The organism is Rickettsiella endosymbiont of Dermanyssus gallinae, assembly GCF_019285595.1.
Taxonomy (GTDB): Bacteria; Pseudomonadota; Gammaproteobacteria; order Diplorickettsiales; family Diplorickettsiaceae; genus Rickettsiella_B.
Genome location: NZ_CP079094.1, coordinates 1300344 through 1415686, shown reverse-complemented (window position 1 = coordinate 1415686; position 115343 = coordinate 1300344). Strand labels below are relative to the sequence as shown.

Here is a 115343-nt window from a genome sequence, read left to right as displayed (position 1 = left end):
TGATAGTAGGGATAGAGATGGAACGACTTAAGCTGGATTGCTGATGGATATACATATTAAGCAAGACCTTTGGAATGGAGGTATAGCTTATATTGGCTTCCAGCATACGTAGAACCACGTCTAAATCTTCAGCAAAAATCATTTCGGGATTAAAGATGCCTGCACGTTTAAAGCAAAGACGATGATAGACAAGTCCAACATAATCCATCTTGGTAATGAATAATAAGTTTTTTTCTTGAGCCAAATGCCATATCTGCGTTTTTGTGGTTGCGTTTTTGTGTTCTAGATTATCGGATGTAAATATCTTAGCGATTCCAACACGAATAAAGCCAATAAAGGGCTTTTTTTTCTTTTCTATACACTGAAAGATTTCTTGTAAAAACGCCGGTAAATATTCATCATCATCGTCTAAAAAACACAGATATTCGCCTTTAGCTTGTTTTATACCGGTATTTCTTGCTGTAGAAACACCCTGATTATGATCTTGTTGAATATAAGTAATTCTGTTGTCGGTGAATTCAGCTACCACGGATTGTGTGTTATCCGTTGAGTGATCATCGATAATAATCAGCTCAAAATCGCTAAAGGTTTGTTGTAGTACACTGCGTATAGCGCGTGGTAAGAGCTGACTACGGTTATAAGTGGTGAGTATGATAGAAAATAAAGGAACCATTATTAATTGATATGGGCGAGGATTCCATCCAACTCTTCTAAGCTATTATAGTGAATAACCAGTTGTCCTTTACCTTGTAAACCTTGTTTAAAGAGTACTTTCGCACCTAATTTATCGGATAGATTGCGTTCTAATAGCGCTACATCGGCATTTACCTTGACTGGGATGGCATGCGTTTGTTCAAGGAACGTCCCGTTTTGTACTAAGCGTTCTGTTTCGCGAACAGAGAGTTTATTTTTGACTACTTTTTCAGCCGCTTGAATTTGCAGTGCCGGATCTAAACTTAACAAGGCGCGGGCATGGCCCATTTCGAGTTGGCCTTGTTGTAGTAATAGTTTAACTGGTGGTGCTAAACTTAATAAGCGTAGTAAATTAGTGACTGCAGTACGCGAACGGCCAAGTGTTTCCGCAATCTGCTGGTGTGTCATGCTGAATTCGCTAATCAGCCGTTGTATGCCTTCCGCTTCTTCTAATGGGTTTAAATCTTGGCGCTGAATATTTTCGATTAAAGAGATGGCTAGCGCTGTTTCATCAGAAATAGTTTTAATTAAAACCGGTACTTCAGTGAGTTGTGCGAGTTGCGCGGCACGCCAACGACGTTCGCCCGCGATAATTTCATAACGATTTTTTTCAATAGCACGTATGACGATCGGATTAATAATGCCTTGCATACGAATCGAATTAGAAAGTTCTTCCAATGCCTCTTTTTTAAATTCGCGTCGCGGTTGATAACGTCCCGCTTGCAACTTTTCTATAGGTAAGTAACGTAATTCTTCTTTTGCCAGGGTGCTGGTTTGCACTAAATCGTCAAAGGGCTGACCGCTTAATAGCATGCCCAGATTTCGGCCTAAACGTGATTTTTTCATCATACTACCTGTTCAACAGACGGAGGTTTTTCATGCTTGGAACGTTTTTTTAATAGTATATTCGGCGTTGCTAAAGGCGCTGATTCTACGAAAGCACCTGCATCCTGTCCATCGCGGACTAAGATTTCTTTGGCTAAACTGATGTAGGCTTGGCTGCCGCTGGATTGGGGATCGTAGAGCAAAGCCGGTTGACTATGGCTAGGGGCTTCAGCCAAGCGGATATTACGTGGAATAGTCGTTGTATACAGTTTATCTTTAAAGTGTGTGAATAATTCTTCAGCCACTTGTTTGGCTAAGCTATTACGGCTATCGAATAAGGTGCGTAATATGCCATGAATTTGCAAAGCTGGGTTGACGGTTGTGCGTATACTTTGTAGCGTATTCATTAAGTTGCTGAGGCCTTCCAATGCAAAATATTCACACTGTACAGGGATGATCACAGAATCAGCGGCAACTAAAGCATTGACGGTTAATATATTTAATGAAGGCGGGCAATCTAAGAGAATATAATCGTAGGATTCGATTAAAGGGGCGAGTACTTTTTTAAGTGTATATTCGCGTTGCTCTTTTTGTAATAACTGAATTTCAGTCTGTGTGAGATCGCCTGAGCCGGGAATGAGTGTGTAGTGCGCCGGTGTTTTTATCAGACTCTCTTCGACGGGGGTTTCACCCAGAAGTACCTGTGCAATGTTAGCGCTGGTTGCTTCTTTTTGAAAAAGACTGCCGGTCGTTGCATTGGCTTGTGGATCCAAATCGATTAACAGGGTTTTTTGTTTTAGTAAGGCCAGGGACGCGGCCAGGTTAATGCAGCTCGTAGTTTTACCTACGCCGCCTTTTTGATTCACAATAGCAATAATTTTGCCCATAGAGCCTCATCACTCAGTCTTGACATGTTTGGTATAGTATAACGATTCGCTAGAGTTCTGCATAACCGTATAGTGAGATCTATTTGCTCAAGGGTCTTGTTACTCGGGTACACCCCGGTTTTTAATAAAAAGGCTAGTAATGTTTAAATTTCATTCAATCCTATTTTTTTTGGTAGGCGTTTTTTTCTATCAAAGCAGTATCGCAGCGCCTATCCATATTGTTGCAGCAGAAAATTTTTATGCTTCAGTCGCTAAAGAGATAGGTGGATCCTATGCTTCTGTAGAAAGTATCATGAGCCAGCCGGATCAAGATCCACATTTATTTAATGTGACGCCTCGTATCGCTAAAAGTCTGAGTCAGGCCGATCTCGTTGTCTTCAATGGCTTAGGTTATGATGCTTGGATGGAGGGCTTGTTAAGTGTTACAGCTGTTTCAACGCAGGCTAAAATGTGTGTAGCACAATTAGTGAATAAAAAGGAAGGAGATAACCCGCACATTTGGTACGATCCGATGACCATGCCAATATATGCAAAAACATTAGTTAATTTTTTAACTCAAAAAGATCCGGTACATCAAGCGGTTTATCAAACAAATTACCAAGCGTTTATTAAACGTTATCAACGATTAAGTGACTTAATTCAGCAACTAAAACCGCAGTCGCAACATGTTAGAGTGATAGCAACAGAGCCGGTGTTTGCTTATATGGCAAACGCCTTAGGTTTTGACATGCAAGGAATGCCCTTTCAAATTAGTATGATGAATGGTGTTGATCCGAGTCCGCAACAAGTACTGGAATTTCAACATGCCTTACAAACTCGTAGCGTTAAGGTTTTATTTTATAATAAGCAAGTAAGCAGTCCTTTAATTCAACAGTTATTAAAGGTGGCTAAGCGGAATGCTATTCCAGTCATCGGTATAACCGAGACACAACCGGCAAATACCACGTATAGTGGGTGGATGTCGGATCAATTAAATCAATTGGCTAAGGCGCTGCATGAACACGCTAGCATTTAAACAACTGGGCCTTGCCTATGGGAAGCGTTCTATTTTTAGTGATTTCACCGCAACGATTAAGCAGGGTGAATTTATTGCTATTTTGGGAGCAAATGGGGCAGGGAAGAGTACCTTGTTACGTTCAATCTTAGGGTTAGTGCCTATCAAGCAAGGGCAGATATCTATTTTTCAGCAACCTGTTCAGAAGGGTTCTGCATTGATTGGCTATATGCCGCAAGTAAGACAGAATTTGGTTAATCGTTCTTTGAGCGCGAAGACATGGTTAACGGCTAATTTGAATGGATTTAAATGGGGATTGCCGATTTTAAGTAAACAACAAAAACAAGAGTTATCTCGTGTTGTTCATTTGGTGAAAGCAGAACAACTCATGCATCGATCGTATGCGCTTTTATCGGGTGGGGAACGTCAACGATTATTATTAGCACAGGCATTGCTGAATAAGCCTAAAATTTTACTACTCGATGAGCCCTTAATGAATCTTGATCCCTATTATCAAGAAAATTTAGTGGCCTTAATTAATAGCATTCGTGTGGAATTGGGTATCACCGTATTATTTACCTCACACGATATTAATCCGCTCTTAAACTGTGTTGATAGAGTGCTTTATTTAGCCAGAGGGAAAGCGGCTATTGGTTTAGTGGATGAAATTATAACTAGCGAAAAACTAAGCGAACTTTACGATAAAGAAATTCATGTTATTCGCTATGAACAACAACTTTTTGTGATAAATAAAGATACAGGATACCATCATGGCAGTCACTGCAGGCCCGATCTTGATCATTTCTCTGTTTGAATATGATTTCCTACGTAATGCACTGGTAGCGGGTACGGTAGCCGCTATTCTTGCCGGTGTGGTGGGTTATTTTATGGTAATCCGCCGGCTTGCCTTTGCTGGTCACGCCTTAGGACACATTGGTTTTGCGGGTGCAACCGGTGCTGGGTTGCTGGGCTTAAGTCCGCTAACAGGACAATTGTTATTAACGGTATTAGCAGCGGTAGGGATGAGCGGTCTAGGTCACCGGATTAGTAAAAGTGATGTCGCTATCGGTATTGTTTTAGCGTTTGCATTAGGATTAGGTGTTTTATTTTTACACTTCTATATGAATTATGCCGCGCAGGCGATGACGATTTTATTTGGAAATTTATTGGGTGTTTCAGCACATTTAATAAAAATAATGGGCGGTTGTTGTGTAGTGAGTTTGATCGCGTTGAGTGTGATGGCAAGACCCTTGTTATTTTCAAGTTTGGAACCTGAGTTAGCCGAAGCAAAAGGCGTGTCGCTGTCATGTATTTCTATTTTGTTTATGATCATTGCGGCCATCGCTGTGACGATAACAAGTCAAGTGGTGGGGATACTATTAGTATTTACTTTATTGATAGGTCCTGCGGCTGCCGCTTTAAATTGGGCACGTGGGTTTGTTAGTGGATTGTTGTTAACCGTTTTTTTAGGTGTTTTAAGTGTGTGGGTGGGTATTATTTTAGCTTTTATAAGCGATTGGCCGATCCCTTTTTGGATTAGTATGTTAACAGCGGTTATTTATTTTTTAAGTGTTATAAAAAAAAGTTGAAAAAAGGGGAAAGTTATAAAAACTTTTACCCTTTTGTGTATTAGCGCCCAAAAGCAGGTCGATTGGCGTTTTCTTCCGATGAGACAGGAAAGCATTGTGAAAGCAATGCGAAGTCGAAGAGCCCGCGATAGGCGTGCGTTGACGGGCGAAGCAGGAAACGCATCACGCCGTAAAGTCATTTGTGCGAGGCACGGGCATGAACTCCGAAGGAGTGAGTGCGTGCCGGACGCAGGACGTATCGCGGCCTAATTTCAGTCGCGTCATGCGAACGAATTTCGGGGACACCATGGCCGAAATTCTTCGGGAGCATAGCGACTCACTTGGACTGCGCATATGTTTTCCATGTTTTTCATGTTTTTCATCGAGCGTGATCTATCAATCTTCCCAATTTAAACTTCCACCGGTTTGGTATTCGGTGACACGTGTTTCAAAGAAATTCTTTTCTTTTTTAAGATCGATAATTTCGCTCATCCATGGTAACGGATTAGTGATGCCAGGGTATTGTTCAGGTAAGCCAATCTGCGCTAAGCGTCGATTACCGATAAACCGTAAATAATCCCACATCATGTTGGCGTTTAATCCAAGAATGCCGCGCGGCATGGTATCTAAGGCATATTGGTATTCTAGTTCTACACCTTCTTTAACCAGATTAATAACATACTGTTTAAATTCACTAGTCCATAGATGTGGGTTTTCCAGTTTAATTTGGTTAATGACGTCGATACCAAAATTAAGATGCATGGATTCATCGCGTAAAATGTATTGGAATTGCTCCGCTGTACCCGTCATTTTATTGCGCCGTCCCATGCTCAGGATTTGTGAGAAACCGACGTAGAAAAAGATGCCTTCAAAGACAACATAAAAAGCAATCAGATCACGCAGTAGACGCTGATCATTTTCAGGTGTGCCGGTGCGGAAATGTGAATCGCCTAAACTTTGTGTAAATGGTAATGCCCATTCTGCTTTTTTGGCAACGGTGGGTAGTTCGCGATACATATTAAAGAGGCGTGCTTCATCCATGCCTAAGCTTTCAATCACATACTGATAAGCATGTGTATGTAGGGCTTCTTCAAAGGCCTGACGCAGTAAATATTGGCGACACTCTGGGTTAGTAATGTGGCGATAAACCGCTAAGACAAGATTATTGGCAACTAAAGAATCAGCAGTTGAAAAAAAACCTAGGCTTCGTTCAATGATCATCCGTTCATCTTCTGTTAGGCCATTGGGATCGCGCCATAAAGCAATATCTGCCGACATATTAATTTCTTGTGGCATCCAGTGATTAGCACAGGCGGCTAAATATTTTTCCCAAGCCCATTTATATTTAAAGGGAACAAGTTGATTAAGATCGGCACGACAGTTGATGATTTTTTTATCATCAACTTGTATGCGTGCGGCGCCCATTTCAATGGTTTCTAAACCAGTGAAACCAGCCGTTTCACTGGTCGTTGAAAGTATAGGGTTCGTCATTCACAATTCTCCAAAATTAAAAAAGCTGAGTTGTTTATAATAATTATTGACATGATTCGCAGTCCGGATCGAGTATCGAGCAGCTAGGCCCAGAGGTAGGTTCAGCGAATGACTGCACCGCATTTAAATGTCCTTTTTCTAGCGTTGCTTTCTCCATATGGGTCGCGCCTAATGTGCGTAAGTAATAACTGGTTTTTAATCCTTTGAGCCAGATTAATTTATATAATTCATCTAATCTTTTCCCTGAAGGCTCGGCCATGTACAGATTTAAGGATTGACTTTGATCTATCCATTTTTGTCGTCTAGAGCCTGCTTCAACTAACCAATGCACGGGTACTTCGAATGCGGTCGCATAAAGTTGTTTTAATGTTTCAGGAATACGCTCAATTTTTTGCAAGCTACCATCGTAGTATTTGATGTCATTGAGCATGACGGCATCCCAAAGCCCAAGTGATTTTAAGTCTTTAATTAAATAAGGATTAATGACAGTAAATTCACCTGACATATTCGATTTCACGAAGATGTTCTGGTAAGTCGGTTCTATGGATTGAGAAACGCCACAGATGTTCGAAATAGTGGCTGTTGGAGCAATCGCCATACAATTTGAATTGCGCATGCCATTCTGCATGACTTTTTGTCGTAAAGGTGCCCAATCTAAGGTGCTGGTTTGGTTTTGATTGAGCCATTCGCCACGGGTTTCTTGTAAGCGTGCTATGGAGTCTATGGGTAAAATACCTTGGCTCCAAAGTGAACCGGGAAAACTTTCATAGCTGCCGCGTTCTTTTGCCAAATCACTGGACGCTTCAATCGCATAGTAACTGATCATTTCCATGGACTGATCAGCGAATGCAATAGCCTTTTCTGAAGCATAAGGTACGCGTAATTGATAAAGTGCATCTTGAAAACCCATGAGGCCTAAGCCAATAGGGCGATGTTTTAAATTAGAACGCCGCGCTTGGGGGGCCGTGTAATAATTGATGTCGATGACATTATCCAGCATACGAATCGCAGTGCGAACCGTTGCACGTAATTTGCTTTGATCCAGTTCACCTGATTCGTTAAGGTGTTGCGGTAGATTAATACTGCCCAAATTACAGACAGCAATTTCATCCACGGATGTATTGAGTGTGATTTCAGTACATAAATTTGAACTATGAATGGTTCCCACATGTTGTTGGGGTGAACGTAGATTACAAGGATCTTTGAAAGTAACCCAAGGATGACCTGTTTCAAATAATAGGCTTAGCATCTTACGCCATAAATTAATAGCGGGTAACTTTTTAAAGTTTTTGATTTCACCGCGTGCTGCTTTGGCTTCATAGGCTACATATTTTTCTTCAAAGGCTAATCCATAAGCATCGTGTAGATCGGGTGTTTCATCGGGTGAAAATAATGTCCAGTTTTTTCCTTGCATGAGTCGTTTCATGAACAAGTCAGGTACCCAATTGGCCGTATTCATATCATGTGTGCGACGTCTATCGTCACCGGTGTTTTTTCTTAACTCTAAAAATTCTTCTATATCTAAGTGCCAGGTTTCTAAATAAGCGCATACGGCGCCTTTACGTTTTCCACCTTGATTAACGGCAACAGCCGATGCATTCGCAACATTTAAGAAAGGTACAACGCCTAAGGATTTTCCATTGGTGCCTTTGATGCGTGCACCCATTGCTCTGACAGAGGTCCAATCGTTACCTAAACCACCAGCAAACTTTGAGAGTAAGGCATTATCTTTTATAGCACTATAGATTTGGTCCAGATCGTCCGCGACAGTGGTTAAAAAGCAACTGGAGAGTTGTGGGCGTAAGGTGCCTGAATTGAATAATGTCGGTGTGGATGCCATATAATCGAAAGAAGAAAGTAATTTGTAAAATTCGATGGCACGTTCTTCTTTGTTGGGTTCTTTGATTGCCAAACCCATGGCAACACGCATAAAAAACGCTTGTGGTAATTCAAAACGAACCTCATCGGCATGTAGGAAGTAACGATCATAGAGAGTTTGCAAGCCTAGATAGGTAAATTGTTGATCGCGTTGAGGAAGTAGTGCGGCTGTCAATTTTTGTATATCAAAGGTTTTTAGTTCTGGGTCTAATAATTCAAGTGCAATACCTTGTTCAAGATAATGTTGAAAGTAATGCCGGTACAAGTCGTGTAGTGTGTCAGAACCAATCTTTCGTTCTATACCCAGAAAACTTAAGGCTTCCGCATAGAGTGTTCTTAGTAAGAATCGCGCTGTTGCATAGGTATAGTTGGGGTCTTGTTCTACTAAGGAGCGTGCGCTCATGATCAAGGCTTTATCAATATCAGCCAAAGGCATACCATCGTATAAATTACGCAACGTTTCTTGCAAAATCAGACCTGGATTGACTTCTGTTAAGTCATGACACGTTTCTATAATGAGCTTGCTAAGCTGCTCCATGTTTAAGGGACGTTGGCTTCCATCGCTTAATGTAATTTGTAATTGAATGCCAGGCTGAGAAGCGGTTTGGTCGCGCATTTTTCGTCGCTCTTCACGATAGAGCACGTAAGCTCTAGCGACTTGATGTGCTTCGGCGCGCATTAAAACCAGTTCTACTTGATCTTGTATGGTTTCAATAGGCAGTGTGCCGCCTTGTGGTAATCGTTCTTGTAGTATGTGCGTGATTTGCTCGGTAAGTTGCGTGACGCGCTCATGAATCCGGCTTGATGCAGCGGCTTGTCCACCTTCTACCGCAAGAAATGCTTTGGTGATGGCAACTCTGATTTTATTAGGATCATAACTAACCAGTTTTCCATTACGTTTGATAACTTGTAATAGGTTTGTACCGATAGTGGCCGATTTTTCCTCAATATAGGATGTGATTGGCTCATTTGCATTAAGCAAAAGGGAAGACGTCGTTTGTTCGGATGAAAGTCCGCTCATGGAGGCTCCTTAGGTCTGAAAACAGTAAATAGATGGCTAATACAGCGTGGTTAATATTATGTCTCTCTCTCGCTCTCTGGATCTTGTGGTTACGGCAGAACAACAGTTATTTTTAACACGGATGAGAGCATTGCTCATAAATGAGATTAACACAATATCATGTGGTATCTATCCTGTGCAACCACTATATGGAGTGAAAAAGTTTTTAATAAGCTGTGAATAAGTTGGGAAAATCGTGTTAGTATATTGGCCCTTATCGCAATAGAATTTTATTATAAATTCTTTTTGATTCTGTGAATGAATAGGGGTTTAATTCTCAAAAATAAAATAAGCGATTGGGTTTAGTGAAATAAATAACGTTGTGCTTAAGGTTAATCGTTCGGAAATATCAGAAGTAATAGGGGTAAAATTGTTATGTCAGTTGTTCCATTAAAAAATATTTCAGAAAGTATTTTTCGCGCTTATGACATTCGAGGTGTTGTTGATGAGACTATAACCCCCGAGGTTATTTTACTTCTGGGTAGAGCCATTGGAAGTGCAGCGCAAGAACAAGGTGAACGAACCATTATTACTGCACGTGACGGGCGTTTGTCTGGACCCGCTTTAATTGAAGTGCTTCACCAGGGATTACGAGAAAGTGGATGTGATGTTATCCATATCGGTCAAGTACCTAGTCCAGTACTCTATTTTGCGACCCGTACTTTAAGCACACACTCGGGCGTGATGTTAACCGCCAGTCATAATCCAGCTAATTATAACGGTTTAAAAATTGTTTTAGCGGGGAAAAGTTTATCTGAAGAAACCATCGCGGCGCTTTATACCAGGATTCAAACAGGATCTTTTAAATCAGGTAGTGGTGGATATACAGAGATCAATATTCTTGAAGATTATATTAATCGAATTGTTGGCGATGTTAAATTAAAGCGATCGTTGCGCGTGGTGGTAGATTGTGGAAGCGGTATTGCCGGTGTAGTAGCACCTGAATTACTGCGCCGATTGGGTTGTGAAGTGATTGAGTTGTTTTGTGAAGTGGATGGACGTTTTCCTCATCATCATCCTGATCCCAGTGTTCCGGAAAATTTGACTGATTTAATCCAAGCGGTTGCACAGCATAAGGCTGATCTTGGTTTGGCGTTGGATGGCGATGGCGATAGATTAGGTGTTGTTACCAATAAAGGCGAAATTATTTGGCCTGATAGACAATTGATGTTGTATGCCAGTGATGTTTTATCACGTAATCCCGGTGCGCTGATTATTTATGATATTAAATCAACACGAAATTTAGCCGATGTCATTAAACAACAGGGTGGTCGCTCTTTAATGTGGAAGACGGGTCATTCTATTGTTAAAGCGAAGCTGGAAGAAAGCGGCGCTTTATTAGCGGGTGAGATGAGTGGACATATCTTTTTTAAAGAGCGTTGGTATGGGTTTGATGATGGTCTTTATACGGCCGCACGTTTATTGGAGATTATAACCAAAGGCAATCAAAGCAGTAGTGAAGTATTTGCAGCGCTGCCTAATAGCATCAATACACCCGAATTAAAGTTAGCGATTGCAGAAGATAAAAAATTTGCGTTTATGCAAGCGTTTCAAAATGAAGTTGAATTTCCTAATGCGTCAATGAGTAAGATTGATGGTGTGCGTGCCGAATTTAGCGATGGTTGGGGTTTAGTCAGGGCTTCTAATACCAGTCCTTATTTAATACTTCGATTCGAAGCGGTTAGCAAAGAGGCATTGCAACGTATTCAAGCGTTGTTTGCAGAGGCTTTGTTGGCGCGTGATCCTACTTTTAAATTGCCTTTTTAATCCTATGCGAATTATTACTTTAAATCTGAATGGTATTCGTTCTGCCGCAAAAAAAGGATTTTTTGATTGGATGCAAACACAGAAAGCGAATGTTATTTGTTTACAGGAAACCAGAGCGCAAGAACATCAAGCTAGGGAGGCAGTTCAGCTACCGGGTTATCACGCTTATTTTTTTGATGCAGAAAAAAAAGGCTATAGCGGTGTTGCCATTTATAGTCTTAAGAAGCCCGATAAAGTAATAGCAGGATTAGGTTGGGAGTCAGCAGATAAAGAAGGGCGATATATTCAACTTGATTTTCCTCATTTAAGTGTCGCCTCACTGTATATGCCTTCAGGTACCACCGGGGATGTTCGCCAAGCGATTAAATTTCAGTTTCTGAGTGCATATGAAAAAATTTTAAAAAAGCAAAGAAAACAAAAGCGTGAATATATTATCTGCGGGGATTGGAATATTGCACATAAGCCAATTGATTTAAAGAATTGGCGTGCTAATCAAAAACATTCTGGTTTTCTACCTGAAGAACGTGCGTGGCTTGATCATGTGTTTGGTCCCTTGGGTTATGTGGATGCTTTTCGGGAACTAAACCAACTGCCCGATCAATATACCTGGTGGTCAAATCGTGGACGTGCTTGGGAAAAAAATGTCGGGTGGCGCATCGATTATCAAATCGTTACACCAGGTTTGAAAAATAAGCTTAAAGCGATTGAGATATACAAGGAGCAACGTTTTTCAGATCACGCACCGTTACGAATTGATTACGATTTGTAATAATATGAGAATCAAAATTATTTTCTGATGTAGAACGGTTAAATTTCTTTAAACTAGCATAATTTCTTGATAAAAAATCGGCAATGTCTGCATTTTGCAGAATAGCTGCCGCAGCGGCATTATCTGCTATAGCAGGATCATCTGAATCATCCGTGACTAAAGGCTCTTTTATCAGTGCTTTTTCAAGTTCATGATGCAAACCTAATGTATTTAAATGTGTATCCAATTGATCATTACTAACGTCCCATTTTTTGCGCCATGCATCGATGATCAGGCTACTATCTCGTGCTACTATTTTTGCTTGTTTATTTGCTTGTTTATTTGCTTTTTTGAATGTTTCGGTTTTACTAGGGGCATTGTTAAAAATATCTTTGAGGGCCACAAGAGAGTCAAAAACTTGTTTTAACCTTGTAGCAAGATTCTCTAAAGCAGCTTTAGCAAAATCAAGTGATTTTTGTTTATCGTTTTTTACTTCTAGCATTATTTTTTTATTTGAGTCTAGTAATTCTCTAGAGATACGTCGTTCTTTATTTGCGGAGGGTAAAGTAGCTAATCCAAGTTTTTGTTCTCTAGGAACTAGATAATGCCAATGATCACCCTTAAACAGTAAATTAAAAGCCGGAGTTTCCGCTTGTGAATCTTGTGATAGAGAGTCAGAGTGATAATACTTGTTTGTATAAGGGTTTTTGCTTATTAATTTAAGTTGGATGCCAAAATAGTTTGCTAGAGGACCTAGGATTTGTTGACCTATCCACTCACCAGTTCTAAAGAGTTGTATCTCCTCTTCAAGCAAATCTTCTGGTTTTATGCCCATTTCCTCCTCACAAGTTTCTATATAGCTTGCAACGCCTATGAGCCGCAATCCTTGGCCCAAGATTAAGTTAATAGCGGCAAGGCGATCGCGAGTCAGTGGCTGTTCAACTAAGAAATCTTTGAATTGAGAAAAAGTTAGATCATGTTGAAAAAAAAATTCCATAAATTTAAAAAGCTCTACTTCTAGTTCATGCTTAAATTCGGATACATTTATTGATCCTAAGTCTAAACATACTCTAATGACATCTCTAAATTCAGAAAATTTTTTTTCGTCTAAGGTTAATTTATTGTTAATGATGCTATCAATAAGGCCACAGGCAAAGGCATATAAGCCACAATTACCATCACCAAATGGAGAAATTGGGTAATAAGTTTTTCCATTATCAAAAGGATCAAAAGGCTTATCTTTTATATAATGAGGCGAGTTAGCAAAAATCATAAATGATATCGCCAAAATAGTAATAATAAATAAACTGTAGCAGTCATTTTTGAGGGCTTCAAGTTTTTAAATTTTTTTGAATAAAAATGATTAATTTTTTTAAAGAAAATTCTACAGCGGCGTAGCGTAGGATTAATCGATCACCATCAAAATGTTGCTCACAAGTTTCACTCATGGCATTTCTATAAGCCCAACCGAAGTATACGGTGCCTACTGGGTTTTTTTGTTCCACCATCAGGACCTGCAATTCCTGTAATGGCTAAGCTGACATCAGCAGGGCTTTTTTTTAAAACACCTTTAGCCATTTCTGCAGCTGTTTCTTGACTGGCAGCGCCGTAATGGTTCAGGGTTTTTTCTGACACGCCGAGTAGCTCTTGCTTTGATAGATTGGAGTAACTAATAAAGCCACGTTCAAACCACGCCGAAGAACCGGGTATCGCGGTAATGGTTTGTGCAAGTTGACCGCCAGTACAGGATTCAGCCGTTGCTAACTTAAGGTGGTGCTGCTTGAGAAGCGTGCCTAGTTGTTCAGACAATGCATGCACTTGGGAAGTAGGGGCCGTGGGGATCTCCTTATAGAGTAGGTAGGTAGGTGGATAATGAAAATGTTATTGTAAATCAGCTTCTTTTACGGCAACATAGCGGCTTGTTTGTCGCTTATAGAATTATCCTAGGTAAATTATGTCGAAAGAAGACCAAATTGTTATGGAAGGTACTGTGATTGAGACCTTGCCCAATACCTTGTTTCGAGTACAGCTGGAAAATGGACATGTTATCAACGCCCATATTTCAGGGCGTATGCGTAAAAGTTATATCCGAGTTTTAACCGGAGATAAGGTCAAGGTAGAGATGACGCCTTATGACCTTAGCAAAGGGCGTATTATATTTCGAGGCAAAGGATCCGATATGGATAAACCTAAGCCTGCCCAATAGGTGCTTGGGATAATTGTTGTGGTGGTAGAGCCACCGCCGTTATACCCTTCTCATGGATAATCAATTGTAAGCTATCGTTTGAACTGGTTAAGGTTAGTTGCCCACCGTGAACTAAGCGGCCAAATAGTAGTTCATCAGCAATCGGTTTTTTAATTTTTTCTTGTATTAAGCGAGCCATGGGGCGTGCACCCATTGCTTTATCATAACCGTGTTTGGCAAGCCAGACTCGCGCGGCTTTGTCTACACACAGGCGTACATGTTTTTTCTCTAACTGTGTTTCTAACTCTAATAAGTATTTATCAACTACCTGGGAGACGATTTCGGGACTTAGGTAATTAAAATAGATCGTTGCATCTAAACGATTACGAAACTCAGGGGAGAATACACGTTTTATTGCCTCTGGATTCTCACCCGCCAGGCTTGATTCGGCAGCAAATCCAATGGCTTGTCGACTCCAGTGTTCAGCACCCGCATTACTTGTCATGACTAATACGACGTGACTGAAATCTGTTTTTCTGCCATTCGTGTCTGTTAAGCTACCATGATCCATGACTTGTAATAATAAGTTAAAAATATCGGGATGCGCTTTTTCAATTTCATCTAATAATAAAACAGCATGCGGATGTTTAGTCACGGCTTCGGTTAATAATCCACCTTGGTCATAACCAACATAACCAGGAGGTGCGCCAATTAAGCGTGAGACACTATGTCGTTCCATATATTCCGACATATCAAAGCGGAGTAATTCTATACCCATCAGCTCGGCTAATTGACGAGTGATCTCTGTTTTTCCAACACCCGTAGGGCCTGCAAATAGAAAGGAAGCGATGGTTTTGTTGGTTTCCCTTAAACCTGAGCGTGTCAGTTTCATTGCGGCACAGAGATTTTCTATCGCAAGTGATTGACCAAAGACACGATGCTTTAATTTTTCCTCTAAGTGGCGTAATCGATTTTTATCCGATGCGGATACATTTCGAGTGGGGATACGAACCATTTTGGCTACAATAGATTCAATTTCATGCGTACCAATAAAGAGTTTCTTTTTATGGGCAGGTTGTAAGGCTTGATAAGCACCAGCTTCGTCTACGATATCAATCGCTTTGTCGGGTAAGAAACGATCGGGTAAGTAACGTGCAGCGAGCTCTACGCTAGCACGTAAGGCATTCATACGGTATTTAACGTGATGGTGCGCTTCTAGTCGTTCACGTAGACCACGTAAAATAGCGAGTGTTTCTTCTACATTAGGTTCTGGCACATCTATTTTCTGGAAGCGTCTTGCTAAGGCGCGATCTTTTTCAAAAATACTACGGTATTCTTGATAAGTGGTTGCACCGATACATTTTAGCTCACCGGTTGTTAGCAAGGGTTTAATTAAATTCGAAGCATCCATGACACCACCGGATGCAGCCCCAGCGCCAATGACAACATGAATTTCATCAATGAATAATACGGATTGAGGTTCTTGTTTCAGTTGTGCAAGCAAGGCTTTAAATCTTTTTTCAAAGTCACCACGATATTTAGTGCCTGCCAATAAACTACCTAAATCGAGAGAGTAAATAGTGCTATGAGCAAGAACAGCGGGGACTTCTTTTTTAACAATGGCTTGAGCAAGCCCTTCAACAATAGCTGTTTTACCTACTCCCGCTTCGCCTACTAATAAAGGGTTATTTTTTCGTCGTCGGCAAAGGATTTGAATAACGCGGGCTAATTCTTCTTTTCGGCCAATAAGTGGATCAATTTTTCCAAGTCGTGCTTTACTGTTGAGATTAATGGCATAGAGCTCTAATAGACTATTTCCGGGTCCTTCAATAGTGACTTCTTCTTCAGTAACAAACTGACTTAATTTAGCATCTGTGTTTTCTTGCAATTTAGGAAGGCCTTGCGAGATATAATTGGATAAATCAGATCGGGTTACGTTTTCACGGCGTAAGAAGTAAATAGCTTGACTATCTTGTTCACCAAAGATAGCAGCAAGTATATTGACGCCGTTCACTTCTGTTTTTCCGCTGGACTGAACTTGAAAAATGGCGCGCTGTAATACACGTTGAAAACCTAGAGTAGGCTGTATATCAAGATTGGCATCAGTCACAGGAAATAAAGGCGTTGTCGCCGCAATAAAATTATTGAGTTCATTTTTAAGCCGATTTAAATTAGCGCCACACGCTTTAAGTGCCGCGGTAGCAGATGGCTCTTCTAATAGTGCGAGTAATAGGTGTTCAACGGTCAAATATTCATAACGCTTTTCGCGTGCTTGCTTAAATATAGAATTTAAGCTCATTTCAAGTTCTTTGCTAAACATGGTGCCCTCCTTATCTCAAACGGGTAAAAAAATCCGTGTTTTCTCGTATAGAAACGATTTCCACTGTTATTTATCAGTTAGGTAGTCCATGTTAGAAAAATAATATCCCTTTATTTTTAGCCTAGCCGAAATTTAGGGATTTGCGAGTTTTACTGTTTTAAAATAGAGCGGCTTTATAAACCTCACCATGGGTTTATAGGGAAGGCACTTTGAAGAGATGGATATACCTCTTCAAAGTGTAATGGGTATGTTAATTTTTATACTTAGCTAAGGCTGGCAAACGAATGTTGGGAAGACATGTGTTTGATCATAGATTGACCAAAAACAGAGCAGCTAACTTCTTGAGCATCTTTCATGAGGCGTGCAAAGTCATAAGTCACTGTTTTCGCTTGAATTGCGCCTTCCATGCCAGTAATAATTAAATCAGCCGCTTCATTCCACCCCATATGTCGCAACATCATTTCAGCAGAAAGGATAAGTGAACCTGGATTGACTTTATCTTGACCAGCATATTTAGGTGCTGTGCCATGGGTTGCTTCAAACATCGCTACTTTATCACTGAGATTGGCACCCGGGGCAATGCCGATGCCACCTACTTGTGCGGCTAATGCATCCGAAATGTAGTCACCATTAAGATTAAGCGTAGCAATGACGCTATACTCATCAGGGCGTAATATGATTTGTTGTAAAAAAGCATCTGCGATGAAGTCTTTGATGATGATATTTTGACCCGTTATTGGATTTTTTAAGTGCATCCAAGGTCCACCATCCAATAATTCGGCAGCAAACTGTTCTTTGGCTACGGCATAACCCCAGTCTTTAAAGGCACCCTCGGTAAATTTCATAATATTACCCTTATGTACCAAGCAGACAGAAGGCAGATTATGCTGAATAGCATATTGAATAGCGCGTTTTACTAAGCGCTGTGTGCCTTCTTTAGAGACAGGTTTAACACCAATACCGCAGTGTTCAGGAAAACGAATTTTTTTAACATGCATTTCATGTTGTAAAAAATGAATGACTTTCTTGGCCTCTGGGCTATCGGCTTCCCATTCTATGCCCGCATAAATATCTTCCGAGTTTTCACGAAAAATAACCATGTTGGTTTTTTCAGGTTCACGCATAGGACTAGGAACACCCTTAAAGTAGCGAACCGGACGTAGACAAACATAGAGGTCGAGTTGTTGACGTAAAGCAACATTGAGAGAGCGAATGCCACCGCCTACAGGGGTGGTTAAGGGGCCTTTAATCGAAACAACATATTCTTGAAGTGCGTTCAATGTTTCTTCGGGTAGCCAAGTATCTTGTCCATAAACGCGTGTGGATTTTTCTCCGGCATAAACTTCCATCCATGCAATGCGACGTTCATCGCCATAGGCTTTTTCTACGGCGGCGTCGACCACCTTTTTCATGACGGGCGTAATATCAATGCCGATCCCATCGCCTTCAATAAAAGGGATAATGGGTTGGTCGGGGACGTTGAGTGAAAAATCGGGATTGACGCTAATTTTTTCTCCCTGACTTGGGATTGTAATGTGTTGGTATGACATGACAGGTTCTCTTTAGTTTTTGCGATGCAAATAAACATTAAATTCTTCGCGGTATTTTACCGTATTTTTAACAGGGAGGCGAGTTTAAGCAGGGCTAAAGGGTAATTAGTTTCTCTGTCTAAACCGCTGAGCGCATCGTTTTATTATTTTTTGAAATAAAAATTAAATAGCGTATTGGATGCTAGTATGAGTTTAAGCATTTATATTTTATTTATTATGTATTAGTATTCAAACGATGAGACAGGAAAGCATTGTGAAAGCAATGCGAAGTCGAAGAGCCCGCGATAGGCGTGCGTTGACGGGCGAAGCAGGAAACGCATCACGCCGTAAAGTCATTTGTGGGAGGCACGGGCATGAACTCCGAAGGAGTGAGTGCGTGCCGGACGCAGGACGTATCGCGGCCTAATTTCAGTCGCGTCATGCGAACGAATTTCGGGGACACGATGGCCGAAATTCTTCGGGAGCATAGCGACTCACTTGTCTTAAATTAAATAATCATACCTATAGCGTGGTAAATATTAATGTTAAATTCTCATTCAGAGCTGCATTTAGCGGCTAAAGAAGGAAACGATGAAAAAGTAAAATTTCTGATAGAAAGAGGCGTTGATGTGAATAAAGCGGGTGATTGTAGAGAAACCGCATTGCATGATGCTGCGGATAATGGGCACACGGCTATCGTTGAATGTCTTTTAAATGCAGGTGCGGAGATTGATAAAGCGGATATTGATGGAGAAACAGCATTGCATGGTGCTGCACGTAATGGACATATTACAACAGTGAGATTACTGCTAGAAAAAGGCGCTAATATAAATAAAATAGATATTGATAGATCAACTGTGCTGCACCATGCCGTGTTTAAGCGGTACACTGAAATTGCAGCGCTTTTTTTAGAAAAAGGGATTGGTGTAGATAAAGTAGATATTTTTGGATTAACCGCACTTCATTTAGCGGCGCTTAATGGCGATACAGCAACGGCTAAATTTCTGATAGAAAAAGGCGCTGATGTTGATAAAGCGGATCGGAGTGGAAAAACAGCACTGCATCGAGCCGTGCTGTATAGACACACGGAAATGGTGAATCTTTTATTAGAGAAAGGAGCAAATATTGATAAAGCGGGCGAGTTGGGACGAACAGCGCTGCATTTGGCGGCATTTAATGAACTGAATGAAATTACCGCACGGCTGATAAAAAAAGGCGCTGATATTAATAAAGTGGATATCAGTGGAAAAACAGCGCAACAGCTGGCGATTTTAAATGGGCATCAAGAAACCGCTAAATTGTTTATAAGAGGAAAAAGGTTGGCAGATTCAGAGGGTACAACGCTGTTCTCAAAAAAATGCAATAAATTTGAAATAGCACCGGGGGTTGTGGAAAATCCACTGACGCCAATCGAAGGGGGTGTATCGGTGGAGGTCGTTTTACGGAGCCATTAGAGGGAGGGATTTTCTACCATTGTTTCATTAAATTCATATATACTTTAAATTTTTCTAGCATAAAATAATGGTTGATTTTTCTTTAGGGCAAAAAATAATTCTTTGGGTGATACCACTTATTTTTGCTATTACAGTCCATGAAACGGCACATGGTTGGGTTGCTTCTAAATGTGGCGATCCTACCGCCAAACTATTAGGCCGTTTAACGTTAAACCCCATCAAACATATTGATCCTATTGGTACCATTGTTGTACCCGCTATTCTTTTCTTTTTAGGCGGCTTTATTTTTGGTTGGGCGAAGCCGGTTCCTATTACCTGGCGAAATTTGAAGAACCCTCGCCGTGACATGGCGCTGGTTGCCGCAGCAGGCCCCCTGGCTAACTTAGGCATGGCTTTCCTTTGGGTCGCTGTGGCTAAACTAGGTATAGGCATGCATAGCGCTCCTTTTGCTTATATGGGGCAGATTGGTATATCGATCAATTTGGTATTGATGCTGTTGAACTTAATCCCTATTCCTCCGCTGGATGGAAGTCGGGTTGTGGCCAGTCTATTGTCTCCGGCTATGGCCTATCGCTTTAACCAGCTTGAAGTGTATGGTTTTTTGATTTTAGTATTGTTATTGGCCAGTGGGTTGCTAGCGCGGCTATTAGGCCCTATTCTTCAAGGGTTATTATCGGTTTTTTTTAGGATTTTTGGTCTTTAAGCATTACACTAGTCCTCATGACAGGAGATACTCCCTCTACGACAGCGGTTTCGGCGCCGGTAGCGACCGTTCGTGGGCAGCCCTTTATTCAGCTTCCAAGCGATCTCTATATTCCTCCACAGGCCTTAGAGATATTGTTAGAGACCTTTAGTGGGCCTTTAGATCTATTACTTTATCTTATCAAGAAACAGAATTTTGATATTTTGGATATTCCTGTCGCCGAAGTGACGCGACAGTATATGCACTATATAGAGCTGATGCAGGTTTTAGAGATTGAATTAGCCACAGAATACTTGGTGATGGCAGCGGTATTAACCGAGATTAAATCCCGCTTGCTATTACCCAAGCCAGCTTTGTCACAATCGGCTGAAGAGGCAGATCCGCGAGCTGAATTGATTCGCCGTTTACAAGAATATGAACAGATAAAACAAGCCGCGTATGAGCTTGATCAGTTACCTAGGCAGGGTCGTGATATTTTTTTAGCGATGGCGCAAGCAGAATTAGGTGCGCTTCCCCTTGTCAATGATGAAACGCGGCCGCCGCTTGATTTAGAGGATTTAGTCGCGGCGTTACAGTCAGTTTTGACACGCGCTGCATTAACGACGCACCATGCGATTGCCCAAGAGCCTTTGTCGATTCGAGAACGGATGTCACAGATTTTACATAGACTTTCTACAGAAAATTGTGTTGAATTTACGGGCTTTTTTACCCTAAGCGAAGGGCGTATGGGCGTTGTTGTCACCTTTATAGCACTTTTAGAATTATGGCGACAAGCCTTGATTGATCTGATACAAGCAAAACCTTATGCGGAGATTGAAGTAAGAACACGATGAGATTTCAAGATAAAACAATAATAATAACAGGTGGATCTTCGGGAATAGGTGCAGCGACAGCGCAGTTATTTAGTCAAGAAGGTGCGACTGTGTATGTGCTGGATAAAAAAAATTTAGATTATCCATACAGTGAAAATATCATGTATTTTCCTTGTGATGTTTCTAATCTTCAGCAGGTTAAAGTTGCGATTGCGACGATCCAGGAAAAATCACCACAGATCGACTTTCTTTTTTGTAACGCCGGTGTTCATTTATTTGCAACGATTGAAGAAAGTAGTGTAGAAGCAATGAATCACGTCATTACAAGCAATTTATTCGGCACAATTTATTGTTTGCAGCAGGTTTTACCTATTATGCGCAAACAAAAATTTGGTTCTATTGTTTTAATGGCTTCTGATCAGGCTTTTATTGCAAAAGAGCAGTGTGCTATTTATGGTGCAAGCAAGGCAGCCATCGCACAATTGGCTAAAAGCACGGCATTGGATTATGCCGCTTACGGTATCCGTGTTAATTGTGTTTGCCCAGGAACGATTGATACGCCAATGTATCAACGCGTGATTCAACAGTTTCAAGAAAAAACCCATTTATCTGAACAGGTTATTAAAGCCGACGTGGCAGAGCGATTACCTTTAAAACGAGTTGGAAAGCCTGAAGAGGTAGCTGATGTCGTGGGTTTTTTATGCGGTGATACGGCTTCGTTTATGACCGGCGCTTTAGTTAATATCGATGGCGGTTATACGATTCAGTAAGCAAGGATTTTACGGTGCGACGCGTTTCTTGTTTTGCGCCCATGCCAATGCACACTAATAGCGCGTAAACGTGCTGTTTTCCCCATACTTTCCTGTTCTGATCAAGCTGCAAGGCCTATTTTTAGGGTAATTTTATCCTTAAGATTAGTTTAAGGTACATAATATAAGCTTGTTTTCAGTATATTAAAAACAAGCTTATATTATGTCGCTTATCTACGTTATTAATCCACAAACTGATCCAAAGGTCAAAGAAGCTGATTTATTGTTAATGGAGCTTCTTAAAAGCATGACGCCCGGAGATGTTTACAAAAAGGACACCAGCGTTCCGATTGTATTCCAAGGGGAAGCTTACCAAATTTTATTGACACATGAGATCCTTTGTCGAAAACGTCAATATAAACAGGGATTGCGCTATGAAGTCATCGATAATAACCCTAAAGGGCAGGGTGCTTTTGGTCAAGTGTCTTCCACGACGACACTGATAGTCCATGATGATCAGATTGAAAGAAAATATAAGCGCATTATTAAGAGAGAAATAAAGCCAGAGAATGGGGTTGATACTTTTAGTCAAGAGGCTGTACTAGGTCAGAGGGTAGCTTACTTGCATATGAAGCCTGTCGTAAGTAATAGTCAAAGAAATAAGGGAGCCGTTTCTGAAAAGTTTCTTATTATGCATCACTTGCCGGGTGAGCCGCTTGATAAGCTTTTAAAGGATGGGAGCATTAGTCGTTTAGATCAATTTGAAAAATTAAAGCTTTCTTTAGCACTTTTACGTACATTAAAAAAAGAAGTATACGATGTGGGGTTGATTCATAGTGATATTAAACCTGACAATATTATGGTGGACTTTAAACCGGGTAATTCAATGCCCGATGTTTATATTATTGATTTTGGTCTTTCTAGAGTAGGGCCTGGTGAGTCTAGAGGGCATAATCTCCTTTATAGTGCGCCTGAATCAGTTGCTGGATATAGTGGGAAAGAGAGCGATACGTTTGCTATGGGGGGGATAATCCAATCAATATGGCAAAACGACTATCCTAAATTTCTTGCTGCTATTGCTAAAGCATTGAAAAATAAAAAGCTATCGCGAGAGAATAAAGCTAGAGCTATACTAGCGATAAAAACACAGGTAGTGATTGACTATGGAGTGATTGATGAGCTCGTAAAAGGAATGCTTATGTTGAGTATTGATCAACGTACTCCTTTACCAACGGCGCTTAGTGAAATGGAAGCTATTTATTGCTCAACTAAAGCGAATGAAAAGCAGACACAACTTCTGTCTATAGTGTATTCCAATAAAATGTTTATGCAGATATTGGGTTCAGCAGCTGAATTCAAACTTACAGATGATACAGTAACTGGCTATTTAGAATCTATTAACACTAAATTAAAGGAGGAAACGCCATGTATGGCGGTATTATTACGTTGTTTGAAGTCGTTAGAGACAGAAGAAGAAAATAAAACAAAAGACACCCATTTAATTAATTTACAGCAATCGGTTAGGGAAGCTATTTGTGTTTATATGCAAAAGACCTATACGCTGAGTAACGTTAAAAATAAAGATAGGATTGCTTCAGAGAGAAGAGTTTCGGATATCAATTGTTTGCTAAATTATTTAGAGAGTTACACTAGCGAAGTAGGTTTAAGCAAGAAAATTCTAGATTGGGAACAATCGCTGGAAAGAGGATTTCTAGGTAGAAGTGCATTAGCTTCGTTGGTGCATCAAGCGATGTTTAAAAATAGATCTAAATCAGATAGGTCTTCGTTTTTTAGACCTTCTAACGTGGTTCGAATGAATAAACCAGTGGGCTATGTGCCCGTTCGTTTTCAGCCTTAGCTCGTTAATTGATCGATGGCGGTTTCTAGCAATCGCCCCAAATCATGACTCGCTTTTTCTGCAAAATGTAATGTTCCTTCGTGCGTGATAGATTCTTCGCTAAGTCCCGAAGCAAGGTTCGTTACCACGGAAATAACAGCAACTCTTAAACCACAGTGTCGAGCAACAATCACTTCGGGGACAGTCGACATACCAATGACATCGGCACCTAAGATACGGAAGGCACGGATTTCGGCCGGTGTTTCAAAACTAGGTCCTAAAACGCTGAAGTAAACACCTTCGGGTAAGGAAATATTTAATCTCTTTGCAGTTTGCTGCAAGCTATGACGAAGTTTTTTATCGTAGGCATCATCCATGGGAAAGAAACGTGGACCAAACGCATCATCATTAATGCCAACGAGGGGATTCATGGGATGAAAATTGATATGATCCGCGATTAATACCAATTGGCCGGGTTGAAAATCCTTGCGTAATGATCCGGTTGCATTAGTCATTAATACACTTTCACAACCTAAGCATTTTAAAATTCTAATGAAAAGCTGAAAATCTTTTTCCCGCATCCCTTCATAGGCATGGACGCGACCTTGGCAACAGATGACAGGTACTTTATTCAAATAACCTAATAGAAGCTGTCCCGGATGGCCTTCAACGCGGCTGACGGGGAAATTAGGTAGTGAATGATAAGGAATACGAATAACATCTTCTAGTCTGTCAGCAAGATTAGCAGAACCAGAGCCTAAAATAATAGCTATTTTAGGCTTGAAATCAGGACGTTTGGCTAATATAAGTTGGATGAGTTCGTGGGGATGGTTCTTCATCACATTTTACTGGGTTATAGGGGGAGTAAAACCCGCGGGTGTCTCAATTTCGCCTTCAGCAAATAAAAATTTCCCCATCTCTTTTTTTAAGAATTCTCTTGCTTGGGGTTCTAGGGTACTGAGGCGATACTCATTAATTAGCATGGTTTGGTGATTAGTCCATTGTTGCCAAGCGGGTTTGCTAATCGATTGATAGATACGTTGACCTAATTCACCTGGAAAAGGCGGCTGGTCAAGACCTTCGGCTTGTGTTTGTAGTTTAATACAATAAATGCTTCTGCTCATAAGAGGATAGTGTTATTTAATTGTTGGATATACTCTTCGCACTTGAATTTTCGGCTGTGTTGCCGAAAATTCAAGTGCGAAGAGTATAAGTTTTTTTACAGGGGTAGCTAAGCCCTTTTTCTGTAATTGTTGAACGTTATACCAGACTATGCGATCAGATTCCATCAATGGGGGACGCCATTCTTTTACCAGCATTACCACCGCGTGTATATCAAGATGGAAATGGCTAAAGGTATGTCTCATTTGCGTGAGTTGGCTCGCTTTTTCCGTTGCACAATAGTAGTGTTTTTTTGAGAAGTTTTTCGAATCTTCATCGGAAGGGCACTCAGGTAGGCTCCATAATCCTCCCCAAATCCCAGCGGCCGGACGTTTTTCTAACAAAATTTCCTGTTGTTGATTCACTAAAATCAACATTTGTATAGAACGAATGGGTAGTTTTTTACTCGGTTTGGGTGATGGGAAATTCACCGGATTTCCTGTGTTATAAGCTAAACAATGTGTTTGCAAGGGGCATTGATCACATTTGGGTTGAGTTCGTGTACAGATTAATCCGCCCAGATCCATCATCGCTTGTGTATAGGCGGCTGTTTGTCGTGTAGGTGTATAGCGCTCGGCTAATTCCCATAAGGTTTTATTAACAGCGCTTAAACCAGGCCAACCCGTTAGCGCATGAAAGCGTGTTAATACACGTTTTACATTGCCATCTAAAATGGCAGCGGCGTGATCAAATCCTAGTGAAAGAATGGCCCCTGCGGTTGAGCGTCCAATACCCGGTAAACTTTGTAGTTGTATTAAGTTCTGAGGAAATTTGCCGGCATATTCTTGTTCAATCATTTGTGCGCAGCGATGCAGGTTGCGCCCACGTGCGTAATAACCGAGCCCAGCCCATAGACTTAATACGTCATCAAGATTAGCGGCTGCAAGTGAGGATAGATTAGGAAATTGCTTAATAAAACGCTTAAAATAGGGGATAACGGTGGCAACCTGCGTTTGTTGTAACATTATCTCCGATAACCAGACATGATACGGTAATTTTTTTTGTTGCCATGGTAAATTTTTTCGTCCGTGCGCATTGAACCAGTTAAGGACACGTTGTTGAAAATATCTAGGTAGAAGAATAGGTATCACGTTGAAATTGTCGTCCCGCAATTAGATTGCAGGACGATTGGTTAATCGCATTAGTGAAATATTTTACTCAAATCAAGTTTATTCAGCTGTTCTTGTAGCTTACCTTTGAATTTTTCTTTAAATATATTAATGCTTAATTTATCGAGAATAGGGGTAATATGCAGCTGATTAAATGCGCCGCTAATTCTAATTGGAATAGCAATACCTTCGGGACTACCATCGCTGAGAACAGGCTGCGCGTTTAATTCATAGTTCATCTGTTGTTGCGGTAGGTTAAGGGATCCTTGTCCACTAATGCGTAGCCGCCCGCTATTAATATTGAGATCATTATTCGTTATGATGCCCTTATCAATAACAAAAGTACCCGTAAATTTGTCGAACGGTGTATCTGTGCCGTCTGCAGTTGGGCTGGGTTGATGTTTGAGTAATGCTCTACCTAAAGCAACCCAATAAGAAACATTGACGCCTTTGATGGATCCATTATCTACACTAAATTGACCTTGTCCGTGCAGGTTTTTTGTCAGGCTATCTGCGTCACTGCCATGTGTAAGAAATTTACCAGAAAGATTAGCTAAACCCACTAATTGTATTTGACTTTTGTTCGCAAACTCCTGAAATAGGGACTGAATGTTGATTTGGTTTAACTGACTTTGTATGACAAGTTGAGGCGTTGCTGTGCGTAGATCAAGTGTCAGATTACCTTGATAATTACCATGGTAAAGATCGCCTGTTATGGGGGTAAGTGACAGGATGTTATTTTTAAATTGAAATGGAGACTGGAGTCGCTGGATAGTGAATTGACCCGCTTTGAGTTGGTAGCTTGCGAGTACTCCCGATAGCAATGGATTCTTAAATAAGTTTTGCCCTTGGATATGACCTGAAAATTTATTCTGATCAACCGTAAGGGTAAATTTATCCGAAGCAAAGGTTTGGTTATTTAAATTAATGCTTGCATCCGCTTGAAGTGAAATCGGTAATACACCGTTAGGGTAAGCAGGATTTTTTAATAATGTATTAAGATTTAATTTATTTAAGCTGACTTCTTTTCCATCCGCATTTAAGGTGATATCGGTATTGAGTTTTACATGGGCCTTCAATACCGGTGCATTTGTATTTACATTAAATTGTAATGCGAAAGGAGAGCTTTTATTCAGTGTTAAATTGGCGCTTTTCAATTGTAATTGCGATATCTCATAGCGTTTATTTTTTTGTTTATCATCAAAAAAGACATGGCCATTTTGAATGTCTAAGCCGGCTACGACAACGCCTAACGGTTTTAAATTATCAGGTAGTGTTTCAGTGGATGCGGGTGATGGAGCGGCTGTATGAGCTCCTTGCCAGTTCGTTTGACCGTTTGCATTTTTCACCAGATAAAGCGTAAGGCCATTAACCTGTAGTCTACCGACTTCTAATTGTTTATGGAGTAAAGGCATTAAACGGACTTGTAGATCTAATTTTTGGATGATGGCAAAAGGTTTATCGCCAAAACCAGGGGTGTTACTGAGCGTGGCATTATTTAACTGTAATCCAAGCCAGGGGAAAAGTGACCACTCAATATTGCCACCTAATTGGAGTTGGCGCCCTGTGTATTTGCTAACAGCCTGCCTGATTTGTGGTTTTAAATCATTTGGATTAACAAAAACAACTAAACCAATGATAGCCACAAGGGCTAATAAAACACAGGTACCAATCAGCGTTAGTAAAACACGAAGTACTTTAGACATGGGGGTAATTTCCTCGTAAAACTAGAGACTAATCTATGTTATTATTTTCTAAATGAATGATTGTGTAAGCCGGCTCCTCGTAAGGATGCGTTTCCTTTAAAGCGCTAATCACTGATGTGATAACGGCATTATCACAGATCATTTCTACCAAATATTCCTCAACCATTTCAAGCTTTCCTTTTTGGCCTAGGGTAGGATTGCTCTGTGCCAGTGGACGGAATTGGCCCTGTCCTAATACTTGCCAAGCACAATGATCATAATTTCCAAATCGACCAGCACCCTGATCAAACATCGCCTGTTTGACTTTCTCGAGCGAATCACTTGGAATATAAACTGTTATTTTATACATAAGCAATAGTACGACAATATTGTTTGCACAAGTAATGATATGTTAAATCAAGCGAAAAAACTAATTATACAGCAGTTATGGCGCAATTATGCAGTTGATTTATTAGCTGTCTCACGCATTCAAACGGCATTACAAGCGCAATATAATGAAGTGATGCGATGGGATCATTTTGCACTGATTGATCTACCTGGGCCTTACACAGGTATAGGGCCACTTTCGCATTTATTTACGCAGTTAGACTATGAAGTTTGTGGCCGTGATTATTTAGCGGAAAAACAAAATGACTTTGTGTGGTTGGCTGAACGATGCGTTGAAACACAGCCAGCAGAAAATGCGTTACCTCAAGTGGTAGTTGCTGATTTTCGCCGCGAGGCCTTAGTGCCAGAAGTACGAAAAATTATAGACATCTATGCCTGCCAGTCTAAACCATTGGATATGGAACACTTAAGCCATTTAAAAAAACGCTTACTCTCTCAGGATGAAACAGCAATCCATGAATTGCTTAAGGTTGTTACGCACTATTTGCAGGGGCGTGATTGGCCATTACCCACAGTAAAGGAGTTTTTAACGGTAAAAAATAGTAATGAATTATTGGCTTGGGTATTGGTGATGGGACGTCAGGTTAATCATTTTGGTTTGGCGATCCATTTATCTCAAAAATTTAAAGATTTGAAGACATTTAATCAGTTTATTAGCCAAACGCTAGACATTCCTTTAAATAAAAAAGGAGGGGCTATTAAGGGCCAGTTTGAAAAAGGGATTGAGCAGAGCTCTACTGCAGCGACTACAAAATCAATTTTGTTAGCGGATGGCGCCGTTGATTTATCGGATCGATTTATTGAATTTGTTTGGCGTCATCCTATAGTGCCAGTGAATGAAAAACCACGCTTATGGAAGGATTATTTTACAGGATTTGTTGCTAATAATGCAGATAATGTGGTTGAATCTCTTTATACTCTTAGCACTTGAATTTTCGGCTGTGTTGCCGCTCAGTTCGCAATCCTCATGTATATTGTATACACTCCGGTTGCTCACTTTCGCGGCGCCTTGCCGAAAAGCCCATTGCTGTGAGTATACTTAAATTGTTAAGCAGTTTTTTATGAAAAACGAAATTTATTATGTAACGGGTAATGCCGGAAAATTTGAAGAAGTATCTGAATTTTTTCAAAAAAAATATCCTGAATTAAATATTAAACAGTATTCACTCGATATTGACGAAATACAAAGCTTGGATCAACAAGTTGTGGTTCGCGATAAAGTTAAGAAAGCCTTTGCCGTTTTGAATAAACCCTTATTATTGGATGATGGCGGTATTTTTTTTGAAGCGTACCATCAGTTTCCAGGCACCTTGTCAAAATTTGTTTTTCAAGGATTGGGTTTTAAAGGCTTATTTAAATTGGTCGAAGAAGATAATCGAGCGGCTTTTATTTTGCAGTTAGCTTATACCGATGGAAAGCAAATACAGGTGTTTGAAGGTATTTGTAGAGGTACTGTTGTGATACCTAGCGATTTATCCAGTCATCCGCAGCTACCCTTTACCGCTATTTTCAAGCCGAATGGATCGGATAAAACCTTAGCTGAATTGCGTTATACACCGGATTTTTTTCATTATTCCTTTCGTCAACAAGCGTTAAAGGAGTTTGTTGAATGGTATACCGTGAAAGATACTGTTTAGTTGATGAAAATCAGTATGAGCAATCAAAAAAATTATACGAATTTACAGAAACGAGTCATTTTATCGGCGTCTATAGGCACTGTTTTAGAATGGTATGATTTTGCTATCTATGCCTTTTTAGCGGCTGTTTTTGCAAAACTTTTTTTCCAAAATTTAGCACCGCCGGTTGCGTTGATGTTTAGTTATGGTGTTTTTGCTATCGGTTATATTGCACGTCCAATAGGCGCTATGCTATTTGGCCATTTAGGCGATACACAAGGAAGGCAAAAGAGTTTGAGTATCACTCTGTTATTAATGGCAGCCGCGACCTTTGGCATAGGATTACTGCCTAGCTATGAAACGGCCGGAATAGCAGCGCCTATTTTGTTGGTTATATTACGTTTGTTACAAGGAATTGCTATTGGGGGGGAAGCTTTTGGTTCAGTTTGTTTTACCATTGAATCCATTCCACCCAAAAGGACCGGTTTTTATTCGGCTTTAGTTTGGTCTAGTTCTTCCACCGGCATGTTATTGGCATCCGTTGTTGTGTTTATTACTTTCATATTATTTAAAGGAAATTCGCTTTATACCATCGGTTGGCGACTGCCATTTTTATTAGCCGCATTAGGTGGTGTCATCGGCAGTTATATTCGTTATAAAACCAGTGAAACGCCTATTTTCCAATGTTTAGTACGTGATAGCTTAATTGCTAAGTTTCCACTGAAGACTATTGTTCTCTCGCATAAGTCTTTAATGGTGAAATTATTTGGATTATATCTACTATCGGCATTAATTACTTATATCGCTTTTATTTTTATGCCGGTGTATTTTTCAGATGTGTTAGGCCACTCCAGAGTGGATGCTAATGCGGTGAATACTGTCATGTTAGTCGGTGTAGTAGGCTTATTTATTTTCTTTGGTTTTTTATCTGACAAAATAGGACGAAAACCTATTATGTTAACAGCGGCTTGTGGTTTTGCGATCCTATCGTATCCACTTTATTTCTTTATTTCCCACGGAAACATTGTAACGTTAATTCTGGCACAAACCGTATTTATGTTGTTGTCCGCTGGGTTTCAAGGTCCGCTTATGGCGCTGACGATTGATTTGATACCGGTTAATATTCGTTATACCTTAGGTTCATTGAGTTATAACTTAGCCTATTCTATCTTTGGCGGAACCGTGCCTCTGGTTGCTATGTTTTTAATAACCAAGACCCAGAACTTAGCAATTCCAGGTCTTTATTTGGCGCTGGGCGCTCTACCAGCGGTTTTAAGTTTACTGCGGATTAAAACTCATCGCCGGGCATAGCGCGAGCTCCGTTCAGCGAACGGAGCTTTTGTCAGATCCTCACACGCTGCTCTAACTTGTCCACGTATTCTGCCTGTGTGGGTTCCAATCTCCATTGTCTGTATGCGCTTCTGGGTCATCTTGAAACTGTGTGTCTTTACATACTTTCAGACATGCCTTTTTTTGATCTTTGCTACGCCATGGTCCGTAGTCATTAGTACAGTTGTAGTTACAGGTTACAAACTTCTGATAAGCGTTGAGTGGCCGGTACTGTTCAGAGCCTTGAGTGCTATCATCAGCAGCCGCTAGTCCAGTGAAAGCTAAAGTTGATGCCGCTAGAATTAGCGATGCAATTGTTCTCCTTTTCATAATAATTTACTCCATCGATGAGACAGGAAAGCATTGTGAAAGCAATGCGAAGTCGAAGAGCCCGCGATAGGCGTGCGTTGACGGGCGAAGCAGGAAACGCATCACGCCGTAAAGTCATTTGTGGGAGGCACGGGCATGAACTCCGAAGGAGTGAGTGCGTGCCGGACGCAGGACGTATCGCGGCCTAATTTCAGTCGCGTCATGCGAACGAATTTCGGGGACACGATGGCCGAAATTCTTCGGGAGCATAGCGACTCACTTGTAAAATTTAAATTATTTTGGAGGTTTTATTTTAATATAAGTAAATTTATAAAAAATGGTTTTTTGCTGCTAAATGTAGCAAACACAAGAGAATGTAAAAAACACAAGAATATAGCGATCGAACGATTATTTAACCTTTCCTGCATTTGGTAAATTAAATGTCGGTACGCCCTAGGTAAGTCTTAATTACGGGCTAGTAAATGTAGTTATTTATTATAATTTAATTAATTTTATTAGTTCATAGATACTAGCTTTATTGCTGCTTTCAATAAAATGAAGGTTTTTCCAGGAACGCAACCAGGTCATTTGTCGTTTAGCGAGTTGTCGTGTCGCAATAATAGCGCGTTCTTGCATTGCTTCATAAGAAAGTTTTCCTTCTAAATAATGCCATATTTGCCTATAACCCACCGTGCGAATAGAGGGTAAATCGTCATTTAAATCACCGCGCTTAAATAATTTTTCTACTTCTTCTACAAAACCTTGTTGTAACATGTCCTGAAATCTTTCAGCTATCAGACGATGATGATGGCTTCTATCATGGGGGACGAGCGCGATATTAAGAAATTGATAGGGAAGCGGTGCGAATGATCGTGTTGATTGTATTTCAGTCAATGTTTTACCGGTGATTGCGGCTACTTCTAAGGCACGTAATAGTCGCTGCGGATCATTAGGATGGATACGTTGTGCCGCGATGGGATCAATGCGCTGTAATTCAGCATGTAGTTTTTGTGAGCCTTGTTTTTGTAATGCTTGCTGCAATTGTTGGCGTATTTCTGGGTTGGCTTTTGGTAAAGACGCAATACCATGTTGTAATATATGAAAATACAACATCGTTCCGCCCACTAAGAGCGGGATACGTTTTTTTTCTAAAATATCTTCGATGGCATCTAAAGCATCTTCGCGAAACTCGCCAGCTGAATAGCTTTGACTTGGATCACGTATATCAATGAGACGATGCGGCGCTTTTTTAAGTATTTCTGGTGTTGGTTTTGCTGTACCAATATCCATCCTCCGATAGATCATCGCTGAATCGACGCTAATAATTTCAGCAGGAAATTGCTGTACGAATTCTATAGCAAGATTCGTTTTGCCCGAGGCCGTAGGCCCCATCAAGCAAATAACAAGTTTAGCGTCCACGTAAAAATAACCGATCGATTTCAGAAAGAGATAATTGCTTCCATGTTGGTCTTCCATGATTGCATTGATTGCTACGTGCCGTTTTTTCCATATCACGTAATAGTTGATTCATTTCAGATAAGTTCATACTGCGATTAGCGCGTACCGCACTATGGCAGGCGATACTGGATAAAAGCTCGTTAATTTTTTCTGAAAACCGTTGACTGTTTTCATTCTCATGCAAATCACTTAAGACATCGTGTATGAATTGTTGGCTATCGATATGCGATAACAAAGAAGGAATTTTACGAATAATGATAGTTTCTGGCGCTAAATTTTCTATTTCAAAACCAAATTGTGCAAATAAAGCGAGATATTCTTGCAAGATTTCAGCTTCTTTTCGGGAAAGATGGAGACTAATAGGTAGCAAAAGTGCTTGTGAATTGACCGCTGTGTTTTCTATAGCCTGTTTAAGTCGTTCATAGAGAATGCGTTCATGTGCGGCATGGATATCAACGACAATTAAGCCCTCTGTATTCTGCGCTAGAATATAAATGCCGTGTAATTGCGCGAGGGCAAAGCCCAACGGCGGCGCTTTTTCAAACTGTTCTATCTGTTCAGTGGCTTGAATGGGCGTATTATTGAGGGCTTGTGTTGTAAGGTAATGATTAGGATAGTTGTTTTCTGCGATGGAGGCAGTGTTTGTCGCATCGGGTACATAAGGATTAGATATTATTAACGCCGTATCTAATGGAAAGCTGGTCTGTTGATTGAAATGATGATGCAAATCCCTATTTTCAAACGATGTTTCGTTGACTATTTCAGTCTTGGTTTGTGCTACGTTATAAGCGCTTAATTCAGCAGAAACAGGGCTTGTGTTAGCTAGGCTTTTTTGCAAGCAATGTTTCACAAAATCGTAGACAGCGCGGCTTTCACGGAAACGTACTTCATATTTCGCAGGATGCGCATTGACGTCGACGGATTGCGGTTCAATCTCAAGAAATAAAACAAACGCGGCGTGTCGACCCTGATATAAAACATCCTGATAGGCTTGTTTGATGGCATGATTGATTAATCTATCTTTGACAATGCGATTATTGACATAAAAATATTGCAGGTCAGTTTGACTACGCGAAAAGGTAGGTAGAGAAATCCATCCCCATAAACGCAATGTGGTGCTTTCCATATCAATATAAATTGCATTTTCAATAAACGTGCGACTGCACAGGGCGGCGATACGCGCTTCTTGCATGTTTTGATCAGTGGCAGGGCGTAGTTGGTGTATAAGCCGTTTATTATGCTGCAGTGTAAATCCAATTGAAAAATGGCTCAATGACAGCCGTTTAACCAACTCCTCAATATGTGAAAACTCAGTTTGTTCTTTGCGTAAAAATTTTCTTCTAGCGGGTGTATTAAAAAAAAGGTCGTGGACGTCTACCGTCGTTCCTTGCGGATGAGAAACCGGTGCTAGTTCAGGCTTGTTTTGATAATCCGCTGTAACCTGCCAGCCTTGCTGGCTGGTGTTGGTAGAAGAGCTCAAATAAAGCCTAGAGACTGAACTTATGCTGGCTAAGGCTTCACCGCGAAAGCCTAAGGTTCTTATCTGTATTAAGTCGTTTAAATCACGTATTTTACTTGTTGCATGGCGGTCTAAGGCTAAAATAAGGTCATCTTTATGGATGCCAGACCCATCATCACGAATACGGATTCGCTGAATGCCGCCTTTCTCAATATCAATATCAATTTGTTTAGCGCTTGCATCCAGACTGTTTTCAACTAATTCTTTAATGATAGATGCAGGGCGTTCGATGACTTCACCCGCGGCAATCTGATTGGCGAGTTGGGGCGAAAGACGTGCAATGCGAGTTGACATAGTGTTTATGAATGAATCAAAAAACAGAATTTTAGCAGATCTTACTCACTATATACCTATGACACCCAAAAATACGAATACATAGGCGTGTTAGGAACCATAAGAAGAGGAGGGGTCTGGTAATATGTCTTTTAACAGGGGTTGCGTTAATAAGGCAGAAACGAATTCTTTGTAGCTAGCCTCTGAACAATGAGGTGGTATAAGCCCGCGCACAGTATTTAACAGCTGAGCAGCGCTGGGTCGTTCATTAATAGGTAACAACATCACTAGGGATACATCATGCAAAGTTTTTAATGTAAATGCTGGTTTGGAATTGTTAAAGAAAAGATTAGTCGAGTTTAATCGTGTGTTTGCCTCTTGTGCTTGTTTCGCTAGTGGAGAAGCAGAATAATCGCTGCACCAATCTGCAGGAAAGGAGGCAGGGCCTCTTAAATATTTTTGAGTGAAAGAAGGATATTCATCATTAAGCAAAAGGTATAGAACGATGCCTAACGACCAGATGTCTGATTTTTCAATGTTTTTAATGGGTTTTTTTCTGAAATTTTCATTGCCCGAAATTTCAGGTGCTGTATAGCTAAGATTGCCAGATTCTTTTGGGGCAGGTTCAGCTAAAGGATAGGCACTACCCAGATCAGCAAGTATTACATCGCCTTTGTCATTTATTAAGAGATTCGCGAGTTTTATATCGCCATGAACAATACCTTTATATTCATGACATATATCAATAAAATTTTGAGTGTGTAAATGGTTTAATGCTTCTAGTAGCGCAACAATTTGTTTATGGAACCACACGAGCGTAACATCATTATCAGGATCTTTTAGCTTATTATAAATATATGTTTTTTGTTCTTTTAAATTTTCGCCTGGCATGGGAGGCAAGTAAATCAGGTTTACACGACCTTCTTCATGACAACGGGGTTGTATGATGGCTTTTTTTGGGGATTCTTTATTGGAAGCAATCAGTTCAAAGATTTTAATTTCCTGAGATACATGTTCTCCCCCTTCCTTTATTACAATTTGTAGAGATGATTTGCCGCCAGGTGAAACTAGGTTATGGTAATTAACATTGGCATAAGCGCCAGGCGCGAAGGTTTTTGTAAACGAAGTGGTATAACTTTTGATACGTTGAGCATCAATTTCGTTTTGCTTGCAAGGAGTTGCGTTTGCAAGGTTTTCTTTGAGGGGCTTCAAGTTTTTAGTCGGGGGTTTTTTAAAAAAATCCTCGTTTTCTAGGTCAAATTTCAATTTTAATTTACATCTTTTTTTATTAGCGTACATCAGTTTTTCTCCGTTGCACTTTTTATTCTACATTTTTTTATTGAAAGTTCAACGAAGGATTAATTTTTTATTATTAATTTATTTTATTAAAAATAAATAAACGTTGAATGGTAAAAGATAAAATAAATAAAGCAATTTCTGCAATAATTTTACTACTATATACATTAATGCCAAAACTATGGATAAATGTAATTAAACTATAAGCAATTAAGCCTAAAAAACTGGCTAAACTGGCATATTTAATCGCCGCAGGTAATAGTTTGTTTTGACTTTTAAATGCTAAATGATGGTTTAATTTAAAGTTAAACGTCGCTGATAAAATGCGTCCTAATAATACCGCAAGAAATATATTTTTTTTTATCCAATAAAAGAAAGAGAATACGATAAAGTCAATCGCTGCTGAAAGCAGTGATATAGCCGCAAAGCGTATGAAGACAAAATAAATCTTGATTGAATCGAGCAGTGGATTGAAATGGGATGTGCTATTGCCATCAAGATAGACAGTGCTAATCGGTGTTTGTTGAATAGGGATTTGATTTTCTTTAGCGGCCAGTAGCATTTCTAGTTCAAAATCATAGCCTGAGGTTTTGGAATGAAGTAGTGCTTTCATGAGTTTACGCGGTATAGCGCGTAAACCGGTTTGTGTATCTTGCAACGGTATATTAGTGAATAGGCGTAAAACAAATTTAGTTATTTTATTGCCAACTCGACTGCGCCAGGGTGTGGAAGCATCAGTAAATTGTCGTACACCTAAATAAAGACTAGAAGGATTTTGCATGAAAACATCAGAGATATGTAGAATATCTCTGGGCAGATGTTGTCCGTCGGCATCCGCGGTAACAATACCCGATGCAGTAGAAGCGCTGGTTTCTAACCAATGTTTAAATCCGGTTTTAAGTGCTTGACCTTTTCCTTGGTTTTCTGGGTGTCTCAATAATTCGATATTAAACTCACTGAGTTTAGAGAAAATAGGCGATTTTTTAATATCGGATCCATCGTCAACAACAATAATCCGTTGCGTTGGCCGAAGCTTGCGTAAGGTTTTTACAAGTTGTATTAACTTTTTATTCGGCTGGTAAGCTGGAATAAGAAGAGTGGGATAAAAGTCCGTTAGCATAAGTAGAGATTATATCGTATCCATGTTTGAATTTGCGAGCATACTCTTCGCACTTGAATTTTTGGCTGCGTTGTCTTTCAACTCGCCATCCTCATGTATCATTATATACACTCTGCTGGCTCCGTTTTCGCGACGCCTTGTCAAAAATCCAATTGCTGTGAGTATATTGCAGCGCTAGCGATTAGAAGGTTCCATTTTTTTTAAAATCTGTTCCCCGAGTGGCGTTTGGGGTAAAAGCGTCGCTTTTCGCTGAGAATCTAAGAGTGAAAGGGTCAGCAGAATATCAGCCGCTGGTAAAAATGATTGTGCACGCTCAGGCCACTCGATTAACCAAATCGCTACTTGATCAAACTCATCATATAATCCCATTTCAAGTATTTCTCTCGTTGTTTGTAAACGGTAGAGATCCAAATGAAAGATAAGCTGTTTTGCAAGCTCATAACGCTCGACCAGGGTATAGGTAGGGCTTTTTACTGAGCCGTGATGGCCTAAAGCGTGTAGAAAAAAACGTGTAAACGTTGTTTTGCCTACGCCAAGTTCGCCTTGCAGAAAAATAATAAGCCGTTTATCTTCCGGACAATGCGCCGCTAGTTTTTCTGCAAGCTGCTGGGTTTCTTTTTCCTCATTAATCAAATACTCAGACATATACTCTTCGCCCTTGAATTTTTTGCTGCGTTGCCGCTCAATTCGCAATCCTAATGTATGATAAATACACTCCGGTTGCTTTATTTTCGCGGCGCCTTGCCAAAAATCCAATGGCTGTGAGTGTAGCTAATAGCATTAATGTTCTAATTTTCTATATTTAATTCGTTTTTCAGACTGATTGCCTTCCATGCCGAGTCGTTTTAAGCGATCTGCTTCATAATCCGTATAGTTGCCGGTGAAGTAAGTGACAGTGCTATCGTCTTCAAAAGCAAGAATATGGGTGGCTATTTTATCTAAAAACCAACGATCGTGAGAAATAACCAGAGCGCACCCGGGAAAGCTTAAAAGCGCTTCTTCTAAGGCGCGTAGGGTTTCCACATCAAGATCATTGGTGGGTTCATCCAGCAATAAGACATTGCCGCCAGTGCGTAATAGCTTGGCTAAATGGACTCTATTTCGTTCACCACCCGAGAGATGTTTAACTAATTTTTGTTGTTCGGTGCCTTTAAAGTTAAATCGTCCTACATAGGCACGTGAGGGCATTTGGAATTGATTGATGGTCATAATATCTTGGCCATCTGAGATTTCGTGCCAAACAGTCTGATCCGGGTTTAACGAGTCACGACTTTGATCGATATAAGCGAGCTGCACGGTTTCGCCTTGACGAATACGGCCACTATCAGCTTGTTCTTGCTGCATAATGAGTTTAAATAAAGTCGACTTACCCGCACCATTCGGACCAATAATGCCTACGATGGCACCTTTAGGCACAGCAAAGCTAAGATTATTAATTAATGAACGACCATTAAAACCTTTAGAAAGGTGTTCAAACTCTAATACTAAATCGCCTAAGCGAGGCCCAGGTGGAATATAAAGTGATTGAGTCTCGGCACGTTTTTGAAATTCTTGTGAGCTTAATTCTTCATAGCGCGCTAAACGGGCCTTGCTTTTGGCTTGGCGTCCTTTCGCATTACTGCGCACCCATTCTAATTCTGTTTTTAATGCTTTTTCGTGCGCAGACTGTTGCTTTTCTTCTTGCGCTAAGCGTTTTTGTTTTTGTTCTAACCAAGCGGAATAATTGCCTTGATAAGGTATTCCTTGGCCACGATCCAGTTCTAGAATCCATCCAGCAACATTGTCGAGGAAATAGCGATCATGGGTGACGGCGACGACGGTGCCTGGATAATCATGTAAATAACGTTCTAGCCAAGCGACACTTTCAGCATCTAAATGGTTAGTAGGCTCGTCGAGTAACAACATATCGGGATTCGATAATAGAAGCCTACATAGCGCGACGCGTCGTCGTTCTCCACCCGAAAGCTGGGTAACGTCGGCATCCCAAGGCGGCAGACGTAATGCGTCAGCTGCAATCGATAATTTCCTTTCTAGTTCCCAAGCCCCTTGCGCATCAATTTTTGCTTGTAATTCACCTTGCTCTTCAAATAACTTATTCATTTCTGTTTCGCTGAGTGGCTCAGCAAATTTCATGCTAATTTCATTGAAACGATCCAACAGTTTTTTACTATCGGCAATGGCTTCTTCGACATTGCCACGAACATCTTTATCTGGATTTAATTGGGGTTCTTGCGGCAGAAAGCCAACTTTGATGCCAGGCAGCACACGCGCTTCACCAATAAAGTCCTTATCGACGCCAGCCATAATACGCAGTAAGGATGATTTTCCTGAGCCATTGAGACCTAAGACACCGATTTTTGCGCCAGGCAAAAACGAAAGCCAAATATCTTTCAGGATTTCACGTTTAGGGGGGACAATTTTCCCCACGGCTTGCATGGTGTAAATGTATTGTTGTGACATGTCTTGAATTTTTGCTTATTGAAAGAGCAAGAATGGTAGCAATAATTGACTCATCTAGCCAGGTTTTTCATGCGTTTTCAGCGATAGTTGGCGGGGTTGTTCGCCAACTTTAAGCCGCTATAGCGAGGCGGGTAAACAACGGGAAAATGGCTAATTTTTTGATTCGTAATGGCAAAGCCAATGGTATACTGGCGATGTTTATACTCGTAGCCACCCAGCGCGAAGAGTATATATAATAATTTTTCCCTTAGTGCATAAGGACTAAATACAATGGTTTATTCAACGCAAGAAACGATTGCTGATTTTGATAAAGATCTTTGGCAAGCGATGCAGCATGAGGCGGAGCGCCAAGAAGATCATCTAGAATTAATTGCTTCTGAAAATTATACCAGCCCCTGTGTATTACAGGCGCAAGGTTCCATATTGACGAATAAATATGCCGAAGGTTATCCGGGTAAACGTTACTATGGTGGTTGTGAATATGTTGACGTAGTCGAGCAATTAGCGATTGATCGGGTGAAGAAATTGTTTAAAGCCGACTATGCTAATGTACAACCGCATTCAGGTTCACAGGCCAATGCGGCGGCTTTTATGGCTTTATTGCAGCCGGGTGATCGCCTATTAGGCATGAGTTTAGCGGATGGTGGTCATTTGACGCATGGTTCAACGGTTAGCTTTTCAGGGAAAATGTACCAGGCGACGGCGTATGGTGTTGATCCAAAAACACAGCTCATCGACTATCATGAAGTCGAAAGACTCGCCAAGGAGCACAAACCTAAATTAATTATCGCAGGCTTTTCGGCGTATTCGCGAATAGTCGATTGGCAGCGATTCCGTGATATAGCGGATGAGGTTGGCGCCTACTTTATGGTTGATATGGCCCATGTGGCAGGGTTGATTGCGGCGGGTCTTTATCCATCACCTATTCCAATAGCCGATGTAGTGACTTCTACCACGCATAAAACATTACGTGGTCCACGTGGTGGTCTGATTTTAGCGAAAGCAAATCCAGAAATAGAAAAAAAACTGAATTCTGCTGTATTTCCTGGTCTTCAAGGAGGCCCGTTAATGCATGTGATTGCTGGAAAAGCAGTGGCTTTCAAAGAAGCCTTACAAGCTGATTTTAAGGACTATCAAAAACAAGTCATACGCAATACTAAAGTAATGGCTGAAACAATGGCTGAGAAAGGCTATAAAATTGTTTCAGGCGGAACGGACAATCACCTTTTTTTAGTTGATTTAACAGACAAAAATATTACGGGTAAAGCGGCAGAAGATGTACTAGAATCCGCTTATATGACTTTAAATAAGAACACTGTGCCAAATGATCCACGTTCTCCTTTTGTAACGAGTGGTATACGGCTTGGAACAGCGGCCTTAACAACGCGGGGCATGCAAGAAAAGGAAATGACGCAGGTAGCGACTTGGGTTTGTATGGTTTTAGATCTTTTAAAGGGCTCTGCTGAGCTTGAAAGCGGGGCTCAAAAACAATTGCTAGGGCCATTAAAAGAGTCGGCTGAGATTAAGAAAATCAAACAAGAAGTAATGGCGCTATGTCGCCGCTTTCCAGTATACTCGCGCATGGAGTCAGCTAATTTTGTTGCATAAATAGCCCCGCCTACCATGGTAGGGTAAGTGGATAAATTTGTTTGCTTAGGATTGATTATGAATTGTCCCTTTTGTGATAAAGGCGATACGAAGGTTATTGATTCGCGATTGAGTAGTGATGGTCAGCAAGTTCGGCGTCGGCGTGAATGCCCGTGTTGTAGTGAGCGTTTTAGTAGCTTTGAGTCCGCTGAATTAGGTTTGCCGCGCGTTATAAAGCGCGATAATACACGCAGTGCCTTTGATCAGGAAAAATTGCGTGCAGGTATGTTAAAGGCGTTAGAAAAACGTCCTATTAGTAGTGAGCAAGTAGAAGCGGTGATTCTGCGTTTAGTCAAAAAATTACGTTCATCTGGTGAGCGAGAAATTTCTTCGCGGCAGTTGGGTGAATGGGTGATGGAAGAACTTTGTGATCTCGATCCCGTGGCGTATGTTAGGTTTGCTTCGGTGTATCGTAGTTTTCAGGATATACAAGCCTTTAACCAAACGATTGAGCAGTTAAAAAACGATCTTTCAGTTAATAAAAAACAAGCTAATGATGTCGAAACCGAAAAAAAATAATTTTAAAGAAAGACAACGTGCTAGACGTTTTGCTATGCAAGCTATTTACCAATGGCAATTGACGCAGCACACCTTTTCTGAAATCGAAAAGCAGTTTTTAGCGCAGGAAGAAATGGTCAGCGTTGATACCGCTTATTTTTGCGATCTGGTACGAGGTATCATTGAGAATCAGCCATCCTTAGATGAACAATTACAAGTTTTTTTAGATAGACCTTTAAAAAAATTAGATTTAGTTGAGTGCGCTATTCTTAGATTAGGCGCTTTTGAACTTTGTCATCAACTTGAACTGCCTTATAAGGTGGTATTAAACGAAGCTATAGAATTGGCTAAATGTTTTGGTGCAACCGATGGCCATAAATATGTCAATGGAATTTTACATCAATTAGCACAGAAGGTGCGCCCACTAGAGTTCTCATAACTGAATGCTTTGATAATGCCTATAAGCGAGTTTGATCTTATTCAGCGCTTCTTTAATCAAGAAAAAAACAATCGTGCCGATGTGATACGAGGAATAGGTGACGATGCCGCCGTATTACAGCCACCGGCGGGCCAACAATTAGTAGTGACCACCGATACGTTAGTGGCCGGCCAACATTTTCCAGAAAATACATCTCCCTTTGATATTGCTTATAAAGCATTAGCGGTTAATTTAAGCGATTTAGCGGCTATGGGAGCAGAACCGGCTTGGATCTTACTTGCTTTGACTTTGCCCGTGGCAGATAAAGCCTGGTTAAGTGAATTTACGCAAGGATTTTTTTCTTTAATGCATCGTTTTCAATGCCAGCTCGTGGGTGGCGATACGACACGTGGGCCGTTGAGTATAACGGTTCAAGCATTAGGATTTATTCCAAACGGAAAAGCATTGCTTCGTTCTGGTGCACAAGCGGGTGATCCTATTTATGTGACAGGTACCTTAGGTGATGCAGGTTTAGCTTTAGCAGATTTAAAAAATAAGGTTGATATACTGACACAAGAACAGCGTAGTGCTTTGTTAACACGTTTGAATCGTCCTGATCCCCGTGTTGCCATAGGATTAGCACTACGAGATATCGCGAGTAGCGCTATCGATATATCCGATGGTTTAGCGGCTGATTTGGCGCATATTTTAGCAGCAAGCCAGGTTGGTGCAGTCGTTGAGGTAGCGAAGCTTCCCCTTTCAAAGACATTACTTGCATTGCAGCCTGAAAAAGCACAGCAATTAGCATTAAGTGCAGGCGATGATTATGAATTATGTTTTACTGTTCCAGAAGCACGTGAAAGTGCTTTAAAGCAAGCCTTAGAAAAAATCGCTTGTCCTTATACAGCAGTTGGTTTTATTAGCAAAGAAAGTGGATTGTTATTGCAAGGCGAAAATGGAGAACCTTTTCTATTAGAAAAACAAGGTTTTCTGCACTTTTAGATCAGATTGTTTATTTTCAAATTTTTTAAGGGGAAACGCTATGCAAAAAACGCTAGTAAAAAAGGTATTTAGTAATCCTATTTATTTTATTGCCTTTGGTTTTGGATCAGGATTATCGCCTTTTGCGCCAGGTACTTGTGGGACCTTAGTTGCGATCCCGCTTTACTATTTTATGCAGTCGCTTTCTTTAGTTAATTATAGCCTTATTTTATTGCTGGCTATCTTAATTGGGATTTGGATTTGTGATGTCACCGAACGAGACATGGGGATTCACGATTACTCGGGCATCGTGTGGGATGAAGTGTGTGGGTTTGGTCTTACAATGTGGGCAGCACCACAAGGATGGTTGTGGATTGTCATTGGTTTTTTCTTGTTTCGTTTATTTGATATTGTAAAACCTTGGCCTATCGCTTGGATGGATCGAAAATTACCTAGAGGTTTTGGTGTCATGGTCGATGACTTAATGGCGGCGGTATATGCTTGGATATTGTTGCATGGTATTGCCTATTTTTTCTTTCATTAATACTCTTCGCACTAGAATTTTTGGCGGTGTTCCTGCTCAATTCGCAATCCTCATGTATGTTGTATACATTCCGGTTGCCTCATTTTCGCGGCGCCTTGCCGAAAATCCCATTGCTGTGAGTATATTTATCTTATCTGCACTATTATTCGCGGTGGTAAGGGTGATTATTGAGTATGCTCCAGGCACGGTAGAGCTGTTCAACTACTATAATTCGTACCAGCGGGTGGGGAAGGGTTAAGGGAGAAAGTGACCAACGATGCGCCGCTTTATTTAAGCAATTTGAACCTAGGCCATCTGGACCACCGATTAAGAAGCTAATATCTTCGCTGTCCGATTGCCATTGTTGTAATGCTTCTGCGAGTTGCTTGGTATTCCATTGTTTCCCTCTTTCATCGAGCGCAATAACTTTCGAGTGTTTAGGAATAGCGGCGAATATTTTTTTTTCTTCTTCTTCTATCAATGAGGGAATATGACTATTTTTGCTGCGTTTACTGGGTGGAATGCTAATTAATTCAAACTTATATTCAATGGGAAGGCGTTTTTGATAATTTTCAAAACCTTCGTTTACCCATTCAGGCATGCGAGTTCCAACAGCAATTAAACGCAGTTTCATTAAATAGGTTTGTCCCACAGCTTTTCTAGATTATAGAATTCACGAATGTTGGGTAACATAATATGAACAATTGCATCGACTAAATCGATTAATACCCATTCACCTTCTTGTGCACCTTCCACGCCGAGGATAGTAATCCCTTTTTGTTTAGCGGTTGTTACGACATACTCTGCTAAGGTTTTGACATGACGATTAGAATTACCCGTACAAATAATCATGAGATCGGTAATGCTGGTAACGTCACTGACATCCAGTACCGTAATGTCTTTTGCTTTATGATCTTCTAGCAAAGCAACGATATCTTTTTGGATGATGTCTTTATTGGATGATGTATTTGTCATTGATATAACTTTTGTTCCTGAATGTAATCAAGTACGGAGCTCGGTAATAAGCCAGTGGGCATTGAACCATGCGCTATTTCCTCTCGAATGGCCGTAGATGAGATAGCTAGCGGTTTTACAGCAGCTACGAATAAAAGTCCAGCCGATTGCTTCAATAATAAAGCGGGATCGTGGGTTTGATGTTTTTTTATAAGGTCTTGGATAATGTCATTATACGTGACGGTACAGCCAGCTCTAGGCACGATGACAAGATGTGCGGTTTGAATCAAGGCGGTCCATTCATGCCACTGGTTTAAATACGCTAAATTATCACTGCCTAAAATAAGTGCTAATGGGATATTATGAAACTCACGACGTAGCGACAGCAGCGTATCTATTGTATAAGAAGGCGTGCTGCGTTTTATTTCGCGTTCATCGATTATAAAGTGCGGATAAGGTATGAGCGCACGCTGTAGCATAGCGAGTCTTTGTTGTTCATTAGCGATGGCTTTTTTACCAAGTAGAGGATTTTTACAGGGAATAAAGCGGATTTCTTGGCAATGCAATTGCTGTTGCACTGCTTGCGCAATGTGTAAATGACCACAATGGATGGGGTCAAATGTTCCGCCTAAGATGCCAATACTCTTCGCACTTGAATTTTTGTCTGTGTTCCCGCTCAATTCGCAATCCTCATGTATGTTGTATACACTGCGGTTGCTTCATTTTCGCGGCGCCTTGACAAAAATCCAATTGCTGTGAGTATATCATAAGGGGTTTATACCGGCTAATTGAAGGCTTAATTGTTGTAATGTCTGCCAGATATTGCCTGAGACCACGCCTTTTATGATGCGATCACTTTGGGCAGCAAGTTTTAATAGCGCATACCAGTGGCTTAGCGAATGACCTTGTAAAGCGCGTTGAAATAAAGGTTGGCGTTTTTCCCAGATGTGGTGCGTTTGGAAAAGTGTTCTTAAATTTTGCCCTTGGGTTAATTGAAAGGCTAATGAGGCTAATTGACGACATTCTCGGCTGAGTGACCATAAGATTAATAAAGGCTCAACCCCTTCTTCTCGGAGTCTATTTAAAATTCTCAAGCAGCGTTTAGCTTCGCCTTGTAATGCGGCATCCGTTAGCTTAAAGGGATCGAAACGTGCATTATCTGAAAGCGCTTGTATCATCGCTTCCGGTGTAATGATGTGCTGAGTGCCTGATGCAAAATATAAGCTTAGTTTTTCAATTTCTTGTGCGCTTGCTAATAAATTTCCTTCTGTGGCTGAAATAAGACACTGAATCGCTTCTTTTTCTGCTTTTAAACCTAAGTTGGTTAAACGTTCTGTGATCCAGCGTGAGAGTTGGGCATGTTCCATCGGCCATAGCGGGATAAAAACACCAACGTTATCGATACTTTTAAACCAAGTGGTTTGCAGTAAGCGGCGATCTAATTTTCCTGTAATAATAAGTAAAAGTTTATTTGGGGGTAGATCGCTTGCATAGGTTTTAAGGGTTTGTGCTGCCGATTCAGAAACACCTTGTAGAAGATGTAATTCTATAATTTGTTTTTCTGAAAATAAGCCATAATTGTTAGCATGTGCGAGTAGTGTTTGCCAATTAAAACCGGATTCGGCATAGAATACTTCACGTTCAGAAAAACCCTGTTTTTTTGCGCTGTTTCGGATGTTATCACAGGTCGTTTGTACGAGTAGAAGCTCTTCACCACTGACAAAATAAATCGGTGCTAATGGTTTACTGTCTAATAACTTGTTCAATTGTTCATAGCGCAATTGCATAGGGTATTACCACTACCTGGCAGGCATTTGACAGAATTGATTATACAGTGCGCGGGAGGATAATCGTGTTATCAGTTGTTGAATGGCATCGCGTTGCATCTCATCTTGTAAATCATTTTGTGTATTGAGATCACCACTTAATTGGTTTGAGGTGATTGAGAAATTACGTGTAACAAGAATTTTATGTGGCGGCAATAAAATATGCTGCTGTCTATCCATTAACCGAAAGAACACGGTATAAGAAAGAAGATAAGTCGTTGTTTGACCTGCATTGCCTAAACTAGTAATCGTTCGATTAAAGCTTTGTGACAGAATTTGTAACGTCATAGGTGCTGAAGGCGATACACGCGTATCAATCCCCAGGCTATTTAATGTTTGGCGTAACGCTTTATTAAAATTGCTGTAAGGCGAATCCGATTGCAAATAAAGCGTGTGAAACGGGATGGTTTGACCTTCTCTATAACCACGTAATTGAAAACCACAGCCATTTAATGTCAATAGAATGATAAGAAGGCAAAAAAAATGATAAAGACGAATGTTCATAAAAACAGACTTAAATAACGATATTAACGAGTTTTTTGGGAACAACAATAATTTTTTTAATGGCTTGGTTTTCAGTATAGCGTTTAATATGAGGATTATTGAGGGCGGCCGTTTTAATCGTTTCCTCATCAGAGTTGGTTGCTAATGATAAACGTGCACGTAGTTTACCATTGATTTGTACTACCCATTCTATTTCTTCCATCGTCAAGGCATCCGCGGCTACTTTTGGCCAGGTTGCTTTTATAATTAAGCCTTTAAACTGCAGTGCTTGCCATAAAACATGGGTAATATGCGGTACGATAGGTGCAAGCAACCGCAATAGAATACTTAAGCCTTCGTGTATAAGTCGTTTTAGACTCTGGTGAGAAGTTTCAGAAGGAGAGCGCAGTGATTGTCCAGCGGCTTGTAATAGATTTAATAGTTTCATACAGCCAGCAATGACGGTATTGAATTGTTGTCGTTCATAATCATGTTTGGCAAGTTGCAGAATTTCATAGATTTGTCGTCGTAAATTCCGCTCTTCAATCGGTGCACGTGCCCAATCAATAGGATGAACGAGGTTTGTTTCACAGGCTTCATTCAGTTCATGTAGCCAAGTATGTGTGTAAACAAAGGCCCAAATCCGTTTTAAAAAACGATGTGCACCTTCCACACCAGCATCTGACCATTCGAGTGATTGTTCAGGCGGTGCTGCAAACAAACTAAAAAGACGTAAGGTGTCACTGCCATATTTTTTTATTAATGCCGCAGGATCAACGGTATTTCCTTTTGATTTAGACATTTTAGCACCGTCTTTAAGCACCATGCCTTGTGTTAATAAGCGAGTGAAGGGCTCGTTGGAATTAAGTAATTCAATGTCGCGCAAGGCTTTATGAAAGAAACGTGCATATAAAAGATGTAAGACGGCATGTTCAATACCACCCACATAATGGTCGACGGGTGTCCAATATTTAGCTCTGTCATCTAACATTGCTTTATCTTGAGAAGGGCAAGCAAAGCGTGCGTAATACCAAGAAGATTCTACAAAGGTATCAAAGGTATCTGTTTCCCGGGTTGCAGTTTGTTTACATTGTGGACAGGTAGTTTGATAAAATTCGGGCATCGCCTTTAAGGGTGAACCAACGCCGGTTAACTGAACCGACTCTGGCAAGATGACGGGTAGATCTTTTTCAGGAACAGGCACAGCGCCACAGTCATTGCAGTAGATAATGGGGATTGGTGTGCCCCAATAGCGTTGGCGTGATACACCCCAATCACGTAATCGATAGTGTGTTTTATGGTTTGCCAACTCATGTTTTATTAATAATTCAGAAATAGCAGTGGATGCTTTTTCTGAAGATAAACCAGTGAAGGGTCCAGAGTTGATTAATTGACCTGATGTGACCAAGGGTCCTTGATTATAATCGTGTGGTTTTTTATCCAGAGATTCGATGACAGGAAGAATAGGTAGTTGGTATTTTATTGCAAACTCAAAATCTCTTTCGTCATGGGCAGGAACACCCATAATGGCGCCGCATCCATAATCTGTTTTTACAAAGTTAGCAATCCAAATAGGTAATGCTTCGCGCGTCATAGGATGGAGTGCAGTGATGCCACTGGCAATGCCTTGTTTTTCTAAAGTAGAACTAGCGGCTTCTGAAACAGGCACATGTTGATAAGAATCAATAAATTTTTGTACCTGTGGATTATGTTCTGCAGCGTAGCGCGCGAGTGGATGTTGTGGTGAGATAGCTAAAAATGAAGCACCAAATAGCGTATCAGGTCGTGTAGTGAAAATTTCAATGGATGTTAATTGCGGATCATTAATCAAAAATTGAATGGCTAAGCCCGGTGATCGGCCTGTCCAATGGCGTTGCATCGCTTTGACTTCTTCAGGCCACCCTTCTAAGGAGTCAAGACCATTTAAAAGTTCATCCGCATAAGCAGTAATCTTTAAAAACCATTGTGGGATTTCTTTACGTTCGATTAATGCGCCCGAGCGCCAGCCACGACCATTAATAACTTGCTCATTCGCTAAAACCGTTTGGTCTACAGGATCCCAATTGACCACCGAATTTTTTTTATAGACTAACCCTTTTTTAAGTAGCTGAATAAAAAACCATTGCTCCCAGCGATAATAGTCCGGTTTACAGGTGGTAATTTCTCGGCTCCAATCGAAGCTAAGTCCGAGTTGCTTAAATTGAGCACGCATGTGATCAATATTGCGATAGGTCCAATCTGCCGGCGCGACTCCGTGTTTAAGTGCAGCATTTTCTGCGGGTAAACCAAAGGCATCCCAACCTATAGGGTGTAGAACATTTTTACCTAGCATGCGTTGATAACGCGCAATGACATCGCCTAGTACATAATTGCGTACATGACCAACGTGTAAGGTACCGCTAGGGTAGGGAAACATAGAAAGACAATAAAACTTTTCTTTATTGAGATCTTCTATGACTTTAAAACATTCATGTTCGTGCCAAAATTTTTGCACTTCGGCTTCTATCACGTCAGCTTGATATTCTTCTTGCATCATTCGCTAGTTACCTTGTTATTTCCTGTTTTCATTCGCGACGGCTTTGTAGATATTGCTCACAGCAATTGGATTCTCAGCAAGGCACCACAAAGATGAGCAGCCTTCTTTCCTGTAGAATACAGGGGGGTTGCGAACTGAGTGATAACACAGCCGAAAATTTAAGTGCGAAGCGTATAAGCGTAACATAAGATGATTAATCCTACTAAAAACATAATACTCGGACAATCGCCTAACTTGACCCAAGGTGTAGTGCCTGACAACGCATAAACAGAGCCTGTTAAGGTACTGACTTTGAATGGTGGAAGTTGTGCTTGAATGTTCCCTTGGGGCGTAACAATTGCCGTCATGCCAGTATTACTTAAAAATAGCAGATAACGGCCCGTAGCCAATGCTTGAAACTGGCCAATTTGTAGATGTTGAGCCAAGGCAAATGAATGGCCAAACCAGGCATCATCATTAATGGTGAGTAACAATTGTGCTTTAGGAAGGGCTTCACGGACAAGGCTAGGATAGGCAATTTCATAGCAAATAAAGGTGCCAAGATCGACACCCGCTACTTTAAATGCGGATTGGTTTGGTGGTCCGGGCGAAAAGCTAGACATAGGAATATCCAATAAATTCAGCAGGCCTTGAGCGCAGGCGATCCACCAGGGTAGATATTCTCCAAAGATGACAAGGCGTTGTTTGTAATAGCGAGCATGGTCTACCCCCACTGCCAGCATACCATTGTAATATTGAAACCCTTCTTGAATAGGAATGCCTGTAATGAGGGTTGCACCGTGTTGGGTTGCTTCTTTATCAAGCTGAGTTAGAAAGGGACGGGCATTATGTTGCAAGATAGGAATAGCGGCTTCTGGCCAAATAATAAGACGACTATGCCAATAAGCTTGGGTTAATTGCTTATAGTTATCTAAAGAAGTTTGCGCATATTGCGGTTCCCATTTTATTTCTTGTGGGATGTTAGCCTGAATAAGACTGACCTGTATAGGTTGACCGACTACCCGAGTCCAATGAATAAAGTGTAATCCATAACCCGCGATCCAAAGTACAATCAAGAGGACTAAGGGAAATAGACTCACAGCAATTGGATTTTCGGCAAGGCGCCGCGAAGGTGAGGAACCGGAGTGTATATCTGGTACATGAGGATTGCGAACTGGGCGGGAACACAGCCGAAAATTCAAGCGCGAAGAGTATAAAGAATTTTTTTCTTTCTCGATGATTACGCCCGATAACAAGGCTGAACTGAGCGTGACTAAAAAAGTAACGCCGAGCCCTCCAATCAATGGTACATAACCAGCGAGTGGTGAATTGACTTGGCTGGTGCTCAATAATAGCCATGGAAACCCTGTCAATATCCAACTCCGAACCCATTCACTTAAGGTCCAAAGACTAGGAAAAATCAAATAACGTTTGATTCTACTATTATCAGGAAAAAAGCGGTTTAGAAAATAACCTTGTAAGCCTGTGAATAGTGCCAAGATAAAAATGAATAGCCCGGTGATAAACAACGATAATAAAATCGACGTGTTACCAAACACATGAATACTAATAAAAACCCAAGAGACACCGACAGAAAAAAAACCAATACCAAAAAATAAACCAATAAAAAAGCTGCGCCGGGGTGTGCAGTTTAGCCACAGCAATAATAATAAGGCGGGGCAAATGATAGCTAAGGGATACAATGCAAGCGGTGCAAAGGCCAGTGCTAACAGACCACCGATGATGAGCGCCAACCCTTCTTTAAAATATATATTCTTCGCACTTGAATTTTTGGCGGCGTTGCCGCTCAACTCGCCATCCTCATGTATCATACACACACTCCGGTGGCACGTTTTCGCGGCGCCTTGCCAAAAATCCCATTGCTGTGAGTATAAGGGTTGCTTAAGTTCATAGTGAAATTTATTTAAACCAATCTAAATGGCTTGCCATATGCGTTAGCTTTTCGCTAAGTTTGTCGGCAACTGATTTTTTCAGGAGGAATTTTAGTTCATAAATATCAGCATGGTTGCTACAAGCTTGATTCATTAAGTAATCATCGCTGGTGATGAGTTCATCCACTAATTTTAGTTCCAGCGCATCCTTGGCAAGCCAATGAGCACCCGTAGCGACTTGGTCTATATTAACTTGTTTTCTATTGGCCTCGATAAACTCTTTAAATAAACGATGAATCTCTTCAAGATCCTCTTTGGTTTTTTCACGTGCTTTTTCGGTGTTTTCACCAAAAATCGTCAAGGTACGTTTGTATTCACCGGCGGTTAGTAATTCAAAATCAATATCTCTTTTTTTTAAGAAGCGATGGAAATTCGGTAATTGTGCAACAACACCAATAGAGCCAATAATGGCAAAAGGAGCGGCTAGAATTTTATCCGCAACACAGGCCATTAAATAGCCGCCACTCGCGGCAATTTTATCGATAGAGATAGTTAAAGGAATCCGTTTGTTTTTTAAGCGTTGTAATTGTGAAGCGGCTAAACCATAGGGAGATACCATGCCGCCACCACTTTCTAATTTCAATACGACTTCATCTTGAGGTGTAGCGACTTGGAGAATAGCCGTGATTTCTTCGCGTAATGCGCAGACAGCGGATCCTTTAATGTCTCCTTGAAAGTTTAAAACAAAAATATGTTTTTTTGCTTGCTTGCTTTGTTTTTTGAGTTTGATTTTTTTTTCTTTCGCGTGCTTCTTTTTTGCAGCTTTAGTCAAAATCTCCGCATTGAGTACATCAGTGAAGTCTTGATACTTGCTATTGAGTTTGTTGATATAGAGCTTAAGCCGTGTTTGTTCTTTTGCCTTGCGAGCAATGGCAAATAGGCCAGCGGCAAGTGTTAAAATAGCGAGTACTAGCGTAACCAGTTTCAATAAAAATTCACTATATTGCAGAAGGAATGACATGTGAAACTTCCTAAAGGGTATGAGAATAAATGAGGGGATTATCTAATGAAACGTAGGGTTTGTCATGTTATTCTGCAATTACTTGCATGATCGTCATGTTTATATTCATAGGTGTTGGTAAAAATGAGGCGGCTGGCGTGTGTGCCTGCCAAGTGCTATGTATCCTCGAACGTACTAATCGGTTCTCATGACGGGGAGCGCTCGATTGTTAGGCATTTGATCGGTTGATTTTTTTGATTGCCAAAATCCAGTTGCTGTGGTTGCTAAGGGTAATATTTGAATCGTATTTGCAAACTGTTTTTCATTCCATAGGCTTCTATGATAGCTAATCAATAGTTTCTGCTGTACCAACGCAATATAAATTTTCATAAACAAGGGTTGCAGAAAAGCTAAAATAAGAAAGGTCAGTTGTATAGTAAAGGGAGTACTTAGATTATTTTTTTCTGGCAGTTCCTTGCTTATATAGGTGAGTGAGCTAAAAAACAAAGGATTGTTTGTTGTTGTCTCATCAATTTTCTTTATCCTCTTATGCGATACTTTTTTCCTTAAATTTTTTGGCTTGATTTTTCTTATTTTATTTATCATTCTTCTGCTATTTAAGAGTGAATGTGTTTTTTCTTTCTGTTTTTCCTTGCATGTGAGGGGTTTCTGTTCTGAAAGATTCATTTTCGCTGCCTTATTCTTTTCATTTTAATTTATAGTAGCATTAATTGAGGGTTTTAAAAATATTTTTTATAGCGTTTGTGTTCGGAAATATGAAGAATGAAAAATGATGGCGAGTGTATACAGATTCTGTTTTTTATAAAACGCAATGAGGTTACAGAATTTTGGCTTGGTTATATATCCTTAAATTCTGACTTTTTCGGTATTAATAGCTATAGGAACAAACCCGGATTAACTGTAAACTAGGGTTTTTATAGCTGATGATGATTATTTTATGAAGTTGCTTGATTTTGAGATAGGCTTAGATAAACCCTTATTTTTGATAGCAGGTCCCTGCGTCATTGAGAGTGAACAATTAGCGATGGATACGGCGGGGCAACTCAAGGAAATAACCCAACGATTGAAAATACCTTTTATTTATAAATCTTCGTTTGATAAGGCTAATCGTTCTTCCAGTGAGGGTTTTAGGGGCTTAGGCTTAGAAGAAGGATTGCGTATCTTAGAGAAGGTGAAAAAAGAATTACAGCTTCCTATTCTCACCGATGTTCATGAGGATACGCCCTTAGAAGAAGTAGCTAGTGTCGTCGATGTGCTACAAACACCGGCATTTTTATGTAGACAAACTAACTTTATTCAAAATGTGGCAAGGCAAGGTTTAGCCATCAATATCAAAAAGGGTCAGTTTCTTTCCCCATGGGAAATGTCTAATGTCGTAAAAAAGGCGCGTGAGGTTAGCAAAGGCGTCATCATGGTTTGTGAAAGAGGCGTTTCTTTTGGGTATAACAACCTTATTTCAGATATGCGCTCACTCGCTGTCATGCGGGAAACGGCTTGTCCAGTCGTATTTGATGCAACACATTCTGTGCAGTTGCCTGGAAAAGAAGGTGCACGAAGTGGTGGTCAACGGGAGTTTATACCTGTTTTAGCGCGCGCCGCGGTTGCAGTAGGTATTGCCGGACTCTTTATGGAAACCCATCCTAATCCTGAAAAAGCATTAAGTGATGGCCCTAATGCTTGGCCCTTAGGTAAAATGGAAGCACTGTTGGAAACACTACAAGAATTAGATCACGTTGTTAAGAAAACGACATTGATAGAAACAACTTTATGATCCGTTAAACTTCTACTCGGTTTTTATAAAATATGTCAAAAATTAAATCTATCAGAGCGTATGAAATTTTAGATTCACGCGGAAACCCAACCATTGAAACTGAATTAGTTTTAGTGTCAGGCGAAAAGGCCAGTGCTTGTGTTCCTTCGGGTGCTTCGACGGGCTCCTTAGAAGCGCTGGAGCTAAGGGATAATGACGCAAACCGCTATCAGCGAAAAGGCGTTTTAAAAGCAGTTCATCACGTTAATAGCATTATTCAAAAAAGCCTTATAGGAAAAGAGGTTGATGATCAGGAGAACTTAGATAAAGAAATGATAGCTTTAGATGGTTCGCCGAATAAGGAAAATCTGGGTGCTAATGCGATTCTATCGGTTTCCTTGGCGATTGCTAAAGCAGCTGCTTTAAATCGCGGTCAAGAATTATATGAATATTTAGCTAGCTTGGCTGCTCATCAAGCAAATGAAAAGTTTATTATGCCTGTTCCGATGATGAATATTATTAATGGGGGAGCGCATGCGGATAACAATCTTGATATTCAAGAGTTTATGGTGTTGCCTATAGGTGCTTCTTCTTTTAGCGAAGCACTACGTGCCGGTGTAGAAATTTTTCAGGCCTTAAAAATTTCACTTAAGAAAAAAGAGTTTAATACCAATGTGGGAGACGAAGGTGGTTTTGCGCCTGATTTGCGATCACATAGCGAAGCGATTGACTGTATTTTAGAAGCGATTGCACAAGCAGGTTATACCGCCGGTAAAGATATTTATTTAGGTTTGGATGCCGCTAGTACAGAGTTTTATAAAGACGAAAAGTATTGTTTAGAGGGTAAAAAATTAAATCAAGAAGAATGGATTGCTTATTTAGAAAGTTTAGCTAAACAATACCCCATCATTAGCATTGAGGATGGCATGGCCGAAGCGGATGAAGCAGGTTGGATAGCGCTTACGCAACGATTGGGTAAAAAGGTGCAGCTGGTAGGCGATGATTTGTTCGTGACAAATCCCACTTTATTTGCGCAAGGGATTAATAAGAAACTAGCGAATGCTATTTTGATTAAATTTAATCAAATTGGAACCTTAAGCGAAACATTGCAGGCTATTGCACTGGCAAAAAAAGCTAACTATGCGGCTATTATTTCTCATCGTTCGGGTGAGACAGAAGATACAACTATTGCAGATTTAGCAGTAGGTACCGGTGTTGGTCAGATTAAAACAGGTTCAGCGTGTCGCACCGATCGTGTTGCTAAGTATAATCGTTTATTACGTATTGAAGCCGGTTTAAAAGAAAAATCGATTTATGCCGGGCGTTCGACTTTTTCCCGATTTTTAAATGGCTAAAACCATGAAACCTTTTATTATTATTCTGACCGTACTTTTTTTAGTGTTGCAATATAAATTATGGTTTGAGAAAGACGGTTTTTGGCGAGTACAGCGGCTTAAGCAAGAGATTACAAAGCAAACACAAGAAAATTTGCAGTTAAGTCAACGTAACGAAACCTTAGTGGCGGAAATCAAGGATCTAAAGATAGGTAAAGCCGCATTAGAAGCGCATGCACGTAATGATTTAAATATGGTAAAGCCAAACGAGTTATTTTATCTGATTGTTGATAAGGACAAAAAGAAATAGTGCTATGTTCACAGTAGTGATACTCACAGCAATGGGATTTTCGGTAAGGCGCCGCGAGAATGCAGCTAAAAATTAAAGTGCGAAGCGTATATTTAAAACTTGCCGGGCTTCCAAATCCGAATGATCGGTGCTAGGGCGTTGATTTTGACATTTCTTAAAGGTGGAAACTCTAAAGAAGCTTCAGAATTAATAACATAGAGATCAAAACTATTCGTCGCTTGACCAATTCTAACCCGTCTTACTTCCAATGTGTTTTTTTCGATTTCAACAATACAGTCTATGCCATTCGCAAGTTCCATATTTTTTCCGGTCAATTTTTTTCCGGCGACGATATCGCCTTTGCAATAAAGAGGCATCATGCTCTCATTATTAATAAGATAAACAAGATTGTCAGGGTGAATGCTTTGAAATAAATTAAGTTCTTCTTTGATCCTTCCAGATAGATAGTCAGAACTTTCTTCACGGATTATTTGTGTTGAAGTTTCAATCGAAGGGTAATTAATTTTAGAAAGTTTACTGGGGTCAGTAATTTTAGGCTCTGTGCCTAAACCAGATAAAAGCCATATCGTTGAACATTCAATGCCTTCTTCGCGTAAAGCCTTAATAACTTTTTTTGAGCCTCGTTCTGTAATGCTACTATAACCTTGTTCCCAATAATTAATAGTGGTTAATCCTAGGGTGCATAGTTGTGCAAATTCTTTCATTGAAAGACGTGTCATTTTACGTAAGAACCTAAGACGACGCGCCCGTTCTTGAATTTCTAGAGGAATATCAATTTTATTTTTTTCTTTGTTACGCGTATTAATTTTCTTATCCATAGCATTACCAAATTTGACAATACATATCCTTTTAGATAAAATTTAATCTGAGTTGAAGATAACTTAGATTAAATGAAGGCCAACGCTTATGAGTTGGATGATGTATTGCTTTAAGCATGGTGTTTATCTTTAATTTAAATGGATTAAAAGAAATCTCTGAAAAACGTTTAAACAAACATAGCGTTTATTGCTTATTAGTTTTTCGCTTTTTAGGGCGACAATAGTTTTCTTTTGTTCATAAAAATAACGTGAAATTTAAGCACTATTATAATGAATAGGCCCCTGGAAGGGGTAGTGTATAACTATTTGATAAAAAAGGGTATTTATTCATCGTGTTTTTTCAATATCAGGTCGTTTTGTATTGATTTTCAAGTCCTTTTACTAAGAAGTTTTTATAAATCTTAATGAATAACCAGACAATAATAAAAAGAGGAAAGTTTATGCCCCAGCCCCACGTTAAAGGCCCTTATGTTTTAATGACTGTCATTAGCTTAGATAACCATTTGCAACAGGGGGAGTGGTGGAGTAAATTTTTAGAAAAGGTCGATCAACGTTTTGAAGTAGGGGAATTAGAAAAACTAATTATTATCACCACGGGTCATTCGATGAGACAGGAAAGCATTGTGAAAGCAATGCGAAGTCGAAGAGCCCGCGATAGGCGTGCGTTGACGGGCGAAGCAGGAAACGCATCACGCCGTAAAGTCATTTGTGGGAGGCACGGGCATGAACTCCGAAGGAGTGAGTGCGTGCCGGACGCAGGACGTATCGCGGCCTAATTTCAGTCGCGTCATGCGAACGAATTTCGGGGACACGATGGCCGAAATTCTTCGGGAGCATAGCGACTCACTTGTCAAAAACGATTATTTTAATGGTAAAAATAAAGAATTTAAACATTTAGTGGATGATCATGCCGATCGTTATATTACCAGAAAGATAAAGATCTATTTAAAAGAACAAAAACAGGAAATCAATCGGGATGATTTTTTTAAAGTCGCCATTGATTATGCCCTAGAAGAATGTGCGGCTTTGGTGCAACTTTTTCGATGTGGGGCGGATCGTTTGGTTTATCCTAATGGTAAGCCCCCTCCAATCAATCATATCTGGAAAAAGTACTTTGCTGATGTTCCTTTGCACTATGAAAACTGTAAACCCACAAAAACAAAAGCTATTCCTACTATCAATAGGCACTCAAGCTTTTTGCCAGTGAGTCAGGATAATTTAACCGTTGAATATGCGCATTGGGCTTTAAATAAAGTGCCTTGGGCATCTTTGAAATCTGAACAGCAATTTCAATTTATTCAGGGTCTTGATCGTCTACTTTGTAGCGTTAGTTCTAAACAATTAGAAGAAGAATCGTTTCAGCCATTAAGAAGAATGTCACATTAGGAGCAATGTATGACCTTAGCCGTAATGGAAAATATAGCCATAGCATTAGATGAAATTTTCCCCATCAATATCAATCTTTTTTAATCGACGAAAAGGAAATAATTAGCTGGGCAGATAGAAATATGTTGGAGGTGAGTGGCGTGGCTAGCTTAGAAACCATTCAAGGACAACACGCTTCTATTTTTGGTGAGGTATTGTGGCTTACTAGTGAACAAGTCATGCTCTCTAAGCAAAGGAAGGTTCTTTATGAACGTCACAATGATAAAGATTTTTTTGTTATAAAAGTACCTTATAAGAAAGAAGGCATTAGAGGTGTGATGGGTTTATCAATTGATATAAGCAAATTAAAACAAGCAGAGCGTACGAAAAGTATGTTTACTATGAACATGGGGCATGAGATTCGTACGCCATTTTGCGGCATCATCACGGTATTGGAATTACTTTATGCAAAAGAAAAAGATATAAATAAGAGAGAGTTGCTAGAAATGAGTTTGTATTCTAGCAGGCGTCTATTGGATTTTATGAACGATATCCAAGAAGTCTCACGGATAGGGCATTTGCCATTAGATGACGAAAGCTGTGATATGAAAGTCATCGTTAAGGATATTGTAAAATTTTTAAGATCTTCTATAGAGATGAAAGGATTAAAAATTGAAGTTTCTTGTGCGAGTGACGATATTATGATTAATCGTTATCGTATTGAGAAAATTTTACTAAATTTACTTGGAAATGCGGTTAAGTTTACAGAGCAAGGGGTTATCACGGTTTCTATAAAAACCTCACCCATTTTAACCATCGTCGTCAGTGATACAGGCATAGGGATTGATAAAAAATATCATGAAAAAATCTTTGAAAGTTTTTTTCAAGCCGTGTCATGCTATAAAAAAGTGATTATGCAGGTATTGGAAAAGGACTTTACTTAGTTAAAAAGTACACGGAAGAATTGAAAGGCAGTGTTACTGTACAAAGTGCATTAGGAGAAGGTTCTGTTTTTACAGTAACGATTCCTAAAAAATTACCGGGTGATTGAGGCTAATAGTAATGGATTTTCTTTCAAAGCTAGCAGATTAACTAAAATCAAGGAGCTTAAATTGGAGCAGAGATTAATTGCCCATCGCTCATCTGTAATACACGATCCATGCGGCTAGCCAGCGTTCGGTCGTGCGTTACTATAATAAGACTCGTATTGGAGGCTTCATTTAATTCTAGTAACGTTTGATAAACTTGTTCTGCGGTGTGACTATCCAGATTTCCGGTGGGCTCATCGGCTAAAATACACAGTGGATCATTAACTAAGGCTCTTACAATGGCTGTGCGTTGACGTTCTCCACCCGAAAGTTCGCCTAATTTATGCTGCTGTCGTGCTAAAAGCCCCACTTTTTTTAGTAAAGATAACGCTTTTTTTTCTGCCGTTAGCGGATCAACACCCGCCAATAATAAAGGGATACAGGTATTTTCCAATACCGTAAACTCAGGTAATAAATGATGGAATTGATAAATAAATCCTAGATAACGATTTCTTAAATGACTGCGTTTTACTTCACTCAGGGTAGCAAGATTATGTCCGGCTAGGGAAACTTGACCGCTGCTCGCTTGATCAAGACCGCCGAGTAGATGGAGTAATGTACTTTTTCCTGATCCAGAAGGACCCACGATAGCAATGCGCTCACGCGCTTGTACTGAAAAGTTAATCGATTTCAAGACTTCTACATACAGCGAACCATCGTGAAATGTTTTTGTTAGATTGGTACAAGCAAGAAGGGGCTTATCTGTATTGAGATTACTCATAACGTAAAGCCTCAGCCGGCGCTGTTTTAGCGGCTTTTAATGCAGGATAAATCGTGGCCAATAAACTCATGCCTAACGCGGCAAGACAAATATGTAATATATCGGCGCCTTCTATTTTAGAAGGCAGTTTATCGACAAAGAAATAAACATTAGACGCGAGAATTTCAGTATGGAAAACAGAGTGTTCTAAAAAGCTAACAATATCACTGGCATAAAAGGCAAGCAGCGTGCCGGCGATTAATCCTATAAAAGTGCCGACTAAGCCAATGATACAGCCCTGAACCATAAAAATACCTAGAATGGTGCGCGGTGTTGCACCGAGTGTGCGTAAGATAGCGATATCAGATTGTTTATCAGTCACTACCATCATTAAAGAAGAAACCAGATTGAAAGCGGAGATAGCGATTAATAAAAGTAAAATAAAAAACATCATCTTTTTTTCTAAACCAATCGCATACATCAAGCTGCCATACGTATTTGTCCAATCTGTGATTTGGTAAGAAGGGGGTAGTTGTTTGGAAAGTGCAAGCGAAACCTGTGGGGCAGCATACAGATCATCCAGTTTCAGTCGCAACCCGGTGACACCTTGTCCTAGTTGAAAAAGTGTTTGTGCATCTTGCAAGGCAATATAAGCCATATTACTTTCAAAACCAAAACTGCGTCCTACGCGAAAAATACCGCTGACAGTAAATGTTTTAAAACGCGGCATGATGCCGGCTGGCGTTAAAGCAACACGAGGCGTGATGACATTCACTTTATCCCCAATCTCCATTCCAAGTTGTGTCGCCAGTTCTTCACCTAGCACAATATTGTAATGGCCTGGCAGCAAATTAAAATCGCCTTCCACTATTTTGCTCGGTATTTCCGAAACCTGTTTTTCTTTTTCTGGATTGACGCCAGTTAGTAGAATAGGATGAGGTTGTCCAAGGTTAACCAGCATGCCTTGTCCTTCCACAAAGGGGGCCGCTGCTTTTACATGCGTTTGTTTTAATGCAAGCTGTGTTAATGAATTGGTATCGGAATTGGAAAGAGCTTGACCATTCGTAGCACTAATAGCCACTTGTGTAGCCATGCTAAAAATACGACTACGGATTTCTTCATCAAAGCCATTCATCACCGATAAAACGGTGATGAGCACCGTGACGCCCAAAGCAATCCCTATCATTGAGGTTAATGAAATAAATGAAATAAAATGGTTACGTCGTTTAGCGCGGGTGTAACGTAAACCAATATATAAAGCAATGGGACGAAACACGATGTAGACCTAAGTAATAAGAATTAAAAACATTAAGCCGGCGTATTTTCACCCATGGAAACAATTGCATGAAAGCCACCATCGACATGGACGACTTCGCCAGTAATCCCCGAAGCTAAATCAGAGCAGAGAAACGCGGCGCTATTTCCGACTTGTTCTATGGTTGTATTTTGGCGTAGTGGTGTAACGGCTTCGTTATAGTTAAGGATTTTTCTAAATCCTGAAATGCCTGATGCCGCCAATGTGCGAATAGGTCCGGCCGAAACGGCATTGACGCGAATTTTTTTAGGGCCCAAGCTGTTCGCTAAATAACGGACATTTGCTTCTAAACTCGCTTTGGCTAAGCCCATAATATTATAGTTTTGCAGTGCTTTTTCTGCGCCAAGGTAACTTAGTGTTAAAATAGCACCACCATGGGGTCTATCTTTCATGAGTGGAAAAGCCGCTTTAGCTAAACCCACTAAGCTATAGCTACTAATATCATGCGCAATTCTGAAGCCTTCGCGATTAGTATGTTCTAAATAATCACCTTGAAGTTGATCGGCTGGAGCATAAGCGACGGAGTGAACTAAGATATCTAAGCCATCCCAATGTTTGCCTAATGCCTTGAAAAGATTTTCAATTTCTTCATCGCTGCTCACATCGCAGGGGAATACAAGCTCGGAATTAAAATCGTTTTTTGCCATTTTGGTGACACGTTCTTTGAGCTTTTCGCCTTGGTAAGCAAATGCTAAGCTTGCGCCTTCGCGGTGCATTGCTTCAGCGATGCCATAAGCAATCGATCGATCGCTGGCTAATCCGACGATTAAAGCACGTTTATTATCAAGTAGGCCCATGATCTTTCCCCTTAATTTTTTTCACTAAAATCAATTAACAATTCACGTATTTTTGCTTTGAGCATATCAATAGCAATTCTATTTTCGCCACCACGAGGGATAATGATATCAGCATAATGTTTAGAAGGCTCGATGAATTGTGAATACATAGGCCGAACAGTCGCTTGATATTGGGCTAATACAGACTCCATTTCTCTTCCTCGCTCAACGACATCGCGTTTAATACGCCGAATTAAGCATATATCTAAAGGAGTGTCCATATAAATACGGATATCCATACGTTCTCGTAGGGCAAGCTCAGCGAAGAGTAAGATACCCTCTAAAACAATAATGGAATGAGGTCCTACACAGCGAGTTTGTTGTTCACGAATATGCAGAGTGTGATTATAGATAGGGATTTCAACCGATTTTCCGGCTTGTAATTGCTTTAAGTGGTCAATTAACAGGGCATGATCAAACGCATCGGGATGGTCATAATTAACCTGAGTACGTTCTTCAGAGGTGAGGGCACTGTTATCCTTATAATAGGAGTCTTCAGCGATAACGGCTACTTGTTCCGAGCCCAGCTCTTTTACGATGGTGTTGGCCAATAAACTTTTGCCTGAGGCCGAAGCACCGGCGATGCCAATAATGATACAGCGCTGCGTCATAGAAATAATGGTTCCTAAAATTGACTGGTAACTTAACAGGTTTTTTTTTAAAGGTAAATTAGCAGCTTAGCATTCTATGGCTGGCTTTATATTCAGCGCGTAAATAACATGAGGGGCGCGTGAGCGGATGAGGGAATAGTTGTAGAAATTTATTTAGAGCAAACCCGTAAAGATAAGTACCGCATTGGGTTTGATGCGATAAGAGCAAATTTTTTATCTGGGTAAGACTTAATGTTCAATTTGAAGTTTGAGTAAGAAGCGGTATCTCATTCAACATTTCGTCACTCATATTGAGATCGATTTTGGTGTAAAATTGATTCAATCCTATCGTTTGTAGAACTTTTAGCCCGATCATTTCTTGATTTTTGATACGGTAAGCTTCGTTGTTTGCGCGCCAAGTTGTTTTTATGTCCATTATATATAACCCTCCATGGTGTTAGTCTTTATTTATGTTAGTAATTAAAGTGACAGCAAGCAAATTGAATTAAATGTATTCGATATAGATAGATTTTAAGCCACTATAATTATAAAATTTAACCAATGGCGTGTTAATTATAAGAGATTTTAGCCCGGTACAATTCTGGAACATTAGTTTAAAAGTAGGGTGAAGTGTGAAATTCATGTTTAATCCTCATTTGTGTATAACTTACATGGGTATTTCAAATGACAATATCTCCAAAACCTAACCTTCAGTTGGTCTACGTGTCTGATATCGAACGTTCAACCGCGTTTTATAAATATATTTTTAATGCGGATCCCGTGTTTTCAAGTCCGCGTTATGTGGCATTTGCTGCTGATAGTAAAGCTGCATTCGCCATTTGGACAGGCGGGGCAAAACCTGATCGCAGTATTCCACGTTTTTCTGAAATTGGTATTATGTTGGCTACGAATGAAGCGGTAGAGAATCTTTTTGCGGAATGGGAAAAAAATCCAGACATTAAGATTATGCAAGAACTTTGTACTGAGGTTTTTGGCCGTACTTTCCTTGTCGAAGATCCCGATGGCCATATTATCCGAGTATGTCCGTTTGATTAAAACGATTAGGTCTGTTTTTAAAGCTATTATGAGTAAAATTATAATTAACAAAATTTACCCAAGAGATATATGCTGTTGTATTTGTATAGAGTGGGGTAATCTAGGAAAATAAAAGTAATAAAACGGAGAGATTATAGCAACAAGGAAGTTCTACTATGTTCAATCTAGCCAATGTTATTACGTCTTTCAATCAAACCTATCGAAAAAAATTAAAATTAAATAAAACTTGGGGTTTGTTTCATTTACAGCCAGAGGTGTTAGCTCTTTTTAATAAAAGTGCTCAGTTAATTCGAGATTCTGCTGATTATAGGCCAGCTTTTACTACAAATTGTAAAAGGCAGTATAAAACCTCAGCTAAAACAAGATCTCGACCCGGGTCGAAAGAAATATCTTCTTTTCGTGATAGCGCTCAAAAAATAACTATTAATCAGGCTATTTCGTATCGATTAAGTTGGGAGAGTCGCTTATTAACCACATTAAGTAATGAGGAAATTTGGTTGGCGGTTGAAGAGAAAATTAATCAAAAAAACGAATCAGTTAGATACTATTTTAGTCAGGTGCGTCAAAATTGGAATATTTATAGGCCTTATCAATATCATTCGAGTGAGGGGTTATTATGTTTACTTAGTATCGTTATTAATTCTCAGCAGTTTTTTTTACAAGCAGATAAAGAGTTACAACGAAAACAGCAAACCTGGATTCCTTTTTTGCGCCTTCCTGCTTTTATAGCTGAAGCATATGAATCATTTTTAAAAAAAGAGTTAGAAAAACGCGAGTTATTACGTAAAGAGGCGCTTGCTGCTTTATTATTACGATTAAAAACGGTAGAACAACAAGGTCAAGTGACTTGTGATGATGCGAGTTACACATTAGCGCTGCAGAGTGAATGGTTAGGCTTAATTAATTTTAAATTGCCTGAGTATAAGACGAGTTTAGATGCAAATACCTTTAATCGTATGCAGCGTGCTATCGAAAAATACGGTGATGCATCTCATAAAAGCCAACTTTATGAACTAGCCTGGTATCAAGCTAAAAAAAGCTTTGATGCCGAAGAATTGACTACTATTACGATCTCAGGTAGTCGCTTTTTAACGCCCAATGCGTTACTTGCCCTTATGTCAAAGGATAATAGGAAATGGTTTTGGTTTTCTTGGGGTAATAAGCTAAAGTTACAATTTTTAGAAGAGCAACAAGCGGTATTGGCTCAGCTTTTGTTACAGCCCGTCCATGATACGATCCTATTAAAACCGATATGCAAGGGTTACCCCGAGTTACTCACATTAAGCACGCAGTATCAATTGTTACAACAATCGCGTTGTTCACTTAAGAAACAATATCTTTATTGGTGGCAGTGGGAAAAAAAAATCTGGAAAAAAGCTTGGCAAAAATGGTTGGGCCAACAACTTGAAAAAAAGCAAGTTAGTTTGCTTCATCAGCTTGATGAGACTTTTGAGGAAGTGAAAAAATATAATTTTAAACTTCAAAATGTTAAGTTTCGTGCGCAAGTACAAGTGATATTGAAAACGATACAAGCATTAAGGGTTGAGGGTATTTCTAAATATGATAATGCATCATTAATAAATATGTTTAAATATGTAGATGAAAATTCTAGAGCTAAAAGAGATGATACTGCTGAACAAGCAGTGGGGTCTACTAAAGCGTCGCCTCAAACAAGACAAAACACGTCGAAGGAAAATGCTCAGGCAGTATCGGTGACATCTCTTACTGGAAGTCAGCAAAACTTGCATACAACAGAAAATGGTTTTAATTCTCAACCTGGTAATAGTAGTAAAGATGGCTGCGGAAAAAAAATGACAGGCTTTTGGCAAACTAAAACTTTAGCAGGGAATAATCAGCCGATTTCTACAGAAAAAAAGCCAACAATGCACAAGCCTACAAGTTTGTTGGCGCGGGTTTCTGCATTCGATGAGACAGGAAAGCATTGTGAAAGCAATGCGAAGTCGAAGAGCCCGCGATAGGCGTGCGTTGACGGGCGAAGCAGGAAACGCATCACGCCGTAAAGTCATTTGTGGGAGGCACGGGCATGAACTCCGAAGGAGTGAGTGCGTGCCGGACGCAGGACGTATCGCGGCCTAATTTCAGTCGCGTCATGCGAACGAATTTCGGGGGCACGATGGCCGAAATTCTTCGGGAGCATAGCGACTCACTTGATATAAATAAATTTAGAATGCTTGTGCATGCTAACGATTAAAAGCTGTACTAATGTGCTCGTGTTGTCGCAAATTCAGCCAGTGTGGCAAGTGCTTGTCTATAGATAGAATCCGGAATTATTTCCAAGCTGGCGATGGCTTTTGCCGCATGTTCTTTTGCGCGTTGATAGGTGTAATCAATAGCACCGCTAGCTTTAATAATGTGGATAATATCTTTTAAATATTTTCGTTCACCTTGCGAAATCGCTTCATGAATTAATTGGGCTTGGTTTTTATCGGCGTGTTGTAAGGCATAAATTAGAGGTAAGGTTGTTTTTCCCTCTGCCAGATCATCGCCTTTGGCTTTGCCGATGCGTGTCGCTGAGCCGATGTAATCCAGGGTATCGTCGATTAATTGGAAAGCGATGCCTAGCTGTAATCCATAGTTGAGCATGGCGGTAATCTCCGCTTCACTACGTTCAGCTAAGATAGCGGGCTGTTCTGCGGCGATGGAAAATAGGATGCCCGTTTTACCAGCGACTATTTTTAAATATTGAGTTTCATCGAGCTCAGGATTATGGCAGTTAACTAATTGCAATATTTCTGATTGGGAGAGTGTGTTAGTGGCATCGGCCAGTGATTGTAGTACACGTAGATTGTTGACTTTCACCATCAGCTGGAAGGCTCGGGAGTAAAGAAAGTCGCCTACTAAAATACTAGCTGAGTTACCCCATAGGGTATTGGCTGTTTTTTTCCCACGGCGTAGTTCTGAGGCATCGATAACGTCGTCATGCAGCAAAGTAGCGGTATGGATAAGCTCCAAGGTGGCAGCCAATTGTAAGTGGGCTTCACCCTGGTAACCAAAGGCGCCGGCACTCAGGAGTACAATTAAGGGGCGTAAGCGTTTCCCACCGCTGTGAATGAGATGTTTGGCCAATTGGGGGATCAAGGGGATTTCGGAGTGTAGACATTGGTCGATTAAGCTATCGACCCTAGCAAAATCGGCTTTAACCAATGATTGAATAGGCGTTAAATCCATAAGGCTCATACTAGCGAGTAAATTTGAAAGCCGAATGCTAGGCGGGGTAGCCAGGGCTGTCAAGCCGCTTGGGTTTTATTGCATCTTAATGAAGTCGACCGTATAATGCCCGCTCCAGGGGGATTCCCCCTCGAGACTCGCCTCACCACGTTGATATGGGAGGCTAATTAACCGAGAGACTATTATGCGTCATTATGAAATTGTACTTTTAATTCACCCTGATCAAAGCGATCAAGTGCCTGCTATGGTACAGCGGTATACCACCATTGTTAAAAACAGCGGCGGAGATGTTCACCGCCTGGAAGACTGGGGCCGCAGACAACTCGCTTACCCTATTCATAAGCTTCTAAAAGCTCACTATATATTAATGAATGTTGAGTGTGGGCAAGAGGCTATGGCAGAACTCACAGAAAACTTCCGTTTTAACGATGCTGTTTTACGCCAACTGATTATTCAGCAAGATCGAGCTATTAAAGAAGCCTCTCCCTTGGCCAAGGGTAAAGAAGCACAAGGTCAAGAAAACAGACGAGAATATGCACGAAATTCGGTTGAGGTAAGTGCCTTAGCAGACGAGCATAGAGATTAAGCTTATTTTTTTAATTTTCAGAGGTTTTTATGAGTAATTACACCAATAGACGTCGCAAATACTGCCGTTTTTCTGCGGAAGGTATGACAGAGATAGACTATAAAGATACTAATCTTTTAAAGAACTATATTACTGAGACGGCCAATATTGTTCCTAGTCGTATTACGGGCACTAAAGCGCGTTTTCAGCGCAAATTAACCCAAGCGATTAAACGAGCACGTTTTTTAGCCTTATTGCCTTATTGCGATAAACACCAATATTTGGTTTAAACTTTTTTGAGAGGCTAAAATGGCGGGGTTTCTGCATCGCTGTGCCAGCTATGTTATGCGAGGCCGCCAGCAGGCGATTATAATAGGCCTGTTATTTACCATGGTGCCTTTATTAGGCTGGGTAAGTAACGTCATCATCGCTTTAGTGACCTTACGCAAGGGCGCAAAAGAAGGGGCTATTGTCTTATTATGGATCATATTGCCCGTTGTCGTGATAGCCGCTTTGGGTAACCCCTGGATTGCTTTATACAACATTGTAGGAGGCAGTTTATTTGGCTTCCTATTGGCAGTCATTTTACGCCAAACACAAAGTTGGCAGAAAGTGTTAGAAGCAGGGATGTTGCTGGGATTACTGACGGTTGTAGTGGTCCATTTAGTAAGGTCTGATATCAATGCCGTTTGGGTAACGCAGTTAGGGCATTATGCCGTACTGTTAAAAGATCAGTTGAATTTTTCGGTTAATACCGATCAACTACAGTTTTTTACGAAGTTTGCGACGGGTTTTCAGGTTGCATTCCTATGGTTGGGGGTATTAATTAATTTAATGCTTGCACGTGGTTTGCAGTCGATGTTATATAATCCCGGCAGGCTTTTTCCTGAGCTTGAAGCGGTGCGTTTAAGCAAATGGGATGGTCTCGTTTTACTGGTTATTGTTATTGCAAGTTTACAAAAAATTGCAATAGCGCATGATGCTTTGCCCGTTGTGTTGCTAACCTTCCTTTTAGCGGGTTTGAGTGTGTTACACGCTGTTATACGCCTAAGGAATGGCTTTTTTAAAGGTTGGTTTTTAGTATTTTATTGTTTGTTAGTTGTTTTTTTTCCTTATATAGCTGCTTTATTAGTCTTAATTGCATTAGCGGATAGTTATTTGGATTTTCGTCATCGTGTATTGTCTAAGCATTAGGCAATACACTGGAAATGTGGTTTTTTGAGGTACTGTCATGGCTCAAGTTATTTTATTAGAAAAAGCCTATTCTTTAGGTGATCTGGGAGAACAGGTTTCTGTTCGTAATGGTTATGCTAGAAATTATTTAATTCCTTATGGTAAGGCTGTGCCTGCCAACAAAGAGACGATTGCTCAATTTGAAGCGAAACGTGCGGAATTAGAGAAGTTGGCCCAAGAAAAATTAGCGGCAGCACAAGCGCGCGCTGATGCCTTATCTCAGTTAGTGTTAAATATCCCTGTTAAGGCTGGCGAAGAAGGACGTTTATATGGTTCTGTCGGCCTACAAGAGATCGTCAATGCAGCGACTGAAGCCGGTTGCCCGCTGGAAAAGAGCGAAATCCGTTTACCCGAAGGGGCTTTACGTCAATTGGGTGAGCATGATGTGGCTGTGCAGTTGCACAGTGATGTTGTGGTAACGCTTAAAGTAAATATCGTTGCTGAAGCTTAATACGATATAACTCGTTTAAAATAGAATTATTTTCGTTATTGCGAGCGCATTCATGTGCGCTCGCAATGGCGGGAATTAACAATGGCGCGCTTAAACTTAGTTTTTGCCCTCCATGTTATTGGAAGCGATGCGATGCAAAATACTGATCACCTGAAGTTGCCTCCTCACTCACTGGAAGCCGAGCAATCCGTTCTAGGCGGTTTAATGCTTGATAATCAAGCATGGGACAGAGTCGCTGAACGATTACAAGAAAAAGATTTTTACCTTCTTGCCCATAGAATTCTATTTCGCACGATAGTGGATTTTGCAAATCACGCAAAACCGTTTGATGTCGTGACCTTAACCGATGCTTTAAAGAGTACTAACCAACTAGCCGAAATAGGCGGCGAACTTTACTTATATGAATTGGCACGCAATACACCGAGTGCGGCTAATATCGGCGCCTATGCGGATATTGTGCGAGAACGTTCTGTATTACGCCAATTAATTGGTATCGCGACAGAAATTACTGAAAATGCCTATTTGCCAGCCGGTCGATCCATTACTGAATTAGTGGATGAAGCCGAACGAAAAGTTTTCCAAATCAGTGATCAAGGTGCGCGCGGTAGTGGCCCACAACCTATCAGCGCCTTCTTAGCGAGAGCCAGTGATCGTATTGATCTCCTTTATCATTCGGATCAAGTCATTACTGGACTTTCAACCGCCTACAAAGACTTGGATGAAATGACCTCTGGATTACAGCCTAGCGATCTGGTTATCGTAGCGGGTCGTCCTTCTATGGGAAAAACAACCTTTGCCATGAATGTGGCTGAGCATGCAGCGATTCAGGGAAGTAAACCGGTTCTTATCTTTAGTATGGAAATGCCAGGTCAAGCGCTGGCCATGCGTATGATGTCGTCACTAGGACGTATTGATCAAAATAAAATTCGTACGGGTAAACTCGGCGACGAAGATTGGCCACGTGTGGCCTCCGCTATAAGCATGCTTTCGGAAGCAAAAATGTTTATTGACGATACCCCTGCGCTGAGCCCCGGTGAGGTGCGTGCACGTGCTAGACGTGTTGCAAAAGAGCAGGGTGCATTAGGATTGATTGTGATCGATTATTTACAATTGATGCAAGTCCCAGGTTCAAAAGAAAATCGTACCACTGAAATATCAGAAATTTCTCGTTCGCTTAAAGCCTTAGCAAAAGAACTTGATGTGCCTATTATTGCCTTATCACAATTAAATCGTAGTTTGGAGCAACGTGCTGATAAGCGACCTGTGATGTCAGATTTACGTGATTCAGGTGCTATAGAGCAAGATGCAGATTTAATTGTTTTTATTTATCGTGACGAAGTTTATAACGAAGGAAGTCCAGATAAGGGTAGTGCAGAAATTATCATTGCTAAACAACGTAATGGCCCAACAGGCAAAGTGCGATTAACCTTCTTAGGTAAATATACACGTTTCGAAAACTTTTCTGCACAACGTTATCATGCTGAGAATTATGCATGAGCCGGCCGGTTGCAGTAGAGCTCGATTTAGCGGCATTACAGTATAATGTTAAGCGGATTCGTGAAATAGCGCCGCAATCAAAAATATTGGCTATGGTTAAGGCCAACGCTTATGGGCATGGATTAATTCCGATTGCCCGTGCTTTAGATTCGTCTGTGGAAGGGTTTGGTGTTTCCTGTTCCGAGGAGGCGCTCTATTTACGTAAAGCAGGAATAAAACAACGTATTGTTTTAATGGAAGGTTTGTTTTCGGCAGCCGAACTACCTCTCTTAGATCAGTATCAACTTGATACCGTTATCCATGATCAACGGCAACTCGATTTGCTAACGCAGCAAAAACTGCCTAAACCTGTGAATGTTTGGATAAAAATAAACACAGGGATGAATCGATTAGGTCTTTCTATGCAGGATTTTCCTGAGGTTTTGCAACGCTGCCAGACTTGCGCGTGGATTGAAGTGATTTGCGTGATGACACACTTTTCCTCGGCGGATGATCCTTCAGAAACAACCACCTTGCAGCAAATAGAACAATTTGAGCAAGCAACAAGCGATTTAAAGATTGCCAAAAGTTTAGCGAATTCAGCCGCTATTTTATCTTATCCACGTTCTCACAGTGAATGGATACGTCCTGGTTTAATATTGTATGGCGTTTCACCTTTTTCGGATAAGTCAGGCCTGCAACATGGCTTAAAACCCGTTATGAATCTAAAGTCAGAGATTATTGCGATTAATCAATTACGAGCGGGTGATCGTGTGGGTTATAGCGGAACGTGGATGGCACCTGATAATATGCGAATTGGTGTAGTTGCTATCGGTTACGGTGATGGTTACCCATATCGCGCTGAAGCGGGTACACCGGTGTTAGTGAACGGGCAATTAGCTGAGCTTGTGGGTCAAGTATCAATGGATATGTTAACCATAGATTTGCGCACGCAACCCGAGGCAAAGCAAGGTGATCCAGTTTGTTTATGGGGCGCAGGATTGCCTATTGAACAAGTCGCAAATAGCACATCAACATTTCGTTATGAGTTATTATGTGGTATTAATCGAGGGCAATTAGTCCGGATGCGCATTGAGGAAAAAAACGATGCAAAAAAATAGGATTAACCATTTTCTAATTTTATTCTTTATGACCATGCTAAGTGCGTGCTCAAGTGTACCTGAAGAGCGGCACAGCGAAGTAAATACTCCAGCAAGTGATACTGATATTTTTGTAGCGCCTTCCATCAGCCATTCGATGGGAACGGAGGATCGTCTAAAATTGCAATCGTTGGTGGCTACGGCGCAACCACAGCAATGGACGAAATGGGTGAGTAGTGCGACAGGTGCTCGATTTGAATTTACTAGTTTAAGCATCTACGTTAATGCACAAGGCCAAGGTTGTAGAAATTATAAAATGGCAGTTAGTCACGGATTTTTAAAACACCATACTTTTAGTTACACCGCTTGCCGCGATAGCCAAGGTGCTTGGCGGGTTGTAAGCTCTAAAAAATAAATTATTTAACTAATAAAAAGATGCTCATGTGAAATACGTCATTAGTTTATTTCTTTTACTTTATTCCTTTGGTCTATGGGCTGAAGATAAAGCCTTTGCGCCACAAACGTCTGAATTATTTGTCGATTTAACCCACCCCAAAGTGCTTTACGCTAAGCACGCGTCATTAGCATTAATTCCCGCATCGGTGACTAAACTTTTTGTAGCGGCTAGTGCATTGAAACAGTGGGGTAGTTACCATACGTTTGCTACGGAAGTTTATCAACGAGGTCAATGGAAGCAGGGTGTTTTAATAGGCGATTTGGTTTTTTATGGACAAGGCGATCCGGCATTCGATGAGACAGGAAAGCATTGTGAAAGCAATGCGAAGTCGAAGAGCCCGCGATAGGCGTGCGTTGACGGGCGAAGCAGGAAACGCATCACGCCGTAAAGTCATTTGTGGGAGGCACGGGCATGAACTCCGAAGGAGTGAGTGCGTGCCGGACGCAGGACGTATCGCGGCCTAATTTCAGTCGCGTCATGCGAACGAATTTCGGGGACACGATGGCCGAAATTCTTCGGGAGCATAGCGACTCACTTGAACGCCGATAATAAGGGCGCTATAGCATCGTCGTTGAGATCTTGATTGGTCAATATAACTCGGGTAAGCGTAGGATCATTATTGGCTAACTGTTTGAGGATATTTGCATTGATAGGCATAGCACTTCTCCTTGTGAAGCTTCATATTGTTTCAATAAAATGAATAATAAAGGATATTTTATATCAATTTTGCGACTAGAAACTAGTATTTAAATAAAAATTTTCTTCGGTGATGATTGCATTAAGCGGCACATCCCACGCTGAGGATTCGAAAGATTTTAGTTTTTGCCACTCATAAGCGAGTCCAATGAGGTAGGGTTTAGCGGGTCTTACACCATTTAATAAAAAACTAAAACTTCTATCATAAAAACCACCACCCATGCCTAAGCGTTCGCCATTATTTGTGAAGCCAAGTAGTGGAACTAATACAACATCTAAATGACAAGGTTCGATGATGGATTCGGATGATAGAGGGGGTTCAGGAATATTAAACTGATTTTTTATTAGCGGCATATTTTTTTTGTAAACGCTAAATATCAATTTTTTTTCTTGCAATACGGGCAAATAGCAATCTTTATGGCATTGCCATGCTGTTTTAATGATTATTTCGGGATCAATTTCTTGATTGATGGCGATATAAGCCGCGATGTATTGGCTTTTTTGAAAGTGAGGGTTTTGAATAAGCTGTTGTGTGATTTTTTGGGAGGCTATCGTTTGATCATGAAGTGTGAGCTTTGCGCGGTATGCGCATAATTTTTTTCTTAGAATTTGTCGAGCATCCATAAAGCATGATGGTTCATAGAGGGAACAAAAGAGAAAAGGTATCTGACTCAGCGAAGTTTCCTGATCCTAAGATGCAGGTGGGATTAGGTATATCCACTTTAGGCTTCTTGCAATGATTAAAGTAAAGCAAGTGTGCGCACCGCGTATAAAGAACTCATCCCGTTACTGTTAAGTATCGATCGAAAAACAATCGGACTGAATCAGATACCAGGCCATTATAATATATTTTACGAGAATGGTCTCCTAGGCAAATAAATGAGTTATTTTTTTAGGATTTGATTTTAGTAGAATCTCAATGAGCGGCTACTTTTTCAGGCATGAGCGGTATATTAACGTAAGCGAGGATGGTAAAATAACGTTATATGTATTTTTTATAGAGAGCCCTATGCAATTTCAGGCCCAGCCTCCTGCCTTTGATGATTTCTACCGTTTGTTGAGCCAAGCTGAAGTGGTGACTTCCCCAGCAGAAATCCATGGGATGTTATGTGGCTTTGTCTGTGTAGGACCAAAGCTTAATGGCGGTTTTTGGATCGATATATTATTAAAACGCTTAGGTGTTAGGCCTCGGCAAGGGGCTGTCGTGGGCTTGTATGATGCGGCGTGTAGGCAACTGAGCGGATTACAATCTTTTAAGCTGCTACTTCCTGATGAGCAGCATGAGTTAGAAAAGCGTGCGGAGGCATTAAGCCTGTGGTGTGAAGGCTTTTTATATGGTTTAGGCCTTCTGGGTGGAAGCTCTTTCGATGAGGAAACATCAGATACGGTACATGAAGCGCTTTATTGCATTGCGGAAATAGCGAAACTTGATGTCAGTCAATTAGAGATAACGGAGCTAGATAAGTTGGCCTATGAAGAAGCCATTGAGTTTATTACCCAAGCGGTCCCCCTTATTTACGAAGAGGTGACTCATTGTTCGGTAAAAGGAAATGCCGGCGGTTCCATGTATCTTCATTAGTTATACTCTTTGGATTTTCGTACCTCGCTATGTTTAATCTTTCTGAGCTGAAAAAAAGACGGCGCCAATTCATGGCGGCCATCGATAAGGAAGCCGTTATTATTCTGATATCGGCACCCGAATCGCTGCGTAATGGGGATGTGCATTACCCCTATCGCCAAGATAGCGATTTTTATTATTTAACCGCTTTCCCTGAGCCTAATGCGGTTGCCTTATTATTACCTGATTCTAAAGGCGGGAAGTTCATCTTATTTAGTCGCCCCTATGATGTGATCGAAGCTATTTGGAATGGCCACACTATTGGTCAGGAAAGCGCTAAGAAAGACTATGGTGCGGATGAGGCTTATTCGATTGATCAACTGGAGGCACGGTTGCCGGATTATTTGACGCCGAGTGCACGTTGTTATTATTTAGGAAGCCAAAACCCAGTGCTAATTAAGCGTCTTAATGAGGTGCTGAGCAGAGCAAGCCAATTACCTTGCCAAGAAGGGTTAGTGGATGTAACACATGCGGTGCATGAATTACGACTTAGAAAGAGCCCTTACGAATTAGATTGCCTGCGCGAAGCCGCTAGCATTTCTTCGCAAGCGCATATTAAAGCCATGCAAGCCTGCCGTCCTGGTCGTTATGAATACCAAATAGAAGCAGAATTACTCTATGAGTTCTATCAGCACGGTAGTCGGGCAGTGGCCTATCCCAGTATTGTGGCGAGTGGTGGCAATGCTTGTATTCTGCATTACACGGACAACCGTGCGCTTTTAAAATCAGGTGATTTGCTCTTGATTGATGCCGGTTGTGAATATCAATCCTATGCCTCAGATATTACACGCTGTTTCCCCGTCAACGGACGATTTAGTCCAGAGCAAAAAGCTATCTATGAGCTTGTGTTAAAAACACAGCAAGCATTGATTGATGCTATAAAACCGGGTGTCATTTGGGACAGCTTACAAGCGCATTGTGTGCAGATCATCACACAAGGATTATTAGATTTGGGCTTGCTAAAAGGTGAACTCGAGTCACTGATTGAACATAAGAGCTACAAAAAATTTTATATGCATGGTTGTAGTCATTGGTTAGGTTTGGATGTGCATGATGTGGGATGTTATAAGCTGAATAAAAAATGGCGTCCTTTAGAAGCTAATATGGCGTTTACGGTAGAACCCGGCATTTATATTGCTGCACAGACGGAAGGTGTAGATGAAAAATGGTGGAATATTGGCGTACGGATTGAAGATGATGTATGCGTCACGAAGGATGGCTGTGAAGTGTTATCACAGGCAGCGCCAAAAAAAATCAGTGATATTGAATCGTTGATGTGTACTCACAGCAATGGGATTTTCGGCAAGGCGCCGCGAAAATGAAGCAATCGGAGTGTATACATGATACATGAGGATTGCGAGTTGAGGGGGAACACAGCCGAAAATTCAAGTGCTAAGAGTATGCTCATGATGAAGCCAGGCTACGATATTCTAATCATCGGTGCGGGCATGGTGGGCGCAAGTCTTGCTTTAGCTTTATCCCATTTGCCGTTGCGGATTGCCATCATTGAAAAGACATCTTTCAATCTAGAGGCTATTCCTAATTTAGACAGTAAACCCATTGCTTTAAACTATGCGAGTAGTCGTATTTTAAAGAATTTAATACCTTGGGCTGACTTATCAGCCTATGCCAATCCCATTGAACAGGTACATATTTCAGAAGCAGGTTGTTTTGCGGCGGCGAGAATTAAAGCCAAAGCAATGGGTATTGCGGCCTTAGGCTATGTGATCCCGTCGGCCTTATTAGGACAGGCTTTCACAAAAGCATTGATCCCGTTGACTCAAGGTTCTAAGCCACTTCGTTTAGATCTCTTTAACCCAGCACAATGTCAGGCATTGCTGAAGAAAGAACAGACTTGGGAAGCACACATAACGACACCAACAGGTGAGTTACAAACGATTTCAGCGCATTTGCTCGTCGCCGCCGATGGTTCTGATTCCATCGTACGGCAGCTATTAGATATCAAAGTACAAAATCAACGTGAAGGGCAAATGGCCTTGGTGGCCACGCTTAAACTAGCGCGTCATCATCGTCATACCGCCTACCAACGTTTTACGCCGCAAGGCGTGATGGCTGCTTTGCCTTTATTAGGCAATCAAGTAGGCTTCGTTTGCACGGCAGCACAACATCAGATTGAAGAGCGGCAGTCGTTGAGCGAAGCTGAATTTTTAGCGTGGGTACAATCCCTTTTTGCTTATCGTTTAGGACAATTTTTAGAAAGTGGGCCACGGGGTATTTACCCTATAAAAAGTTTTATCGCGGAGCCACAAGCACAAGCGGGCTTAATTTTATTAGGTAATGCGGCGCATACCTTATCGCCTATTGCCGCACAAGGACTTAATTTAGCCTTGCAAGATATGGCAGAATTAGCTGATATGATAGCTAAGGCTTTTGTTGCAAAAAAAGATTTAGCGGATCCCCGTATTAGTCAGGCTTATTTGGCAGCACGTTTGCCGGTACAAAAACAATTAATAGGATTGACTGAAAATTTAGGTCGATTATTCCAAGAAAAATTTAGGCTGTTGACTTTAATTCGTAATAGCGGTTTATTAGCATTTGATTTAGTTTCGCCACTTAAACAAAATGTATCACGACGTCTAATGGGAACGCACGGTCGGCTTCCTTCCTTAGTCCGTGGCATTGCACCTCAACAAGAAGAAGAACATGTCAAGATTTAAGCAGGTTATTGATGAAGAAGGCAAAGTCCTTTATATAGAAACCAATGCCTTAGGGCAAAGTTTGCTAACGACCCCAAAGTTAAATAAAGGGAGTGCCTTTAGTGAAAAAGAACGTGAGCAATTTCATTTGCTCGGTAAATTACCTTATGGTATTGAAACCTTAGACCAGCAAGTTGCACGTATTTATCAGCAGTTCTTAAGAAAGGGTAGTGAGATACAGAAGCATGTTTATTTGCGTAGTTTGCACGACACGAATGAAACCCTTTTTTATAAATTAGTCAGTCAGCATCTAAAAGAACTGCTACCCATTATTTATACACCGACTGTTGGTAAAGCGGTGGAACAGTTTAGTCATGCATTCCGACGTCCGCGTGGTTTATATGTAGCTTACCCCGATCGTTATCGTCTTGATGCAATCATTGAAAATCGTTTAAATCCCGAAGTCGACATTATTGTTATAACGGATGGAGAAGGTGTTTTAGGTATTGGCGATCAAGGTATAGGCGGTATGGATATCTGTATTGCAAAATTAATGGTGTATGTGATTTGTGGTGGTGCCAATCCACATCGTTTGTTGCCTATTCAAATCGATGTAGGAACAAACAATGAAAAATTACTGAATGATCCTATGTACTTGGGCTGGCGCCACAAGCGTTTAGTTGGCAAAGAATATGATGACATGATAGAACGCACGGTAGCAGCGATTCAACGCAAACTACCACACGTTTATTTACATTGGGAAGATTTTGGTCGTGAAAATGCACGACGTAATTTACAGCGTTATCAAGAACATTTCTGTACTTTTAATGATGATATGCAAGGTACCGGTGCCGTTACCTTAGCCGCCTTATTAACGGCGATTAAACAGACAAAACTACCCTTAACAGAACAGCGTATTGTTATATTAGGCGCAGGCACTGCAGGTACAGGGATTGCCGATCAACTTTGCGCGGGCACGATGCGCGCCGGTTTGACCCGCGAAGAAGCGCTTGCTCGTTTTTGGTTAGTGGACAAGCAAGGCTTATTGACTGAACAAAGCGCGGATTTGACTGAATTTCAAAAACCTTATGCACGTCATTCAATGAGTGCGATGAATTTAGAAACAGTTGTCAGAGAAATAAAGCCAACGGTTCTCATTGGTTGCTCAAGTCAAGCGGGCGCATTTAGTGAAGCAATCGTGAAAGCGATGGCATCTGGCGTCCATCGGCCAATTATTTTTCCCTTGTCTAATCCTACTGAAAAAGCAGAAGCCACACCGTTGGATTTGCTACATTGGACTGAAGGCCGTGCTTTGATTGCAACCGGTAGTCCGTTTGGCAACGTTGAATTTCAAGGGAAAACGTTTTGTATTTCACAGTGTAACAACGCATTGATTTATCCAGGCATAGGTTTAGGCATCGTGATTGCAAAAGCAACACGATTAAGTGATGCCATGCTTTGGGAAGCCTGTAAAGCCTTAAGTCATTACGCCATCGATACGGAAAATTTTAATGCGGCGTTATTACCTGATTTTGATCAAATTCATACTATCAGTCAGCGTATTGCGCTAGCAGTGGCCGAGCAAGCACGAAAAGAAGGTTTATCTTCAGTGAGTGATACGGTTGATTTTGCGCAAGCGATTGAAAATCAATTTTGGTTACCAAAATATTATGACTATCGATATTCCCCAAGATTATGATGTTGTCATTGTCGGTGCAGGCCTTATTGGGCTTACTCTGGCATGTGGTTTAATCAATCAGGGTTTGCGATTGGCCATCATCGATAAGGATGGCCGATCAAAAGCGCCTGCCGTTCGACTGGATAGCGTACCAGGCTACGAACTGGGTGGGCGGGTTAGTGCTATTACGCAGGGCTCGCAGAAAATTCTTGAAAGCTATCAGGTTTGGCAAAGGCTAGCTAAAACAACCTTCTCACCTTTTGAGTGTATGGAAGTCTGGGAGGAAGGATCTGCATCACGACTTAGGTTTGATGCCGCTGAAACAGGGCAGCCGTGCTTAGGCACCATTCTATATAATCAGGCATTACAAACCGCGTTGCTGGCACAAGCCAAAACGGCGAGGGAGTTGGACTGGTTTTTTCCTGAATCATTAAGCGCTATGCAGAATGAACAGTCACCGATTTTATTATCATTAGCCTCAGGGCAGTCAATAACAGCTCAACTGCTGGTAGGTGCTGATGGTGCACAGTCTTGTGTTCGTCAATTAGCGGGGATCTCATACAGTGAACGTGATTATCAGCAAGAAGCCCTGGTCGCAACCGTACGAACCGTATTAGCGCATGATCAAACAGCGAGACAAGTTTTTTTACCCACAGGACCGCTTGCTTTTCTGCCGCTAGCCGATTCCTATTTATCTTCTATTGTTTGGTCAACCACGCCAGAAGAAGCTAAAAGGCTAAAAGCGCTTTCTGAAATTGATTTTAATGCAGAATTAGCGCATGCATTTGAGCAACGTTTAGGGGCAGTTGAATGGAGTAGTGCGCGCTTGAGTTTCGCACTCAAGACCCAACACTGCGAGCAGTATATAAAGCCTGGCATTGCCTTAATGGGCGATGCGGCACATACCATTCATCCGTTGGCAGGACAAGGCGCTAATTTAGGTATTGCGGATGCGAGTTGTTTGGCAAGCATTATTTTAGCCGCCCATCAAAAACAACGGGCTTTAGGTGCTTTACATACCTTGCGTCGCTATGAAAGAGAACGTCGTTTTTACCATCGTGTGATGGGTGCCGGAATTGATCTGATTAAACAGACCTTTGCGGCAAAAAACTCTTTTTTAGTGAGCACACGTCATGTTGGGTTAAGCTTTGTAGAAAAGACCCCGTGGCTAAAAAATTATTTCATGCGTTTTGCCATGGGTATTCCTAGTGCTGAGACTGCAAAATTAATGCTTTAGTGCAGAAGGGGATTGCGTCTCTGTGTGGATAGCATTTTCAAGTTGATTCAAATTTGTTTTAAATTCTTCTAGAGCGTTATTTAAGCTCTTTTTTTGCTCATTAGAAAGCATTAAATTATTATTAGGTTTAAAGAAAGTGAATGGGGAGACTGACATACTTTTAAGCCGTTTTGATGGTATGTTTGATATCCTTAAGATTCTTCACAATGCTTCCAAGGCGTGTGATAACCAAACTCATTTGATTATCCTCCGTGAAGGATGGATTTAACAGTTGAGGTTTTATATCGCCGATTAACCCATCAATACGGGTAACTAAGCGACGGGAAGACGTCAGGGTAGGCCTTGTGATAAAGGTCCCAATTTCTTCTTGCAGTATTCTTCCGCGCTCTAATAGCAGGGTCAGTTCTTCGTGGTTAAACATAAAATAGTTTATAAGCAGTCTGTCGAGTTAATCTCAAAGTATAATGATAAAACATTAAGAGAGCCTTAAAATAGCCTCTATTTTTCATCGGAGTTGTAAGAAAATGGCTAGGGAATTGAAGTTCATTATTCTAGACCGTGATGGTGTTATCAACGAAGAATCCCATGAATATATCAAATCACCAGCTGAATGGAAGCCTATTCCCGGTAGTTTAGAGGCTATTTCCTTGTTGAGTCAGGCGGGTTATACCGTTGCGGTGGCTACAAACCAATCAGGCGTGGGTCGGGGTTACTATACGGAGGAAGGCTTGGCGGAAATACATCAGAAAATGATAGCTTGCGCCAAAGCGCAGGGGGGGGTGATTGATAAGGTTTTTTATTGCCCTCACCGCCCAGATGAGCACTGTCCTTGCCGTAAACCAGCCAGTGGTTTATTTGAGCAGATTGCCGCGGCTTATAAAATAGATTTAAGTGGTGTGACGGCAATTGGCGATTCTTTGCGTGATATTCAAGCGGCTGAGAAACTAGCTTGCAAGCCCATATTAGTCTTAACCGGAAACGGAGAAAAAACCTTAAAAAATAATCCGGAGCTCCGTGATAAAATTCCTTTTTTCCCTAATTTATTAACGGCCGTACAAGCGCTGTTAAAAAAGGAACATAATGTCTAAGTCGAAGCGGGTATATAGTTGCCAGTCCTGTGGTGGCCAATTTTTACAATGGTCAGGTCAATGTGGTGAATGTCAGGCCTGGAATAGTTTGTTAGAAGAGACCCGCATTGCCACGTCACAAGCCAACGTTTCACCTCGTTTAAGCGGTTATACGGCAACCAGCGATCAAAAAATAAGATCGTTAGACTCTATTCAACTTGATGAAATTAAACGTTTCTCGTCGACGATTAAAGAATTAGATAGAGTATTGGGTGGCGGTATTGTGCCAGGTTCCGTGATACTGATGGGAGGGGATCCTGGGATTGGAAAATCCACTTTATTATTACAAAGCTTGTGCCAGTTAAGTCAACAACAGGCTGTTTTGTATATTACGGGTGAAGAATCACTACAACAAGTTGCTTTGCGTGCAAGACGTTTAGACTTACCCCTAGAGAAATTACGTTTGCTTACGGAAACACGTATAGAAAGTATTTTAGCGCACGCGCTGAAAGAAAAACCGCAAGTGTTGGTCGTCGATTCTATTCAAACCATGTATACCGAATTGTTGCAATCTTCTCCAGGTTCAGTCGGGCAAGTCAGAGAAAGTGCAATGCAGTTAACGCGGTTGGCAAAACAAGCAGGTATTGCCTTATTTTTAGTGGGACATGTGACTAAAGATGGTGTGCTTGCAGGCCCTCGTGTTTTAGAACATATGGTAGATACCGTCTTATATTTTGAAGGTGAAACCGATAGTCGGCATCGTTTAATTCGTTCTGTTAAAAATCGTTTTGGTGCGGTTAACGAATTGGGTGTTTTCGTGATGACTGAAAAAGGGTTGCGTGAAGTAAACAATCCTTCTGCCATGCTGTTGTCGCGATCCGATGATTGTGTGCCTGGAAGTTTAGTGACAGCCACATGGCAAGGCAGTCGTCCTTTATTGGTAGAAGTTCAAGCCTTAGTGGATACCAGTCATTTAGGCAATCCACGCCGAGTAACCGTAGGTTTAGATAATAATCGTTTAGCCATGTTATTGGCGGTGTTGCACCGTCATGCCGGTGTAGTGACCTATGATCAAGATGTTTTTATTAATGTAGTAGGTGGCGTACGTTTATTAGAAACCAGTGCAGATTTACCGATTTTATTAGCCGCGTTGTCGAGTTTGCGCAACAAAGCTATTCCACATGATTGGATTTCCTTTGGCGAAGTGGGTTTATCGGGTGAAATTCGTCCGGTGCCCAATGGGCAAGAACGTTTACGCGATGCCGCTAAACATGGTTTTAAGTCAGCCATTGTGCCTAAAGCGAATATTAGCAAGCAAGCGATTGCAGGGATGACTGTTTTTCCTGTTTCGCAGTTATCCGAGGCGATAGAAATAGTGAAGCAAGCAACTGAAGTGGTAGGTGTTTAAACGCCGTGAAAAAACTGACACCCGAAGAGAAAAAAGTTATTTTATCCAAAGCGACTGAACGTCCGTTTACAGGGAAATATGATCATTTTAATGAAGAGGGCACTTATTCCTGTAAACAATGTGGGGAATTATTATATCGCGCTGCTGATAAATTTGATTCAGGGAGTGGTTGGCCTAGTTTTGATGATGAAATACCAGGGGCAATTAAGCGGGTCGAAGAAGCAGATGGTCGTACAGAAATTATTTGTGCCCATTGTGGTGCGCATCTTGGACATATATTCCTGGGTGAAAACTTCACGGTTAAGAATGCCAGGCATTGTGTTAATTCAATCTCGTTAGAATTTATACCCAAAAATGAATTAAAAAAAAGCGTTGAGCAAGATTTAGAAGGCAAAGAAAATAAAAGGGAGACGGCTATTTTTGCTGGCGGTTGTTTTTGGGAGGTTGAATACCAAATGAAACAGTTGCCCGGTATTATTTCAGTGCAGTCGGGGTATATTGGCGGTACTACCTCTAATCCCAGCTATGAAGAAGTTTGTAATCATCAGACGGGTCATGCCGAAGCGCTGCAAATTATTTTTGATCCTTCTAAAGTATCTTATGAAACCTTAGCGAAGCGATTCTTTGAGATTCATGATCTACAGCAACTCAATAGACAAGGGCCGGATATTGGCGATCAATATCGTTCTGCCATTTTTTATACGACACAGGAACAAAAAGAAATTGCTTTAAAGCTTATTAATCTTTTGCAAGAAAAAGGTTATAAAGTCGCTACGCGACTAACGCCCGCGCCGATTTTTTGGCCAGCAGAAGATCGGCATCAAAATTATTATGAAAAAAGTGGAAGAAAACCTTACTGCCATACCTATAAAAAAATTTTTTAATAAGAAAGAGCGTTATGAAAAAACAATTTCCACAAAGTATAGAAACTAAACGTTTATTTGGTTCAATACCTCATCTTAACGATTTAGATGAATATTGCGACATGATGCAGAATAAGCAGTTTATTGATTGCTATGGGGTAGCGTTTAATAAAGAAACACTTTGCGAGCGAATAAACTCAGATATCAATCATTGGCAACAACATGGTTTTGGCATGTGGATATGGAGTAGTAAAGAAAATAAAGATTTTATTGGTAGGGCGGGATTAAAATCGTTTATATTGCAGAATAAAAATGAAGTTGAATTGGGTTATGCGTTAAAACCTGAGTATTGGGGAAAGGGCGTTGCCATGGAGATGTCGAGCCTGTAAACAATTTTGTGTAAGTGCCGTGTCAGGAGAACCTACCCTCGAATTCGATAGCGAGAGCCTGTAAACTAAATTGTGTAAATGCTTATTATTACCTAAGCTAATGCGCTGAAAAAAGCACTAGCGATAAAAGAGAAATAAGTAATGAAACAAGAACAAGAAATAAATATAGCTCCCGAATTAATCAGTGAATTGGCTAAATCCATAAAGAGTGAAAAAGATATATCTGCGCTGAGCAAGCAGCTATTAAAGCTCACGGTAGAACGAGCCATGGATGCAGAGCTAGAGGAGCATCTAGGCTACGAAAAGCACGCGATAGAAGGCAAGAATACGGGAAATAGCCGCAATGGTTATTCACCGAAGCGATTAAAGGGTGATTTTGGCGAAGTTGAGATTAACACGCCTAGGGATCGAAATAGTACGTTTGAACCTCGACTTATACGCAAAGGACAAACGCGCTTGACGGAGTTTGATGAACAGATTTTAGCGCTGTATGCCCGAGGGATGACTACCCGTGATATAGCGGCGACGTTCAAAGAAATGTACGGTGCGGAGGTATCGCACAGCTTGATTTCTAAAGTGACTGAAGCCGTGATGGATGAGGTGACGGTGTGGCAGAATCGCCCCTTAGAAACGGTATATCCTATCGTGTATTTAGATTGTATCGTTATTAAATGCCATCAAGATAAACGTGTGATCAATAAATCCATCTATTTGGCTTTGGGCATTAATTGTGAAGGACAAAAGGAATTACTCGGCTTGTGGATAGCTGAAACCGAGGGTGCAAAATTTTGGCTATCTGTATTAACCGAATTAAATCATCGTGGGGTAAAGGATATTTTTATTGCTTGCGTGGATGGACTAAGCGGGTTTCCAGAGGCAATAAACGCGGTATTCCCAAAAACGAAGGTTCAGCTCTGCATTGTGCATCTTATTCGTTATTCCTTACGCTACGTACCGCATAAGGACATGAAAGCCGTGGTAGCGGATCTTAAGCTTATTTACCGTGCTATTTCTATAGAGCAAGCCGAAGAAGCGCTTCTGATGTTCAGTGAAAAATGGGATAAAAAATATCCCGCCATTAGCCGTACCTGGCATAAAAACTGGAGTAATATGGTGACCTTATTCGATTATCCTGACGACATACGAAAAATTATTTATACCACCAATGCCATTGAATCACTCAATAGTGTGATTAGAAAATCAATTAATAATCGTAAAATCTTTCCTAATGACCAATCGGCATTAAAAGTAGTATATTTAGCGGTACAGAAGGCATCACAAAAGTGGACGATGGCTTTACATGATTGGAGAGCCGCTATGAATCGATTCGCTATCGAATTCGAGGGTAGGTTCTCCTGACACGGCACTTACACAAAATTGTTTACAGCCTCACTGACAGTCACTTCTTAATAACCGGCAACTGTCCGATCAAGTCTGAGCTACTACATTTAAAGGCTTTGTTACGTTCTCAGCGTTGACGTTGCTATACCCATCGTCGGTAAAGCTAAGGGCTAAAAAAACGTAATGTGTTGGGTTGCTGTTCTTCATTCGCTGAACTGCTTTCTCCTGGTTCAGACCACTTTGTTACATGGCTTGTCAAATTTTCATTAAGCATCGATTCTAATTGTTTTATTCTTAATGCCATTTGTATTTTTTCTTCTTTTTCTTGAGCGAGTTGTTTTTTTAGCTCATCGCATTCTCGATCATGTTTTTCTAAGCCAGCGTAACTTGATTTTATGTCAATTAAAAGCTTGTTACAAATAACAGAAATTTCTTTTCCATGCAGAACGGAACGATCCCAGTAACCCAATTCCGCATTGCGCGCGCGCGCGGCAATTCTCGCAATATGCTCAGACAATGCTTTAAAACTTTCGCGTCTTAACTCAGCCGGTTTTAAGTTTTTTTTGTCTTCTATTTCTTCAGCGCGCTGTATACCTTTAATTAAATCATTAAATTGAGCTTCCCATTCATTTTTTCTTGCTATAAACATAGAAGGGGATTGTTTGAATATTCTTATGAAATAATATTGGTGATGTAGTTCCAATAATTTATTTAAATACTGAATTAGATGTTGATGCAATGCATTTAAGCCGTACAAAATATCCTGGTGTGGCTCTATTTTATTAATCCATGCCGAAAATAGACTTAAATTTTCTTGGAAATATAAAGTAATATATTTTTTCCATAGATTATTGGATCTGCTTTCAAAAAGTTTTTGAGTCAAATAACGATGGAACGTTGGGCTTCTATTAAAATGCTTCGCATTATGATAAAGCAGCGTTTGAATGACATAGGCATCATTTTTTTTAAAGGCTTCATAAAGTAGGCGTATTCCAAGGGGCTCTTTATCACCCGCTAAGACGGTGGAAAAGTCAAGGGTATGATGGCGCCATGCATTCTCCATGTGTTCGCGATGTTCAGCATATACATCGGGCAAATAATGTTTTATTTCATGCATGGCTATTTTTCTTTCTTCCACTGAGCCAGTGCATAATAAAGAATTAGGTGCGTCGAGTATAATATTTAAGGCGTCAAATTTCTCATTGATAATGCTATCAACGCTTAAATGAAATAAAGCCGCTTGGCTAAGTCGTTCTTTTATGAACCGATATTTAGCATTTGGTATCAAGCGCAATAAAAGTTTATTGTGAAGTGCTGGAAACGCTTGTTCAGCGCTTGGGAGTAATGCAACATCTTCGATCCGATAATTATTGTCTAATAGTGCATTCCACTGTTGGTACTTGTTGTGATCCATTTCAATATATAGTAATAAGAATTTTATATTTGGATGGAAGTAAAGCGCTTGCATGAATTTTTCTAAAGCGTCTTCATTCATTGAGTAGGGATCTGATAGTAGTAATTTTGCTAAAGATCTATTTTCGTGTGTGTGTCGCGGTATTAATTGTAAATCCTCCAGCGAAGTATTGGACTTTATAAGCTCAGTGAGTGTGGGAAAGTCTATCTCTATATCTTTTAAACTGAGTGAGCGAAGATCTGGATTGGATTTTAGGTAGCTGCTAAGCTCTGGAATAAAGGAACCACCAAGCATTATTTTGCTATTACAATTTCGTTTTGAATAATGGAAGGTTACGATGTCTAAGTTAATGGCTTTCCAATGGACAATCATTAAAACTCGGGTTAATAGGATTTGAAAACTTATCCATGGTGATTTATCTTCAATTTGTAAAAGAAGTTGAATTTCTTCAATGAGTTCCCGATCTTCTTTTTGTTCTTCATTAAGACTGGGCTCTCCGTTAATTAGCTTTACTGGATCGGGGCTGTTATCAATACGGGAAGGAAGTCGAAGCTCGGGATATATTTTAACGTTACGTAGCGTAAATTCTCGGCCTGAAGTCTCAATAAATGATTTATTTTTTTGAATATAACCATACAAATGGATTAGTTGAGAGAGTGTTAAAGTAGCATCATCTAATAAAAAAAAACCATTTTTTTTAAATTGATGAAAGGAATTATAAAATTTTCCCATCGGCCCCTCCTTGTTGTTTTTCTAGCACTTCAAAATAGATTATATCGCTATTTCTACGGTTAAATCTAGCGCTAGAATATATTTTTAGAATGTTCTATGTAAATAAACAAGGGGGTAATAAAATTTATTAATCTTAAGTTTAATTTATAGTTTTATTGGAAACCTTAGCATTTTATACATTCAAAATGTCAAGTTAAGGTTTCAGCTTTTTAAGCTGCTTATCCTCAACTGATGGTTTTTCTTCGGAAATGTTTTGCTTGTTACTCGCTTCTTGCATAAATCTGTCGTAGGATTTTTTTAATACAATAAATTCTGGATGACTTTGCATAAATTCACCAAATTCATTTAGAACCGTGTTGAGCTGTTCTTTTTTACCGGAATGCTTTAGTAAAACGCAGAGATACTTCAGTTTGCAAGCCCCCTCTGTCCCTCGTTGTGAAAGCCAGTTAATTTTTAATTGTTCATCACTAATATGTTTATCAATCTCTGGGTTTCTATAATCTACTATTAATGGGTTTATCTCATTGAATAATTGTTCAATACGATGTGTGGTATCAGAATATGTCTGCCAATCTTTATTCTTTTGTTGAGGAGGATGTTGCGCAGAAGCTAAAGAATACTTTGCTAGTAGCAATGAATAAGTACCTAGATTAATCGTAACCCTCGGGTAACCCTCTTTATTCTTTTGGAAATTGATTGTTCCAATATTGCCTTGCAGCCGCCTTTTGTAAAAGGTATTGGCTTTTGAGGTAATACTTTGTGTTTTCATGAAAGATCTCATCCGTTTCATTACAAGTGAGTCGCTATGCTCCCGAAGAATTTCGGCCATCGTGTCCCCGAAATTCGTTCGCATGACGCGACTGAAATTAGGCCGCGATACGTCCTGCGTCCGGCACGCACTCACTCCTTCGGAGTTCATGCCCGTGCCTCCCACAAATGACTTTACGGCGTGATGCGTTTCCTGCTTCGCCCGTCAACGCACGCCTATCGCGGGCTCTTCGACTTCGCATTGCTTTCACAATGCTTTCCTGTCTCATCGAATGATTAAATATTTCTTGATGCATGTTTATCTCAAGTGAGGGTATACGGTTTCAAATATACTTTAAGTTTTTGAAAAAAAATAATATTTCATGTTTTTTTTAAAAGATTATTATCGCTAGATTTAATAGATAAAAATAGAATATACTTTTATGCAATTTAATTTGCATTAAAAATAGAAACGACGTAAAAATATTATAAGGATAAAAAAGCAACAGATGCTTAAATTATTTTTTAAAAAATCGTTGATTTTCGCGCTTGGTAATCATGACGACCTTAGTTTTGGTATGTGCTTTCACTACGGGTATTACAATTTTAAAAAAGATTTCACGCTTGCAAAAAAATATTATTTAGAAGCGGCTAAGAAAGGGAAAGAAAAAGAGGCTTACTATCATTTAGGCAAACTTTATAAAGAAGAGAAATCTCTTGTTGACGCTTTTTATTACTGGGGAATAAATAACGAATGTGGTGAGCGATGGAAATCAGCATTAGGTTTTTATGAAGCGATTATTGAAGGGAATAGCTGGCCTATTTTTATAGGGTTGTCACCAGCGATGAGACAGGAAAGCATTGTGAAAGCAATGCGAAGTCGAAGAGCCCGCGATAGGCGTGCGTTGACGGGCGAAGCAGGAAACGCATCACGCCGTAAAGTCATTTGTGGGAGGCACGGGCATGAACTCCGAAGGAGTGAGTGCGTGCCGGACGCAGGACGTATCGCGGCCTAATTTCAGTCGCGTCATGCGAACGAATTTCGGGGACACCATGGCCGAAATTCTTCGGGAGCATAGCGACTCACTTGAGAGAATACATCTTCAATATTTAATCATCTAATTTATTTATTTCATTAGCTTAGAACTAACCAATTACTCCTTATGAAGTGGGGATGGTCATGGTTTTGTTTTGCACAATATAAAATTAGCTTTAGTTCATGAAAAACTTATCATCTGATAAGTTAGGAATCCCATTTAACTTAAAGTGTACTGAGCGAAAGAAAAAGCAGAAATTAAACCTAACAGGAGATAGCAATGCTTGCAGTAGCAACAACGATAGTAAAAGCATTAACGGTGGGTGAAGTCGCACATTTGCTGTTTGAGTTAATACATAGAACTCATTTGGGTCATAAGACTGCCCACGGTATTCATAAAGCAGGAAATTTTGTTGTATACCATATAAAACAGCAGCATCAACAACGACAGGATAAAAAAAATCCAGGTCAAAAAGAAGAGCGAGAAACAGAAACACCCTATAATTTCAAGGCTACCGTCAATACTGAGCAATCTATTGAGAAGCTTAAGGATAAAGCGGAGAGTTATCTGACTAAACTAAATGAGGGCGTTAAGAATTTACAGAAGGCACAAGAACATTATGCAGAGGCCAATAAAACCTTAGAAGAACTCACTGTTGCTTTGAGTTCTAATAATAATGCCCAGTTCTCAATCCATTTAATAAATTTTAACAAGAATTTAATAGGCTTTAAAAATGAACTAAAAGTTTCTTCGCGTTCAATTGCACCACCGCCACGTCAAATATTGTATATTGCTGATCCAGCAAATGGAAAAAATGAACACGGATCAATTCAAAGGTATAATGAGTGTTTAGAAAGCATTAATAAGTGCTTCGAAGAAATGGAAAAAACAAGGCAAAAAATTTTTGAACAGTTTGAGAAAGGTGTTAGTGCTATCCGTAAATTGCGATCTAGATCAAGCCCAGGTGTTGAGCAATTACAGCAAGATATTCAACGGAGTATGCGCTCCCCAGTGCAACTATCAGAAAAAATGCATGCGCTACTGCCAAACAATACAAAGCTTGCCGCCGCTTGTACTGATATTATTCAGGTATTTGCAGAATTTCAACAAGGCTACAAAATAAAGCAGAGTGAGTCATTTGAAAACGATCCAATTTGGACTCCATTGCTGACTGGTGATAAACAGATAAAAGCCGGGCAGCGTATTTTTCTACATGCTATGAACGAATCCGAGCTTAAAACGGATCGAAAATTAAAGATCGCCCAAATTTTCTTACGTAAATTTATTTCCAACGATGAGACAGGAAAGCATTGTGAAAGCAATGCGAAGTCGAAGAGCCCGCGATAGGCGTGCGTTGACGGGCGAAGCAGGAAACGCATCACGCCGTAAAGTCATTTGTGGGAGGCACGGGCATGAACTCCGAAGGAGTGAGTGCGTGCCGGACGCAGGACGTATCGCGGCCTAATTTCAGTCGCGTCATGCGAACGAATTTCGGGGGCACGATGGCCGAAATTCTTCGGGAGCATAGCGACTCACTTGAGAAGAAAAAGAAATAAAGGATCTTTTTCAGCAATTGGAAGATTGTCATAGAGCAGCTTTATTGAGCGTATACCCAGAACTCCGTAAACAATTACCGCCTTTGAAACAATGGGGATACTTCTTTAATAATCTCTTTAAGAAAAGTCAGAACATTGGGGAAAATGAACTAAAGACTACACAAGAAATGATGGGTGATTTATCGGTTGTTTTATCGATAGAGGATAAGGAGCGTGGCGACGCTTTAGATCGTTTGGAGATAAAGTATAAGGAAAAGTATAAGGAAGCTGAATGTTCCAATAACAGTGCTTTATCTACTACATTAAAAAAGATACTAGAGATCTCTATTCCAGCCACGAGAAAGCGGCTAGATGGCCTGAAGAAAATTACTTCAGATTCGAAACCGTCTGAGCAACAAACGGATAAAAAGAAAGAAAACGAATTCAAAAAGGAAGATGCCGTACAAGCTCGAGAAAAAGACGCACGCAAAGAGAAAGAAGCCGCACAAGCGGAAATAGAAAACGAACGCAAAGAGAAAGAAGCTGCGCAAGCGGAGAACGAGCGTTTAAAAGCTTTATTGGCTCAACGAGAAAGGCAGGCGCAAGCACAATCCGTCGTGGCAGGAAAGAGTATTCAAGAAAGAGAACCAAAAACAAATTCAATTCATGAAAATCCTAAGCCGCTTAAAGCAAAAGTACGGATAAATGGACAGTCTCTCGCAGGTTCACAGGGAATTCTACTTAAACCCAAACGAAAACCACAAGCGCAACGAAAACCAGTTGTAGCAAGATCATGGGGGACTTTATATTCTGTTCCAACTACACCTCAAGTATCGAATACTGCTGCTGAAAATGCTAACTTACCAGGGTGTAGTTATGGATCCTAATACGGATATTCCAGTTTCAGATTCAGCAGACAAGTTATTACAGCGCAATCAACTTCTCAGCGACTGGCTAACCGATTGTTTGTTGCCATCTAAGCTCAAGCTTCAGGTATGGACACCTAATTGGGCTGAATCCTTGCGAATAGGACACAGAAAGGCAGATTCAAAGTATATTAAAGAGGGATATAAACTACTCACTAAACAACTCGACAACAATAATCTGCAACTGCAATACTCAACTGACGATCATGAAAAAAATGATAGGGTGTCTGCTTTATTGCTATTGTTACTCGCGGTGCATGTCTATCGAGAAACTGCTACAGAATGCCATCGCGATCAATCATTTGAACTCCAAACAGAGCAATGGGAAGAGCATGCCACCTGTGTGATGAGGACTGTACCTACCATGGCATACTTAAACCAGTTGCACCAATTAGTCGATGAGGCCAGTAAGAAAAAACCCATCAACAGCGCAGTAGACCATGCTTTACTTGGGATGCATCAGCATGCATTGAAGTTCTGTTTTAAACAACTTTTAGATGAGATGAGTAATACGACTAAAGAAGGCGGTCTGCCTCCTGACAAAAAATTTAGTGCCTATGAGTTTTATATTCAAACGATTTGTATGGCGCATGTTTATATCACTCAATTATCTACGTTACCGTCAACAGAAACAGAACACTTACCAAATCTGTTATTGAAACAATTAACGGAGCTCATAAAAAAAACCAGTACACTGGATTTATCGCCTTCTTGGATGGAATGCTTGAAGCGATGGATACAAGAATGTTTTAGCAAATTACAATCGTTGTATAAGGAGACATCAAGCACTGAAAAAACCTCCTCGGCGCTGCGGGTCATCAGTGAGCGATTGCGAAAATCAACTAAGAAAATGGTTCGGAAAAAAAAATTACCGTTCCCTGAGTCGATACGAGAACATTGCTGGATGTATTTTTCATTGCATGAAAAACTCATCACCGAATGGTGGGATAAAGAGCAGCATACGTTGGAATATCAATCGAGCGCACTGGCTTTATTTGAAAGTTTTATGAGTACATTTGACTGGCCAAGTACGTTTGAAAAAGGGATCGTAAACGAGAATCCTCTGAAAACTTTTCGATCGGCCAAGCGTACTTTTGACTGGCTCACTCGGTTTAAAGAAGAAATTTTATACGGTAACTCTTTAAACTCCTACTGTTCTGCTAAGCAAGCAGCGCCCCTTGAACAGTGGGAACACTTAGTGGATCCCGCCTTGAATAAACTAAGTGATGATTTCTTTATAAAGGATTGGTTTGGGTATCATGACTACCCTAATAAGGGATCTTTTCTACATTGGCTAGTTTCTCGACACGAACTTCGTCCGATGAGACAGGAAAGCATTGTGAAAGCAATGCGAAGTCGAAGAGCCCGCGATAGGCGTGCGTTGACGGGCGAAGCAGGAAACGCATCACGCCGTAAAGTCATTTGTGGGAGGCACGGGCATGAACTCCGAAGGAGTGAGTGCGTGCCGGACGCAGGACGTATCGCGGCCTAATTTCAGTCGCGTCATGCGAACGAATTTCGGGGGCACGATGGCCGAAATTCTTCGGGAGCATAGCGACTCACTTGTCATGGCCAAGATCAAGGCCTATGCAAGCGTCGAAGAGAGAGACTTTCAGGAAGATGAAATTGCTTATTTTGATAAAAGAGAGTTGTATCGTTTTGTGCAAAAGGCTTATAAAGATCTCTGTGCTGATTTAAATCAGATCACGCAAATGATCTTAAGCCTTTGGTTTCAAAAAATTGGACTCTGTGTCCCTCACAATGATGTGGCCAATATTTTATTACAACCAGGACGCTGGCTATATCATAAAAATCCATCCCCAGTAGGACAGGAAGAAAATGCTATTTCTAGATTTCGTGTTTGTTTGTTTGAGGCTATTGAGCACTTAGGCGCTGGCGTATATTTCTTTCCTTCGTTCCAACAGCGTTGGTCTGTTTTTCAAGAGGCGTTAGCGGCACATTCCGGTAGTGCTGCGGACTTTATACACAAGCACCATGATAATAAAATTGCTCCGATCTTTATAAAATTATTCTCTATAGTTCACCCAGACCGAGCTTTCCCATTCAAATCTGATTGGACTAGTGAATCCGTGAATGATTTGGCAAAGAGCTATATACCACGTATTCAGTCAATCAAGCATGATTTGCAAAAATTCAAAGAGCAAGATTCCATTGAATTACAAAGTTCCGATGCTGAAATAGAAGCAGAATTATTATTAAAGTGGCTGAAGGATGCTGTACTTAATTACATGCAGTATCATCTCAGGAGTGAGGGATGGGTTGTCAGTGCTCTCACGCTTTCTCCCAATGAGTTGCAACAACAGTATAGCCAGGAAATCTGTGAATATGTCAGTGAAGTCAAGCAGATAGACGCCAATATAGCCAAAGCACGACGAGGAGAAAAAGAGGAACGTAAGGAAAAAGAAGCTGTACAAGCGGAAATAGAAAACGAACGCAAAGAAAAAGAAGCTATACAAGCGGAGAACGAACGTTTAAAAGCTTTATTAGCGAAACTACAACCTGCTGTAGCAGAAGAACCACTGGTACAACCACAACCTACTATAGCCGGATCTCGGGGAGCTTTATTTCACGTCCCAACTACATCCAAAGCATCGACTGCTGCAACTGAGAACCCTATCTTACTCGAGCATAGCTATGCTCCCTAACTTGGAGTGGGTATGATTTTTAAGAAACTTCGAGATTTTTTTAGCATAAGTAATCTTTATTATAAAGCAATAAGCTTATTTAGATTAGTAAAAACTAATCTAAATAAGCTTATTAGTAATGTTTATGAAGAAATAGTCTGTTTTATATTAAGAAGAACAAATCTTAATAAAGTTGGTGAATATGGATACACTCAATTGTATAGTGCAATTAAAGAGGAAAAGAATTATAAAAAAGCGATTCGGCTTATAAAAGGCGGAGCTGATATTAATGTCGTTGATTATCGTGGCTTTACGCCGCTCCATAGAGCAGCTCAGTATGGGCAATGCGAAGTAGCTTACTGGCTTATAAAAAAGAAAGCTGATATTAATGTGGGTAACGAAAGCGGATTTACGCCGCTACATATGGCAATAGTTTTTAAACAGTATGAGGTAATGTGTTTTCTTATAGAAAATGGAGCGGGTGTTAACGTCACTGATAAAGAAGGCCATACGTCGCTGCATTTTGCATTTCGTCGTCCTAAAATGTTGTACTGGCTTATAAAAAAGGGGGCTGATGTTAATCACGCTGACAAATATGGCTATACACCACTGAATCTTGCAGTATCTTCTAGTCAATATGAGTCAATCTGCTTACTTATAGAAAATGGAGCAGATGTTAATACCATCGATGAGACAGGAAAGCATTGTGAAAGCAATGCGAAGTCGAAGAGCCCGCGATAGGCGTGCGTTGACGGGCGAAGCAGGAAACGCATCACGCCGTAAAGTCATTTGTGGGAGGCACGGGCATGAACTCCGAAGGAGTGAGTGCGTGCCGGACGCAGGACGTATCGCGGCCTAATTTCAGTCGCGTCATGCGAACGAATTTCGGGGGCACGATGGCCGAAATTCTTCGGGAGCATAGCGACTCACTTGTGATACAGATGGATACACAATTTTGGATTTAGCTGCTCATGAATATATAAAAAACCCGCAAGAAGAACTAACTAAGTCTATCGTTCTAATGTTTATGGTTGTTCATTTGTTAGAGAATATCGATGCAAAGAAACCTGACTTCATTAATAGAAAAAAAGCACTATCAATATTTTGGGACGATTGTAAAGCAGAAATTGAAATATTAAGAAAAGAAACGGTTAATGTTAAATTATTGGGTACTTTATCGTTATTGGATCTTTGTAAAGAAAAAAATGAAAATAAATTAGCGTTGATATCTCAAAATGAACAAGTAAAAAATATATTAAAAACTTTAAATTTTAAAGAGAAATATCCTTACTTGGATGAAAAAATTCAAGCGATGAGACAGGAAAGCATTGTGAAAGCAATGCGAAGTCGAAGAGCCCGCGATAGGCGTGCGTTGACGGGCGAAGCAGGAAACGCATCACGCCGTAAAGTCATTTGTGGGAGGCACGGGCATGAACTCCGAAGGAGTGAGTGCGTGCCGGACGCAGGACGTATCGCGGCCTAATTTCAGTCGCGTCATGCGAACGAATTTCGGGGGCACGATGGCCGAAATTCTTCGGGAGCATAGCGACTCACTTGCTCAATTCCAAAAAGGTTTAGCTAGAAATCAAGCTTTAGGTACCGCATGCAATTCAATTTTTACTTTTAATGCCAATAGAAAATTAAATGAAGATTGTTGGAAAGAAATACTGCAAAAATTATCTCAAGAAGACTTAAAAAATGTGACGAGAGTCGCTTCTTTATTTTTTAAGAAATCGCCATCTAATGATGAGACAAGGAGAGCATTGCGAAAGCGATGCGAAGTCGAAGAGCCCGCGATAGGCGTGCGTTGACGGGCGCAGCAGGAAATGTATCACGCCGTAAAGTCATTTTTCGATAGCAGCGCGATATGACTAAAATCATCAATAAAATTGCTGATTTGACGCATCATGTTGTTTTTTAAATCGAATAAAATGTTTTCATCGAAAATATGCTTGTCGAATTTTTTCAATCGATGAGACAGGAAAGCATTGTGAAAGCAATGCGAAGTCGAAGAGCCCGCGATAGGCGTGCGTTGACGGGCGAAGCAGGAAACGCATCACGCCGTAAAGTCATTTGTGGGAGGCACGGGCATGAACTCCGAAGGAGTGAGTGCGTGCCGGACGCAGGACGTATCGCGGCCTAATTTCAGTCGCGTCATGCGAACGAATTTCGGGGGCACGATGGCCGAAATTCTTCGGGAGCATAGCGACTCACTTGCTTCTTTACAAATGCGTTCCATCGACTTAAAGGGGTAGCCTGTTAAACCAAAGACCGGAAGATGGGGTTTATTCATTTCTTTTTCCCAGTCACGATAATTTTGTACAAGATCGATTCCATCTGTTTCGGGCAAAACGAGATCTAATAACGCCCATTCGTACGTATAGCTTTTCAAATAACTGAGTTCTTTAATGCCATCTTCAACGGCCGTAACACGATAACCCTGCGATTCAAGTAGGTTTTTTATAGCGCGTATAACCAGTAGATTATCTTCGGCTAACAGGATTGAGTGCTTTGGAAAAGTTTCCTTTCTTTCGATGAGACAGGAAAGCATTGTGAAAGCAATGCGAAGTCGAAGAGCCCGCGATAGGCGTGCGTTGACGGGCGAAGCAGGAAACGCATCACGCCGTAAAGTCATTTGTGCGAGGCACGGGCATGAACTCCGAAGGAGTGAGTGCGTGCCGGACGCAGGACGTATCGCGGCCTAATTTCAGTCGCGTCATGCGAACGAATTTCGGGGACACGATGGCCGAAATTCTTCGGGAGCATAGCGACTCACTTGTTATGTGTTTTTCTTGTTTGAAAGAAAATGGGGGGTGAAATAATCGAGCGATTTTTCTCATGGCATTATTATTTTATATATAAATATTTTATTTTATATCAGATATCATATATCTATTATATAGCTAAAATGCCTGAATGGAGCTCAAATAGAAAGTACAAGGTATAGCAAAGTTATAAGGCTCTGGGTTCTGATGTGGCTCCTTTTCTTTCCTGTGTCATCTTTTGCCGGTTATTGGCGGAATAATGTATGAATATTAAGATTATTAACGTATTTTCTTATAATCACCAGGGCGGAAACCCCTGTGCAATAGTTGATAATGCTATTGCGCTTAGCGAAGAAGTCATGCAGAAGAAGGCAACTGAGTTAAATTTGCCTGAAACGGTCTTCATCATCCCTGATAAAAATCAGTACTTGCTACGGTTTTTTGCGACAAAAGGCGAACTTCCTCTGTGCTGCCACGGTACGCTTGGTGCGGTCTTTTATCTATTTAAATCCAATGTTAACCAACGCCCAACTATAAAGACCTATAAAGATAATATCAAAATTGATGTTAAATATGAGAATGATTTAGTCTCCATGTCTATTGCAAATAAGGGAAAGGTATTAAATACCCCTATAGACCTTTCTGCCATCTGTACGATATTAAATATCGAAAAAGATTCACTAGCGAAAAATTTACCCTGTACTGTCGCCTCTATAGGAAGCCCTAAGTTATTCGTCCCACTTATTAATAGAGCAGCTTTATTTGATATGAAGCCCGACTTAGACTTAGTGTCTCAATGGTGCAAAGATAACGCTGTTAATGGCCTTTATGCCTATTCTGATGATACAGAGAATGCCAATGCTGATTATGTAGGGCGTAATTTTAATCCTCTATTCAGCCACCAAGAAGATATTGCGACGGGCACGGCAGCGGCGGCACTATGCCAAATGCTATGCCGAAGCAGCCGTCAATCAGAAGGTACTTTTACCATAGAGCAGGGTGCTAATTTAGGAAGCCCTAGCCAAATCTATATTTCTATCTCAAAGGACAATATAGAGATAAAGGGGGAGGCCTATTTCCCAAGTTCTGAAGTATATGCTTAAATTATAGGTTTTTAGAGAATGGATTCTCCAAAAATTTCCTTGTTTTTTATGGATATTAATTTTCTAGATCTAACAGGTCTTGATCTGAAATGCCTGTAGTTCTTTTAATAAAACAATGCAACACTACATTCATAAATTCGGGGTCATTTCTCATTTCAAGCATTCTTTTAGCAATATCTAGAACAGCTTTGCGTTGACCTTCTTCATAACTACGCTGATAGTTTTTTTTATATTGTTCTGCAAAAGTCATAATAGTGTGCCTCGATTTTTTTTAGATAGAGAGTAGACATATTAATCCTTGAGGTTTAGCAGGGCTTAAGTGGACAAACCTATTATTTCCTTGATGAGTTCAGCATTGCACCTTTTCTTGCTCTAACTCTTCTTTAGAAAGCTTCAAAATTTCTTCAATAGTGTTTTGATCAAACCCTTTGGACTGCATAATTCGCATAACAGAATTTATACCTTTCTCAAAGCCCTCTTCGCGGCTTAATTGTTCAAAACTTGTCACATAAGCCATATCTTTTTCTCTTCTGGTTTATGAGGAAGAAATTAGGCTTTTTCTAGCTCAATTAAATCTAAGTCAGGTAGTTTAGTTACTTTCTTTATAACATCTAAAGATATCCCTTCAGCTAAAAGGCTTTTAGCTAGGTCATAACGCTCTATTTCTCGGCCTTGCCGTAGGCCCTTTTGTTCAAGTTGTTGTGCTAGGGTCATAATATCCTCTCTATAGTTGGGTAGAGTCTCAGCTAAAGTTGAGTAAAATTGCTCAAAATTCTTAGATTCACCCTCTTGAGTTATATAATACAGCAAACTTTTAAACTGTTCATGTGTTAGGAGCTTCTTGGCTATCTGTAAAGCGATATCCTTTATAAATTCTAGCGCATCCCTCTGATGGATGTTTTTTTGAACTAGCTCCAAAATAGCTATGCCCTTGTGCTTACGTAACTCATCATCTGGGATGATAGTGACATCAATAAGCGGGTAGGGTTTTAAGAAGGTTTCCTCGGCTAGCTCCCTGCTGTCAAAGCAGTCTAGGATATTTGTGGTAAATGGATATGGGCTCTTTTTTCCTCGATAGAAGAGCAGGGGAATAACAATAGGTAGGGTTTTATTACCCTGGTCTAAATGTTGCTTCATAATCGCTATTTGATAGCGTAATAGTTTAAAGGGAGTTAGTTTACTAGGTGTTGTTTCATGCTCGATAAGCGTATAAATATAGCCCTCTGTATCTGCTATTTTGACTGAATAGAGAATATCTGAGAAATGGTGTTTTAAATCCTTTTCAACAAATGAACCTGGTTTAAAGTTTAAAGTAGAGAAATCACATTGTTTTTTTATATTAGGTTGTAGATAAGTCTCTAAGAAGTCTTTTGCTTTATTAATGTCAGCCAAGAAATTACGAAATAGTCGATCGTGGGGATCATGAATTTGGATGGTCACTTCTTATTTTCCTTGTTCTTATTTGAGTAAGTAAAGTGTATCTAAGAATGTCAAAAAAGGTAATATTTTATCTAAATAGATTTATCCAATTAATAAATCTATAAATATTTAACATTAAAAATTGATATCAAGGTTTCTTTTTCTTTTCTACATACTCTTCTATTAGTCTAATTATAGCATCACGCATACTGACTCCCTCTAAAGCAGCTTTAGCTTTAAGTTTTTGGCGTAATTTTGCCGATAGGACGATTGAAAGCCTTGCTTCTTCAGTAGTCGATTTGCTATCTCTTGCCATTAAAATATCCTAAAAATACTTAGAGTATAAAAAGATTCAAATATGTATAATGAATTTATTGACACAATGAATATATGGTTATAATATCACATTATATGTTTTATTTTGAAGAGGAGGTAGAAAGAGAGATTTGAATATGTTTATATATTAAGCGTCCCCCAAGGTGATCAGACCTTGAGGACAAACACAACCAACAACCTTAATGTTAGTAAGGAGCCAGTTATGACCGCGAACGTCATTTTAAATCAATTCGACCCTATAAGACAGACCGCTAGCGATTATCTATCGCAGTGCTACCAAATATTAGCTCGTCTAATGGCCTTAATCGAGGAATTAGAGCCGTTTCAATATGATAATCAATCTAAAAACCTAACGGACTTAATCGGAGCATTAAATATGTTTTTATGCTGTTTCCAGGTAGTCCTTGAATCAGCGCATAATGCTTTGGATGAAGACATTAACCCCTACCATATTCTCGGAGTATTAAATACTTATCAAACTATAGGTACTGCTGTACTTACAGAAGGCGCCAATGAGCTTATCGAAGAAAAGGATATTTTACTGAAAGCTGTAGATGATATAGCCATATACGATGGATTTGATACTTATTCCTCAGCGTTAGCAAAGGAGGATAACTAATGTCCAGTCATGAAATGGTTGTTAACTTATTGAACACAATAGTAGAAAAAGACAAAGCGTTTAATTCAAAAATACAAAAACATTGGGGTGAAACCGAAAAGTTCGATAAAAATCAAATACCTATCGGACACGCTATAAAAGTATATTACCTTATTATCAATCATAGTGCCGTGAGGAATCTTTTATATCAAGCTATACGAAAAGAGATGGCTAAACTAAAAATAAAGGAAGAGAAATGAATAACTTACGTAAAAGAAAATTAAATCAATTCTATCAAGATTATTTCAGTCCACTGTTAGGAGAGAGAAATTAAATATAAGACTCCTCAACTTATCATTGAGGAGTCTATTTAAATCCCTATTAATTTCCTAACCCGCCAATCCCCCGTGAGGGGGCCCCTTAAGTAAACCTAAGGGGGACAGCTACACAGGTGCGTCAACACCTTATCGCCGTCTGGCCATTATCGGAGTGACCCGAAAATGACTAAACACAGCTTATCTCGATCGTCTGATCGAAGCAAATTACTGAACATAAAATTAAATATTTACCTAAAAAGCAGTTTTCTGCCTATAGAATTCTGCTCAAGTTTTCTTGCCTTACATCAAAAATTTTATTTATTCAAAATAACCATACCAAAAATAAAAAGAGTGTATGGGATGTCTACAGGTATTTTATTTTTAAAAAATATTAATTACATCGTACCTCAGTATCAACTGTGCAGGAGTTGGTATGGGTATGATTAATAAAAGAATCATAGATGGAAAATGGCACAAGCGATGAGACAGGAAAGCATTGTGAAAGCAATGCGAAGTCGAAGAGCCCGCGATAGGCGTGCGTTGACGGGCGAAGCAGGAAACGCATCACGCCGTAAAGTCATTTGTGGGAGGCACGGGCATGAACTCCGAAGGAGTGAGTGCGTGCCGGACGCAGGACGTATCGCGGCCTAATTTCAGTCGCGTCATGCGAACGAATTTCGGGGGCACGATGGCCGAAATTCTTCGGGAGCATAGCGACTCACTTGACTTATAGTCGGCAAGAAGATTATTATAGTTCTGTAGCAGAAGTATCCTTGTTAGCTAAAGGCATTAATAATCCCTCCCCTGAACAATTGCGGATAGAAACCTTATTTCAAACGAATAAAGCTCCTAGAAATACAACATATATAGTTACTCTTTCAGAGAGAGAGATAAGTTGTCTACTTTTAGCCGCATGGGGGGTAGATATTAAAGAAACCGCAAGCCTCCTTAACGTTACAGAAGATAAAGTAAATAAATGTCGCGCCGAAATCGCCGATAAATTTAATGCAAAAAATATTTATAATGCGATATTTATAGCACAACAAGCAGGATTTTTAACGATCGATAATGTCGATTTTATTCTGAAGCTCAAACATAAAAAAACTAATTTATCCCAAATAAATAAAGAATTTTTAAGGGGTGAATATGCCCCAATCTAAAAGTATTTATCCCATAAAACAATAACAAAGGAGAAAAAGGTATGCTACCCACCATTAAATTTAGAGGCCATTTACATCGATCCAGCGGCCAATCCGCCTCTGCTGTCACCGTTATTAGTATTGATCAACACTACCAACAAGGCGATAAATTTAAAGCTTTCTGTCAGGCTATTAATGAAGAATACGAAAAAAGGAACCTGATTAAATTAACGATTGTCGAAACGGGTTATTTGAAAAGGCATTATTTAAGGCTTGATAAAAACTATTCTTCAACTGAAGAAGCAGATTTAGCGGCTATTCAACTCGGGGAAACCTGGATAAAAGAGCAATTATCTTCTTTATATTCATTGAATGTACCCGTTGAAATTCTTTCTTGGAAAGAAATTATTGAGTCACAAATAGGTGAAGAAGATAAGTTATTTTCTGACTATTTGTCAAAAATAGAAAATGACTATACTTCAGATAGTATCTTTAAAAATCATGTTAATACCATTTCCAATAAATATGCCGAAAAACTTTCAGTTAAATATCGCTCTAATGGATTAGAGAATTTAGATGAAGCTTGTTTGAAAGCAGCTCGTGATTATTTATTAGAAGAATCAAGCATTATTTTCAAGTTAGTTCATCGTGGGTTTAATTGTCAACTTTATCCTGGAAATAGAAATGCTGCTTTACGTTATATCTCTAAAAAATACTTTAGCGAGACTAACCCAATCCCCTGGGTAAGGTATGAGATCAAATATCCATCTGATGTTAAAGAAAAAAAATTAAATCACGCTGCCAGCTTTTTTTTTGAAAATACTGATATTTCCAAACAGGAAATAAAAAATAAAATCACAGAATTGCTTTCTTCATTAGTTAACGAAGAGAAAATTTATTTTCTTACAGAGCAATTAAACCAATTAGAACAAAATGTAAGGATAACCCATGAAAGAGATATTAAATGAAAATTTATTAGAATTATATGAGCCTATAATTAGGAATTACGTTTATGAGGAATTACCCATAAATATTTTTGTTTCAAACAAAGATGGATATATTGTATGGGGAAACAGTAGAGTGATAGATACATTAAAGGAAACAAAAGAAACGTTTATAGGAAAACATCTTTCGGCATGGGGGGAGGAAAATTGGGATCACTGTAAAAAAGTGATTGAAACAGGTCGGGAACATACAGAAGAAGAAATAGGGATGGATAACCATATCTATTTAACTACAAGGAAACCATTTTCGTTTAAAAACGGATGCATTGCGGGAGTTATAGGACTTTCTTCTGATATTACAGAGACAAAACAAGCTGAAATATTAACAAACGAGATTTTAATTAATATGCGGCATGACCTTCGTACGCCATTAGAAGGTATTATGGGCTGCGCACAATTGCTTCAGTTAGGGAATAACCCCAAAAAACAGCAAGAACATGTACGCAGTATTATTGCTTCTAGTAAAGCATTATTGGAGTTCCATAATAAAGTGCTTGAAGCTATTCAAGTGACTACAGGTGGAATTCCTCTCATCAAAAAAAAATTTGATTTAAAAAGACAAATGGAATTGGTTATCGATCTAAATACAGCACTAGCGAATACAAAAAAGCTCGCATTAACTTTAAATTATGACGAAGCGACTCCCTTATACCTAATAGGTGACCCTGTTCGCATACAACGCATTGTATTAGAGTTAATAACGAATGCCTTAACCTTTACTGATCACGGAAAGGTGACATTAACCGTTCAACTTTTTAGAGATACTGATCCAGAAAGTATTATAAAAATTGCCGTGAGTGATACGGGTATTGGCATGCCGCTGGGTGAGCAACAAGCTATATTTACTCGCTTTAAACGCTTAACGCCTTCTTACCAAAATATTTATAAAGGAGCAGGTTTGGGTTTGAGTATTATAAAACAATTTATTGATGACTTAGGAGGTGAAATCCAGCTTGACAGTCAACCCGGTCAAGGTTCGACCTTTACGTGTTTTATTCCTTTTAAAAATCCATTAACTATGGACTCAGCCGGTGTTGTCGAATTGGTTCCAATTCAAAGGCAACAGCGAGGTTTAATCGTTGACGGCAGTTTTTAGTTGAAGTGATGAGCAATCAAGATGGACTGCTCATCACTGAGAAAATTAATGAATTTATTTAGTTTCTTAGGCAGCTTTGTTCCTCGACTTTTGCATTTTACTAAAAATCAATTTCGGCAAGCGCTTGTTTCAAAGCTTTAGCCAGGGACTTATGATGCGGTGGAAAATGCATTGTAAAATGATCGCCCGATACAAGATGTACCGTTGGAACGGATTTACAATGGTAATCCCAATTATTATAAACAGATTCCAGAGGCTTTATCACTTCCATTGTTTGCTTTGCTTTAAATAGTGTTAATTCAATATCTGACATATTAGGTAAAGTATGCTTCACTAGCAGTTGTTGTCTATGCCAATGTAAATCTAAAAGCAATTCTGGTAAATTTTCACGAGAAAACTGCTTGTCGAGGCTTTTAAGCTGATTTATTAAGTTTTGACTAAACCATTCGCGGTTGTCATTAGCCTCTTTAGGATATTTAGCCCAGCCATCAATAAGGCCAACAAAAGCAATTTTTTCGCCTTTGTCAGCTAATTGTCTTGCCATTTCTATAACTGCATTAGCACCAAAAGAAGAACCAGCGATAAGGTAGGGGCCTTTAGGTTGATATTGTTTAATTACCTGAATATAGAAGCTTGCCATCTCATTCAAGCTTTCAAATAATGGCGCTTTGGCTTGGATGCCTGGGTCTTGAATGGCGTATATTGGCCTATCATTATCTAAATCTTTAACAAATGGCATGTAATAAAACACATTACCACCTACGGGATGGACTAAAAATAGTGGCGTTTTATTGCCTCCCGTTTTTAATGTAACAATTGGATTGGGAATAGGTTTTACAAAATCTATCGTTTTTTCTTGATTTGAGTTATCTTTTTTCATATTTTTTATTGATTGGATTCTATCGAATAATGTGTTGAATACGGGGTTTTCTATCATTTCTTTAATTTCTAAAGTAACGGAAAATACCTCATTAATTTTACTAATTAATCTAAGTGTTGAAAGTGAACTTCCTCCTAATTCAAAAAAATTGTCTAATAGAGATACATTTTTGATACAAAGTATATCTATCCATAGCTTAGCTAATTTGAGCTGTTCCGATGACATAGGAGTATCGTCAATCGGTAAAGGCACTTCATCTATTTCAAGTGTTTGTAATTGGCGATAATCTATTTTTTCGTTTTGAGTAGTGGGTAATTTTTCTAAGAAAACAAATTTATCGGGTATACAGTAGTAGGGTAATTTTTTTGCAAGAAACGCTCTAAGCTGTTTTATAGTAAGGATATCGGTGTTATTGTTTTTAACTAAAAATGCGACTAATAATTGCGTTGAATCACTATTTTTGAGTAAAACAACACTGTCTTTTATCGCTTTATGCTTTAATAAAGCATATTCAATTTCCCCTGCTTCTACTCTAAAGCCCCGGATTTTAATTTGATGATCACTTCTATTAACAAAATCTAGGTTGCCATTAGGTAACCATCTGGCTAAATCGCCTGTGCAATACAATCTAGCGTAGTTATCATCTTTTCCGCGAAATGGATTCTCGATGAATTTTTCTTGTGTTAAATCAAAGCGGTTTAAGTAACCTCTTGCTAGACCTACGCCTGAAATATACAAGTTTCCTACTACACCTATTGGCACAGGTTGTAATTTTTGATCCAAGACATAAATTTTTGTATTCGATAGTGGAGCCCCAATAGGCGGCTTAATAAATTTGTCCTCTTTAGATAGTTTATAGAGGGTTGACCAAATAGTGGTTTCTGTAGGGCCGTAAACATTCCAAGCGGATTCAGCAAATGCAATAAGCTGTGATGCAACGTGGGCTGGTAGTGCCTCACCTCCGCATAATGCTTTTATTTTGCATTTTGATTCTACTAAACCATATTCAAAGAGTAGAGCCCATTTAGAGGCAGTAGCTTGAACGACCGTGATAGGGTACCTGTTTAATGCTTCTTTAATCCATCGCGGATCTTTACTACCAGATTGATCAGCAAGTACACAACAACCACCCGTAATCAGTGGAAGGAATACTTCTAAAATTGAAATATCAAACGAAAAAGAGGTCATTGCCAAAAAGCTGTCATTTTTGGTAAAAGTAATTTTTTTCTGCATATCTCCTAAAAGATTAATAAGCGATGGATGTTCTATCATGACGCCTTTAGGCATGCCTGTGGAACCCGATGTGTAAATAACGTAGGCTAATTTCTCTTTTTTAATAGGATTAGAAGGTTTTTTTACTGAGATTGAAGCGATAGATTTTAAATCATCCAGGTAGACTAGCTTAATATCGCCAGATAGCCCTAAATTTTGCGTAAGGCTTTTTTGAGTCAGTAAGCAATCACATTGCGCATCGTTTAGAATATATTTAATCCTTTCTTTTGGATACTGCGGATCAATAGGGATATAAGCTTTTCCAGCTTTCCATAGTGCTAGCATAGCGATGATAGCCTCTAGGCTACGGTCAATATATAAGCCAACTAAGTGGCTTGTATGGCTTTGATTTAGATAGTTTGCCAGTTGATTAGCTCGAATATTAAGTTCAGAGTAAGTAATCGAATCATCATTAAAAATAAGCGCAGTTTTTTGTGGGAATTTTTTAGCATTAATTTCTATGAGTTCATGAGCAGGTTTATCTTTTAGGAAAAGACTTTTTGTTTGATTCCAATCTATTAACAAGCATTGTTTTTGTTCGGTGGTGAGAAATGAAAAAGTATTATGTGTCGCGTCTATATCTGCTGCTATCGTGGTTAATAGCCGAGAATAGCAATTAGATAAACTGCTTATTTGGTCTGAATTGTAGTTTTTTGTTTCATAATTAAACAGAATTTCTAGTTTTTTAGTAACAGGACTCAAGACACAATTAATGGCAAGAGGAAAATTTGTACGTTCATAATGCATTTGGTCAATGATTTTAAACTGTTCATTTTCTGATAATTGCTTATAGACATGAAAGTGAGTGAAATAAAAAATGACATTAAATAAAGGGTCTTCCTTAACATCTTGCATAATTTTCATCAATGGATAACGTCTATGCGGATAGATAGTTTTCTTTTTTTCAGAAACAGAAAGGATTAACTTTTTCCATGAGAAATCTTCTATTTTGATTCTAAAGGGTAGGGTATTTAAAAATAGCCCTAACGTGGTATCTATATTTTCAATGGCAGGCCTGCCATTGAATACGACGCCCGATAACACATCTTCTCGGCCAGAGTAAATGGATAGAAGTTTCAAATGCGCGGCAAGAATAATTTCATCAAGAGAAACATTGATAGATTTTGCTAACACCATTAATTTTGATGTAACTGAGCTATCGATTTGAACACGATAGGTTTGAAAATCTTTATCATCTGATGAAGTAATGTAGGGAATACGAGGTATGTCGGTTAGTTCAAACCCAGAAAGTTCATTTTTCCAGAATGTTTGATCTGTCTGAGAAATTATTGCTGATTTTTCTAGCTGTACAAACCACTTGAAATTCCAATCTGTTTCATTAGTGTTTATTTGATTGGCTATTGTTTTCGATTTCTTGAGGTGAAGAAGCGAATATTGTTCCAGTAGTTTGGTTATAAACGTAGCGAGGCTCCAACCATCTAATATTGAATGATGAAAAGCGATACCTAATACAAATTGGGTTTTACTTATCACATGAGCAGTGATTCTAAATAAAGGAGCCTGTTCATATTGGAAAGGAGTTGATTTTTCAAGTTGTATCCAGGCTTCTAGTTGATCGGCCTGTTCAGTGCTGGATAGATCGCTTATATCTTTGTCATAGAAAGGTATTCCTACTGTTTTATGGACGATTTGTATGGGCTCGTCAAATTCATCCAGTAAATACGAGGTTCTGAGGACTGGATGAATGGCTATAAGTTTTTGAATGGCATGAATTAGATTATTTTTAGAATAAATTCCTGAGATAGTATAGGAAAATACATCTAAATAAACAGCCGAGTTAGTAGCATAACTTGAGTGATATAACATCCCTGCTTGCAAAGCAGCCAGTGGATAGACATCATCAATATTCTCTGGCGCTATAAGGAGTTTTTTACAAATAATTTGTTTTTTCTTAATATTATTGAATCTTTTTAATTTAATTTTTTCTTCTCGAATTAGACCCTTATAATAATTTGCCAAATTCCTTATGGTAGGTGATTTAAATAAGTCACTGACTGAGAAGTCGAATCCTTTTTTTCTTGCTTCAGTAACAATTCGGATACTGGTTATAGAGTCACCGCCTAAGTGAAAAAAATTATCATCTTTGTCAATATCGGTTATTTGTAAAATATGTGTCCATATCCCCGTTAAAATTGCTTCAGCTTCAGTTTGTTCTGATTTGTCCATAGCTAGCGTTAATGCTGTGTTATCTACTACGGAGGACGACGGTATAGGCAGTGCTAGATAGTCGACCTTCATATTACGCGTCAAAGGGATAGAATCTAGTTTGATAAAGAACTTTGGAATGGCGTAATGGGGAAGTAAATTAGATAAATAACGTCTTAGCTCAATACTTAAGACTTCATCATTTAGATTCTGAGTATCTTGTTTTGCAGGAATATAATAGGCGACTAATAGTGTTAAACCGCCTTGCTTTAATACATTGATTAAACATTGCTCGATTGCTGTATGCTTTCTTAGTGCAGATTCAATTTCGCCGGCTTCGATTCTAAACCCCTTGATTTTTAGTTGCTTATCTATTCTTCCTAGATACTCTAAGCTGCCATCAGAGAGCCATCGGACTAGGTCACCTGTTCTATATACACGTGAAAAGGCTAATTCTGCTAAATGATGGGTTAGCTCTGTCAATGTTTTATTAAAGCTATTCGGTATAAATTTTTCAGTATTTAATTCTGGCCTATTTAAGTAGCCTGGGGATAAGCCAAAACCACTGAGCCATAATTCACCTGGCACACCTATCGGAACTAGATGGCCTTGTGTATCAACCACATAGGCTTTCATATCAACTAATGGAACACCGATGTTAGAAAATTCTCGTCTTTTTAAATCCTTTTTCTTCAAAAATTTAAAGGTGGTGTGGACTGTTGTTTCCGTAATACCATACATATTAACGAGGGCAGGATGATTTTCTGGGTACTGTCTCCACCAATCAGATAATAGGGAAATATCCAGCGCTTCTCCACCAAAAATAACGTACTTTAATGTAGTTATTCGTGTTGGATTCTCTTTTCCGGCTTGTATAAAAAGCTGAAAGGCTGAAGGGGTTTGATTTAAAACTGTTACCTTATTTTGTAAAACAAGTTGACGGAATAAAGCAGGATCACGAGTTTCCTGATAAGAGGGTAGGACAAGACATCCTCCAAATCGCAAAGCTCCCCACATTTCCCATACAGAAAAATCAAAGGTATAGGAATGAAATAATACCCAGACATCGTTAGAGCTAAAGCTAAATAGTTCGTTACCCCGTTCTAATAAACGGATGACATTGTAATGCGTTTGGCATACCCCTTTGGGAATGCCGGTTGTGCCTGATGTATAGAGTACATAAATTAAATCCCGAACATTAGACTCATGTTTTACGTTGAAGGTTGGAAATTCAGTGAGTTCATGTAGGGGTTCATCAACAACGAATAAATTCTTTTGGACAGAACTGAATTTAGTTTTATTCAAGCTATCGGTCAGTATTACTGGACAATTAGCATCGGCTAAAACAGAATCTAATCTTTGTTTAGGCCATTCGGGGTCTAGTGGCACATAAGCAGCGCCGGCCTTTAAGATAGCAAGCAAGCTAATGATTAAATTTGCGCTTCGGTCTAAGTAAAGACCTATTAAAATAGTATCCGATTTCCTAAACACTTCGCTATAGTGTTGTCGTATATAATGTGCTAATTGGTTAGCATGCTGGTTCAATTCTTTATAAGTAAGGATTAATTCACCGCAACGTAGGGCAATATGGTTGGGAAAACGTGCGGCTTGTTCCTCAAATAGTGCATGTAGCGTGGTAGGTTCTACTAACTGTAGTTCGCGTAAGGATTGATTATCTAAAAACTGATTTTTTTCTTGTGCGGTAATGAATTCTAAGGCCTGTAAATTTTTATGAGGATCTTCTAGGGCGCTTACCAGCAAATTCATGAAATGAGAAGATAGTTTTTCTATCGTGCTTTTTTTATAGAGATCAGTATCATATTCAATGCAGCAGTCAATACCCTGTTCTGAAGGAATAAACTCAAAAGTCATGTCGAATTTTGAGCTTCTATTATCTACATGACAAGATGTAATGGTCATTGCTGGTAAAACTATATCTGCGTTATTTACGCTATCTTGCCATACTAGCATCACTTGAAATATTGGATTTCTATTTTGGCATCGGGGTATATTTAGTTCTTTAACCAGCCGAGAAAAGGGCAAATTTTGGTGTGAGAAGGCATCTAGTAAATCTTGTTTTACACGTAGCAAAAAGGATTCGAAATTATCTTCTTCATATAAATGACTTCTTAATACCAAGGTGTTCAAAAATAATCCCATCGTATTGCTAAATTCAGCATTATCACGACCGGAAATAGGAAATCCGATAACGATATCTTCTTGTCGGTTATAGCGGCTTAATAGCGCGCTTACTATGGAGGCCATTACCATAAAGGAGGTGGTATTATTTTTAATATTGAAGCTATTTAGTTTCTCAAAAATGTCTTTATTTATGGTAAATTTATATCTTCTACCTTGAAATTTCTTTATAGTGGGTCTTTTGAAATCGCTTGGAAACGTAATTTCGGTAAATGTATTTAGTTTAGAGTACCAGTACTTTAAATCATCGCGAATTTTCCGATTATTAAGATAGGATGTTTGATGGGATATAAAATCTGAAAAGTTTTCTTTTATAGCAACTAAATTAGGATATTTTCCATTTGAAAGGGTGTTAAGGCAATTTACTAGCTCATTTTTAAATAGGGATAAAGACCAAGCGTCGGTAATAATATGGTGTATTCTTATAAGTAAAAAATGAGTTTGTTCCGATAGTTTAAATAATCTAACTCTCATTAAAAGTGGTGCATGCAGGTCGATTATTTTTCTTGTTTCCACAAGAATTTCTTTTTGTAAATCCTTGTTTTCTATATATTCTGCCGATAATTTTATATTTATATCTTTTTGAAAAAAATGATTGATCCCGTTATCAGATGCCCTAAAAAATGAACGAAAAATATCGTGTCTATGGATAATGGTATTAAGTGCTTTTTCTAGCAGGGATATGTTTAAATTGCCCTTGATGTTAAGTCCCAGAGGAACATGATAGGCAATAGAGGCATTATTGCTTTGCTGAGCAAGAAAGTAAATCTGCTGTTGGGATGGGGTAAGCAGGGTGCCAGCGTCCCCACTGATTGTCTTTTTTTCGATTTCTTTTTCTAAAGTGGGTTGCTTAATTAGACTTTTTTCAATAAAATCGGACAGCTTAGTAATGGTATCGTGTTTGAAAATAGTATCTAAAGGTAGGTGGATTCCTAATAGTTCATTTATTTTATGTATGATTTGAATGGCAGAGAGTGAATTCCCTCCCAAAGCTATGAATTTATCCTTCAAATTTATTTCTTCTGTTTGTAGAACTTTTTTCCATAGGTTCAGCAGCAAGGTGTGAATTTTATTTTTACGTAAGGCAGCCATATACTTTTAGTTTTTATTCTTATAATTAAAAAACATGCTTTTACTATATCTTTTAAACTTAAACAATAGCTACAAATTTTCTATTTAGTCCTAAAATTTGAATGCATTTAAGCATTTTTATTAGAAATTAAAATTTAGAAGTTCTCAAATTGATTTCCACACAACTATTCACCATTTATAATATTTTATGATCTATTTTTAATCATAAAATATAGTTATTATAGAAAATTACTAATAGATGGATCTAAGGGCAGAATGGATAGTCAGAGATAAGCATAGGAATGTAGCTTTCTCAATAGATTCTCTCATTACAAAAGGTAATAAAATGAGCAAAGATCAAAAAATTAATTATTTTAAACAACTGTTAGAGTCAATTCCTGGGAATGCCTATTTAAAGGATATAAAAGGGCATTACTTAGACTGTAATGACCAGCACCTTAAGGTAGTCAGAGTTAACACAAGAGAAGAAATTTTAGGTAAAACAGACAAGGAGTTATACCCTCAAGCTATCGCAGAAAGCATTATCCAGCTTGATAAAAAGCTCATGACGGAGCAGAAAGAATGCATATCACAAGAGGTTGCCGTTGACGATGATGGCAAAGAAATTATTTATTCAGTTAAGAAAAGACCCTGGTACGACGAACAGGGAAAAGTAGCTGGAATTATTGGTGTTGGTGAAGATGTTACCAAGCTAAAAAAAGCAGAAGATAAAATATATGAATTAGACAGTATCATTGCACAATTGCCAGGTAATGTTTATTGGTTTAGCAACGATTTTATCTATCTTGGTTGTAATGAAAATTCAGCAAGAACGTTAGGAATGGAGCGCTCTGAAACGGTAGGTAAAGATTTTAGCGAATTAATGAGGCGTATTAAAAATGTAGATAAAAAAGTAATCAATTCAATGGTCGAAGATGGGAAACAAGTCATTGAGACAAATATCCCAAAATTAAATATTGAGGAACCGCCTTTCGTAGGCCCTGAGGGCCAACGTTTATATTGGGTAGCTAATAAAGTTCCTTTAAAAAATAGAAAAGGTGAAACTGTAGGCGTTATAGGAATTTCAACGGAGATTACTAAGCTTAAAGAAGCCCAACAAAAAGCAGAGGCCGCTAATCAGGCCAAAACCGAATTTCTAGAAAACATGCGTCATGATATCCGAACGCCTTTATCGGGTATTGTGGGTTGTGCGCATTTGATTCAGATGCAATCAAACAATCCAAAAAAAGTAAATGAATATGCTGTAGATCTGATTCAATCTAGTGATGCTTTATTAGAGTTTTTAAATAAAATATTAGAGAGTATTAAGGTAGCAACGGGTGAAATCCCACTCTTAAAGCAAAGGTTTGACTTGCATAAAGAATTAGAACGGATCATACGCTTAAACAAGCCGCAAGCCGAGGTAAAACACCTCAAGTTACATTTGGATTATGATAAAACTATCCCGTCGTATTTGCTGGGCGATCCTGTACGTATACAAAATATTGCTCTGGAGCTGGTAACTAATGCGTTAAAGTATACAGATAAAGGTGAAATTAAAGTCAGTGCACGTTTAATAAAAAATGAAAAGCGTGAGGTAATTATTGAATTACGTGTCAGTGATACCGGCATGGGTATTCCCCGAGATAAACACCAAGAGGTTTATACCCGCTTTACTCGCTTAATTCCTTCATATAAGGGTATTTATCCTGGAACGGGCCTAGGTCTTTCAGTGGTTAAACAATATATTGATGATTTAAACGGTGAAATTCGCATTGAGAGTGAGGTAGGAAAGGGTACGGGTACAACGTTTACATGTTTAATTCCTTTGCAAGAATCGTTATCAGTCGCCGATGGCAGTAAAACAGACGAGTCTCCATCGTTTGCAAACGATATTCATCACATAGCCACTAAAAAACCAACGAAAGCGTCTGAGTTACAAGAAATACCTGTGACGACAGGAAGCCGTGTGTTAGTGGTAGAAGATAATCCAATTGCAGCAAGAGTCGCGAAGGGTGTTCTGTTAGCACTTAATTGCCAAATTGATATTGCCTCGAATGGGAAAACGGCATTGACTCTTATAGAGAAGAATCATTATAGACTTATTTTAATGGATATTGGCTTGCCAGGTGAAGATGGTTGTGATGTGACGCGTCGTATTCGCTTAAAACAATGGCAGAGTAATCCATCGGTGCCTATTATTGGGTTAACTGCGCATATAGATGAAGAAAAGAAGAAAAGTTGTCTTGCAAATGGAATGAATGCGATCTACACCAAACCCTTAACTCCCGAGAAAGCCTCTGGAATCTTGAATGCATTTCTATCGCATTCACAAGCTCCTGCTATTTTAAAAGAAAAACGTGATGAATCCTCCGATAATAATAATTTACAGTCACTGCCTCTTTTAGATAAAAAGAGGGCATTAAACCTACTGGGTAGTGAAAAAACGCTTCATGAACTGTTGGAATTATTAGAGAGTAGCCTAATAAAAGAAATAGCGGAGCTAAAACAGCATCATCAGGACAAAGATTGGCAGAGTATAGGAAAGCTGGCTCATAAGTGGAAGGGGGGAGCAAGTTATTGTGGAGCGAGTCGCTTAGAACAAGTTTGTAAAGAAATACAAATGGTACTTCGATCAGAATCGCCTGAAAAGCCCGAAATGCTTTATCAAACGTTACTTCAAGTCGCAGAAGAAACTAAAGAAGCCGCTAAACAAGCGTTTTCCTAGACAGAATGGGCGTTAAATTGAATAAATTTTTGTGGGAAAAATCACCCAGCCCGTTGTGTATTTCTCGTAAAGAATGTCATGTTTGGAAAGTTGACTTAAGGGCTGTTAATAAAGAAAACTTCCAACTAGACATTCTTTCAGAAGACGAGCAAAAACGTTTAAGTTCATTTAAATTTGCAAAAGATCGTTTCCGCTATGGAGTAACCCATTTCCTGAAACGTTGGGTTCTTGCTAGTTATTTAAATGAAAGACCGGAAAATCTATTATTTACACGAGAGAAATATGGAAAACCAGCGATTTCGCCTCATAAAAATTGGCCTAATCTACAATTTAATATTTCACACTCAAATCAGCTTATTTTATTAGGAGTAACCGTAGAAGATCCTATTGGTATTGATGTAGAGTATCATTCTAACAATATTTCTGTAGAAAATTTAAGTGAATTTATTTTTTCGCCTTTAGAAAGGTCTTATTTTTCAAAATTAGCAAGTCAACAGGAAAAAAAGAGGCTTTTTTTCGTTGCTGGACTAGGAAGGAAGCCTATTTAAAAGCGGAAGGAATGGGTCTAACCGATTTCCTTTCTAATATATCCGTTGATATGAGTGAGTTTCCTACTGACGATTGCGTAGAAATTTTGGCACTTAACAAAAAAGAGAATTTACACTGGAAGCTATTTCCTTTGCATGTCGATAAATTTTATACTGCTGCTGTTGTGAGTACTCATTATCCGAAACGTTTAGTAGGTTATACTGTGAATTATATTAAAAATTTATCCAATGTTGGCTCATCTAAATAATAATAAAGCAATGCATCTCCCTAAAGAATTGGTAAAAAATATTATTAGTATCTATGGTCAAGTGGGCAAAAAATGGTTAGGTAATTTACCCGATTTGTTGGCGCATTATGCCAAAAAATGGCAGTTAACCGTTAAAGATTGTTTTAATAATGCTAGTTTTAATGTTGTTGCCGAAGTTATTTTAGATAACGGTCATGCGGCTATTTTAAAATGTGGTGTTCCTAGTAAAGAGTTTATAAATGAAATAGCCGCACTTCAGCATTTTAATGGGGTAGGGTCTGTAAAATTATTGGGTGCAGAAGCGGGCGCAGGTATTATGTTATTGGAAAGACTGGTACCTGGTACTTTATTGGAAGAGATTCCTGACGAAACACAACGTGTAATAAGCAGTGTAGAACTCATAAAAAAACTGCACAGACCCTGCCAAGAGACTGCTGTGTTTCCTAGCCTAGCCGATTGGTTTCAAGGGTTTCAGCGTCTTTTTCAATATTTTCAGGGGAGAACAGGGCCTTTCCCTAAGCCGTTGATTGAACGTGCAGATGCTATTAGCAAAGAATTATTAATGTCGATGGGGCCTACGGTATTGCTACATGGGGATTTACACTACGGTAATATTTTATTATCGGATAAATATGGTTGGTTAGCCATTGATCCAAAAGGGGTCATAGGTGAACAGGAATATGAGATTCCTTTCCCTCGCTTGAAGGGCGAAGTTAACAAAAACCTTATTAAGCGCCGCTTAGACCAATTCATAGAGATTTCTGGGTTTGATAGGTCACGTGTGCTGGGCTGGGCCTTTTGCAAAGCTGCATTAGCGGCCTGGTGGTCAT

Annotated in this window: 120 protein-coding genes, 1 other RNA gene and 2 pseudogenes (2 of these 123 cut by a window edge); 74 read left to right on the top strand and 49 right to left on the bottom strand. The window is 39.8% G+C overall.

The features are described from left to right. The 3 genes in view from KX723_RS07170 to KX723_RS07160 are tightly spaced (at most 2 nt apart) and all read right to left on the bottom strand, a layout consistent with a single transcriptional unit that may run on beyond the window. A protein-coding gene (locus KX723_RS07170; RefSeq protein WP_218813696.1) for a glycosyltransferase family 2 protein crosses the window boundary here: on the bottom strand, positions 1–673 show its 5' portion. It extends 245 nt beyond the left edge of the window; only the first 673 of its 918 coding nucleotides appear in the window; it begins with the start codon at positions 671–673; its stop codon lies off the left edge, out of view. A 2-nt stretch (positions 674–675) separates the two neighbouring features. Beyond that, positions 676–1542 carry a ParB/RepB/Spo0J family partition protein gene (locus KX723_RS07165; protein ID WP_218813695.1) on the bottom strand — a complete coding sequence of 289 codons (867 nt, stop codon included), beginning with the start codon at positions 1540–1542 and terminating at the stop codon, positions 676–678. Beyond that, positions 1539–2405, bottom strand: coding sequence for a ParA family protein (locus KX723_RS07160; protein WP_218813694.1), 867 nt, complete (start codon positions 2403–2405; stop codon positions 1539–1541). The genes KX723_RS07165 and KX723_RS07160 overlap by 4 nt, the downstream gene beginning before the upstream one ends. 139 nt (positions 2406–2544) lie before the next feature. Here KX723_RS07160 and KX723_RS07155 point away from each other — a divergent pair, with 139 nt between their 5' ends. The 4 genes from KX723_RS07155 (at position 2545) to KX723_RS07140 (ending at position 5237) form a co-directional block, all read left to right on the top strand. Beyond that, the gene (locus KX723_RS07155) at positions 2545–3420 is read left to right on the top strand and encodes a metal ABC transporter solute-binding protein, Zn/Mn family (RefSeq protein ID WP_218813693.1); all 876 of its coding nucleotides are present in this window, start codon (positions 2545–2547) and stop codon (positions 3418–3420) included. Further along, positions 3401–4213, top strand: coding sequence for a metal ABC transporter ATP-binding protein (locus tag KX723_RS07150; protein ID WP_218813692.1), 813 nt, complete (start codon positions 3401–3403; stop codon positions 4211–4213). Before KX723_RS07155 ends, KX723_RS07150 begins: the two co-directional genes overlap by 20 nt. Further along, positions 4170–4988 (top strand): metal ABC transporter permease, encoded by an 819-nt coding sequence (locus KX723_RS07145; protein WP_218813691.1) that lies wholly within the window; start codon positions 4170–4172, stop codon positions 4986–4988. Before KX723_RS07150 ends, KX723_RS07145 begins: the two co-directional genes overlap by 44 nt. Before the next feature lie 78 nt (positions 4989–5066). After that, positions 5067–5237: a hypothetical protein gene (locus KX723_RS07140; RefSeq protein WP_218813312.1), complete on the top strand. Its 171-nt coding sequence runs from the start codon at positions 5067–5069 to the stop codon at positions 5235–5237. A gap of 126 nt (positions 5238–5363) precedes the next feature. Here the strand turns inward: KX723_RS07140 and KX723_RS07135 are convergent, their stop codons facing one another. Then, the gene (locus KX723_RS07135) at positions 5364–6458 is read right to left on the bottom strand and encodes a ribonucleotide-diphosphate reductase subunit beta (protein WP_218813690.1); all 1095 of its coding nucleotides are present in this window, start codon (positions 6456–6458) and stop codon (positions 5364–5366) included. Positions 6459–6501: 43 nt separating this feature from the next. Next, positions 6502–9357: a ribonucleoside-diphosphate reductase subunit alpha gene (locus KX723_RS07130; RefSeq protein WP_218813689.1), complete on the bottom strand. Its 2856-nt coding sequence runs from the start codon at positions 9355–9357 to the stop codon at positions 6502–6504. Positions 9358–9771: 414 nt separating this feature from the next. Here KX723_RS07130 and KX723_RS07125 point away from each other — a divergent pair, with 414 nt between their 5' ends. Together KX723_RS07125 and KX723_RS07120 are read left to right on the top strand one after the other, a co-directional pair. Then, positions 9772–11163, top strand: a complete 1392-nt coding sequence (locus KX723_RS07125; protein WP_218813688.1) for a phosphomannomutase/phosphoglucomutase — start codon at positions 9772–9774, stop codon at positions 11161–11163. Positions 11164–11167: 4 nt separating this feature from the next. Next, positions 11168–11932 carry an exodeoxyribonuclease III gene (locus KX723_RS07120; protein WP_218814982.1) on the top strand — a complete coding sequence of 255 codons (765 nt, stop codon included), beginning with the start codon at positions 11168–11170 and terminating at the stop codon, positions 11930–11932. On the opposite strand, the gene KX723_RS07115 is transcribed toward KX723_RS07120, so the two are convergent. Together KX723_RS07115 and KX723_RS07110 are read right to left on the bottom strand one after the other, a co-directional pair. Then, on the bottom strand, positions 11859–13184 hold the full coding sequence (locus tag KX723_RS07115; RefSeq protein WP_218813687.1) for an OTU domain-containing protein: 1326 nt from the start codon (positions 13182–13184) through the stop codon (positions 11859–11861). The two genes, KX723_RS07120 and KX723_RS07115, sit on opposite strands and share 74 nt — an antisense overlap. Before the next feature lie 58 nt (positions 13185–13242). Further along, positions 13243–13729, bottom strand: a pseudogene (locus tag KX723_RS07110) (CinA family protein). A gap of 136 nt (positions 13730–13865) precedes the next feature. Here KX723_RS07110 and infA point away from each other — a divergent pair. Beyond that, positions 13866–14117 carry a translation initiation factor IF-1 gene (gene infA, locus KX723_RS07105; RefSeq protein WP_218813686.1) on the top strand — a complete coding sequence of 84 codons (252 nt, stop codon included), beginning with the start codon at positions 13866–13868 and terminating at the stop codon, positions 14115–14117. Here infA and clpA read toward each other — a convergent pair. After that, positions 14101–16416: an ATP-dependent Clp protease ATP-binding subunit ClpA gene (clpA, locus tag KX723_RS07100; RefSeq protein ID WP_218813685.1), complete on the bottom strand. Its 2316-nt coding sequence runs from the start codon at positions 16414–16416 to the stop codon at positions 14101–14103. The genes infA and clpA overlap by 17 nt on opposite strands. Positions 16417–16679: 263 nt before the next feature. Continuing rightward, positions 16680–17966, bottom strand: a complete 1287-nt coding sequence (gene icd, locus KX723_RS07095) for an NADP-dependent isocitrate dehydrogenase (RefSeq protein WP_218813684.1) — start codon at positions 17964–17966, stop codon at positions 16680–16682. Between the two features lie 235 nt (positions 17967–18201). Here icd and KX723_RS07090 point away from each other — a divergent pair, with 235 nt between their 5' ends. The 6 genes from KX723_RS07090 (at position 18202) to KX723_RS07065 (ending at position 23521) form a co-directional block, all read left to right on the top strand. Beyond that, positions 18202–18372 (top strand): hypothetical protein, encoded by a 171-nt coding sequence (locus KX723_RS07090; protein ID WP_218813323.1) that lies wholly within the window; start codon positions 18202–18204, stop codon positions 18370–18372. A gap of 115 nt (positions 18373–18487) precedes the next feature. Further along, positions 18488–19399: an ankyrin repeat domain-containing protein gene (locus KX723_RS07085; RefSeq protein WP_218813683.1), complete on the top strand. Its 912-nt coding sequence runs from the start codon at positions 18488–18490 to the stop codon at positions 19397–19399. A 67-nt stretch (positions 19400–19466) separates the two neighbouring features. Continuing rightward, entirely contained in the window at positions 19467–20102 is a 636-nt protein-coding gene (locus tag KX723_RS07080) for a site-2 protease family protein (protein ID WP_218813682.1), read from the top strand. A gap of 17 nt (positions 20103–20119) precedes the next feature. Beyond that, positions 20120–20935, top strand: a complete 816-nt coding sequence (locus tag KX723_RS07075) for a segregation and condensation protein A (RefSeq protein WP_218813681.1) — start codon at positions 20120–20122, stop codon at positions 20933–20935. Further along, entirely contained in the window at positions 20932–21684 is a 753-nt protein-coding gene (locus KX723_RS07070) for an SDR family NAD(P)-dependent oxidoreductase (protein WP_218813680.1), read from the top strand. Before KX723_RS07075 ends, KX723_RS07070 begins: the two co-directional genes overlap by 4 nt. A 202-nt stretch (positions 21685–21886) precedes the next feature. Then, a complete protein-coding gene (locus tag KX723_RS07065) occupies positions 21887–23521 on the top strand; it encodes a protein kinase domain-containing protein (RefSeq protein ID WP_218813679.1) in 1635 nt (544 codons plus the stop codon). On the opposite strand, the gene KX723_RS07060 is transcribed toward KX723_RS07065, so the two are convergent. The 5 genes from KX723_RS07060 to KX723_RS07040 are packed head-to-tail and all read right to left on the bottom strand — an operon-like array spanning position 23518 to position 27825. Beyond that, positions 23518–24339: a purine-nucleoside phosphorylase gene (locus KX723_RS07060; RefSeq protein ID WP_218813678.1), complete on the bottom strand. Its 822-nt coding sequence runs from the start codon at positions 24337–24339 to the stop codon at positions 23518–23520. The two genes, KX723_RS07065 and KX723_RS07060, sit on opposite strands and share 4 nt — an antisense overlap. A 6-nt stretch (positions 24340–24345) precedes the next feature. Next, positions 24346–24624, bottom strand: coding sequence for an oxidative damage protection protein (locus tag KX723_RS07055; protein ID WP_218813677.1), 279 nt, complete (start codon positions 24622–24624; stop codon positions 24346–24348). A gap of 12 nt (positions 24625–24636) precedes the next feature. Further along, entirely contained in the window at positions 24637–25752 is a 1116-nt protein-coding gene (mutY, locus tag KX723_RS07050; RefSeq protein ID WP_246562436.1) for an A/G-specific adenine glycosylase, read from the bottom strand. 50 nt (positions 25753–25802) lie between these two features. After that, the gene (locus tag KX723_RS07045) at positions 25803–27476 is read right to left on the bottom strand and encodes an AsmA family protein (RefSeq protein WP_218813676.1); all 1674 of its coding nucleotides are present in this window, start codon (positions 27474–27476) and stop codon (positions 25803–25805) included. Between the two features lie 28 nt (positions 27477–27504). Further along, positions 27505–27825 carry a YqfO family protein gene (locus KX723_RS07040; RefSeq protein ID WP_218813675.1) on the bottom strand — a complete coding sequence of 107 codons (321 nt, stop codon included), beginning with the start codon at positions 27823–27825 and terminating at the stop codon, positions 27505–27507. Positions 27826–27864: 39 nt separating this feature from the next. Here KX723_RS07040 and KX723_RS07035 point away from each other — a divergent pair, with 39 nt between their 5' ends. From KX723_RS07035 to KX723_RS07020, 4 genes are all read left to right on the top strand, one after another. Continuing rightward, positions 27865–28794, top strand: coding sequence for a 2-oxoadipate dioxygenase/decarboxylase family protein (locus tag KX723_RS07035; protein WP_218813674.1), 930 nt, complete (start codon positions 27865–27867; stop codon positions 28792–28794). Positions 28795–28924: 130 nt separating this feature from the next. Next, entirely contained in the window at positions 28925–29500 is a 576-nt protein-coding gene (locus tag KX723_RS07030; RefSeq protein WP_218813673.1) for a non-canonical purine NTP pyrophosphatase, read from the top strand. Positions 29501–29515: 15 nt separating this feature from the next. Continuing rightward, positions 29516–30790 (top strand): MFS transporter, encoded by a 1275-nt coding sequence (locus KX723_RS07025; protein ID WP_218813672.1) that lies wholly within the window; start codon positions 29516–29518, stop codon positions 30788–30790. Positions 30791–31155: 365 nt separating this feature from the next. Then, a complete protein-coding gene (locus KX723_RS07020; protein ID WP_218813323.1) occupies positions 31156–31326 on the top strand; it encodes a hypothetical protein in 171 nt (56 codons plus the stop codon). A 286-nt stretch (positions 31327–31612) separates the two neighbouring features. Here KX723_RS07020 and miaA read toward each other — a convergent pair whose 3' ends face one another. From miaA to ettA, 6 genes are all read right to left on the bottom strand, one after another. Further along, the gene (gene miaA / locus KX723_RS07015; RefSeq protein WP_218814980.1) at positions 31613–32509 is read right to left on the bottom strand and encodes a tRNA (adenosine(37)-N6)-dimethylallyltransferase MiaA; all 897 of its coding nucleotides are present in this window, start codon (positions 32507–32509) and stop codon (positions 31613–31615) included. 16 nt (positions 32510–32525) lie between these two features. Beyond that, positions 32526–34388, bottom strand: a complete 1863-nt coding sequence (gene mutL, locus KX723_RS07010) for a DNA mismatch repair endonuclease MutL (RefSeq protein WP_218813671.1) — start codon at positions 34386–34388, stop codon at positions 32526–32528. Between the two features lie 90 nt (positions 34389–34478). Then, the gene (locus KX723_RS07005; RefSeq protein ID WP_218813670.1) at positions 34479–35666 is read right to left on the bottom strand and encodes a protein kinase domain-containing protein; all 1188 of its coding nucleotides are present in this window, start codon (positions 35664–35666) and stop codon (positions 34479–34481) included. 73 nt (positions 35667–35739) lie between these two features. Further along, positions 35740–36783 carry a bifunctional glycosyltransferase family 2/GtrA family protein gene (locus KX723_RS07000; protein WP_218813669.1) on the bottom strand — a complete coding sequence of 348 codons (1044 nt, stop codon included), beginning with the start codon at positions 36781–36783 and terminating at the stop codon, positions 35740–35742. Between the two features lie 174 nt (positions 36784–36957). Beyond that, positions 36958–37428: a tRNA (adenosine(37)-N6)-threonylcarbamoyltransferase complex ATPase subunit type 1 TsaE gene (tsaE, locus tag KX723_RS06995; protein ID WP_218813668.1), complete on the bottom strand. Its 471-nt coding sequence runs from the start codon at positions 37426–37428 to the stop codon at positions 36958–36960. Positions 37429–37563: 135 nt separating this feature from the next. Beyond that, on the bottom strand, positions 37564–39243 hold the full coding sequence (gene ettA / locus KX723_RS06990) for an energy-dependent translational throttle protein EttA (RefSeq protein ID WP_218813667.1): 1680 nt from the start codon (positions 39241–39243) through the stop codon (positions 37564–37566). 270 nt (positions 39244–39513) lie between these two features. Here ettA and glyA point away from each other — a divergent pair, with 270 nt between their 5' ends. Genes glyA through KX723_RS06965 form a run of 5 tightly spaced genes read left to right on the top strand, consistent with a single transcriptional unit; the run spans position 39514 to position 43331 of the window. Further along, the gene (glyA, locus tag KX723_RS06985) at positions 39514–40851 is read left to right on the top strand and encodes a serine hydroxymethyltransferase (protein WP_218813666.1); all 1338 of its coding nucleotides are present in this window, start codon (positions 39514–39516) and stop codon (positions 40849–40851) included. 57 nt (positions 40852–40908) lie between these two features. Further along, positions 40909–41409, top strand: a complete 501-nt coding sequence (gene nrdR / locus KX723_RS06980) for a transcriptional regulator NrdR (protein WP_218813665.1) — start codon at positions 40909–40911, stop codon at positions 41407–41409. Further along, positions 41384–41827: a transcription antitermination factor NusB gene (gene nusB, locus KX723_RS06975; protein ID WP_218813664.1), complete on the top strand. Its 444-nt coding sequence runs from the start codon at positions 41384–41386 to the stop codon at positions 41825–41827. Before nrdR ends, nusB begins: the two co-directional genes overlap by 26 nt. A 15-nt stretch (positions 41828–41842) precedes the next feature. Beyond that, the gene (gene thiL / locus KX723_RS06970; protein WP_218814979.1) at positions 41843–42808 is read left to right on the top strand and encodes a thiamine-phosphate kinase; all 966 of its coding nucleotides are present in this window, start codon (positions 41843–41845) and stop codon (positions 42806–42808) included. 40 nt (positions 42809–42848) lie between these two features. Continuing rightward, on the top strand, positions 42849–43331 hold the full coding sequence (locus KX723_RS06965) for a phosphatidylglycerophosphatase A family protein (protein ID WP_218813663.1): 483 nt from the start codon (positions 42849–42851) through the stop codon (positions 43329–43331). Positions 43332–43473: 142 nt separating this feature from the next. Here KX723_RS06965 and rlmH read toward each other — a convergent pair whose 3' ends face one another. The 9 genes from rlmH to KX723_RS06920 form a co-directional block, all read right to left on the bottom strand. Further along, entirely contained in the window at positions 43474–43962 is a 489-nt protein-coding gene (rlmH, locus tag KX723_RS06960) for a 23S rRNA (pseudouridine(1915)-N(3))-methyltransferase RlmH (protein WP_246562434.1), read from the bottom strand. Continuing rightward, entirely contained in the window at positions 43944–44285 is a 342-nt protein-coding gene (gene rsfS, locus KX723_RS06955; RefSeq protein ID WP_218813662.1) for a ribosome silencing factor, read from the bottom strand. Before rsfS ends, rlmH begins: the two co-directional genes overlap by 19 nt. Beyond that, positions 44282–44944, bottom strand: a complete 663-nt coding sequence (gene nadD / locus KX723_RS06950; protein ID WP_218813661.1) for a nicotinate-nucleotide adenylyltransferase — start codon at positions 44942–44944, stop codon at positions 44282–44284. Before nadD ends, rsfS begins: the two co-directional genes overlap by 4 nt. Before the next feature lie 84 nt (positions 44945–45028). Further along, entirely contained in the window at positions 45029–46051 is a 1023-nt protein-coding gene (gene holA, locus KX723_RS06945) for a DNA polymerase III subunit delta (protein ID WP_218813660.1), read from the bottom strand. A gap of 12 nt (positions 46052–46063) precedes the next feature. Continuing rightward, a complete protein-coding gene (locus KX723_RS06940) occupies positions 46064–46594 on the bottom strand; it encodes an LPS-assembly lipoprotein LptE (RefSeq protein WP_218813659.1) in 531 nt (176 codons plus the stop codon). A 10-nt stretch (positions 46595–46604) separates the two neighbouring features. Further along, positions 46605–49106: a leucine--tRNA ligase gene (leuS, locus tag KX723_RS06935; protein ID WP_218814977.1), complete on the bottom strand. Its 2502-nt coding sequence runs from the start codon at positions 49104–49106 to the stop codon at positions 46605–46607. A 161-nt stretch (positions 49107–49267) separates the two neighbouring features. Then, positions 49268–50920: an apolipoprotein N-acyltransferase gene (gene lnt / locus KX723_RS06930; RefSeq protein ID WP_218813658.1), complete on the bottom strand. Its 1653-nt coding sequence runs from the start codon at positions 50918–50920 to the stop codon at positions 49268–49270. Positions 50921–51008: 88 nt separating this feature from the next. Then, positions 51009–52001: a protease SohB gene (sohB, locus tag KX723_RS06925; RefSeq protein WP_218813657.1), complete on the bottom strand. Its 993-nt coding sequence runs from the start codon at positions 51999–52001 to the stop codon at positions 51009–51011. Positions 52002–52175: 174 nt separating this feature from the next. Then, complete coding sequence (locus KX723_RS06920; protein WP_218813656.1) at positions 52176–52667, bottom strand: hypothetical protein; 492 nt, start codon at positions 52665–52667, stop codon at positions 52176–52178. Positions 52668–52938: 271 nt separating this feature from the next. On the opposite strand from KX723_RS06920, the gene kdsA reads away from it, so the two are divergent. The 3 genes from kdsA to ftsB are packed head-to-tail and all read left to right on the top strand — an operon-like array spanning position 52939 to position 55395. Beyond that, on the top strand, positions 52939–53772 hold the full coding sequence (gene kdsA / locus KX723_RS06915) for a 3-deoxy-8-phosphooctulonate synthase (RefSeq protein ID WP_218813655.1): 834 nt from the start codon (positions 52939–52941) through the stop codon (positions 53770–53772). Between the two features lie 32 nt (positions 53773–53804). After that, on the top strand, positions 53805–55106 hold the full coding sequence (gene eno / locus KX723_RS06910; RefSeq protein WP_218813654.1) for a phosphopyruvate hydratase: 1302 nt from the start codon (positions 53805–53807) through the stop codon (positions 55104–55106). Then, complete coding sequence (gene ftsB, locus KX723_RS06905; protein WP_246562433.1) at positions 55099–55395, top strand: cell division protein FtsB; 297 nt, start codon at positions 55099–55101, stop codon at positions 55393–55395. Before eno ends, ftsB begins: the two co-directional genes overlap by 8 nt. 92 nt (positions 55396–55487) lie before the next feature. Here ftsB and KX723_RS06900 read toward each other — a convergent pair whose 3' ends face one another. Beyond that, positions 55488–56213, bottom strand: a complete 726-nt coding sequence (locus KX723_RS06900) for a helix-turn-helix domain-containing protein (RefSeq protein ID WP_218813653.1) — start codon at positions 56211–56213, stop codon at positions 55488–55490. A 440-nt stretch (positions 56214–56653) separates the two neighbouring features. Between KX723_RS06900 and KX723_RS06895 the strand changes: the two genes are divergently transcribed. The 4 genes from KX723_RS06895 to KX723_RS09890 all read left to right on the top strand — a co-directional run bounded on the left by KX723_RS06895 (position 56654) and on the right by KX723_RS09890 (position 58629). Further along, a complete protein-coding gene (locus tag KX723_RS06895) occupies positions 56654–56989 on the top strand; it encodes a hypothetical protein (protein ID WP_218813652.1) in 336 nt (111 codons plus the stop codon). A gap of 37 nt (positions 56990–57026) precedes the next feature. Beyond that, the gene (locus tag KX723_RS06890) at positions 57027–57599 is read left to right on the top strand and encodes a hypothetical protein (RefSeq protein ID WP_218813651.1); all 573 of its coding nucleotides are present in this window, start codon (positions 57027–57029) and stop codon (positions 57597–57599) included. Positions 57600–57739: 140 nt separating this feature from the next. Next, positions 57740–58522 (top strand): sensor histidine kinase, encoded by a 783-nt coding sequence (locus KX723_RS06885; protein WP_218813650.1) that lies wholly within the window; start codon positions 57740–57742, stop codon positions 58520–58522. A 20-nt stretch (positions 58523–58542) separates the two neighbouring features. Then, positions 58543–58629, top strand: coding sequence for a hypothetical protein (locus tag KX723_RS09890; RefSeq protein WP_425516601.1), 87 nt, complete (start codon positions 58543–58545; stop codon positions 58627–58629). A 56-nt stretch (positions 58630–58685) separates the two neighbouring features. Here KX723_RS09890 and lolD read toward each other — a convergent pair whose 3' ends face one another. The 5 genes from lolD to KX723_RS06860 all read right to left on the bottom strand — a co-directional run bounded on the left by lolD (position 58686) and on the right by KX723_RS06860 (position 62543). Beyond that, positions 58686–59387: a lipoprotein-releasing ABC transporter ATP-binding protein LolD gene (gene lolD, locus KX723_RS06880; RefSeq protein ID WP_218813649.1), complete on the bottom strand. Its 702-nt coding sequence runs from the start codon at positions 59385–59387 to the stop codon at positions 58686–58688. After that, entirely contained in the window at positions 59380–60642 is a 1263-nt protein-coding gene (locus KX723_RS06875) for a lipoprotein-releasing ABC transporter permease subunit (protein ID WP_218813648.1), read from the bottom strand. Before KX723_RS06875 ends, lolD begins: the two co-directional genes overlap by 8 nt. 32 nt (positions 60643–60674) lie before the next feature. Beyond that, positions 60675–61478, bottom strand: coding sequence for an enoyl-ACP reductase FabI (locus tag KX723_RS06870; RefSeq protein WP_218813647.1), 804 nt, complete (start codon positions 61476–61478; stop codon positions 60675–60677). An 11-nt stretch (positions 61479–61489) separates the two neighbouring features. Beyond that, positions 61490–62128, bottom strand: a complete 639-nt coding sequence (gene udk / locus KX723_RS06865; RefSeq protein WP_218813646.1) for a uridine kinase — start codon at positions 62126–62128, stop codon at positions 61490–61492. 235 nt (positions 62129–62363) lie between these two features. After that, entirely contained in the window at positions 62364–62543 is a 180-nt protein-coding gene (locus tag KX723_RS06860) for a hypothetical protein (protein WP_218813645.1), read from the bottom strand. A gap of 248 nt (positions 62544–62791) precedes the next feature. Between KX723_RS06860 and KX723_RS06855 the strand changes: the two genes are divergently transcribed. From KX723_RS06855 to KX723_RS06845, 3 genes are all read left to right on the top strand, one after another. Then, positions 62792–63163 carry a VOC family protein gene (locus tag KX723_RS06855; protein WP_218813644.1) on the top strand — a complete coding sequence of 124 codons (372 nt, stop codon included), beginning with the start codon at positions 62792–62794 and terminating at the stop codon, positions 63161–63163. A gap of 155 nt (positions 63164–63318) precedes the next feature. Then, entirely contained in the window at positions 63319–65142 is a 1824-nt protein-coding gene (locus KX723_RS06850) for a hypothetical protein (protein ID WP_218813643.1), read from the top strand. After that, positions 65090–65260: a hypothetical protein gene (locus tag KX723_RS06845; protein ID WP_218813323.1), complete on the top strand. Its 171-nt coding sequence runs from the start codon at positions 65090–65092 to the stop codon at positions 65258–65260. The genes KX723_RS06850 and KX723_RS06845 overlap by 53 nt, the downstream gene beginning before the upstream one ends. Positions 65261–65383: 123 nt before the next feature. Here the strand turns inward: KX723_RS06845 and KX723_RS06840 are convergent, their stop codons facing one another. Beyond that, entirely contained in the window at positions 65384–66352 is a 969-nt protein-coding gene (locus KX723_RS06840) for a polyprenyl synthetase family protein (RefSeq protein ID WP_218813642.1), read from the bottom strand. A 184-nt stretch (positions 66353–66536) separates the two neighbouring features. Between KX723_RS06840 and rpsF the strand changes: the two genes are divergently transcribed. The 9 genes from rpsF (at position 66537) to KX723_RS06795 (ending at position 72098) form a co-directional block, all read left to right on the top strand. Further along, positions 66537–66938: a 30S ribosomal protein S6 gene (gene rpsF / locus KX723_RS06835; RefSeq protein ID WP_218813641.1), complete on the top strand. Its 402-nt coding sequence runs from the start codon at positions 66537–66539 to the stop codon at positions 66936–66938. Between the two features lie 29 nt (positions 66939–66967). Beyond that, positions 66968–67207: a 30S ribosomal protein S18 gene (gene rpsR / locus KX723_RS06830; RefSeq protein WP_218813640.1), complete on the top strand. Its 240-nt coding sequence runs from the start codon at positions 66968–66970 to the stop codon at positions 67205–67207. A gap of 19 nt (positions 67208–67226) precedes the next feature. Further along, on the top strand, positions 67227–68111 hold the full coding sequence (locus tag KX723_RS06825; protein WP_218813639.1) for a DUF2232 domain-containing protein: 885 nt from the start codon (positions 67227–67229) through the stop codon (positions 68109–68111). Between the two features lie 37 nt (positions 68112–68148). Further along, positions 68149–68601 carry a 50S ribosomal protein L9 gene (gene rplI, locus KX723_RS06820; protein WP_218813638.1) on the top strand — a complete coding sequence of 151 codons (453 nt, stop codon included), beginning with the start codon at positions 68149–68151 and terminating at the stop codon, positions 68599–68601. 132 nt (positions 68602–68733) lie between these two features. Next, a complete protein-coding gene (gene dnaB / locus KX723_RS06815) occupies positions 68734–70098 on the top strand; it encodes a replicative DNA helicase (RefSeq protein WP_218814975.1) in 1365 nt (454 codons plus the stop codon). Then, complete coding sequence (alr, locus tag KX723_RS06810; RefSeq protein ID WP_218813637.1) at positions 70095–71198, top strand: alanine racemase; 1104 nt, start codon at positions 70095–70097, stop codon at positions 71196–71198. The genes dnaB and alr overlap by 4 nt, the downstream gene beginning before the upstream one ends. Next, entirely contained in the window at positions 71185–71592 is a 408-nt protein-coding gene (locus KX723_RS06805; RefSeq protein WP_218813636.1) for a hypothetical protein, read from the top strand. The genes alr and KX723_RS06805 overlap by 14 nt, the downstream gene beginning before the upstream one ends. Positions 71593–71620: 28 nt before the next feature. Then, a complete protein-coding gene (locus KX723_RS06800) occupies positions 71621–71980 on the top strand; it encodes a D-alanyl-D-alanine carboxypeptidase (protein ID WP_218813635.1) in 360 nt (119 codons plus the stop codon). Then, a complete protein-coding gene (locus KX723_RS06795; RefSeq protein ID WP_218813323.1) occupies positions 71928–72098 on the top strand; it encodes a hypothetical protein in 171 nt (56 codons plus the stop codon). Before KX723_RS06800 ends, KX723_RS06795 begins: the two co-directional genes overlap by 53 nt. Positions 72099–72165: 67 nt before the next feature. Here the strand turns inward: KX723_RS06795 and KX723_RS09770 are convergent, their stop codons facing one another. The 3 genes from KX723_RS09770 to ssrS all read right to left on the bottom strand — a co-directional run bounded on the left by KX723_RS09770 (position 72166) and on the right by ssrS (position 73164). Further along, a complete protein-coding gene (locus KX723_RS09770; protein ID WP_281421131.1) occupies positions 72166–72291 on the bottom strand; it encodes a hypothetical protein in 126 nt (41 codons plus the stop codon). A 75-nt stretch (positions 72292–72366) separates the two neighbouring features. Next, complete coding sequence (locus tag KX723_RS06790; RefSeq protein ID WP_218813634.1) at positions 72367–72954, bottom strand: 5-formyltetrahydrofolate cyclo-ligase; 588 nt, start codon at positions 72952–72954, stop codon at positions 72367–72369. A gap of 35 nt (positions 72955–72989) precedes the next feature. After that, positions 72990–73164, bottom strand: a non-coding RNA gene (gene ssrS / locus KX723_RS06785) — 6S RNA. Positions 73165–73339: 175 nt separating this feature from the next. On the opposite strand from ssrS, the gene KX723_RS06780 reads away from it, so the two are divergent. Genes KX723_RS06780 through KX723_RS06760 form a run of 5 tightly spaced genes read left to right on the top strand, consistent with a single transcriptional unit; the run spans position 73340 to position 79520 of the window. Continuing rightward, complete coding sequence (locus KX723_RS06780) at positions 73340–73909, top strand: UPF0149 family protein (protein WP_218813633.1); 570 nt, start codon at positions 73340–73342, stop codon at positions 73907–73909. Between the two features lie 29 nt (positions 73910–73938). Continuing rightward, positions 73939–75270, top strand: coding sequence for an aminopeptidase P N-terminal domain-containing protein (locus KX723_RS06775; protein WP_218813632.1), 1332 nt, complete (start codon positions 73939–73941; stop codon positions 75268–75270). 18 nt (positions 75271–75288) lie between these two features. Further along, the gene (locus KX723_RS06770) at positions 75289–76626 is read left to right on the top strand and encodes an FAD-dependent monooxygenase (RefSeq protein ID WP_218813631.1); all 1338 of its coding nucleotides are present in this window, start codon (positions 75289–75291) and stop codon (positions 76624–76626) included. Continuing rightward, complete coding sequence (locus KX723_RS06765) at positions 76613–78304, top strand: NAD-dependent malic enzyme (protein ID WP_218813630.1); 1692 nt, start codon at positions 76613–76615, stop codon at positions 78302–78304. Before KX723_RS06770 ends, KX723_RS06765 begins: the two co-directional genes overlap by 14 nt. Next, positions 78276–79520, top strand: coding sequence for a UbiH/UbiF/VisC/COQ6 family ubiquinone biosynthesis hydroxylase (locus KX723_RS06760; RefSeq protein ID WP_218813629.1), 1245 nt, complete (start codon positions 78276–78278; stop codon positions 79518–79520). Before KX723_RS06765 ends, KX723_RS06760 begins: the two co-directional genes overlap by 29 nt. A 160-nt stretch (positions 79521–79680) precedes the next feature. Here KX723_RS06760 and KX723_RS06755 read toward each other — a convergent pair whose 3' ends face one another. After that, entirely contained in the window at positions 79681–79941 is a 261-nt protein-coding gene (locus KX723_RS06755; RefSeq protein WP_218813628.1) for a hypothetical protein, read from the bottom strand. A gap of 103 nt (positions 79942–80044) precedes the next feature. On the opposite strand from KX723_RS06755, the gene gmhB reads away from it, so the two are divergent. From gmhB to KX723_RS06730, 5 genes are all read left to right on the top strand, one after another. Then, complete coding sequence (gene gmhB, locus KX723_RS06750) at positions 80045–80608, top strand: D-glycero-beta-D-manno-heptose 1,7-bisphosphate 7-phosphatase (RefSeq protein WP_218813627.1); 564 nt, start codon at positions 80045–80047, stop codon at positions 80606–80608. Further along, complete coding sequence (gene radA, locus KX723_RS06745) at positions 80601–81995, top strand: DNA repair protein RadA (RefSeq protein WP_218813626.1); 1395 nt, start codon at positions 80601–80603, stop codon at positions 81993–81995. Before gmhB ends, radA begins: the two co-directional genes overlap by 8 nt. Positions 81996–82000: 5 nt before the next feature. After that, on the top strand, positions 82001–82879 hold the full coding sequence (locus tag KX723_RS06740) for a bifunctional methionine sulfoxide reductase B/A protein (RefSeq protein WP_218813625.1): 879 nt from the start codon (positions 82001–82003) through the stop codon (positions 82877–82879). Between the two features lie 14 nt (positions 82880–82893). Continuing rightward, entirely contained in the window at positions 82894–83247 is a 354-nt protein-coding gene (locus KX723_RS06735; protein ID WP_218813624.1) for a GNAT family N-acetyltransferase, read from the top strand. 141 nt (positions 83248–83388) lie between these two features. Continuing rightward, positions 83389–84606 carry an IS256 family transposase gene (locus KX723_RS06730; RefSeq protein ID WP_218813425.1) on the top strand — a complete coding sequence of 406 codons (1218 nt, stop codon included), beginning with the start codon at positions 83389–83391 and terminating at the stop codon, positions 84604–84606. A gap of 145 nt (positions 84607–84751) precedes the next feature. On the opposite strand, the gene KX723_RS06725 is transcribed toward KX723_RS06730, so the two are convergent. From KX723_RS06725 to KX723_RS06715, 3 genes are all read right to left on the bottom strand, one after another. Continuing rightward, the gene (locus KX723_RS06725) at positions 84752–86734 is read right to left on the bottom strand and encodes a hypothetical protein (RefSeq protein ID WP_218813623.1); all 1983 of its coding nucleotides are present in this window, start codon (positions 86732–86734) and stop codon (positions 84752–84754) included. 193 nt (positions 86735–86927) lie between these two features. After that, complete coding sequence (locus KX723_RS06720; RefSeq protein ID WP_218813622.1) at positions 86928–87563, bottom strand: hypothetical protein; 636 nt, start codon at positions 87561–87563, stop codon at positions 86928–86930. A 37-nt stretch (positions 87564–87600) separates the two neighbouring features. Beyond that, positions 87601–87771, bottom strand: a complete 171-nt coding sequence (locus KX723_RS06715; RefSeq protein ID WP_218813323.1) for a hypothetical protein — start codon at positions 87769–87771, stop codon at positions 87601–87603. Positions 87772–87990: 219 nt separating this feature from the next. On the opposite strand from KX723_RS06715, the gene KX723_RS06710 reads away from it, so the two are divergent. The 11 genes from KX723_RS06710 (at position 87991) to KX723_RS09685 (ending at position 95767) form a co-directional block, all read left to right on the top strand. Beyond that, positions 87991–88497 carry a hypothetical protein gene (locus KX723_RS06710; RefSeq protein WP_218813621.1) on the top strand — a complete coding sequence of 169 codons (507 nt, stop codon included), beginning with the start codon at positions 87991–87993 and terminating at the stop codon, positions 88495–88497. 300 nt (positions 88498–88797) lie between these two features. Then, positions 88798–89865 carry a C2 domain-containing protein gene (locus tag KX723_RS06705; RefSeq protein ID WP_218813620.1) on the top strand — a complete coding sequence of 356 codons (1068 nt, stop codon included), beginning with the start codon at positions 88798–88800 and terminating at the stop codon, positions 89863–89865. Next, a complete protein-coding gene (locus KX723_RS06700) occupies positions 89813–89983 on the top strand; it encodes a hypothetical protein (RefSeq protein WP_218813323.1) in 171 nt (56 codons plus the stop codon). Before KX723_RS06705 ends, KX723_RS06700 begins: the two co-directional genes overlap by 53 nt. 135 nt (positions 89984–90118) lie before the next feature. After that, complete coding sequence (locus tag KX723_RS06695; RefSeq protein WP_218813619.1) at positions 90119–90940, top strand: coiled-coil domain-containing protein; 822 nt, start codon at positions 90119–90121, stop codon at positions 90938–90940. Further along, positions 90930–92471 (top strand): hypothetical protein, encoded by a 1542-nt coding sequence (locus tag KX723_RS06690; RefSeq protein ID WP_218813618.1) that lies wholly within the window; start codon positions 90930–90932, stop codon positions 92469–92471. The genes KX723_RS06695 and KX723_RS06690 overlap by 11 nt, the downstream gene beginning before the upstream one ends. Positions 92472–92508: 37 nt before the next feature. Continuing rightward, the gene (locus tag KX723_RS06685; RefSeq protein WP_218813617.1) at positions 92509–93645 is read left to right on the top strand and encodes a hypothetical protein; all 1137 of its coding nucleotides are present in this window, start codon (positions 92509–92511) and stop codon (positions 93643–93645) included. Positions 93646–93657: 12 nt separating this feature from the next. Beyond that, positions 93658–94365 (top strand): ankyrin repeat domain-containing protein, encoded by a 708-nt coding sequence (locus KX723_RS06680; RefSeq protein WP_218813616.1) that lies wholly within the window; start codon positions 93658–93660, stop codon positions 94363–94365. After that, the gene (locus tag KX723_RS06675; protein WP_218813323.1) at positions 94313–94483 is read left to right on the top strand and encodes a hypothetical protein; all 171 of its coding nucleotides are present in this window, start codon (positions 94313–94315) and stop codon (positions 94481–94483) included. Before KX723_RS06680 ends, KX723_RS06675 begins: the two co-directional genes overlap by 53 nt. 96 nt (positions 94484–94579) lie before the next feature. After that, the gene (locus tag KX723_RS06670) at positions 94580–95107 is read left to right on the top strand and encodes a hypothetical protein (protein ID WP_218813615.1); all 528 of its coding nucleotides are present in this window, start codon (positions 94580–94582) and stop codon (positions 95105–95107) included. Between the two features lie 37 nt (positions 95108–95144). After that, a complete protein-coding gene (locus KX723_RS06665) occupies positions 95145–95435 on the top strand; it encodes a hypothetical protein (protein ID WP_218813614.1) in 291 nt (96 codons plus the stop codon). Positions 95436–95596: 161 nt separating this feature from the next. Beyond that, positions 95597–95767 (top strand): hypothetical protein, encoded by a 171-nt coding sequence (locus KX723_RS09685; RefSeq protein ID WP_218813323.1) that lies wholly within the window; start codon positions 95597–95599, stop codon positions 95765–95767. A 120-nt stretch (positions 95768–95887) separates the two neighbouring features. On the opposite strand, the pseudogene KX723_RS09885 reads toward KX723_RS09685, so the two are convergent. Then, positions 95888–96175, bottom strand: a pseudogene (locus tag KX723_RS09885) (response regulator); the annotation flags it as partial. Between KX723_RS09885 and KX723_RS06655 the strand changes: the two are divergent. Together KX723_RS06655 and KX723_RS06650 are read left to right on the top strand one after the other, a co-directional pair. Then, positions 96159–96329: a hypothetical protein gene (locus KX723_RS06655; RefSeq protein WP_218813312.1), complete on the top strand. Its 171-nt coding sequence runs from the start codon at positions 96159–96161 to the stop codon at positions 96327–96329. The pseudogene KX723_RS09885 and the gene KX723_RS06655 overlap by 17 nt on opposite strands. 323 nt (positions 96330–96652) lie before the next feature. Then, positions 96653–97492, top strand: coding sequence for a PhzF family phenazine biosynthesis protein (locus KX723_RS06650; RefSeq protein ID WP_218813612.1), 840 nt, complete (start codon positions 96653–96655; stop codon positions 97490–97492). Between the two features lie 55 nt (positions 97493–97547). Here KX723_RS06650 and KX723_RS06645 read toward each other — a convergent pair whose 3' ends face one another. From KX723_RS06645 to KX723_RS06630, 4 genes are all read right to left on the bottom strand, one after another. Then, positions 97548–97742, bottom strand: a complete 195-nt coding sequence (locus tag KX723_RS06645; RefSeq protein ID WP_218813611.1) for a transposase — start codon at positions 97740–97742, stop codon at positions 97548–97550. Positions 97743–97841: 99 nt separating this feature from the next. Beyond that, positions 97842–98009, bottom strand: a complete 168-nt coding sequence (locus KX723_RS06640; protein WP_218813610.1) for a hypothetical protein — start codon at positions 98007–98009, stop codon at positions 97842–97844. 32 nt (positions 98010–98041) lie between these two features. Beyond that, positions 98042–98932 carry an Rpn family recombination-promoting nuclease/putative transposase gene (locus KX723_RS06635; RefSeq protein WP_218813609.1) on the bottom strand — a complete coding sequence of 297 codons (891 nt, stop codon included), beginning with the start codon at positions 98930–98932 and terminating at the stop codon, positions 98042–98044. A gap of 127 nt (positions 98933–99059) precedes the next feature. Beyond that, a complete protein-coding gene (locus tag KX723_RS06630) occupies positions 99060–99227 on the bottom strand; it encodes a hypothetical protein (RefSeq protein WP_218813608.1) in 168 nt (55 codons plus the stop codon). A gap of 222 nt (positions 99228–99449) precedes the next feature. Between KX723_RS06630 and KX723_RS06625 the strand changes: the two genes are divergently transcribed. The 6 genes from KX723_RS06625 (at position 99450) to KX723_RS06600 (ending at position 103401) form a co-directional block, all read left to right on the top strand. Beyond that, complete coding sequence (locus KX723_RS06625; RefSeq protein WP_218813607.1) at positions 99450–99866, top strand: hypothetical protein; 417 nt, start codon at positions 99450–99452, stop codon at positions 99864–99866. Then, the gene (locus KX723_RS06620; RefSeq protein WP_218813606.1) at positions 99866–100105 is read left to right on the top strand and encodes a hypothetical protein; all 240 of its coding nucleotides are present in this window, start codon (positions 99866–99868) and stop codon (positions 100103–100105) included. Before KX723_RS06625 ends, KX723_RS06620 begins: the two co-directional genes overlap by 1 nt. Positions 100106–100642: 537 nt before the next feature. Continuing rightward, positions 100643–100813 carry a hypothetical protein gene (locus KX723_RS06615; protein ID WP_218813323.1) on the top strand — a complete coding sequence of 57 codons (171 nt, stop codon included), beginning with the start codon at positions 100643–100645 and terminating at the stop codon, positions 100811–100813. A gap of 71 nt (positions 100814–100884) precedes the next feature. Continuing rightward, positions 100885–101322, top strand: a complete 438-nt coding sequence (locus KX723_RS06610; protein WP_218813605.1) for a helix-turn-helix transcriptional regulator — start codon at positions 100885–100887, stop codon at positions 101320–101322. Between the two features lie 41 nt (positions 101323–101363). Continuing rightward, on the top strand, positions 101364–102269 hold the full coding sequence (locus KX723_RS06605) for a hypothetical protein (protein WP_218813604.1): 906 nt from the start codon (positions 101364–101366) through the stop codon (positions 102267–102269). Next, positions 102250–103401: a sensor histidine kinase gene (locus KX723_RS06600; RefSeq protein WP_218813603.1), complete on the top strand. Its 1152-nt coding sequence runs from the start codon at positions 102250–102252 to the stop codon at positions 103399–103401. Before KX723_RS06605 ends, KX723_RS06600 begins: the two co-directional genes overlap by 20 nt. Positions 103402–103501: 100 nt before the next feature. On the opposite strand, the gene KX723_RS06595 is transcribed toward KX723_RS06600, so the two are convergent. Beyond that, complete coding sequence (locus tag KX723_RS06595) at positions 103502–111010, bottom strand: non-ribosomal peptide synthetase (RefSeq protein ID WP_218813602.1); 7509 nt, start codon at positions 111008–111010, stop codon at positions 103502–103504. Between the two features lie 325 nt (positions 111011–111335). Between KX723_RS06595 and KX723_RS06590 the strand changes: the two genes are divergently transcribed. The 4 genes in view from KX723_RS06590 to KX723_RS06575 are tightly spaced (at most 17 nt apart) and all read left to right on the top strand, a layout consistent with a single transcriptional unit that may run on beyond the window. Continuing rightward, positions 111336–113717, top strand: coding sequence for a PAS domain-containing sensor histidine kinase (locus tag KX723_RS06590; RefSeq protein WP_218813601.1), 2382 nt, complete (start codon positions 111336–111338; stop codon positions 113715–113717). A 17-nt stretch (positions 113718–113734) separates the two neighbouring features. After that, a complete protein-coding gene (locus tag KX723_RS06585; RefSeq protein WP_218813600.1) occupies positions 113735–114265 on the top strand; it encodes a 4'-phosphopantetheinyl transferase family protein in 531 nt (176 codons plus the stop codon). Then, on the top strand, positions 114160–114513 hold the full coding sequence (locus tag KX723_RS06580) for a 4'-phosphopantetheinyl transferase family protein (RefSeq protein WP_218814974.1): 354 nt from the start codon (positions 114160–114162) through the stop codon (positions 114511–114513). Before KX723_RS06585 ends, KX723_RS06580 begins: the two co-directional genes overlap by 106 nt. 10 nt (positions 114514–114523) lie before the next feature. Further along, positions 114524–115343 carry the 5' portion of an aminoglycoside phosphotransferase family protein gene (locus KX723_RS06575; RefSeq protein WP_218813599.1) on the top strand. The gene runs 62 nt beyond the window's last position, so the window shows 820 of its 882 coding nt (coding positions 1–820); it begins with the start codon at positions 114524–114526; the stop codon falls past the right edge of the window.

What these genes read in the sequence shown, in the direction of transcription:
- KX723_RS06730 (WP_218813425.1), top strand. Translation starts at nt 83,389, where the DNA reads ATGAAACAAGAACAAGAAATAAATATAGCTCCCGAATTAATCAGTGAA.
- KX723_RS07055 (WP_218813677.1), bottom strand. Translation starts at nt 24,624, where the DNA reads ATGAGCAGAAGCATTTATTGTATTAAACTACAAACACAAGCCGAAGGT.
- KX723_RS06940 (WP_218813659.1), bottom strand. Translation starts at nt 46,594, where the DNA reads ATGAACATTCGTCTTTATCATTTTTTTTGCCTTCTTATCATTCTATTG.
- KX723_RS06665 (WP_218813614.1), top strand. Translation starts at nt 95,145, where the DNA reads ATGGCCGAAATTCTTCGGGAGCATAGCGACTCACTTGCTCAATTCCAA.
- nusB (WP_218813664.1), top strand. Translation starts at nt 41,384, where the DNA reads ATGATGTCGAAACCGAAAAAAAATAATTTTAAAGAAAGACAACGTGCT.
- KX723_RS07155 (WP_218813693.1), top strand. Translation starts at nt 2,545, where the DNA reads ATGTTTAAATTTCATTCAATCCTATTTTTTTTGGTAGGCGTTTTTTTC.
- KX723_RS06710 (WP_218813621.1), top strand. Translation starts at nt 87,991, where the DNA reads ATGCTTAAATTATTTTTTAAAAAATCGTTGATTTTCGCGCTTGGTAAT.
- KX723_RS07065 (WP_218813679.1), top strand. Translation starts at nt 21,887, where the DNA reads ATGTCGCTTATCTACGTTATTAATCCACAAACTGATCCAAAGGTCAAA.
- KX723_RS07030 (WP_218813673.1), top strand. Translation starts at nt 28,925, where the DNA reads ATGAAAAACGAAATTTATTATGTAACGGGTAATGCCGGAAAATTTGAA.
- KX723_RS06780 (WP_218813633.1), top strand. Translation starts at nt 73,340, where the DNA reads ATGCAATTTCAGGCCCAGCCTCCTGCCTTTGATGATTTCTACCGTTTG.
- KX723_RS07045 (WP_218813676.1), bottom strand. Translation starts at nt 27,476, where the DNA reads ATGTCTAAAGTACTTCGTGTTTTACTAACGCTGATTGGTACCTGTGTT.
- KX723_RS06855 (WP_218813644.1), top strand. Translation starts at nt 62,792, where the DNA reads ATGACAATATCTCCAAAACCTAACCTTCAGTTGGTCTACGTGTCTGAT.
- rsfS (WP_218813662.1), bottom strand. Translation starts at nt 44,285, where the DNA reads ATGACAAATACATCATCCAATAAAGACATCATCCAAAAAGATATCGTT.
- KX723_RS06760 (WP_218813629.1), top strand. Translation starts at nt 78,276, where the DNA reads ATGACTATCGATATTCCCCAAGATTATGATGTTGTCATTGTCGGTGCA.
- KX723_RS06725 (WP_218813623.1), bottom strand. Translation starts at nt 86,734, where the DNA reads ATGGGAAAATTTTATAATTCCTTTCATCAATTTAAAAAAAATGGTTTT.
- KX723_RS06605 (WP_218813604.1), top strand. Translation starts at nt 101,364, where the DNA reads ATGCTACCCACCATTAAATTTAGAGGCCATTTACATCGATCCAGCGGC.
- KX723_RS06790 (WP_218813634.1), bottom strand. Translation starts at nt 72,954, where the DNA reads ATGGATGCTCGACAAATTCTAAGAAAAAAATTATGCGCATACCGCGCA.
- KX723_RS06895 (WP_218813652.1), top strand. Translation starts at nt 56,654, where the DNA reads ATGCCCCAGCCCCACGTTAAAGGCCCTTATGTTTTAATGACTGTCATT.
- KX723_RS06805 (WP_218813636.1), top strand. Translation starts at nt 71,185, where the DNA reads ATGCAAAAAAATAGGATTAACCATTTTCTAATTTTATTCTTTATGACC.
- KX723_RS06625 (WP_218813607.1), top strand. Translation starts at nt 99,450, where the DNA reads ATGACCGCGAACGTCATTTTAAATCAATTCGACCCTATAAGACAGACC.
- infA (WP_218813686.1), top strand. Translation starts at nt 13,866, where the DNA reads ATGTCGAAAGAAGACCAAATTGTTATGGAAGGTACTGTGATTGAGACC.
- rplI (WP_218813638.1), top strand. Translation starts at nt 68,149, where the DNA reads ATGGCTCAAGTTATTTTATTAGAAAAAGCCTATTCTTTAGGTGATCTG.
- KX723_RS09770 (WP_281421131.1), bottom strand. Translation starts at nt 72,291, where the DNA reads ATGCCTATCAATGCAAATATCCTCAAACAGTTAGCCAATAATGATCCT.
- leuS (WP_218814977.1), bottom strand. Translation starts at nt 49,106, where the DNA reads ATGCAAGAAGAATATCAAGCTGACGTGATAGAAGCCGAAGTGCAAAAA.
- KX723_RS07150 (WP_218813692.1), top strand. Translation starts at nt 3,401, where the DNA reads ATGAACACGCTAGCATTTAAACAACTGGGCCTTGCCTATGGGAAGCGT.
- thiL (WP_218814979.1), top strand. Translation starts at nt 41,843, where the DNA reads ATGCCTATAAGCGAGTTTGATCTTATTCAGCGCTTCTTTAATCAAGAA.
- KX723_RS06795 (WP_218813323.1), top strand. Translation starts at nt 71,928, where the DNA reads ATGAGACAGGAAAGCATTGTGAAAGCAATGCGAAGTCGAAGAGCCCGC.
- miaA (WP_218814980.1), bottom strand. Translation starts at nt 32,509, where the DNA reads ATGGGGCCTACGGCCTCGGGCAAAACGAATCTTGCTATAGAATTCGTA.
- KX723_RS06860 (WP_218813645.1), bottom strand. Translation starts at nt 62,543, where the DNA reads ATGGACATAAAAACAACTTGGCGCGCAAACAACGAAGCTTACCGTATC.
- kdsA (WP_218813655.1), top strand. Translation starts at nt 52,939, where the DNA reads ATGAAGTTGCTTGATTTTGAGATAGGCTTAGATAAACCCTTATTTTTG.
- KX723_RS07160 (WP_218813694.1), bottom strand. Translation starts at nt 2,405, where the DNA reads ATGGGCAAAATTATTGCTATTGTGAATCAAAAAGGCGGCGTAGGTAAA.
- KX723_RS06705 (WP_218813620.1), top strand. Translation starts at nt 88,798, where the DNA reads ATGCTTGCAGTAGCAACAACGATAGTAAAAGCATTAACGGTGGGTGAA.
- eno (WP_218813654.1), top strand. Translation starts at nt 53,805, where the DNA reads ATGTCAAAAATTAAATCTATCAGAGCGTATGAAATTTTAGATTCACGC.
- KX723_RS06755 (WP_218813628.1), bottom strand. Translation starts at nt 79,941, where the DNA reads ATGTTTAACCACGAAGAACTGACCCTGCTATTAGAGCGCGGAAGAATA.
- nrdR (WP_218813665.1), top strand. Translation starts at nt 40,909, where the DNA reads ATGAATTGTCCCTTTTGTGATAAAGGCGATACGAAGGTTATTGATTCG.
- lnt (WP_218813658.1), bottom strand. Translation starts at nt 50,920, where the DNA reads ATGATACATGAGGATGGCGAGTTGAGCGGCAACGCCGCCAAAAATTCA.
- KX723_RS06650 (WP_218813612.1), top strand. Translation starts at nt 96,653, where the DNA reads ATGAATATTAAGATTATTAACGTATTTTCTTATAATCACCAGGGCGGA.
- KX723_RS06685 (WP_218813617.1), top strand. Translation starts at nt 92,509, where the DNA reads ATGGCCGAAATTCTTCGGGAGCATAGCGACTCACTTGTCATGGCCAAG.
- KX723_RS06765 (WP_218813630.1), top strand. Translation starts at nt 76,613, where the DNA reads ATGTCAAGATTTAAGCAGGTTATTGATGAAGAAGGCAAAGTCCTTTAT.
- KX723_RS06595 (WP_218813602.1), bottom strand. Translation starts at nt 111,010, where the DNA reads ATGGCTGCCTTACGTAAAAATAAAATTCACACCTTGCTGCTGAACCTA.
- KX723_RS07060 (WP_218813678.1), bottom strand. Translation starts at nt 24,339, where the DNA reads ATGAAGAACCATCCCCACGAACTCATCCAACTTATATTAGCCAAACGT.
- KX723_RS07005 (WP_218813670.1), bottom strand. Translation starts at nt 35,666, where the DNA reads ATGTACGCTAATAAAAAAAGATGTAAATTAAAATTGAAATTTGACCTA.
- KX723_RS06615 (WP_218813323.1), top strand. Translation starts at nt 100,643, where the DNA reads ATGAGACAGGAAAGCATTGTGAAAGCAATGCGAAGTCGAAGAGCCCGC.
- ftsB (WP_246562433.1), top strand. Translation starts at nt 55,099, where the DNA reads ATGGCTAAAACCATGAAACCTTTTATTATTATTCTGACCGTACTTTTT.
- glyA (WP_218813666.1), top strand. Translation starts at nt 39,514, where the DNA reads ATGGTTTATTCAACGCAAGAAACGATTGCTGATTTTGATAAAGATCTT.
- KX723_RS06840 (WP_218813642.1), bottom strand. Translation starts at nt 66,352, where the DNA reads ATGGATTTAACGCCTATTCAATCATTGGTTAAAGCCGATTTTGCTAGG.
- KX723_RS07115 (WP_218813687.1), bottom strand. Translation starts at nt 13,184, where the DNA reads ATGATTTTTGCTAACTCGCCTCATTATATAAAAGATAAGCCTTTTGAT.
- KX723_RS06870 (WP_218813647.1), bottom strand. Translation starts at nt 61,478, where the DNA reads ATGGGCCTACTTGATAATAAACGTGCTTTAATCGTCGGATTAGCCAGC.
- rpsR (WP_218813640.1), top strand. Translation starts at nt 66,968, where the DNA reads ATGAGTAATTACACCAATAGACGTCGCAAATACTGCCGTTTTTCTGCG.
- lolD (WP_218813649.1), bottom strand. Translation starts at nt 59,387, where the DNA reads ATGAGTAATCTCAATACAGATAAGCCCCTTCTTGCTTGTACCAATCTA.
- KX723_RS07135 (WP_218813690.1), bottom strand. Translation starts at nt 6,458, where the DNA reads ATGACGAACCCTATACTTTCAACGACCAGTGAAACGGCTGGTTTCACT.
- KX723_RS06600 (WP_218813603.1), top strand. Translation starts at nt 102,250, where the DNA reads ATGAAAGAGATATTAAATGAAAATTTATTAGAATTATATGAGCCTATA.
- KX723_RS06640 (WP_218813610.1), bottom strand. Translation starts at nt 98,009, where the DNA reads ATGGCTTATGTGACAAGTTTTGAACAATTAAGCCGCGAAGAGGGCTTT.
- KX723_RS07145 (WP_218813691.1), top strand. Translation starts at nt 4,170, where the DNA reads ATGGCAGTCACTGCAGGCCCGATCTTGATCATTTCTCTGTTTGAATAT.
- mutL (WP_218813671.1), bottom strand. Translation starts at nt 34,388, where the DNA reads ATGTCAACTCGCATTGCACGTCTTTCGCCCCAACTCGCCAATCAGATT.
- KX723_RS06645 (WP_218813611.1), bottom strand. Translation starts at nt 97,742, where the DNA reads ATGACTTTTGCAGAACAATATAAAAAAAACTATCAGCGTAGTTATGAA.
- KX723_RS07000 (WP_218813669.1), bottom strand. Translation starts at nt 36,783, where the DNA reads ATGCTAACGGACTTTTATCCCACTCTTCTTATTCCAGCTTACCAGCCG.
- holA (WP_218813660.1), bottom strand. Translation starts at nt 46,051, where the DNA reads ATGCAATTGCGCTATGAACAATTGAACAAGTTATTAGACAGTAAACCA.
- KX723_RS09685 (WP_218813323.1), top strand. Translation starts at nt 95,597, where the DNA reads ATGAGACAGGAAAGCATTGTGAAAGCAATGCGAAGTCGAAGAGCCCGC.
- KX723_RS06680 (WP_218813616.1), top strand. Translation starts at nt 93,658, where the DNA reads ATGATTTTTAAGAAACTTCGAGATTTTTTTAGCATAAGTAATCTTTAT.
- KX723_RS07085 (WP_218813683.1), top strand. Translation starts at nt 18,488, where the DNA reads ATGTTAAATTCTCATTCAGAGCTGCATTTAGCGGCTAAAGAAGGAAAC.
- KX723_RS06770 (WP_218813631.1), top strand. Translation starts at nt 75,289, where the DNA reads ATGATACATGAGGATTGCGAGTTGAGGGGGAACACAGCCGAAAATTCA.
- KX723_RS07025 (WP_218813672.1), top strand. Translation starts at nt 29,516, where the DNA reads ATGAGCAATCAAAAAAATTATACGAATTTACAGAAACGAGTCATTTTA.
- icd (WP_218813684.1), bottom strand. Translation starts at nt 17,966, where the DNA reads ATGTCATACCAACACATTACAATCCCAAGTCAGGGAGAAAAAATTAGC.
- ettA (WP_218813667.1), bottom strand. Translation starts at nt 39,243, where the DNA reads ATGTCACAACAATACATTTACACCATGCAAGCCGTGGGGAAAATTGTC.
- KX723_RS07075 (WP_218813681.1), top strand. Translation starts at nt 20,120, where the DNA reads ATGACAGGAGATACTCCCTCTACGACAGCGGTTTCGGCGCCGGTAGCG.
- dnaB (WP_218814975.1), top strand. Translation starts at nt 68,734, where the DNA reads ATGCAAAATACTGATCACCTGAAGTTGCCTCCTCACTCACTGGAAGCC.
- KX723_RS07120 (WP_218814982.1), top strand. Translation starts at nt 11,168, where the DNA reads ATGCGAATTATTACTTTAAATCTGAATGGTATTCGTTCTGCCGCAAAA.
- KX723_RS06900 (WP_218813653.1), bottom strand. Translation starts at nt 56,213, where the DNA reads ATGGATAAGAAAATTAATACGCGTAACAAAGAAAAAAATAAAATTGAT.
- KX723_RS06890 (WP_218813651.1), top strand. Translation starts at nt 57,027, where the DNA reads ATGGCCGAAATTCTTCGGGAGCATAGCGACTCACTTGTCAAAAACGAT.
- KX723_RS06700 (WP_218813323.1), top strand. Translation starts at nt 89,813, where the DNA reads ATGAGACAGGAAAGCATTGTGAAAGCAATGCGAAGTCGAAGAGCCCGC.
- KX723_RS06825 (WP_218813639.1), top strand. Translation starts at nt 67,227, where the DNA reads ATGGCGGGGTTTCTGCATCGCTGTGCCAGCTATGTTATGCGAGGCCGC.
- KX723_RS06720 (WP_218813622.1), bottom strand. Translation starts at nt 87,563, where the DNA reads ATGGCCGAAATTCTTCGGGAGCATAGCGACTCACTTGTAATGAAACGG.
- KX723_RS06690 (WP_218813618.1), top strand. Translation starts at nt 90,930, where the DNA reads ATGGATCCTAATACGGATATTCCAGTTTCAGATTCAGCAGACAAGTTA.
- KX723_RS07070 (WP_218813680.1), top strand. Translation starts at nt 20,932, where the DNA reads ATGAGATTTCAAGATAAAACAATAATAATAACAGGTGGATCTTCGGGA.
- KX723_RS07040 (WP_218813675.1), bottom strand. Translation starts at nt 27,825, where the DNA reads ATGTATAAAATAACAGTTTATATTCCAAGTGATTCGCTCGAGAAAGTC.
- KX723_RS06850 (WP_218813643.1), top strand. Translation starts at nt 63,319, where the DNA reads ATGTTCAATCTAGCCAATGTTATTACGTCTTTCAATCAAACCTATCGA.
- KX723_RS06630 (WP_218813608.1), bottom strand. Translation starts at nt 99,227, where the DNA reads ATGGCAAGAGATAGCAAATCGACTACTGAAGAAGCAAGGCTTTCAATC.
- KX723_RS07165 (WP_218813695.1), bottom strand. Translation starts at nt 1,542, where the DNA reads ATGATGAAAAAATCACGTTTAGGCCGAAATCTGGGCATGCTATTAAGC.
- udk (WP_218813646.1), bottom strand. Translation starts at nt 62,128, where the DNA reads ATGACGCAGCGCTGTATCATTATTGGCATCGCCGGTGCTTCGGCCTCA.
- KX723_RS07080 (WP_218813682.1), top strand. Translation starts at nt 19,467, where the DNA reads ATGGTTGATTTTTCTTTAGGGCAAAAAATAATTCTTTGGGTGATACCA.
- KX723_RS07090 (WP_218813323.1), top strand. Translation starts at nt 18,202, where the DNA reads ATGAGACAGGAAAGCATTGTGAAAGCAATGCGAAGTCGAAGAGCCCGC.
- clpA (WP_218813685.1), bottom strand. Translation starts at nt 16,416, where the DNA reads ATGTTTAGCAAAGAACTTGAAATGAGCTTAAATTCTATATTTAAGCAA.
- KX723_RS07140 (WP_218813312.1), top strand. Translation starts at nt 5,067, where the DNA reads ATGAGACAGGAAAGCATTGTGAAAGCAATGCGAAGTCGAAGAGCCCGC.
- KX723_RS07035 (WP_218813674.1), top strand. Translation starts at nt 27,865, where the DNA reads ATGTTAAATCAAGCGAAAAAACTAATTATACAGCAGTTATGGCGCAAT.
- rpsF (WP_218813641.1), top strand. Translation starts at nt 66,537, where the DNA reads ATGCGTCATTATGAAATTGTACTTTTAATTCACCCTGATCAAAGCGAT.
- alr (WP_218813637.1), top strand. Translation starts at nt 70,095, where the DNA reads ATGAGCCGGCCGGTTGCAGTAGAGCTCGATTTAGCGGCATTACAGTAT.
- KX723_RS07020 (WP_218813323.1), top strand. Translation starts at nt 31,156, where the DNA reads ATGAGACAGGAAAGCATTGTGAAAGCAATGCGAAGTCGAAGAGCCCGC.
- KX723_RS06655 (WP_218813312.1), top strand. Translation starts at nt 96,159, where the DNA reads ATGAGACAGGAAAGCATTGTGAAAGCAATGCGAAGTCGAAGAGCCCGC.
- KX723_RS06715 (WP_218813323.1), bottom strand. Translation starts at nt 87,771, where the DNA reads ATGAGACAGGAAAGCATTGTGAAAGCAATGCGAAGTCGAAGAGCCCGC.
- KX723_RS06845 (WP_218813323.1), top strand. Translation starts at nt 65,090, where the DNA reads ATGAGACAGGAAAGCATTGTGAAAGCAATGCGAAGTCGAAGAGCCCGC.
- sohB (WP_218813657.1), bottom strand. Translation starts at nt 52,001, where the DNA reads ATGTCATTCCTTCTGCAATATAGTGAATTTTTATTGAAACTGGTTACG.
- KX723_RS07130 (WP_218813689.1), bottom strand. Translation starts at nt 9,357, where the DNA reads ATGAGCGGACTTTCATCCGAACAAACGACGTCTTCCCTTTTGCTTAAT.
- radA (WP_218813626.1), top strand. Translation starts at nt 80,601, where the DNA reads ATGTCTAAGTCGAAGCGGGTATATAGTTGCCAGTCCTGTGGTGGCCAA.
- KX723_RS06675 (WP_218813323.1), top strand. Translation starts at nt 94,313, where the DNA reads ATGAGACAGGAAAGCATTGTGAAAGCAATGCGAAGTCGAAGAGCCCGC.
- KX723_RS06735 (WP_218813624.1), top strand. Translation starts at nt 82,894, where the DNA reads ATGAAAAAACAATTTCCACAAAGTATAGAAACTAAACGTTTATTTGGT.
- gmhB (WP_218813627.1), top strand. Translation starts at nt 80,045, where the DNA reads ATGGCTAGGGAATTGAAGTTCATTATTCTAGACCGTGATGGTGTTATC.
- KX723_RS07125 (WP_218813688.1), top strand. Translation starts at nt 9,772, where the DNA reads ATGTCAGTTGTTCCATTAAAAAATATTTCAGAAAGTATTTTTCGCGCT.
- KX723_RS06590 (WP_218813601.1), top strand. Translation starts at nt 111,336, where the DNA reads ATGAGCAAAGATCAAAAAATTAATTATTTTAAACAACTGTTAGAGTCA.
- tsaE (WP_218813668.1), bottom strand. Translation starts at nt 37,428, where the DNA reads ATGTCTGAGTATTTGATTAATGAGGAAAAAGAAACCCAGCAGCTTGCA.
- KX723_RS06965 (WP_218813663.1), top strand. Translation starts at nt 42,849, where the DNA reads ATGCAAAAAACGCTAGTAAAAAAGGTATTTAGTAATCCTATTTATTTT.
- KX723_RS06620 (WP_218813606.1), top strand. Translation starts at nt 99,866, where the DNA reads ATGTCCAGTCATGAAATGGTTGTTAACTTATTGAACACAATAGTAGAA.
- KX723_RS06920 (WP_218813656.1), bottom strand. Translation starts at nt 52,667, where the DNA reads ATGAATCTTTCAGAACAGAAACCCCTCACATGCAAGGAAAAACAGAAA.
- KX723_RS06775 (WP_218813632.1), top strand. Translation starts at nt 73,939, where the DNA reads ATGTTTAATCTTTCTGAGCTGAAAAAAAGACGGCGCCAATTCATGGCG.